The organism is Enterococcus avium ATCC 14025 (genome assembly GCF_000406965.1).
Classification (GTDB): Bacteria; Bacillota; Bacilli; order Lactobacillales; family Enterococcaceae; genus Enterococcus_A; species Enterococcus_A avium.
The window spans coordinates 396014-511356 of record NZ_KE136362.1 but is presented as its reverse complement, the minus strand read 5'-3'; the positions used below and the strand labels follow the sequence as shown (position 1 = coordinate 511356).

The window sequence follows — 115343 nt, the reverse complement described above, 5'->3', positions numbered from 1 at the left end:
TTCTTAAGGAATTTTTTCATGGCTTCATGGACATCTTCACCTTCTCCAACAAAGAAACCACCTTTATCAGCATTTTTCAACCAATTATTACTGATCCATTGCTCGGCTTGATCGCCTGCTTTATGAGATATCCCATTTTCATCTTTATACTCAGCAAATAAGATGTTGCTAAAGCGATTTCCAGCCATTGAAGGAAAACTACCTGACTCTTTCAACTCATTTTGTTTGTTAATATCAAACTTCGTTTTGTAGGTCATCATTAATTTTTCGGTAATAGTCTTTTTGAAAGTAATCTTAAATCCAGATTCCATTATTTCCGAAGTTCCTGGTATTGCTCTTGTTAAGATTTCGACCTCATAATCATTTCCGTCAACCAACAGCGTGCCAGAAACCGTTTTAATCACTAGTTCATCTTTTATTAAAGTTAAAGCACTGACATTACCACCATTGGCCATTTCATATAAATCAGTAACAACAAGGTTATCAATTGTTATGCCAGCTTTATTTATCTCAGCACTCCATGCAAGAATCATTTTGTCTACATCTTTATTGTTACCATCGGCAGCTTTATCCACTCCAATTCCCGTCTCTGGACTAACCGTACCGCCAGCACTATTATCATTTTTATTTCCGTCATCATCAACAGTCATATAGTTGTTGATTCTCGTGTCTGACATGATAGGATTAGCCATTTTGGTTTTATAGGTGATTAAATAGCTTCCCGCTTCTTTAAACTTAATTTCAAAACCAACTGTATTTCCTGAACTATGTTTGGTTGTACTTTTAAGTTCCCATTTGTCCTTATTTATAGAAGAACCGTCTTGTTTATTTTTCACCTCAATACTGTCTTCTACAAGATAATGGAGTGCGCCTTCAGCATTTTTTCCCTCATACGTCCTATCTGTTATAAGACCATCGGCTTTTGTGAAAGAAGCAGATACTTCCCATGATGCCTCGCCTGTTTGAGGATCATAGCTGATAAATCGTTTGTAATTATCTACTTCCTTAAAACTTACGGTAGCTGATGCATCCTTTTCCAAGAACTCATTTCCAGTAATCTTAGCAGTATTGGTATACGTTTCAAGATTTGTTTTCTTTTGATCGACATATGCATTGATTGAGATTTTAACTGGAGTTGTGATCGGATCATTAAAGGTAAAGGTCTGAGCAACTGAATTATACGTATATAAGTTGGCCGTTTCTTCCCATTTACCATCTTTGAAGATATACCCCTTAGAAGCGATATACCCTAGCCCTTCCGGCATCGGATCAGTTACTACAACATTCGTCAAACTCTTACCGTCTTTATTGAAATCTATCTCCCAGGTCACTGTTGCATTGCTGTCGATTCTACCAGCTTTTGAGATATCCATTTGAAAAATCGGTACAACGATCGTAATCTCTTTGTTTTGATCATCATAAATTTCTGTTTTGATTTCTATTTCTTTATCTATGCTTTTCACATCAAGAGAAGTGCTTAAATTAATTTCGCCTTTGCGATTAGAGCGATTCCCTGCATTTTCATTAAAGACAATCTTCAAATTACCAGAAGTGTCTAAATGGAAGGTTCCTAATTCTTGACCATCATTTTTAAGTATTTCAGAAACAGGGTTATGCACCGCAAAACTTTCTGGAAGTTTATACTCGTAGTAATCACCGCTAACAATGTCCACCGAATCTAGTAAAGACCAATCAATATGAATCTTAATATTGTCATTATATTTTGCTGGATTCTCAGCGGTAAATGGGTTGCCATCTCTATCCGTTATAGAAATACTATCGAATAGTTTTACATTTCTCTCATTTAGATTATTATTATGTGTTCGAGTTTGTTTAACTGCTGAAGAATTCGTTTCGTTGATTTCAGTTTTAATAACAGGATCAGCAGTAGGGTCTACTTTTTTATCATAGTAGATGGTTGAAACAATATTATCTCCGAAATTGATCGGTTCTATTTCTAAATCTTCAGATGTAGTTTCAGCATTCAACTCTAAAATCCCTTCATAAAATTTTGCGCTGGTAAATTCCGGTGCTCGTCCGTCTTCCGTTTCTTCGTAATTTTTAGCAAGCTGAAATAGCAGTTGTTGATTTCTTACTTGGTAATTTCCCATTCCATCGGCTAAACTGCCTGATTGATCTGGAAAATTTAGATTTGCTGGCAAGTTGACTGTTACGATTGTATTCTCTTCAATTAGTGTAGCCTTCGCTAATGACCAATCTAATTTGAGCTTTACTGCAGCTTTGTGCTTCACTCGATTGGTTTCTGTAATCTCTTGATCAGTCGTATCGGTAATCAGTGCTTGATTAATCACCACCTCAGCTGATTCAATAGTCTCTGCGAAAATCGACAGTGGAAAGCTACTGATCAGCATCCCAACTATTGCAGATAGTGACCATATTTTTTTTAATCGATTCATCTGTTTTCATCCCCTTTAAAACGTAATATATTCTTCTCGATTGGTTTCTGTCATTTTGGTACCGTACATGATTGTTCCGGACATATTTGCCAACATCCGGACAAGTTCTCGTTCGCCAGTTTTATCATCTGGCAACTCTGTAAATGGTAATGCACTAATCTTTTGTTCAATGGCTTCCAAAGCAGCCGTTTTCTTCCTATTTGATGACTCTTCAGTCACTTGTTTCTTTGTTTTGGGAAGAGTTTTTCTGTCTTTAGATTTCATTGTTGTTTGCTTTTTTGGATCATTTTCTTCCGACTGATCCGGTGGACGGGCCTCATTAACAGTTTCATCGCCTTCTTGTAGTTGATCATTCGAAATAATCAAGGTATTTCCAGACTCAGACAGGTCGAATCCAAGTATTGCTTGTTCTTCTTTTACTTGAGCAATCAATTTCTCGCTGCTATATAAAATCGGCGCATTCGATTGATAGAACATTAATGAAGGAAGTGTAAGTGCGATCAATAAATTTCTATTCATAGGCTCCTCCTTTAACCGTTAATAATAGATGTCCAAACTCGGACCAATCTTCTGGTGTCGGTGGACGTTTCCAAATCATTTGATGGCAAGGAAGTGTCTCAATCAAAAAATCAGATAAATAAATTTGCGTCTTGGTACTCAATTTTTCTTCATAACAAATATTCATGCTCTGCAAGGAGCTCAGCATCGTTTGAATGTATTCGTTGTAGCTGCTGCCATGAGAAAAATCGATACAAATAAAGACAGGGTCCTCTAGCTCGTCGACAGAGATTTGTGTGATCATGAAAAATAAATAGTCATAATACAGCTTGTTCCGTTCCTGATCCGAATGAAAAATCCCTCTATGAGCGACTTTCTCAATAAAATCTTGGATCAGCTCATCCAGTTTAGGATTAATTTCTTGAAAGTAGCGACGTTGGATTTTTGTCACAAAAGTCGATTCGCGAAAATGATAGATCAGCCATCTTCGATTGATCCTCAACAACCCAGCGACCAATTCCTTGTCTTCTTTTAATTGATTAATCTCAAATCGTGAGTGACTGGCTAAGTACTGCAAAAATTCATCGACTAAATTCTCCGCCATTCGCATCTCTTTGCCCTCGAGGATCGTCGTTTCCAGTGGCAAATCAATCTCCATCAGCTGACAAAATAGTAATAAGGCAGCAATTTCTCGTCGTTTTTCTGTATTTGTCAATGAAAAATGACTATCCAACCATCTATTCAGATATTCTGTCGCATCATTCTCTACATATTCCAAATATTCTCGATCCATCAGATGGGCTTTGCTCATGCGTACCAAAGCAATACTTATGAAAAATTGCAGCTTATGCTCTTTTGTTTTAGGTAATGAAAGATTTAAATAATGTTCCAAATAGCGAAAGAGTTCCTTTGCTTGATGTTGCGTCGTATCATCAAAAGGGCTGGCTAATCCATTAAAAATTTCGTAATACAGACCAAACAAAAAATTTCGGAGCGTGTCCTCTTCTCCGATCAGTTGATTCTTCTTTAGCTGAAATCCTTCTTCCACGAGTTGATCCTTCAATCGTTTATATAAGCGATAGGTACTCGAGCGACTCACATGGAGCTCTTCGATCTGCTTATCAAGACTGGTTTCATTGGTCACATAGCCGTGGAATATTTTATAAGTAAGACTTCGCTCAACTAAATACAGGCGCATTTTCTTAACGATCGCATGTGTCAGCTGCTGAACCCCAATCTCCCCTGTTTCAAGCAACTCAATCGTGGCATCATAGTGATTTTCTTTCAGCTCATCCTGAAGCTCCTGTAGATATTTTTCTAATTTATAGCGAGAAATCTCTAAAATATCTCCGAGTTGATCAACTGAACAATAGGCATTTTTATTTAATTCCAAATACTGAAGTAGGTACCATTTATAACGGTCATCATCCATCAACAAATCGTTCGCTTGCATTTCTCGCTCCCTTCTCAACTGGATTAATAATTGATTAATTTCATTTAATTATATTACCCAGCTAAGCACATTTTAATTAGCTAAATGATTTATTTGTCCTTATATTTTTCATTTCAAGAAAAAAAAAGAGATTTACAATATGCAAATCACTTTAAACATATATTTTTATATTAACATATAATTAATTAATATTAATAAATCAATAGACTTTTTTTGATTTCTCGTAAATTTTGTTAATTTTGTATCCTTATTTAGTTCCTCCATTCATATCCTTATTATCAGATGGAAAAATACTCAATTATTACGTATTTTATTCTTTATATCCAGAAATTTTATAATATAAACATTTTCTTTTTTTATCTAAAACGATGTGAAGAGAAATTTGGATAAGCATAATCCTCACTTTTAATAACAATACTCATCATAGAAAATTGAACTCTTTGACTCAGTTTAGAAAAAAGAGCTGATCCAAAAGTCTTTTAAACTTTCAGATCAGCTCCTATTCAGAAATAAACGGCATCTAATGATTAGATGAATGTTCGATCTTTTCAATTAATGCTAATACTACACTTAGGCAAACTCCTTGAACAAACGATAAGAATATATCCAATTGGCTAACCTACTTTTTTCTTGCTAGAGCCGGATGATAGCAACAACCCGACTAACGTTAAAACTAACAACACTTTAAACATTCATATTCACTCTCCTCTTTGCCTATTCACAAATATACGCAACAATTGATGGTTATTTTCAAATTGAACGTATTGTTTCGAAACGACAATTTATTGGATGAGCAAAGCAGAAATTCATAAAAATCGGAAAGTATTGTTTCTACTTTTCTAGCAGTACCTCTTTTAGATCATTCGTTTGGCAATAGCCATATACTTTTTCAACAGGGTGCCGCAAACAATAGATAAAGCCACAAAGATCAAACCAACGATAAAGCCAACCAACACCTGCGGAAATCCGGTCAACTGAACAAACAGTACATTGAATGGAATATGCAGGATACCAAAAAGATTCATCATGGCAACTGCCGGTAAACCAATCCCGATGATGCCGAAAGCTCCGGTTAGCACAGATAGGATTGGTAAAATGAACATTCCTGAAAAGATTACTGTGATCCCTCCGCCGATTCGTTCGACCATTGTTCTTTGTTTTTGATTCTCACCATTTACACCATAGACATTGCTTTTATTCATTTTTTGTTCCATTTTAAAACACTCCTTTTTTTCTTTTTTATTTGCTTTATTTGTTGAAGTAATATTCATTATATAAATACCGAACGACGGTATGTATAACTTTTAAATAAAACTGCCTAGAAGGCAGAAATTAATTTTTTTGATTGTACATCTTGCGAAATTTCTCAAGCCGCTTGACTGCATCCTTATCAAAAATCTCAATGCCCATTTTACCCATCATTTCTTGAAAGAGGGCAAAGCGGTTGGTTACACTACTTGGATCTTCATCATGAACCAATGGAATCAACCAGATATTTATCAATAACAGAATCATCTCCGCCAGTTCTTTAGGATAATCGGTCTTGATCGAGCCATCCGCGATTCCTTCTTCAATGATCGGCTGAACAAAGTGCGGCACCGATTCGGTATAGATTCCCTCGATTTGCATCGCCAGCATCTGGGGATTTTTTAGAAAGTCAGGTGCCATTTGAAACATGTCATCCTGGCGGGGACTTTCTAACGCTGTCGTAAACAGCGCCTGCAGCTTTTGCAATCCGGTCATACTTGAATCTTTCTCAAGCAGCCGCAGGTGATCTAACTCGTTGTCATTATTTTGATAAAGCTTATTCATCACGCCATCGAGGATATCTTCCTTTGATTTGAAATGGTGGTAAATCGCTCCTTTTGATAAACCGCCGAGATGATTGACGATATCTTGGATTGACGTATGTTCATAGCCTTTTTCTAAAAATAGTTGCATCGAAACATCCAAAATTTTATTTACTGTTTCTTCTGGGTATTTATTCCGAGCCATCTTGGTATCTCCTTTTCATACATTCGGTTGGTATGTATATAATATAATCCCTTCCTAGCCGAATGTCAACACTTTAAAAAAATTTCTTTTGTTTTATTTACTTCGCAGGAATCCGGTTCGTAATTTTCCCTTTAAATGCTGATAGGTCAGGAATTGCTGACGCGCACGTTTGATGGCCTTGTAGCGTTTCGGCTGCTTCTTATAGAATTCTTGATGGTAATTTTCCGCCGGCCAAAATGTGCGGGCTGCTTCTATTTCAACAATGATCGGTTTCTTATAAGCACCTGACTCGATCACTGTCAGTTTCTTTTTCTCAGCAATTTCACGTTGTTCTTCATTCAAGGTAAAAATAATCGGACGATATTGAACGCCTCGATCTTGAAATTGCCCAAACGCATCGGTGGGATCAATGATTTGCCAATAAAGTTCCATCAGCTCTTGATAGCTGACGATTCGCGTGTCGAAAATAATCTCGACCGCTTCGACATGACCAGTGTAGCCACGGCTGACTTGGTCATAGCTGGGATGCTCTGTCGTTCCTCCAGTATATCCGGATAATACTGAGACGATGCCCGGATGTGTCTCGAAAGGCTCCACCATACACCAGAAACAGCCCCCCGCAAAAATCGCTCGTTCTTGAAAGGCGGGATCGTCAATTTCATGCTTTTCCACTTTTATTCCAATGGAATCCTCCCCTGTGAGCTCCTGATAAAAATCCGTCACGTCTGGAGTCAGATTATTCCGAAGAGCTAACGGGCGCAAATCGGCTTCCAGCTTCGCAACTTGCTCTTTGAAGCTTGTATCAGCTTCTAAACCATCTTTGGCTGTCGTTAACAAATACCGTTCCCATTCGCGCGTATTGGGATTTAAGATCAGATTATAGATTTTTTCTAGAACTTCTTCTTGGGTTAATCGCATGACGTCCACCTCTATCTGGTTGCTTTAGTGCCTGAAATTTACCACAAAAAAGCAGAATAATCGAATAGTTGGATTGGATAACCCACCTTCTGGCACTCGTTTCTTCTGAACCAAAGTAAAACTACAGGCTCATGGAATCGGATTGCAGTCTGTCCGTTCTATCGTAGAAAGCTACAATGGAACCTTGAATATCAACTATGATGAGAAGCAATTCTCTAATCAGCAACATTTAAAAAAGCGAAGTGACCTAGCCTAGTAGGGATCACTTCGCTTTAATACTGCTTATAGTAAATCTTTTCTCAATATTGCATCATCAATCGGTGACAAGTATTTCGGTGCAATGTCTAATACCGTAAAGGCGCCGAATTGTTTTTCACTTGCCAAGCGAGCGCATGCTCTGGCATATGCGACCAGTACGCTGGCAGTAAATTCAGGATTGCTTTCTAATTGCAGATTGTACTCAATCACTTGTTTCGTTTCTTTATGAGTTGTACCTGTACGCAGCACCGTACCGCCGTGAGGCATCGCATGATGATCACGTTTCAATTCTTCGGCTGAAATAAAATGAACGATCGTATCATATTCATCGAAATAATTGGGCATCGTAACGATCTCTTTCTTGATCGCCTCAGCGTCTGCTCCTGCCTCTAAAACAACAAAGCATTCTCGTAAATGTTTGTCACGAGTCGTCAATTCCATTTTCTCGCCAGCTTTTAGCTTCTCGATCACTTCGCTTTTAGGAATCGTGTATTGGATCGCATCCGCAACCCCTACAATTCTTCTCAAGGCATCCGAATGTCCTTGACTCACACCTTTGCCCCAAAAAGTATAGGTCTCTCCTTCTGGCAAAATACTTTGCGCGTATAGACGATTCAAGCTAAACAAGCCGGGGTCCCAACCGGTGGAAATAATCGAAACAGTTTGATGTTCCTTCGCTTCCTTATCGACATTCGTAAAGTGCTCAGGAATCTTCGCGTGAGTATCAAAACTATCGATCGTATTAAAGTTTTTCGTGATCGCCGGTGTTTGGACAGGTAAATCCGTTGCTGATCCACCACACAAAATACACACATCAATGGTTCCCTTCTGTGCGTCTAACTCATCTAGTCCAAAGGCTGGTGCGCCATCCGTCTGAACGGTTTCGGGATTTCTTCTTGTAAAAACACCAACTAATTCCATGTCCGCATTTTGCTTTAATGCCCGTTCCACTCCGCGCCCTAAATTTCCATATCCAACAATTGCTACTTTGATCATTCGTTGTCCCCCTCAATGTATTTATTAGAATTATACTATAAATCAAGCAGCAACATTAGAAAAAATCTCATAACAAACAGGAGGAGCTGATCCAAAGGTCTAAAAGACTTTTAGATCAGCTCCTTTTCACGAATATACATCGATTCATAAACGACATCTGCGAAAATAAACCGAAAACCAACAAAAATTTGAAAAGGAAATTTTTGGACTTTTCTTTTTTCTTGACGCTGAACACTGATGATTCGGTCGTTAAGCTTAGGATGTTTCTCCTACAGTAAATGATTGTCCTTTAACACATCGCCAATATAGGTATGCTCCACTTTCTTCACAAAATGCTCCAACACTTTTTTCTCAACAAATGGCAGATCCATTTCCGAAAGCTTCTTACGATCACTTAAATAATAGACTGAATTGGCTAACGTCCGAAGATCATAGGCCGAGGCGAATACTTCTGGCACGCCCCGTTCGATGTCTAAGAATGTGTAAACAGCTTCCATCGCTGTTCGAACTGAATACTCTGTCGTAAAGACAGTATCACGTTCGGTTTCAGCAAAGTTGCCGATGAAGGCAAGGTTCTCTGAGCCATTTGGAATGACTAATGGACGATCACCAGGTTCTCGCAACATAAAATACGAGGTGATAAACGGCATATAAACTGGTGTTACCACGCATGATTCTTCAGAGAATTTCTTGATGTCTTCTTCTGGAACCCCTAAATGATACATCAGTTCTTGAACGATCTCTTGCCCGCTGCATTGTTCGATAGGTTTTTTGATGTAATTTCCAGGCGTATTAGATAATAAACCATAGACCCAAGTCACCGTTTGTTGATCACTTTGCTCTTTGAAATGTGGTTGACGGTGTGTCGCAAAGCTCATCAGCCAATTCGAATCCTTGATGGTAATGATTCCGCCTGTTACCACTTTCCCAGTTCGCAATTTACGTTGAGTTAAGCGTGAAATATACGGTTCAATATCAAAGTTTTCCCAAGTCACTGTGGCAGAAACAAACCAGCTTTCATCTGGCAGGTTGTCACAAAAAACTTCAGGGTGACCAAATTCATTCGATTGTTTTGCCAAGTTTTTCCAAAGATTCCAGCTGCCGCCTAATTCATGAGTAATCGGTGCTGGGGTATGATGATTGCCTTCTGTAGAGCTCTCCGTGATTGATCCGTTCGTAACGAAAACCAAATCATTTTCTGTTAAGTCGATCTCTTCAGCTTTATCTGAACGTGTCAACAGAATCTTTTTCGCTACTTTTTTATCAGGAGTAGCTTCGACTTCAATATTATTAATTTTCGTTTCATATTGGAAATCTACTCCATGGTCATTTAAGAAGGCCAATAATGGTTTCACTAACGATTCATATTGATTGTAGCGAGTAAATTTCAATGCTGTAAAATCTGGCAAGCCCTTAATATGGTGAATGAAACGCATCACGTAGCGGCGCATTTCAATCGCTGAATGCCATTTTTCAAAAGCAAACATTGAACACCAGTACAACCAGAAGTTCGATGCAAAAAATTCTTCTCCAAAAACGTCTTCGATTTTCTTACCAATCAGTTGATCTTCTGAAGTCATGAAAAGCTCAACCAATTCTTTTTGTGCTTTTTTCGACAATGTAAAATCACCATCATCCTCCGCACGTTCTCCACGATTGTAGATGATCCGGCAATTTGATGAATTCGGATCATCATGATCCAACCAATAGAACTCATCTAAAACCGAAGCATCCTCTACTTCCAATGAAGGCACTGAGCGGAATAAATCCCACAAGCATTCAAAGTGATTTTCCATTTCTCGTCCGCCACGAGTTACAAAGCCGTCATGAGGAATAAATTTTCCATCTAATGAACCGCCAGATAAGGAAAGTTCTTCAAAAATATGGATGTGTTCGCCTTTCATTTGACCATCCCGAATTAAAAAAACAGCTGCAGCTAAGCCTGCCAGACCTGCTCCGACGATATAGGCACTCTTGTCGTCCACGCCTGCCGGTTTTCTTGGTCTAGCAAATGCTTCATAATTCCCATTCGTATATCTCATGATGTTTCCCCCTTCAACTTGATAAACTCAGCTTACCAATAGCCAAAAATAATTGAAAACGAGACGCTTCCTTGTATTCATAAAGTTAGACTATTTGGCTGATTTGTCTAAAAAAAAGAAACGTCAGACTCCTTCTCCGACATTTCACGCTTCACTTAATCTCGTTTAATTAATTTGGACACGCCAAATAAGCCACGTGACTCATATTTGTCCGTCGCTCATAAAAGCAATTGAAAGCTTTCTTTTATTGGGGCTCGCCAAATAAACATTCTTGTCTAAACAAGATCGCTATTTCCTTTTGTTCCTTTTCCGGTTCTTACTCCGCCCCAGCGCATTATTTATTTTGTTCTTCATCTTTTTACTATTTCCGTTGGCCTGAATCTGTTCTTCATTTTTGCTGACACGTTTATAGGACATATCTGGTTGCTGCAGCAGTTCATTGGCTTTTTTCTTCGCCTCGACATTCGGTGATGGGCTGTTGGTATTTTTCGGCGGATTGGCAGGACTGGATTGTTTTTCCTTTGTGGCCGTACTGTTACTTGCGGGCTTATTCGACTCTTTTTCAGACCCTGCAGATGCTGGAGCTGCAGATGACCGCGTTTTTGCAGCAGCTACCATTTTTTTCGGAGCTTTTTCTGATTGTTGAGCGTCTTGTTGAGCAGCGATGGTTTCCGGTTCCTTCGCTGTTGGTTTGGTTTTTTGACGGGAATTATGAGATGTCGCAATGATTTTTCCCGGTGTTTGATAACTCACATAGGTTTCGTATTTCCGCACATCAGCTGTGTCAAAAATACTCAAGGTCGTCAATATATTCAACACTTGAATCGTTTGCGATTCACTAAAAGTGGAGTCGGTATCACGAATCGTCAACTTGTGTTTTTTCCCAATAGTATCTTCAAAAACGGCTTCTACACGATAAACAAGACCCTCAATCCGATTATCGAGTGTCCCAGTTTGTTCTAAATAGCCTTTATTTACACGCGCCTCTTCCGTTTGCGCAAGGTAGGTTGTATGATTGCCAAATAGGCGATTTACTATTGTTTGCCATTCGTTTTCGGTGAAATAGTCTTCAAAATAGGGCAAATATTGGCGCATGACAGCAGTTGGTTCAACTGTAAAATAAACCTCTTGAATCAAGTCTTGGATCAGCTCCGCAAAGCTTCCCATGCAGAAAAAGCTCCGCACAAGAATCGCGACTCCGTACTCAATCAAGGAATCCACATCCTGTGTTTGAGCATAGTAGGCGCGTACTCGTTTCTCCAAATTCTCAGCTTTCATTAGAAATAACTGTCTCTCAGCTAGTTTTGCCACATTCATTGTCTACCCCTCCATATTTATAGCGCTTTCATTAATCAACAATCATATAATATAACAACGAAAAGCGTGTTGTAAATAGGAAAGCGAAATACCTTTAATTTTAATTTTGACTAAAAAATTTGAATTCATAGCAACATTTTCAGTAACAAAGTTCTAAAAATTAAAACATTTAAATTATCTAAATAACAAAAAAGAGAACTCGCCCTCACGAATCCTCCTTTTCAAAATTATACCCCTTGTTCTGTCATGATAACGGGACCTTCTTTAGTAATCGCGATGGAATGCTCATATTGTGCGCAAAAACTACCATCTAACGTACGGGCAGTCCAGCCATTGCCATCAATGCCCGCTTCCCAGGTTCCGGTAGTAATCATCGGCTCGATTGTAATGGTCATTCCTTCCTTAAGGCGTGTACCCTTGCCAGCTGTACCAAAATGCGGAAAGAAAGGCTCTTCATGAATCGTTGGGCCAATGCCATGAGCTAGAAAATCTTGTACCACACCATAACCTTTCCCTTCTGCATAAGTTTGAATGGCATGACCGATATCTCCCACTCGATTTCCCACTTGTGCCTGAGCGATTCCAATCATCAACGCTTCTTTCGTCACATCCATTAACGCTTGATGCTCTGGTGCAATCTCACCGACTGCGTAGGTCCAGCAGCTATCTGAGATGGCACCATGATAATCCACACAAAAATCCACCTTCAGGACATCGCCCGATTTCAGCCGATAACTCGATGGAAACCCATGACAAATTTCATCATTCACACTGGTACATGTAGCAAATTCATAGCCTTCAAAACCAATTTGGGCAGCTGTCGCTCCGGCCGCCTCGATTTTTTCTTGAACAAATTGATCAATTTCTTTTGTGGTGATCCCTGGTTTGATGATCTCCCGTAATTGCTCATGAATCCCTGCTAAAATCGCGCCCGATTCTTTCATCTGGTCGATTTCTCGTTTTGATTTTAATGTGACCATTTATTTCATTGCCCCTTATTCATTATTAATGGTTACTTTTTTAACAACTAAAACATACAGCATGTTATACCACGAAAGGCTTTTAAAAGAAAGCTTAGAGACTTTATGACTTGTTAAGCATTGGTCGCGCTTAACTTGAGCTTAAAATTTTTCAGCGGTCCGCTTTGCCAAATCTCGTCATTTTTTAAATACATCTGTCCGTATTGAATGATCCAGCCATGTAGATTTTGTGCTTTTAGTGTGTCCATTACGTCGGGCCAAATAATCTTTCTCTTCAATTGTTTATAGCCAGTAGAGATAAAACCGAATTTTTCAAACATCCGCTGTGCGTATTTATCCGCGATAAACGTCGACTGATCAAAGACATACACCAATAAAGCATCGGCTGTTTCATCACCGATTCCCTTGATTGCCAACAATTCCTTGCGTAGCACAGAAAAATCTTTCTCTGCAACCATTGATAAGTCAAATTGATACCCTTCTAACCAAGTCAATAACCCGATGATCGTATTTGATTTCCCTTTATAAAAGCCACTTGGCCGAATCAAATCCTGTAGCTGGATCTTTTCTAAAGCCAAAACTTTTTCTGGCAAAAATTGAGTCGTGTGATATAAATTTTCCAGTGCATAGTCTACATTTTTCCAATTAGTGTTCTGAACCAAGACTGCACCTAATAGGATTTCCCATTTATTATCCGTGTCCCACCAGCGTTTATGCGTCATGACTTGACTAAATGCTTCATACAATTCTTCAATATTCGTGATCATTGTTCTTCCTCACCAACAATTATTTGATTTGCTGTCCATTATATTAGAAAGCATCCAAATATGCTTGTAAAGTATCCGCCAGTTTACCAACATGCAGACCATCAACAAAGGAATGATGTACTTGAACAGAGAATGGCAACAACGTGCGACCGTCACGCTGGAAATATTTTCCCCAATCGAATAACGGCGTAGCATTATCCTTTTTACCAGCATTGGTGTGTGAAATATGGGTATAGCTCACCCACGGCATCGGCGAAAATTGATAGACATCATTGCCTAAAGGACCGGTGAAATACGCCTGCTGTTCTTCTGCCGTTTTAGCAGCAAAGACGATGTACTCTTCAAGGTTTTCTGTTAATGGCACATTCACGACTTTGAACAATTCGGTGTCTTGATTAAGGTAAGTAAAAGCGGTGTCGATTCGATCATAAAGAACCACATCTCCATCCAAGAAACGATAGCGAAATTCTTCAATTTGATTGGCACAAACTGAAACACTATAGACCAGCGCAAAAGTGAAGGAATATTTTTTCTCACGAATCTTGTTTAGAAAGTTGGTGATATCCAGCTCAAAGGTCACGCAAAAAGCCGGTTCCACACTATTTCTAAATACCTGACAATGCATCGCTCGTTTCCAATTCTTTTCATCTATCCGTACAAACTGATTTCCCATCTTGACACCGTCCTCATATGTTTTCTAGTATCTATAAAATACAATGAAACGAAGGACAAAACAAATCCGGCTAGCAGCTTAGCTAACCGGATTTATTCAAAAATTATTTTTTACGTTTGAAGTAGATTACGCCACCTGCAACTAACACTATGATAATACCAGCGATTATCAAAATAGTTGATCTTTGTTCGCCTGTTTTAGGCAGGTACGTATGGTTGCGTCGGACATAGCTAGTAGAAGTAGATACTGTATTGCCAGCTTTTCCGCTCGCCTTCACATTTTCTTTTCTGACTGTAACCAACTGCTTCTTCGCTGTTAATTGGAAGGTTACTGGTTTTGAATCCAATTTATAGCCTGCAGGTGCTTTGGTTTCAACCAACTGGTAATCACCGGGATCTAAGCCTTTTACCGCTAAACGGCCGTTACCATCCGTGATCATTTTTTCATCAGTCTCAATTGTTTTTCCTGCTTGTGTTTGTAAAATGAATTCTGCGCCAGCTAAAGGCTGGTTGGTGGCACCATCAACTTTTTCTAAAATGACACCACTAATCGCTTTGTTGGTCTTTGTTAGCTCGATTGTGTCGCTTTGATCTTTAATCGTAAATTTCACCGGCGTCGCATCTTTTTCATAGCCTGTTGGGGCTTCGGTTTCCACCAATTGATAGGTTCCCGGAGCCATCGTCCCAAGTTTAAACTTAAGCTTGCCAGATATGTCTGTCACTAACTCAACATCTGTTTTTATTGCTTTTCCTTTGCTGTCCTGCAATTCAAAGACCGCATCAGGTAAAGCTTTTCCTGTTTTCGCATCTGTTTTAGTCAATGTGACTGTACCTGGCTCCGCTGGTGATTTTGTATTGGTTTTTTCAACTTCAGCAGCTTTAGCTTGAGCTTTTGTAATAGTGAACTCAATTGCTGTATCATCTTTTTCATAGCCAGTCGGTGCTTGTGTTTCGACAAATTGATAATCACCAGGCGCTAAATCTTTTACTTCTAAAATTCCATCCTCATCGGTAGCCAAGTCGGCTTTTAGAATCTCTCCGTCACTATCCTGTAATCGGAAAATCGCACCTTTCAATGTTTCCTCCGATTGATCATCGATTTTGGTCAATCGTACTGCTCCTGGTGCTAACGTATTAGTTTTCTTAAGATTGACGACTTGCCCTTGGCGTTCAGTGATTGAGAACTTAACGGGAGTGTCATCTTTTTGATAGCCTGCAGGTGCTGCCGTTTCCACAAATTGATAGTCACCTTTCGGCAGACCAGTCACCTTAAACTGTCCATTTGCGTCTGTTTCATGATCCTCACTGACTAATTCACCATCAGCCTTTTCAAGTTTGAATTTCGCTCCAGCTAAAGGCTCATCTGTTTGACTATCTGTTTTAGTAAGTTCGATACTGTTTGGAATGGTTTCTTTATTGACAACTTTTATCGTGTCCATATCTTCGACTAAAGTGATTGCTTTGCCGGTTTCGTAATCAGGATTGATTTCATACCCATTTGGTGCCTTGCTTTCCTTCAATAGGTAGTTGCCTAACGGTAATCCCGTAAAGGTTACCTCACCAGTATCGTCGGTATCGGCTTTAAGGCCTGTTTCTGTTCCGTCTTCTTTAAGGATTTCAAAGGTTGCACCTGCCAAAGGCTCGTCCTTCTCATTTACCTTCAAGACGGATAGATCGGCGGTCTTCACTACCCCAGTTCCGCTACCGCTAGTAAAGCTTAAATTCACGGATGCATTCGCTTGTCGGTAGGAAGTGCTCAACGCACCATAGCTGGTAGAGCTTACCTGCGAAAGGTTCCTGACTCCCCCTGGGAATTCACTGACCGTATTGTATTTCACTTGAATATTACTCTCGGCTTTGTAATCAGAAAAAGTAATTTTGAATGTATTCCCTGTAATCGACAAGCTATAATGATCTGTACTGATTTTCTCATTAGTAGCTGTATCGGTAACCACAAAGGACGTTGGATCATAGGCCGCGTTAGTTGTACCTGGTGTCAAGGTATCTGTAATCACAGGATCTTGAACGGGTAGATCTGCTGAAATATTTCTCGTGGTAACGGTCCAATTCGCTACGTTTTCTTTTGATGGATCTTTTGCTACAGATTTTAGCAGCGCATATTCATAATTGTATGCATACAGACTGGCTTTATATTCGGCTGGCGCCTTCGCGTCATAGGTGACTTTCGCCACATTATCCAAACGACTATAAACATACCAATCTCGCTTGATCCGTGTCCGGTACTTCACATATACACGCTTAGCACCCAAATTGCCAAACTCCAAATTAATTTGATTATTCTCAGTATCAATCTTCGTTGGATAAACATCTGAACCTTCTTGAACCAAGTTATAATCATTCGTTAAATAGCGTGACATATTATCAATCATTGACTGGCTTGTGACCTCTTCAAAACGCAGAGATCCTGGAACCAGCTCTGTGCCAGCAGGCAAGCTGTCTTCCATTTTCGTTAAATTGAATTTTGCCCCAGTGGAATTTAGAAAGACCAGCCAATTTTGATACAAATAGTTCCCCGTCGTACTAGCATTTTGAGCTAATTTTGCTCCGCCTGTGTAATAAGGATCGACAAAGGTTCCTTTGGCCTCATACTCGATAACTCCTGGAGTATCACCATAATTTAGCGTTGCCTTGTTTTTGATTTCTGTTCTCTGATCGGATGTTTCAATCTTAGTTTTGATTGTAATGACCAGTGTATCCTTTAATTCATTGTAATCACCAAGGAAGTCGATTCGCACACCACCGTTAAAATCATCTGGTGCGCCATTGACATTCGGCTGTGCCCCGACTGGCGAACCATTCTCATCAAATCGAGTTATTTTGTAGTCAACATTTTCCACTAATGGAACAGATTCGGTGTCAGAAATCTTTTTATTGATCGTAAGTCCAGTATAATCCTTGACCGCGCCAATAAAGTAATCATGAACGACAGGCCTTTTCATCGTATATTTCTCAGCGTTGACGGTGATATTCCACTCCATCGTCCGATTGAAAATATCGATCGTTCCCGCTTCTTTTGATAACAGATTCGGAATAAGACTCACTTGTGCTTCCTTCGTGACCGTTCCATTAGTCACCTTATTTTTAATAATCCGTTCAGTCGGATCAGTAATTTTGGTGGAGTATTTGATTACATATGCCTGAGTCGTATTACTCTTAGGCGTAAAGGCTAACGAGCCTGAGTTATCAGTCGAAACTGTAAAATCACCGGCGCCGTCACCTTGGGAAACCACCTCATAGTTGTTGCCGCTAGTATAATTAAAGCCAACCTTTTCAATACTGATTGAACCAGCAACGAACTCCACACCTTGATCAGTTAAATCTGTAAGCAGCTGTGAAGCACTTGTTAGATGCTGCTCGTTAAAATTATACTTAATCTCCCAATCGATGGCGCCAGTTTCTTGATTGATTTTCCCTTTCGCTTCCAAAGGTTGCAAAGTCACAAACGTTTTAGACGTAGAGGAAGAATTTAATTGGCTGCCATTCTCGTAAGTATATGAATACGCATAGAAATAGTTGTACTCATTACCTGTAACAGATTCATCCACGTAATTCTTTCCATCAATCCCAGAAACAACTGATTCAGCAATTATCGCCTTTTTCCCAATGGAATTTTTCAATTGAATTTCTGCTGTCGCGCGAGTCGTCCCGGCATTCTTATAGACGATTTCATAATCAACGTCCTTGGTCAATAAGGTTTTACTGCCGACCAAGGTACCATTAAAGTCAACATCACTAGCGTATACTTTGACGGAATCAAAACTAATTTTACTGTTATTGTTGTACGCTTCGATTCGATACATCCGGTCAGTGTTGTCTGTTCGATCCAAGTTGAATACTGACGTTAAATCAGCTTTCTTAGGATTCAACGTATCCATTGTCAATGCCATACTATTTTTTCCTGGATCAACACTTGAAGTCATTTCTATTGAAAAGCTTGTTGGTGTCGGCGCGGTATCAAAAACGATTTTTTGATTTTCCTCATCAATACCTGTTACTTTCTCAAGTGAGGTTACCAATGTTAAATCATAAACCTCTGAAGATACGTTATCTTCTAAGAAAGTAATTGTTAATTCTTTAGTAGCTGCGTTTATCGACCATTCGGCTGAAGTCATTGGACTAAAGCTGCCGGATAGATCTTTAGCAATCGCTACCTGTGCAGGAAGCTGTGTTGTGAAGGTATCTCCTGTTTGATAATTCTTGTTTGTAAAAGAGAATTGTAACGCCAGCTTTATCCCAGTCATGTTCGGTAGGGTATCATTCGGCTGAACTTCATCTCCATTAATTTTGTACATTTTTACTGAACTGAAAATATTATCAGTAATTGCTGCACGAGCTTGTTTCTTCGGCTGCTCTTTACTTTCTGATTCTGCTGTTGCTTTACTCGCTTCAACTGAATCCGTCGAACTGCTTTTTTCAGCAGTTTTATCTTCATTATTTGATGAAGACGATGGTGCTGACGTTGCAGCGGATGGCTTTGTTGAAGAAGCTACCGTCTCCTTTTGCTCTGTTGAATTCGTCGTTGATTCAGTGGTGCCTTGCGCATAAGCAAAAGCAGGACTTAGGGTTTGTAAAACTAACAGTACAATCAACCCAAATACAACTAATTTGTTTCTCATAACCACTAACACCTTTCATGATTTTTTAATAGCTGTAAGCGTTAATAGTGACTACTATAATTTACTTACGATTTATTTCATTATAGAAATAAGTCAAAAATAATCGCTATCAGTTAATAAATTATAAAACACCCTAAATATAAATACAATACTCGAAGAGATTTTTAATTTGTAAATTTAAATTATTTAATCTATCTTAAAATTAAACTATTTCTATTTTAGTTATTTACAAAATAAAAAATACTGGTATCAGACCAACCTCTCTCTTACATTAAAAATACTCGGTCAAAAAGACTCTTTGGGTCTAACTTCCCTGCCCTTCAATTTTCACTTTTTTTACCAGTATGAACATGACAATTTCTTTCTTGTTCGTTCGTATGTTTGTCACTTTTTTTCAACATTAATGACTATTCAAAAAGTATTCATGTTTACAGTTGCTTCAAAGGCTATTTTCATCAGATTTAATAAACCAATCTTCGTAATATCAATGATTCCTAACTTAATCCATCAAAACCCTCGAATGAAATCACACCCGCTAGAATTCGCGATTCTCAGATACACGTCAATTGCAGAAGCTCTGCCATCAAAAATTTTTAATTACATGAAATACTGCTTTTTCTCGTGTTAAATATGCTTTTATTCTTCTTAAATAAAGCAAAAACGACGTCAACTAAAAACAAAGTTTCCCTTGTTTTTAGTTGACGTCGTTGATTCACTTATATTGAGTTCACAATCAAACCAATCGCGGCTAAAATCGCACCGCCCACAATTTGAATAACTAATACCTTTGTCGGGGTATATTTTTTATGCTTCAATAAATAATAGGTCAACAAAGTCACACCCAACGGCAAGATGCCTTTGACCAATGCATCTAGCACATCGGTTTGAATCGACAGATTTTCTTTCCCGCTCAAATGTATACTTAATGGGGTGGCGATTTTAACAAAATTGGCTGCCAGCGAACCGATCACGATCGCCCCCAATGTTTGCGAGAAGGTCATGATATAGGAAAGGCGTCCGCCTGCCATCATCTTCTGGATGCCTTCTTTTCCTTGCTCATAGCCTTGAATCCATAAGAAGTAGGCAATGACAGTCATAATGATCCAATGGAGGGCAAAGAATAGGACAGGTCCCATAAAAATATTTCCCTTCGCACCAAATGGCAGCGTAAAGGAGAGCAGAATTGGTATCAAGGTTCCTTGCCATAAGGTATCGCCAATCCCCGCTAAGGGACCCATTAATCCTGTTTTCAATCCATTGATCGTTTGATCATTAATGTCTGCTCCCAATGCTCGTTCTTCTTCCATCGCAATCGTCATGGCTAAAATCGGACCGCCAAAAGATGGCTCGGTATTAAAAAACTGCATGTGACGCTCTAGTGCTGATTTCATTTCGTCTTCATCTTTGCCATACAGCTTTTTCAAAATCGGACTAAAGGCATGAACAACTCCAGTTGCCTGTAACCGCTCATAGTTGTAATTTGCATGCGAGAAAAATGTCCAACGCCAAAAGGCTTTAACTACATCTTTTTTTGTTAATAGCTTTTCTTTAGCTTCGAATGCTGTCTGCTCCATTATGTCAGCCCTCCATTTTTATCTTTCAAATACAACTCCGTAAAGACATAGCCGATGATTCCTGCAAAAACAGCGATCGGTACAGAAGGCAGTCCGGAGTAGATTGCTAGCATAAAGCCGAAAGTGAAAAATAATAAAGTTCCTTTACCATTCATCGCACGCAGGTTCATGGCAATCCCCAGAGCTGGCAGTATACCGCCAATCGCCGAAAGAACATCTAGCGGACGTCCGCTTAAAGCATCCACGATCCCCTCAACTGCATCTGCTCCTAAATAAGCGGCTAAGGCAACCGGCACGACAGTAATCAAAAGTAAAAATAATTGCGGTGGTACGATATGCAGCCAATTAATGCGGTCAATTTTTCCTTCTTCTGCAGCCTTATCTGCCATATGCACAAAAGTAATATCAACGGTCATATGAGCGACCCAAATCAAGGTCCCCAGCAGTCCGATCGGTACAGCCAAGGTCACAGCAACAGCCGGTTCAACCTTAGCCGCCATCGCTAAAGCGGTTCCAAGAGTCCCCGCAAGCGCTGGGTCCATCGCCACCGTTCCGCCAGCTGAAATAAAAGCTAAATACGGCAGATTGATAGCCGCTCCGATGATACACCCCTGAACCGGATCACCTAAAATCAATCCGACTACAGTTCCATTGACCAGCGGACGCATCCAGCCATGCGTTCCCACTAATGAAAGCCACGGCGTGCCATTGATTCCAAGATAATAAACGACCCCGATTAAAATTGCTTGGATTAGACTAATTTTCATTTCTCCACTTCCTTCACCATTTTTTTATAGCAATCCTTCAATTGCTTGTGAACCCTGATCTGGAATCACATGGATTTTCATTTTGACATTTTGGGCGACGATCTTTCTAAAGGTCTCCTTTTCTTCCTCCGAAGCCGAAATATTTTTATGGAAGGTTTTACGATCTTTCCGTGCTCCCATCCCACCGATAATAATTTCATCGAAGGTCACGCCCTTTTCAATCAGCTGCCAATACGTTTGAGGCTCCTTCGCCAACACAATGATCTTGTGTCCGTCAGGAATATTCGCCAAAAGTTTCGCTCCATCTGCCACTCCCAAAATCGATAATTTAATCCCATTCGGCACCGCCATCGACATGATCGATTTGGTAAACTCATCTCCTGCTGTCGCGTCATCCACAATGACAATATGATTTCCTCCAGTAAACTGCAGCCAGGCCGTCATTACTTGTCCGTGAATCAAGCGATCATCGATTCGTGCTAATACGATTTCACCCATTTGTACTCCACTCCATTTCTATTATTTATCTGTACGTATTTTTTCCAGCTTTGCCATTTCTTCCAAAAACTCTTTGATTCCGTCTTTTCCCGCGGTCATTGCGGCTTGATACATTGTTTCTAAATCCGCTCCAATCATTCGCTGATTAAAGGCTTCGACAATCATGGGAAGATTCACCCCTGAAATTAATCGATAGTGATGCTCCTTCAATTTGTTGAAGGACATAGCTGCTTGGTTATAGGGACTTGCAGAGAATAAATCGACGAAAACCAATACCCCATCACCTGTGTCCAGTTCGCAAATAGCCGTTTGAATCTTCTCTCCGAATTCGCCAATGTCATCCCCATGCTTTAATCCAAGCGTTTGATAATCTTCCTGCTCCCCCATGATAAGGCTCAAGCTGTCCATCAGACCTGTCGCCATCTCGCCATGCGTTACAATTACTATTCCTGTCATATTCTCACCTCATTCATTTAGCCCGTCGCACTTACCAATTGAAATGCATAACTGTTTTATTCCAGCCTGGATTTTCGACAAATTGCTCCATCACTCTTCTAAAATCTTCTCCTGTTGAAATCTCAACAATTTTCTCCGGCAATATTTTACTCAACGCACGTCGATAGTCTGGATTTTTCATGCCTTCAACAACTGCTTCAAAGTCCGCCGTTGACGATCGACTGCTGCCATGAGCGGTAATCCCTTTTTCCAAAATGTCTCGTGTATCAATTGGGACCAGCTCTTCAGTCACACCCATAAAAATGATATCCGCCAACGAATCTGCAATATCAATTGCTTGGTTCAAAGCACTTTGACTAAATTTTCCGCCTGTGCATTCGATCAGTACATCAAACTTTTCTTTAGAATGCTTAAAATCATAAGACAGTACATTCTCTCTTCGAGCAAAATCGAAATGCGCCAACTTATCATCCGCTGCACCAAAGACAACAAAGCGTTCAGCAGTCACGCCGTACAGATATTTCAGCATAACAGCGGTGAAGTATCCCACAGGTCCATCACCAAAAAGGGCTACACGAGTATCTGACTTTTTCAGCTTCTCCTGCACGTGACTGAGAGCATGATGAGAAACAGACGAAAGCTCCGCTAAAACCGCGATTTCATTGGGAATTTCATCAGGGATAAGCACCAGACATTCTTCTGGATGAACCAAGCAGCTTTGGGCCATACCATCATAGCCGCTTCCTAAAAAGGCATTTCCCTTTGAGTAATTCACAGGAATATCGGGTTTCTGATCAATCTCAGGATGCAAGATTTGTCCCGGTATATTGGGAACAACGACTACTCGATCCCCTTTTGAAAATTTTTCTGAACGGCTTTCCTTGACCACTGCGATCCCTTCATGCAGCAAAGCCATCGGCAACTTTTTAGCTAAAGCCTCAGGTCTTCGCAACCCTGCAAAATATCTTAAATCCGCATGGCAAATACTCGCATAGGTCGGCTCAACAGCCACCCAATTTTCAGGAAGACTTCTCGTCTTGTTCACCTCCTCAATCACACCAGGTTCCACCAAACTAAAAACTTTTGATTCAAGCATTTGTTTCATTCTTCCTCTCCTATCACTCGTTTATGAGCGCTCGTATAAACTCTTTATCGCTCGTTTACGAGTATAGCATCAGAATACAGCTCTGTAAACGCTTTATTTTAAAAATATCAGAGCGCTATTAGTAAAACAGCTACAAATGAATCATTTGATTGGATATAAAAAAACAAAAAAATTGATTTTAAATTGTGAGGTCTTAAATCTATTTAGTTGCAGTCTCACTCGAATACGCTCGTTGATGCGCGCTTTTCATCTGTATGTATTGACACCTTCTATTATTTTCCCTAGACTGAGAAGTGAGAAAGTCTTTCAACGGTGGGGATTTTCACTGGGAAAGCGAGAGGATGAAGAAACATGCTAACAGGAGAGCGGAGAATAAAGCTGCTAGAAGCTATTGAAAATAAACAATTTATTTCTGTTGCCCAATTGTCAGAGATTTTTCAGGTTCATGAAACAACGATTCGGCGAGATTTAGATGAATTGGAGTCACAGGGACTTGTTGTTAGGATCCATGGCGGAGTGGTTCCTGCAAGTATCAAACAGGATGAGCCAGATTTTGAAGATCGGGCAACTGAAAATATGCTGGAAAAAACAAAAATCGGAAAATATGCGACAAATTATATAAAAAGCGGCGAAGCAATTATTTTAGATTCTGGTACCACCACCCTGCAAATCGCAAAAACCCTCAATGAAATGCCGCAGTTGCAAGACATTACGATTATCACCAATGATGTCAATATCGCTTCTGTTTTACGGTCCAATCGAGGAATCACCACCATCGTCACTGGAGGGACACTTTTCCACGACAGCTATATGCTCAACGGACAAATTGCTAATGAATCCCTGCAGCAATTAAGTGTCGATAAGGCCTTTATTGCTACGCCTGCACTTAATGTTGAAAAGGGCTTAACCCATTTCAATGAATTATTGATCGCCACCAAAAAAAATATGATTGACGCTGCTGCAAAAAAAATTGTCGTTACCGATCACACAAAAATCGGCCGACGAGCGCTGTATACGTTTCTTCCGATTGATCAAATCGACTTACTCATTACAGATAACCAGACAGATAAGAAACTAATTGATGAAATGTATAAAAACGGAATCATCCGTATCGAAAGTATTTAGCTTCCTTACAAAAATTGGCGTCTATAACAAAAAAAGCAAAGAATTGAGGAGTATATTTCCTCATTCTTTGCTTTTTCTACTCATCAAGCTGTTAGTATCCAATTCTAACTATCCCACACCCGATCCTGCATAATCCCTGCTGCTTTCAGAAACATGCAAGTAACGATTGGACCCACAAAGGTAAATCCTCTTTTCTTCATATCTTTGGCGATCACCGTTGCTTCAGGCAATGTATTCGGAACTTCCTCTGCCGTCTCGTACTCATGGAGGACTGGCACCCCACCTACGAAATCCCATAAATAGTCAGCAAAACTATCATAGTCGTTTAACAGCAGCACGATAGCTCGCGCATTTTGGACGACTGCTTTAATTTTTCGCCGATTCTGGATCATTTCCGGATCTTTGGCAATCTGTTCAATATCTTCAGGAAAAAAAGCCGCCACTTTGCGAAAATCCATTCCACAAAAATTTCTTTCGAAGACTTCCCGTTTACTTGCTGCTGCCTGCCAGCTTAATCCTGCTTGAAAAACGCCCACAGTTAACAATAAAAACAGCATCCGATCATCATGTGTCGGCTCGCCCCACCGATCACTGTACCATTGAGATTTACTCACTACCTCACCTCCATTTTTAGTTCACTTTAATTCAGCACACTTAACATTCCTGATAAACAGTAAAAAGCAACAAAAATGCTGACCCTTCAGCCAGCATTTTCACTACATTTCTTTGTGGCAAACAGCCTCAATATTGTATCCATCGGGATCAAAGACAAAGGCACCGTAATAATTCTCGTGATAATGAGGTCGTACACCCGGCGCTCCATTATCTGCTCCGCCGGCCCTCATCGCTGCTTCATAAAAGCGATCGACCGTTGTACGATCAGATGCGCTAAACGCCAAATGGATCTTGCTTGGTTCGCTTTTGACGATCCATATATCTCCTCCCTCTGCCCCAAAACAAACACCATGGTCCATCTCGAATTTTACCTGATAGCCTAATGGTTCCAAAGCTTCCTTATAAAACACCTTACTCTTTTCCAAATCGCTGACACCAATACTTAAATGATCAATCATGTACTGCACCTTCCTTTTACCATTGTTAGCTTTAAGTATAACTGAAAAGAAAGCGCCTACCAAGTCGAATTATTGAGGAATAAGGACACGGATGCTTACAATAGTTCACCGTAACGACGGATATAAATCCGTTTAACTACAGTCACTAAAGCCAAGTAAAGAACCATTGTGACAAACAACCATAACCAATAGTTTCCTGGCAATGGCAGCATCCCTAAGTTTCTGCCAAAATTAGTGAACGGCACGATTGTTCCTACAGCGATTCCTAAAGTGGTAATAGCAATCATACTGAATGAGGCCCGACTTTGCAAAAACGGCACTTTCGGAGTCCGCAACGCATGCAGCACCATCGTTTGCGTCCAAAGTGATTCCACAAACCAGCCGGCATGGAAAATCGCAATAAAGGTCGCCTGTTGTGCTGGACTCAAGGTGTGGTAGCTGCCGCCTAGCATTGCTGGGCAAATGACAAAGTACATTAATAGATAAGTCGTGATATCAAAAACTGAACTAGTTGGTCCAATCCAAAGCATAAACTTGCCAATATTGGCCGAGATCCAACTTTTTGGTTCATCCAAATACTCTTTGTCCATATGATCCCACGGAATCGAAATACAAGAAATATCGTAGATCATATTCAAAAATAGCAGTTGCAATGGCAGCATTGGCAAGAAGGGCAGGAACGTACTAGCAATTAAGACAGAGAACATGTTACCGAAGTTCGAGCTGGCAGTTGCTTTGATATATTTCATAATATTGCCAAAGGTTTCTCTGCCTGAAACGATTCCCCGTTCCAAGACCATCAAATCCTTTTCCAGTAAGATCACGTCTGCAGATTCCTTCGCAATATCAACAGCGGTATCCACGGAAATTCCAACATCGGCGGCCTTCATCGCAGGAGCGTCATTGATGCCGTCTCCTAAGAAGCCGACGGTATGTCCATTTTTCTTTAATGCGTGGGTGATACGTTGCTTTTGCTGAGGATTCAGTTTGACAAAGACATTGTATTTTTCTACGATGTCAGCTAATTGTACTTCGTTTAGATTGGCGATTTGTTCACCTGTAACTAATTCTTCTGATTCCAAACCAACTTGTTTGCAGACAGATTTCGTAACCAGCGCATTGTCGCCTGTCAGCACCTTGACTCCCACGCCATGTTTCTTCAGTGTTTCTAAAGCTTGCTTCGTGGTTTCCTTTGGCGGATCTAAAAAGGCCAGGTAACCAATTAGGACCATCTCCGACTCATCCGATACCGAGAATTCGCCGACGACACTTGGATTGGTTTTTTGTGCCACCCCTAATACCCGCAAGCCATCGCTGTTTAGTTCTTTTACTTTTTCTAAAACCTCTTGTTTTGCTTTTTCTGTTAATGGTATGACCTTCCCCTTAAAATCAACGAAGCTCGAGATTCGCAGCATTTCCTCGATTGCGCCTTTTGTGATCATTTGAGTCTTGCCATCATTGTCCGCTACAACCACACTCATACGGCGACGGTCAAAATCAAATGGAATCTCATCGACCTTTTGATAATTGATTTTAGTCGTATCCAATTCATTCTTCGCAGCATCAATAATCGCGACATCCATCAAATTTTTCAATCCAGTTTGATAATAGCTGTTTAAATAAGCGTGACGTAAAACCCGTGAATTTTCCTTCCCATCACAATCTAAATGATATTCCAAGATGATTTTATCCTGAGTCAACGTTCCAGTCTTATCCGTACAAAGCACATCAACAGCGCCGAAATTTTGAATCGAATTGATATTTTTAATAACCGTTCCCTTTTTCGCCATTCTTGAGGCACCCTTGACCAGATTGGTGGTTACGATCATCGGCAGCATTTCAGGTGTCAATCCTACAGCCACAGATAAACCGAACAGAAAAGCCTCCATCCAATCCCCCTTAGTCAGCCCATTAATCACGATGACCGTTGGTGCCATGATCGCCATAAATTTGATAAAAATGAACGAAGTTTTCTTGATTCCCAATTCAAAATTTGTCAAGTCAGGCTTGGTACTCAAGGATTTTGCCACATCGCCAAACAACGTTCGATTCCCCGTTGCGATTACAACTCCTTCCGCACTCCCGCTAATGACATTGCTTCCCATAAAGACCATATTTTCGTAACTTGTCTCAGAATCTTGGGCTTCAATTTGACTCTCCGCTCTTTTTTCAACTGGATAGCTTTCCCCAGTCAAAGCCGATTGAGAAACAAATAAATCTTTTGTGACTGTTAACCGGACATCCGCTGGAATCATATCACCGGCAGATAATTTAACGACATCTCCACAGACAATTTCCTCGATGGGAAGCTCAAGGAATTGATTTTTCCGACGAACAGTCGCTGTGACTTTTACTAAAGATTTCAACTTTTCAGCAGCATGATTCGAACGAACTGATTGGATCAAGGTCATTGTTCCGCTAATAATAACCATCGTAAAAATAATAGCACTGCCAAAATAATCGCGGTCTGCCGGAGCCGCCATTAATACATCTGTCGTAATCGAGGTTAATCCAAGACCAATTAATACCAAGGTAAAGGGTGTGATATACGCTTTTAGCACCTCCAAAATGAAAGGCGTCTTTTTGCCATAAGAGATCTTGTTATCCCCGTATCGCTCTCTAGCAATGCTGGCTTGTTTTTCTGATAACCCCTTTTTTGATGTATGAAAGGTCTCAAAAACATTCGCCACTGTTTTTCTAGCAAATAAATCATAATTAACCTTTTGGTTATTTTTCGTTACTTTTTCCACTGTTCTTTCCTTCTCTCCAAAAAAAATTCGCCATAATCCTATCCCAATCATTAGGTATAAAAGAATATTTCCGAATGTTTTCATTTTTTTGCGCCTCCTATTGTGGGCTCACGGAGAGATGAAGGGGCTAAAAACAAATAGACAAGAATAATTTGCCAATGCCCCGTTCCTCTATCATCCATAAACCCATTCTTCGCGAACTACTGTCGTCCATTTGTTTTCATCTCCTTTGTGGTTATTCGACTCAATGGTTGTCGAATTTCTTTCTTAAAAATTTTCAAAATCAATTGGTCTTCTTGATATTCATACGGCAGCTCTTGGTAAGCCAGCTTTTCATAAAAGCCCCAGGCCTGCTTTCTGCCTGTTAAGAAAATAGTCGAAAAGCCTAATCTTTCCGCAATCTCTTCTGCATAGATCATCAAATTCTTCCCAAGACTCTTTCCTTGAGTCTGCGGTTCGATCGCAACCTGCTTGATCTGAACAAATGCGTTTGATACAGGATGCAGCAGCAACGTTCCCACTACTTCATCTCCTTGCCGCACGACCAAATGAATATCCTGCTTTTCTTCAATCGGTGCCTCGAACAAATACGCCTTTCCCGCACTTTCCTTCAACACCCGATTTCGAAGCATCAAGGCTTCCCGGTAAAATAAACTGTTCCATCTCGTTAGCATATACACTGTTTTACCATGATAATTCCTCCTTTGTTTTTGATTGAAAATAAAATAGACGGTTGGTGAGAACTAGCTCCATGAAAGAAAGCCATGCCGTCGAGAACAAGTAGCTCGGCGATGTGAAACTGCAGAAAGTTGAACTCGCAGCTAGTTCATTTTAATGAATCCATTTTTCTAAAAAAGCAGAAAAATGAGTTGAGTTTTACCACGCATATCATCGTGCTAAACTCATTCAGCCAAATTATTAAAAACTTCTTTTAGAGCTGTCATCACTAAGTCAAACTGCGAAAAGCACGACTGACAGCTAGCTCCTATCTAGGAATTCATTTTTCGAAAAGCACGAAAAATGATCTTATTCTCGTACGCATATCATCGTGCTAAACTCATTCAGCCAAATTATTAAAAACTTCTTTTAGAGCTGTCATCACTAAGTCAAACTGCGAAAAGCACGACTGACAAAAAAGGCCTTTCGCTCTAAAAAACTCAGCGAAAGGCCTTAACAAATCCATCTTAAAAAGACAAATATTCTTATCGATCTAATCGTTGAGTTTTGGCACTATACAACGTAAAGACAAACATCTTAGCTACCTTAAGAAAAGCCTTGTATTCGACAATTCCTGTTCTACCCATTGGCGTCTCTCGACATTTTTGGGCAGTAGCCTGTGTTTGTATAGGAGCCTCACCTAACAAATCATATTTTATTTTTCTTTTCAAAATTTAACAAAATGAATGAACATTGTCAACTATAATCAGTTAAAAAGTTGTTAAATATAATAATACTCTATAAAAACACGTATTATATTTAATAATCCCTGGCAATTAACCTTTTCGTATGCTTTTACTGAATACTCAATTCCAAATATTTTACAATATTTCATTTTTTGAAAAAGCGAACTTTAATCAATTATAAAAGATTTTTGTATAGCTAAAAGAATAGCAACCCTGAAAAATAAATTTTATCTTTCGTGTTTACATTGAATTGACGAATGATCAAGGCAGTGGTAAATTCGAGAAAAAAAGTGAACATCTCCTTCATGATAGAATAAAATTAGCTTATAAATAAGCAACGGATTGCCGATTATCAATCTGTTCTTTTCCCACAATTGTTGGCGATTCAAAACAACAAAAGATTTGCTTAAAAAAGCAGGACCCAATCATATGATTGAGTCCTGCTTTTTTTTAAATATTTCTTTGCAAGTCTTCATAGAAGGCAGCTTTAGTAGCGGATATATAAGGTGCTACCCATAGATAGGCGATGCCCGCTGTTAAAGCAGTCAGCAGGTACCAGCCGATAAACGTTAGATCCAGCCAAAACAAACGGCCCTTGTGGCCAATCATTAAGTGGCGACTGGCAGTAATTGTGTCTAACACTTTCGGTTTCTCCCCTGTTTGTTGAAGCTGATCATAATAGATAAAATAGCTTTGCGAATACGCATAGGCTTTTACGATCCCAGGAATAATGAATAGGAATGTCCATAATGTCGTGAAAATATTCGTAAATAGTGCTAATAGAACTACACCACCGAGGAATGCACCTTGAAATCCACGAAACGCGTCCTTCATCGGTTCGATCTGCGTCCGCTCACCTCTCAGCAAATCAAGATACGTCCAAGAGATTCCGCTCATAAACAATGCGCTGATAATTGATGAAACTAAACTTGTTCCACCGCCGCTGGCATTATTTTGCTGATACTCTGAAACAGAAGTAATCACGCCGTCACTTGATCCATGAATGAAAAACCAGATTAATCCCGATAATACCACAAAGAACATCACAGCTACAGTTAATAATGTCGGAATCAGATTTAGAATAACTGCTTGTCCCCATTTACCTCTCAAAGCATCCTTCGCTTCTGCCTTTAATTCAGCAGTCGTTTTCATAATTGAATAACCCCTCTCTTTATTCAATAGTTTAATATACTGTAAATATTTTAGAAAGTCATTCAAACAAACTTGTCCAAAATTAGTTTACTTGATGCAGCATTTTCCAAAATTCAGCCAATATCCGGGATTGATATCGACTTTTACGAACCAGAGCAGTAATGTCATTGGTCAGCTGCCAATCTGTAATCTTGACCTCGGTCAGTTTTCCTAGCAAAATCTCCTCCTTCACTAGACGGTACGGCAATACCGATAAACCAAAGCCTGCTTTAACAGCTGAAACCAAAGCCTGCGAATCGACACTTTCCCAAATCGGAAAAGGCTTGAAGCCCTGTAAAACAACAAAGGATTCAAAGGCTTCACGAACAGCGCTACCTCTTTCACGCAATAAAAGCGGACGTTGCAAAAGTTCTGGCAAACTAAGCTGCTCTTCAGCGAAATCTGGTGCCGCCACTACACACAACCGATAATCTGCGATCTTTTTTGCTTGAAAGGAAGCTTGCTGGACCTTGCCTTCAATAAAGGCAAGATCAACCTCGCCAGTTTCTAAACGAGCAATCGATTCTGAAGCAGGAAAAACCTGAACGTTAAAATGAGCCTCTGGGTGATTCACGCTAAATCGTTGTAATAGCTGAGGCAGCTCTGTCTGAGCATACGTAATACAGGAAGCGATTTTTAACGGTGGTTGCTTCTCCAGGTCAGGCAAGCGGGCTTCGACAGACTCGAACTCCTCAATGATCGGTTGAATCTCTCGCAAAAGCAATTCTCCCGCAGGAGTGAGCTTCACACTGCGATGCAGCCGTTCAAAAAGCTGCGTGCCCGCTTCTTCTTCTAAATCTTTGATCGCATGAGAAACAGCTGATTGCGTCAAAAATAAGTTCGTTGCTGCTTTGGTAAAATTATTCGTTTTCGCGATCTCACGAAATATCACACATTGTTTATAGTTCATAAGGTTTCCTCCTCTCATGAATAGCATTCATACCTACACCTCAATACTATCATTTCACACATACCAAACCAAGCCTTATACTAGAGAGAAAGCAAGAAAGGGTGGCAGCATGACAAAACTTAAACATTACTTATGGCTGGCTTCGATCAGTCTATTTATCAGCACCTTTACTTTTGGTGGCGGTTATGTGGTCGTTCCCATGATTCGCAAGTATTATGTTGAAAAAAAACGACTATTCTCCAATGATGAATTAATGGAGATGGCGGCTGTCGCGCAATCCTCACCAGGAGCCATCGCCATCAATCTAAGTGTTTTGGCAGGAAAAAAAGTGGCAGGACTACCTGGAGTTTTCATTAACGCGATTTGTTCGATCATCCCGCCTTTAGTGATCTTGGGATTAATCTCTAACTGGTACGCCGCATTCGCCGCAAACGTAACTGTGATGGCCGTTCTAAAAGGCATGCAGGCTTGTGTCACCGCTTTGATCATCGATATTGTTATTGATATGTATCAGCTGATTCGGCAAGAAAGCTCTAGACTACTACGCCTATTGGTTCCAATTTCTTTTGTAGCTAATGCCATTTTTAATTTAAACGTGATCTATATTCTATTTTTCAGCGTTGGACTTTGTTTACTCGATACCTATTTTCAACAAACAAGGGAGGCTTCCTAATGCAATTATTTTTGACTTTTCTCAAAATCGGGCTATTCAGTATCGGTGGCGGCTATGCCATTATTCCTGTGATTCAAGAACAGGTAGTTCATCAGCAGGGCTGGCTGAGTGAGAAAGTTTTTAGTGATATTATCACCATCTCGCAGATGACCCCTGGACCGCTAGCAGTCAATACATCGACCTTTGTAGGCATGCAGATTAACGGAATTTCCGGTGCGATTGTCGCTACCATTGGCTGTATTTTAGGCGGCTGTGTAATCTCCATTAGCCTATATCAGTTTTTCCAAAAGCATAATGACTCTCTCTATGTGGCAGCGGCTCTGAAAAGCCTAAAAGCTTCTTCTGTCGGCTTGATCATGTCGGCAGGCTTTACCATTCTTTTATTGGCCTTCTTCGAAACATCCGACTTTTCCAGCAATCTGCTCTTACAATTTGATTGGAGAGCTGCGATTTTATTCACTGCTTCATTGATCATTCTGCGAAAATTCAAACCCAATCCCATTGTCTTGATGTGTGTAGCAGGACTTGCAGGGTTCTTTCTCTATCAGTAGGTGGGTATTGATTAGAACCTCTCTAGCTTTTTATCTAGCTACAAGAAAATAAGTTACATTTATCTATTTAAGATTTAAACTACTGATTTAAACTACTTTAATAGAATAGCTAATGGCTGTTTGCTTTGGTATATCTGATTTCGTGGATTTTTTGGTATTTCTTTCTTCATCTGACTGTGACAATGTGACGTATATCATCATCGAACAATGAAGTATTTTCGGCTTAGAATAACTTGCCGTCTCCTAATAAAGCAATTTCAAATTTTCCTTCCATCACTTCCTCTTCATTCCTCGCTGCAAACTAATCAGAATTATATCTTACACAGAGGTTAAGAAAGCTTTGACTCACCTTTATTTGTCGGTGTTTAAACAAAAATCATAAAATTTTCTTATCACAGGAACTTCTAAGTTGTGTTTTTTTACTGCTAAATAAACGTTTCTGTCTTCTAGGTGGTTTTTAATTTCGATTTTTTTAACTGGATAAGAAGTGATTGAAGGAATATCAGGCATTAAAGCAATTCCATAACCTTCACCAACAAATCCTAAAATACTATGATCTTCTTCCAGTTCGCACTGAACAGTCAGCGCTATATCTAACTCTTTCAATTGACGATCTAAATACGGACGCAGTCCACTTTGTTTCCCATAATATACATAGGGATAAGTTAATGTCTCTTCGATTTCAACACTCTTATTTTTTGCCAGAGGATGATGTAATGGAACAACTAATACTAGCTTTTCACGGGTCAAACGTTGAAAAATTAGATCGCTGTCTTCACTAATCTTCGAACAAATACCTATGTCGATCGTATCATCTAATAACATTTTTATGATTTTATTAGAATTTCCTTGATGAAAAAGAAACTTAATCCTTTTGTTTTCTTTTTTTTGCTGAAATGTTTGAATTAGTTTGGGTACAAGAGTTGAACCCATCGTATAGATAAATCCAAACTCGATTTCTCCAAAAAATGGATCTATAATCTCTTGTAGTCGTTGCTGCCCTTCATCTATTTTTTGAAGTGCTGGTTGGACATATTCGTAAAAGATCCTACCTTGTCGGGTCAAGCGAATATTTCGTCCCTTTTTTTCAAATAGAGCAACGCCTAACTCTTGTTCTAAAGTGGTCATTGCATGACTCACGTTTGGCTGTGAAGTATTAGCCAATTCAGCTGCTTTGGTCATATGCTCGCTTTGCGCGAGTAAAATAAAAAATTCTAATTGCCTTAAATTCATTTTTCCACCTCATTCAATAAATAGATTTTATCAATTTTATCAAAATAAAGCATTAGTTTTAATGATACAAATGACCTAGTATTAAGGTATAATCAAGTGAATAAAATCACATGAGGAGAATTTTTATGAAACCTACAAAATATCGTCTATTAATTGGGAGTCTCTATTTTAACTACATCTTTCAAGGAATGGCTGCCATTATCCTTTCACAAAATATGACTGAATTAAAAAATCAATGGCAAGCAAGTACCACGCAAGTCACTCTAGTAATGAGTGCAATTGGTTTTGGAAGAATCCTTAGTCTCTATTTCTCTGGGTATTTTTCCGATACTTTTGGTCGTCGAAAAACTGTCATTATCGCCATTTTATCTTACGCTCTTTTCTTTTTTGGCGTTTTATACAGCCCAAATTATCAAACAGCATTTTTCTTCGCAATGTTTGGCGGAGTCAGTAATGCTTTTTTAGATACTAGTACATACCCTACATTGGTAGAAGCTTATCCAGATGAAAAAACCAACAGCTCACTAAGCGTCTTAAATAAAGCATTTATTTCTTTAGGGCAATTTATTTTGCCTTTTATTACTCGTTTTCTTCTAAAAGAAGAGCTATTTTTCGGCTGGCCTTTTATTCTTTGCGCCGTTTGCTTGTTGGCTAATTTGGGCTATCTAGCTTTTGCTAAATTCCCTCCCCTAAGTTCATTACCCACAGAAATCGTTGACGAACCAATATCTTCCTCAAGCAAAATTATCAATCGAGGAATTTTTAAAATTGATGGAATTGCTTTATTAGTTTTCTCTTTCGTCTCAGTTTCTATTTTTAATATTTTTATTCTTTGGATTCCACAATACGCTGAAGCCATGCATGTCGCTTCCCACGAAAACAGTCTGATTTTTGTTAGCCTCTACAGCGTTGGATCATTTGTCTCTGTTTTTTTCACATCCGGAATTGTGAAAAAAGGTGTAAACATCCCGAAATTAATTAGTTTTTGTGTTGCAATTTCTGGCTTATCACTAGTTTGGATGCTACTTTCGCCTAGTTTTATTTCAACTGTTATAGCTGCGTTAGCAATCGGAATTTTTGCCGCTGGTGGAATTTGGCAGTTAGGACTCGCTCTAATGTTGGAACTTTTCCCTAGTAGAAAAGGTCGCTATACTAGTTATTACTCCTTAGCAACCTCGACGTCTGTTATGATAACCCCATACATTACCGGTATTATAAGCAACAAGGGGATGGAATACGTTTTTTGGTTTGATGTATTTTTAATTTTATTAGGTTTTATCGCCTCACTGGTTATTCAGCAACGCTACAAATTTCTTAATTTGGAAAAACCTATTAAAAACTAAATGATAAATTTTATTTATGATTAATATAGATATAAAGCATTAGATTTTATAAATTTCTTCTCGTAGAATGAAGGCGAGATATTGTGAATGTTCTCATTATCTACGAGAGGATGAATATTATGGAAAAATATCAAGCATTGTTTGAACCCTTGACGATTAAACGTTTGACCTTAAAAAATCGAGTGATTATGCCGCCAATGGGAACAAATTTTGCAAATCAGGATGGAACCTTTAATGAACAGCATTATTCATATTACGAACAGCGAGCAAAAGGTGGTACTGGATTAATTACACTGGAAAACATTTGTATTGATTATCCGCTAGGAACAAACGGAACAACACAATTAAGAATGGACAAGGATCAATTCATACCTGGTCTTTGGCAATTTAACGAACGGATGCATGCCTATGGAGCTGCTACATCTGTACAGATTAATCATGCTGGCGCTTCTGCTTATCAACCACGTTTGCAAGGAGTACAAGCGGTTTCTTCTTCGGATATTCCTAGCAAAACTGGAAATCCTGTTCCACGGCCACTTAAAAAATCTGAGATCGAACAAATCGTACAAAATTATGCTGCAGGAGCTTTGCGTGCACAAAAAGCCGGATTTGATTGTGTTGAGATTCATGCAGGCCATTCTTATCTAATTAGTCAATTTTTATCCCCAATTTATAACAAACGAACAGACGAATTCGGTGGAACACTTGAAAATCGTACTCGTTTTGCTCGAATGGTCATTCAAGCGGTTAGACAAGCAGTGGGTCCATTCTTTCCGATTTCTTTACGTGTGAGCGCAGACGAACTGTTACCAAATGGAAATACCTTAGACGATACTATAAAAATGCTTAGTTACATTGCTGAAGATGTAGATATACTGAATGTCTCAGCAGCATTAAATGATAACTTACAATATCAAATCGACAAAATGAATCTTAAGGATGGTTGGCGAAGTTATATGGCTAAGGCGGTTAAGAATAAATTTCCAGAGAAAGTGATTGTTACTTCTGGTAATATTCGTAGTCCACAGCGTGCCGAAGAAATTCTGCTAAATGGAGATGCCGATCTACTTGCCATAGGACGCGGATTGATTGCGGAGCCGAATTGGGTCAATAAAGTGGCCAATGGTCAGGAATATCTATTGCGAAAATGTATCTCCTGTAATATTGGCTGTGCAGATCATCGCATTTCGAAATCACGTCCAATTCGTTGTACTGTTAATCCAGATCTTTACTATGAGGAAACCTACAAGAAATCACCAGTCACTAAACCAATGAAAATGGTTGTCATTGGAGGAGGAACTGCTGGGCTTGAAGCTGCAGCCAGTGCTGCGGAAATTGGTGTAGATGTCACACTCTACGAAGAGAAAGGTTATCTAGGCGGATTAGCCCATGAAATTTCCCGCTTTCCTGACAAACAACGAATCAATGATTTCGTCACCTATCTAACGAGAAGAGTAGAACAATTATCCAATTTGACTGTTCATTTAAATCATCGATTTACGTTAGAAGATCTAAATGAAAAGCCAGACTTGATTGTTAATACTACCGGTGCAAAACCATTGCTTCCACCAATTGTGGGACTGCACGAAGAATTAGCTAAATCCAATCGACAAGTCTTCTCTATTTTTGACCTTTTGGGAGATATGAAAAAATTCAATGATTTTGACGGAAAAGAAGTCGTTGTTATTGGAGGAGGTGCAGTTGGTTTAGATGTGGTTGAGTATTACGCAGAAAATGGTGCAAAAAAAGTTCATATTGTTGAAATGGTTGATCAACTTGGAAAAGATTTAGATATTATCACTAAACTTGGAATGATGGAAATCATTCATGACTATAATGTTGATGTTCACACTTCTACGAAATTGATGGAAGTACAAAAGAATTGTTTCATCGTTGAAAAAGCTGAAGGAGAACGCCTTAAATTACCTTTTGATTTAGGTTTCATTTGTTTAGGTATGCGTGCTGACGCTCCTTTATTATCCGACCTAACTGATTATACACAAAAGAATAATATTACCTTACTTAACATTGGTGACAGTAAGGTAGCTCGAAGAATCATGGAAGGCACTAAGGAAGCTCGCGATGTTGTGAAAACCATTAAAAATCTGGAAACTCAACGAAAAACGATGCATGCCACATACGTTTGAACTTAATTTCATAATGAAAAAATAAATATTAAGTGAGGAATTGAACAATGACAGAACGATTAACTGGACACACTTTACTAATCAGCCTAATAGCTACTCCTATACGCCACAGTATGTCACCAACAATGCACAACGAAGCATTTGCTAAATTAGGGCTGGACTATGCATATCTTGCCTTCGAAGTAGACAACTCTACTTTAAAACCTGCTGTAGATGGAATACGTGCATTGGGTATCCGCGGTTCCAATGTTTCTATGCCCAATAAACAGGCAATTATTCCCTATTTAGATGAAATTTCACCAGAAGCTAAATTAATCGGAGCCGTAAATACAGTCACAAATAAAGATGGCAAAGGACACTTAGTCGGTTATAACACAGATGGGATTGGTGCAATAAAAGCACTGGAAGATGAGGGTGTAACAGTCAAAGATCAATCCATTACATTGACTGGTGCAGGCGGGGCGGCAACAGCGATTGCTATCCAAGCTGCTTTTGATGGTGCAAAAGAACTGTATATTTTCAACATTAATGATGATGTGTTCGAAAATGCTAAGGAAACCGCAAAAAAAATCAATGATAATACTAACTGTCGGGCAACTGTAACCGATTTAGCAGATCAAGCAGCATTTAAATCAGCCATCCAAAAAAGTAGTATCTATATAGATGCCACAAGCGTTGGTATGAAGCCTTTACAAGAACAAAGTTTGATTAATGATCCAGAAATGATTAGATCTGATTTAGTGGTTTTTGACGTCGTTTATGCTCCAAGAGAAACGAAACTTTTACGCTTTGCTAAAGAACATGGTGCAAAAAAAGTTATAAACGGTTTGGGTATGATGCTCTATCAAGGAGCTGCAGCTTTTCAATTGTTCACTGATGAAGAAATGCCAGTCACATATATTAAAGAATTATTATTTGATGAATAGGCGGAGGAGTATGGATGAAAAATAAATATTTACCAACAGCGATTGGTCTTTACATCAATTATATTATTCATGGGATGGGTGTTATCATCATATCCCAGAATCAAAAAGCTTTAATGGGACAGTGGGATACGGATCTAATGGGGATAGCGAAAGTCATCTCCATGCTAGGAATTGGCCGCTTGATTGCTATTTTAATCTCCGGCCGTTTATCAGATAAATTTGGAAGAAAGCCCTTCATTTATTTAGGTATCGTTACTTACTCTTTGTATTTCTTTGGTATTTTGTACAGTAAAAGCGTAACGACTGCTATGATTTTTGCAGTAATTGCCGGTGTTTCAAACTCTTTCTTAGACTCAGGCACGTATCCAGCCCTTATGGAATCTTTCCCTAAAAAGGCGGGAACAGCGAATGTATTAATCAAAGCATTCGTACAAATTGGACAATTTACCCTACCGATTATGCTAAAAATTATCAATACCAATCAGTTATGGTTTGGCTGGTCCTTTATCATTCCGATTATCGTTTTTGTTTTAAATGGTCTATTTTTATTGAAACGACCATTTCCAGATCAAGACGCTAAGGAAAATCAACAGGCAGAAATACAAGCCGTTACATTTAAAAGTCAGCCTAAAATAGCAATTGAGGGTGTCTGTTTCATTATTTATGGTTTTATTTCTCAAGCAACTTTTTATTTAATCTCACAGTTTATCGGTATTTATGGTGAGGAAGTTGCACAAATGACCACTGATAACGCAAATTTACTGATTTCTTATTACTCAACTGGCTCCCTTATCTGTGTAGCTGTGACTGCTGTTCTAGCGACAAAAGTGCGGCCTGTTTATTTAGTAACGCTTTATACTCTCGTCTCATTTGTAACGATTCTTATCATGTGGTTATTCCCTACACCGTTAGTGATGATGATTGGTGCTGCATTGGTAGGCTTCTTCGCTGCCGGCGGAGTCATGCAGCTTGGTCTCACTGTAATGGGCGAACTGTTTCCAGCGGGTAAAGGAACAATCACAGGGATTTTTTATACCTTTGGCAGTATTGCTTCATTCCTGATCCCGATTATTGCGGCAGCCATCGCAAAGAACAATGTTCGTAGTATTATGTTGTTTGATACCATTATTGCAGGAATTGGCTTTTTATTAGCTGTAATTATCTTTATACGTTATCGAAAAACAGTAGATTTATCCGCATAGCACGTCAAACAAATTAGTTGAATGAACTTAAATAATTAATGGAGGAACAATATGAACACAGTAACAATTGACCAAGTGACCATTGGTGAAGGTCAGCCTAAAATAATTGTACCTTTGCTAGATCGAACAGAAACAGACCTACTCTCCTCAGCTGAACATATTCAACAACTTGACTGTGATATTGTTGAATGGCGTATAGATTTTTTTCAAGAAGTTGAAAAACCAGAAATTGTAGCTGAGCTTTCTCATAAAATAAAAAAAGCACTCAATAAACCACTGCTAATCACCTTCCGAACTTATAAAGAAGGCGGCGAGCTGCCATTAAGTGAAGAAAAGTATTTTGAAATTTATGAGACGTTAATCAAGCAAGGCTGTCTTGATTTAATTGATCTAGAACTCTTTATGCCTGACAAATTAGTCGCACAAACAATAACCGCTGCCCACGAAAAGGATATTAAAGTTATCTTATGTAATCATGACTTCGATAAGACTCCTAGTAAACAAGAGATTCTTTCTCGTCTGCAGCAAATGCAGCTTAAAGGTGCAGATATCTGCAAAATTGCTGTTATGCCTAGAAATAGCGAGGATGTTCTGACACTCCTCGAAGCTACCCGCGAGATGTATGAAAATTATGCAGATCGTCCATTAATTACTATGTCTATGGGAACACTAGGAATGATTAGCCGTATTTCTGGACAAGTCTTTGGTTCAGCTGCGACGTTCGGTTCTGCCGGAACAGCTTCCGCTCCAGGACAAATATCCGTGTCTGAATTACGGAAACTATTGAATACGCTACAGGTATAAAACTGTTATTTTAACTAACTGGAAAAGACCGTGTCCAATTAATTGGACACGGTCTTGAGTGCTTGCTTATAGTTTTTCCCACTCGCCTGATAGTCGATAATTCTCAGCATACTTTTCTGCCTGATCAACAATTTCTTGATCATAATGACAATAGGCTAATAGTTTAATCGCGTTACTGCCAGTCGTTACGCCTTCTTGCAACGTGTAATCAAATAGAATATCATCCTCTGTAACAACCTCTCGGAAATGATAGTTTTCATAGCGTTCACCTAGGATTCGGCTCAGCTCTACATCATGTGTTGCCAAGCAAATGAAACAATCCAGGTCAGCAAATTTTTTCAGAATAATCGAAGCAGCAGAGATCCGTTCGATCATGTTGGTTCCTTTAAACATTTCATCCATAAAAATCATGGCATACTCTTTAGATTCAGCGATTTTTAACAAGCGCTTTAGCGACTTGATCTCTGCCATATAGAAGCTGTCGCCGGTAACAATATCATCCTTTAGATTCATCGAGCTATAGACAGCACATGGTTTAAAACTGAAGCTTTTAGCCAAGCAAGTATTAAACAGCTGTCCAAAAATGGCATTGATCGCTAATGTTCGAGCAAAGGTCGATTTTCCACTGGCATTTGAACCAGTGATCAACACCTTATTTCCCATACTGCGCGTATTCGGGATCGGCTCTTTTAACAGCGGATGTACGATCTCTTCAAACGTTACCTTATCATTATCATTAAAATTCGGCAGACAATAATATGGCAAACTTTCTCGATAAGAAGCAATCGAAATACACAGCTCGATGTATCCGATGGTTTCATACAGTTTCAATGCTTCACTGCGGTACTTTTGAAACAGCTTGACCATGATAAAATAAGCATAGCCATACAAAGAAAAATAAGAAGTAATGATCATCATTAGGCTGTTGGAAGAGCCAGAGATTTGCACAATATAATCTGCCAGTCCTGTAATGTTTTTAAACACTTTAAGATTTTTACGCAACTGATCGGTTTCTTCTTTGAAGGCCGGAAGATCTAGTTTCACCATCACCTTCGCCGCCCGAACCATGCGTGTAAACATCCCCAAAGCTTCAAACGCCTGATAAATTTTTCGCAACACGATCGAAAATAAAATCAAACCTACACAAAAGCTCATACAGACAGCTAAAATCCCATAATCAATATCTACTGCCAGCCAGATCAAGCTGCCTATTCCGACTACCGTCACCAAAATAATTGGCAGCATCGCTATTTTAGGAAACTTACTGGGCTCCAGTAATAATTCAACCAACTGATTATTGGTTTTCCGCCCAATTCGATAAAAGGCAAATTGCAGTTTTTCCCGAGCTTCAGCCTGCTCACTCATACACTGAACAGCCGCTTCAAAATGAGTCAAATCGGGATTTTTCTGCCTTCTAAAAAAATCGTAGCTGTATTCATCCCCAATACTAGACTGCGTATTTTTTACCTGTTTAAAAATCTCATCCATATTTAAATCATTGAAGGTAATATCATCAATCGTTGGCCCATCTGTTTTCTTCTGCTGATAATACTTCTTCATACTGGCATAATCCCGTTCATCCAGTTTCCATTCCGGTTTTTTCCCATACTCTGCCTTGATCCGCGCCTTGATTTTTAGATTCTTGCGGTACAAAAAATAGGTATAGATCAGAAAGAATATTCCTACAATCCCAAACAAAATCCCATAAATCCCGATCACTTCCAATAATTGAACCCCCGCCTTCTTTTTTATTCATTCTATCATTAGAAATAGCTTGGCAAAATGACTGATAATAAAAAAGCACCCCACCTATCTAAACAGGTGAGATGCTTTCCTTATCCATTACACATCTTTCGAATGGCGTTCGCCTACCTGAAATTCCTCTGCATGTTCAAACATATAGCGAACAGTTAGTGGCGTGTCACCGGTCAATTTTTCAAAATCATCGGTGTGTTCAGCCATCTTATTTTCCCGAATCGCTTGAGCAAAAGTAACCATTCCTTCAGAAGAAAAAGGAGCCTCCGAATCTTCTTTGAATTTTCCTTCTGTGGTCCGCGGAACGCCCATCGCATCGAATACCGCATAATTTTCTTCATCGGAGATTTCTTTGTAGCTAACCTTATTACCAGTGACCTCATTTCCAATTGCAATAAAATCGCTGATCGTCATTAACTCTTTTCCATTGATATTTAGAATTTGATGATGCAGCGTTTGATTATTTAAAGCGTAAGCAACAGCTTTGGCACAATCTTTTCTTGAAATATACGCCATTTTCCCATCACCTTGGCTATTGGTTAGCACGCCGTCGCCTTTTACATAGGTGAAATAATTCGTAATCATTGCTTCCGCATATTGAGAGTTGCGTAAGAAAATATAATCAAGTCCGCTTTCTTCAATGTATTTTTCTGTAAACGCGTGGTCGATTTTCTCAATACTTGGATTTTCTGGATCTGCCGCATTGACCAAGGAAGTATACACGATCTTCTTAACACCAGCTGCTTTGGCAGCATCCACGACATTTTTATGGGCAGCTTGCCGTTTTTCTCCTACAAAAGGCATTGAGATCAACGCTAATACTTCTCCCCCTGCAAATTTTTCGGCTAATCCTTCGACATGATTGAAATTGGTTTCCCGTGTTTCTACACCGTGAGCTGAAAATTTTTCTAACGAAGCGGGATCATAACCGCAAAAGACTAAACGGTCCTTTTCTGCGATTGTCAAAAGATACTCGGCTGCCTGTCCGCCTAAATTGCCATCTACACCTGTCAAAATCAATTTATTCATTGAATAAAGCCTCCTTATTTTTGATAAGTTAAGCTTATGTGATTTAGTGATCAAATGCCAATACATCTATTTAATGCCCTATAAGTAAAAGTTATTATGCTTTCAAAAGCTCAAGCAATCGCTGAACAGCCGCATTTTGTTCGTTGACTAAATAGGCTAAAACAATCTCAAATTGATGGTGAGAATCCTCGATGCGTAAAGACTTCAGATCCATGTCATCCTCGATCAATGGGTAATTTTCAGGGAAAAAGCCCACCATCTTATTGTTCTGGATCAGAAAGATTTCCGTCTCGATATCGTTGGTCACTTTTGCGATGTTAGGAGCATACCCATCCTGCAACGCATGCTCCAGCATTAAATAGTAGGATTTTCCGATCGTTTCTGGCGAAAGCATCACAATGGATTGCTCGTACAACTCCTCAAGCGTCAATGATTCTTTTGTAAAAAACGGATGCTTCTTACCAACCACTGCACAATAATCTCCATAATACAGAGGAAGTGTTTGAATTTGCTTTTCTTCAAAAAATTCCGAATCAAAACTAATTGCTAGATCATACCGATGATTCAACAAATTTTCAGCGACACCCTTTAATGGCACTTTTTCCACATCTAACAGAATGTTTTCTTCTTCAAGCTTTTTATCCTGCACAATCTGAGAAAACAATTGAATATCCATGATGGAAGTGTATTCGATCCGAACTCTGTTTCTTTGTTCATTGTAATCCGCCATCCGTTGCGTTAATCGATCATATTGCTGGATTAGCTGTAACGCCTCTTGATACAAAATCTTTCCAGCTTCAGTCGGCTTTACAGGAATCGTCGAGCGATCAATCAACTGACAGGCAAAGTGAGACTCCAATAAACGAATCTGTTGTGTGATACTTGCTTGAGAAACAAAATTCTTTTTTCCAGCTTTGGTAAAGCTGCCAGTTTGGACTAAATCAATAAAGTATTTCAACTTTTCTAAATACATACGCTTTCCTCCGCTTCTTCTTTTTCATTTTAACAAATATGAAAGAGAAACCTCAAAAAATTCAGATTCTAATTAAGCATTTCAGGCTTGTGATCAGGAAAAACAATGATAGAATAGAGAATTGGATGAAACGAAACTGAAGCTATCAAAATCAACACCTTACAGAAACGAGGAGAATACATTAATGACCAATGCACTTGAAATAAAAGATTTAAGAAAAATCTATGCCACTGGTGTAGAGGCCTTAAAAGGAATTGATCTAGTCGTTGAAGAAGGCGATTTTTACGCGCTGCTGGGGCCAAATGGTGCCGGAAAATCAACGACGATCGGAATTATCACCTCTTTAGTCAATAAAACTGCTGGAAGCGTAAAAGTTTTCGACTATGATTTGGACACAGAGCTGGTAATGGCAAAGCAGCAAATCGGGCTTGTGCCGCAGGAATTCAACTTCAACCCTTTTGAGACCGTTCAACAAATCGTCGTCAATCAAGCGGGCTATTACGGCGTACCTCGTAAAGAAGCCATGATTCGCAGTGAAAAATACTTGAAGCAATCCGACCTATGGGAAAAACGCAATGTCCGTGCCCGAATGCTTTCTGGCGGGATGAAACGTCGTTTGATGATTGCCCGCGCCCTGATGCATGAACCGCGCTTGCTAATCTTGGATGAACCAACTGCGGGTGTAGATATCGAGCTGCGCCGCGAGATGTGGTCATTTTTAAGAGAACTGAATGAAAGCGGCACAACGATCATCTTAACAACCCATTATCTGGAAGAAGCGGAAATGCTTTGCCGCAACATCGGCATTATTCAATCAGGGGAATTGATTGAAAATACCAGTATGAAATCCTTATTAGCCAAGCTGCAATTTGAAACCTTTATTTTTGATCTGGCTCCTTACAACAAAAAGCCGGAAATCACTGGCTTCAACTATACTTTTGAGGACGATCAAACCCTCGAAGTAGAAGTCGTACGGGATCAAGGAATCAATGAGCTCTTCGAACAACTGACGAATCAAGGAATCAAAGTCCTTTCCATGCGGAATAAATCCAACCGTTTAGAAGAACTATTCCTAAAAATTACGGAGGAAAATCATGTCTAATCTATACTTCACTGCTTTAAAAAGTCTGGCAGTCAAAGAAACCAACCGCTACCTGCGGATCTGGGTACAGACCTTAGTACCGCCTGTCATCACAACGTCCTTATACTTTGTCATTTTCGGCAATTTGATCGGTGGACGAATCGGTGATATGGCTGGCTTTTCATACATGGAATTCATCGTTCCAGGTCTAATTATGATGTCTGCTATTACTAGCTCCTATGCCAATGTTTCTTCTTCCTTCTTTTCACAAAAATTTCAAAAGAATATCGAGGAAATCCTAGTGGCACCTGTTCCGACTCACATCATCATCTGGGGCTTTGTGATCGGCGGAGTTGGTCGCAGTGTCATGGTAGGCACACTAGTTACGATCATTTCCTTGTTCTTCGTACCGCTGCACGTCTATTCCTGGGTGATCGTTGTCATCACCTTGTTGATGACCGCTATTTTATTCTCATTGGCTGGACTGTTGAACGGGATTTTTGCTCAATCCTTCGATGATGTATCGATCGTTCCGACCTTTGTTTTACAGCCGTTGACTTATCTTGGTGGGGTCTTCTATGCCATTTCGATGCTGCCGCCATTCTGGCAAGCTGTCTCAAAAATCAATCCGATCGTTTACATGATCTCTGGTTTTCGTTATGGCTTCCTTGGTGTGATGGATGTGTCGATCGTTGTTTCAATGTCCATTTTAGTATTATTTATCGTTGTGCTTTATAGCGTCTGCTGGTATTTGATTGATCGTGGACGTGGGTTGAGAAGTTAAAAAAGAGTTGGATTTGAGCAAAGTGACTCAAATCCAACTCTTTTATTATTTTAGTGCCTGCTTCATCATCTTCAACAAAGCCTGAACATCCTCCGGCTTCGTATCTCCTGTTTTAGAATCAATAATCGAACTATACACATGCGGGATAATTTTTTTCACTCCAGCATCAACTGCTATTTGCACAATCTCTGCAAAATTTGCTAAATCGATGCCGCCAGTCGGCTCCAAATAAAAATCATACTTCGCACAAGCTTCTGCAACGGCTTGATACTCCTTTTTATGAGCCAAGCCCTTCATCGGAAAATACTTTACCGAACTACCGCCCATATCCTGCAGCAATTTGATCGCTGTTTCTATCGGCACAATCGCTTCAGGCGCTTTTGAACTCAATGGTCCCGTCGCAATATTCACGTAGCCGACTTTTCCGGTTGGTGAAACTAAACCGTTCACGACCGTATCCACCTGACCTAAAAGGGCTCGTGAAGCCCCCACACCAGTGAATACTTGATTGACATGCTGCGGCTGCAAGACAGCGGAAATTCTTGATACCATCTGGCTCTGATTGGGATCGCCAGCACCTAAACCGACGGACAAAGCATTATTGGTCGCTGCTTGATACAGTTTCATATCCTCGATCGCCAATTCATCACTGGCATAGTTTTTCGATAATACGCCTAATACAACATGACCTTCTGCCGCCTCGTAACATTCTTTCGCATTTGCAACAGAATTAGCTAATACATTTAAGCAAATTCGATCTGCTAAATAATTGGGACTTAATGACATCTTCTATCTCCTTTTTATTCCATGATTTCGAGTAAACGCTGAACGATTTTCTCCATCTCCTGCTCGTTGACAGAGCGGATATCAAACTCAATAATGCCATTATTCGCTTGATATTCCCGGGTATAAATCGCTGGATTTTCTTCCTTCAGTTCGGTAATAATCTGTCTAGCTGATTTTTTCTCCAATGCTTTGACACTTGCCCGATAAATGTCTCGTCCTGCACCATCTTGTACGATCTTTGCTTCTAAAGCTGGAATTTGATTCACCGCTGAGATAAACGGAGCCAATCGTTGCTTCATCGCTTTTCCCGATTCACTTCCGTGAGCTAAGTAATCCTCAACTGCTTGGGTAAAACCTAAAACATTGTCTTTCCCGATCTTCATGGATCGACCGATTCCTTTGCTTTGTAACCTCACCCATTCCACATATTGCTGCTTACCGATGATCAAGCCGGCACTAGGGCCTTCGATCGCTTTCGCTCCTGAATAGATCACAAGATCCGCTCCTGCTTGGATATAACTGAAGAGATCTTCTTCAGCCGCTGCATCTATGATCAATGGAAGTCCATGTCTTTGAGCTACTTCAACTGCTTCTTCAACACTCAACATACTTTTTTGAACGGTGTGATGGCTTTTTATATACAAAATCGCCGCTGTTTCTGCCGTCACCATCATTTCCAGATGGTTTGCAGAGCACATATTGGCATAGCCAGCTTCTACAACTTTTCCGCCGCCTTGCTGGATCATGACTTCCACGGGGGTGCCATAATCCACATTGTGGCCTTTTGGAATAATAATCTCTCTTTTCGTGATCTTCGCTGTATAAGGATGATACACGTGATAAAGACTTCCTTCTCCAATTATGGCAGCCACAGATTGGGCGATCCCTGCCGAAGCAGAGGAGACAATTTGCGCATCTTCCGTTTTCAACAGGTCAGCAAGGTACTTCCCCGTTTGAACCATCAAGTCGCTCATCTCAAAGAAATGTTCACCACCAAATCGTTGTGCTTCCAACACCTTTTCCGATACCTTCGATACTCCTAAAATCGTCATTCGCCCAGAAGCATTGATCACTTCTTTTAAACCAAATTTTTCATAGCTAATCATGTTTACACCTTCAATTGTCTTATAATAATCCGAAGAATGAAGCGACGATACTGATCACCACGATCGTACCGATAATAATGCCGTATCTCGGTCCCTTTTTGACCATAAAGAAGTAGATAGCAAATACCGCAGTCAACGGCAACAAGCCTTTCACGATCTGATCAAAAATATCCTGCAAAATAATGGTTGCGCCGCCTGGAACTTTGAATTTCATTGGGCTTGTGATATTTACGTAACTAGCACTTAACGCTCCCATCATCATCATTCCCAAGACGTTCGCCGCATAAATTACCTGCTTGATCTTGCCATCCTTCAATAAGCTTAAAATCGAGTTACGACCTAATGTGTACGATTTATTGATCAACAACCAGCTGATATACATAGTAACTGCGGTATAAATCACAATCGGTCCGATTCCACCAATCGCATTCCCGCTTGATGCCATCGGAATAAAAATCGAGATAATCAACGGCATCACCGCTGCCCAAATAATTGAATCGCCAATCCCTGCCAAAGGTCCCATCAAACCGGTTTTAATTGATGTAATCGCGGTATCGGTGATTGCCGCACCATTGGATTTTTCTTCCTCCATTGCAATCACGATCCCTTGAATAGAAGAACCGATCGTGCCTTCTGTATTGAAAAAGTTTAGGTGGCGTTTCAATGCTTCTCGTTGCGCGTCTTCATCATCGGCATACAATTTCTTGACCGCCGGAATCATTGAGGCACAAAAAACTAAACTTTGCAGCCGTTCGTAAGAGTTGGATAACTCACAACCCAATTGATAAATCCAAAAGGAGCGAGACAATTCCTTTTTGGTAATTTTCTTTTGCTCTAATTGCTGTTCATTTTTTTCTGTCATTTGTTCCATTATGCAGCCGCCTCCTCTTCTAATGCTTTATTCCGAACCAAGAATGCTACGCAAATACCGATAATTGCTACAGCCATGACTTCCGCGCCGAAGTAAACAACCGCGACAAAGCCAATCAAGAAATAAGGGATTAAATGTTTCTTGCCAATCACCATGATGGTCAAGGCAAATCCAAGCGCTGGCAAGATACCACCCATCACTTCGAAACCGTGCATCAACCATTTTGGAATGACATCCAAGATTTGATTGACGATCGATTGACCGAAGAAATTCGCCGCAAATACAAGAGGAAAACGAATAACAAAACCAGCAAGTGCAGGATATAAAAACGCTGCGCGATAAATCCCTGAATAATTTAAATCCTCTGCATATTTGTCCGCCATGTGAACCCATGTTGCATTGATCGTCCGACGAAGCTGATCCATAAATACGCCTAACACACCGAATGGCACTGCCAAAGCAATCGCTGCCTCCGCGTTCATTCCTACTCCTAAAGCAATCGGGATCGCAATCGCCGAAGCTAAAGCCGGATCACTGGGAACATTGCCGCCTGGTGTCGAAGTTACACCCAAATAAACCAACTGAATCCCCGCACCAATCACCATTGCTTCAGATAATTTACCTGTCGCAATTCCTGCAATCAACGCCGCCGAAAGCGGCTGAGATAGCATCCCGGAAAATGTATAGCCAAAACGCAATCTCGCAAACCAATAGTACAAACCCATTACAATCGAAATACCTAGAACACCCATCGTTTATACGCCCCTTTTATAATGATTTATATTTTTCAATTAATTTTTGGATCGGCACCGGATTTTCTTCCGGAATCGCTTGGAAATACACATTGATTTCTTTAGCTAACAGCCCTTCTAAAATCGCTACATCCTCTTCGGATAAATTAATATTCTTCACGACATTTTTACGATTAGGTCCACCTCCTAATCCACCCACCTGAACACCTTCTGTGACAATTCCCGCTTCGACCATTTCTTTTAATGTAACTAAATCGGGAACCAGGAATAATATCTTACTACTTTTCGCCGTTGCTTCTTCCCAATAGCTTTTTACCGAATCGGTGCCTTTGATAATCACTTCTACGCCTGGAGGTGCTGCCATTAAATAAATGCTTTGTAAAAACTCATCCTGCTCCAGCTCATCACTGACAACGACGATTTCATTAGCTGCTGATTGCTGCAACCACTTAGTCACCACCTGTCCATGAATCAAGCGGCTATCTACTCTAGCTAACACAATTTTTGACATTTTACTCATCCTTTACTGTTTAATTGGTAATTCCAACAGTTGACAACTATCAACGACCGCCTTGTGAATCTCTTGGGCTATCCCCCGTGTAAAGCCGCCCGTTTCTTGTTTCATTACAGCTTCTAGCAACATCGATGCACACAAGCCTGAAATAGCGACAACTTTATAATCCTTCGACAAACGCAACGCTACATTACTCGGAGTCCCGCCTTTAATATCTGTTAGAATCAATAGATTCTCTTGCCATTCTAATTGCTCAATTTGTGTTTTGACTCGTTCTAAATATTCCGGTAAAGAATCTTCTGCGTTTAACGCCACTTCATGAACATTGCTGATTTCACCAACGATCATCTGAACACTTTTCAACAATTCCAATCCCCAACCATTATGAGTCAAAATTAAAATTGGTTGTTTTACCATACCCTCATTCCTCACTTCCGCTTACATTGTATTCACTTCCCTATAAAGCAATTGCTGTGCCAAAAAAATAACCCTTCAGGAAAAGGGCTATTTCATGTGTTTTACACACTAACTTCAAACAACAATTCATAAATATATTTGACTTCAAGAGGCGGAATGATGACATTGTATGACACTTCGATCGGTCGAAACGCCATTTTGATGACAGATGCCAGTTCTGGCAGCTCCCGATATGACAGTTCATAAGAGGTGTGGTCATATTCCGGATGTTGGATCTGCCGTTCGATCATACAAGCACAATGAATGATGAAACGCAGCAGTCTTTTTTCCTCACTTTTCTTTTTCGTCTGCATACAGATGTCCGAATAAATCTTAGACAATTCGATTGTGATGCTTTTAGGATTTAAAATACTTAATAAATCCGTAATGGCTTCGATCGACAGTCCTTGAATATACTTAGCCGAAACCTTCTTTAATACCGCTTGATTCTCATCTTTGGTTAGATCATAGCCTAACATTTGAAAGACTAACTTGATTCCTTGATCCGACAATAAATTATCCAGCGAAACAAAGGGAATATCTGGAATTTCCGTCTTCACAGTTCCAATGATTCCAACCAGCTTCTCATCTTCATGAACAAAAGAAAGTAAGCGGCTGAGATTCTCCAGCTCTTTTTTCTCAAGTGTAATAATTCGCACATTGGTCAACAATTCCTGCGGAAAGGTATTAAGCAGTAGCTTTTCAATTTTTAATGCTGTACCTAGCCCCGTTAGACAAGAAATTACTAGAACTTTGGAATCCTCAAAATTTCCTTTTCGGCAAATCAGCGCCTTATGATTCTTCTCTTTTAGAACTGGCAATAGGTACTCAAAATTAGTCGATTCATAAATCGCCTCACGAGCGACCTCCAAAAGTGTTAATAGATTGATATTGCTAATCAAAAGTACCTCAATTTGAAATTCTTTACTGACAACATTCCCAAAATAAACTAACGAACCAATATCGACCATTAGGATTAATTTGCTATAACCATTCTCCTGGACGACATGGCGCACCTTATCCAACGTTTCCTCTACCGACTGATTGATCGGCATGTTGACTGAATTCATCAAACTGGTTGAAAAGAGCACATTCGTGTACTCCACCATACTAGAAGCCGTTGCACTTCCATGAGCAACTACCACGATCCCGCATTTTTCATCCAGCTCATAGCGGCGATCCGTGGATTTGGTTTTACGGATGAATAAATCATAAAAAATAATCTCCGTATTGGGCAGTTTTAAAGAAAAATAATCCTCAATATAATGAACAATTTTTTCCGCCAACTGATAATTCTCGATTTTTCCAGAAAAAATATTTTTCGTCAGATCAAAAAAGTCTTCATGTATCTGAGCTGAGTAAAAGACGCTAGAATAGATATGGGCCGCTAAAACATCTTTCAAGTTTTCAGGCAGAAGAACAGCCATTTCTTGTTCGATATATTGAATGATTTGATTGATTTGGCTAAAGAACTGCTCATCAATATCCTGCTCCTCTGAAAATGCTTGATTAAACAGATCCATATCATAAAGCTGATCCAGCTTGTTTTGCATAATCGCAACTGCATCTCTTGAAGAAATATTGACATTCTTAAGATCGGTATATTCCTTTAATAAGAAATTATAAAATCGATCATTCTGCTTATCCTTCACCTGCAGCAACTGATCCACATGATGATAAAAATAATCATGTTTAATGTTGATCCCGCGACTAGGAACGTACTCGTTCAATACGACAATGTTCTTCGTGTCTACAATATTTTCATCTAGCAGACCTAATGGAAGATCAATTTTTAATTCATGGGTTTCATAATCGATGGAATCGAGATACGCCTGAGCACAAATAAATTGGATCTCTGATTTCAGTTCACCAACATTTGCCTTATATTGAGAGAAGACCAAATATTTCAATGTATTATAAGAAATAAAAATATCTTTTTGAATCCCCTGACTTTCCTCCATGAAAAAGGTCAGAATCAATTGGATCTTCTCTTTGATGGAACGTTCAGATAAGCTGGGAATATGCAGATTGACTGGAATTCGACGTAAAAAAGTTTTCAAAAAGGTCTTTTCCAGCTCTTCGGTCGTAGCAAAAATAAATTTGATGGACACATGCCGTTGCTTCTCCGCTTCCCCCATTCGGGTAAAGTACCCTTTATCCAACAAAGTAAAGAGCTTTTCTTGCCCTTCGTTGGTCAAACGATGGACTTCATCTAAAAAGAAAAAGCCTCCATCTGCTAATTCAACCAATCCTTGATGGTCGTTGTCTGCTCCTGTAAAGCTACCTTTTTTATAGCCAAATAAATGAGAAGTTAATAGCTCAGGATTATTGAAATATTCCGCACAGTTAAAATAAATGAACGGTACTTTTGTTTCAGTCTTCGACTCGAAAAACTCATGTAAATGTTCTGCTAATAAGGTCTTTCCAACACCAGATTCCCCTGTCAGCATAATGTTCAAGCCTTTTGGCGGGTATAAAACAGCTGCCTTCAGTTTTTTGATGCTATCTGCTAGACTTCCATCGTAGCCAATGACTTTTGAAAAAGGATTACTTCGAAACTCCTGCTTTAGCTGCTCCTTTTTCTCCATTTCTTGATGAATCTCTCCTTCAAGTTCGGTCAATGAAGCGTATTCATCTTTTCGAGGAGAAAAAGAAAAGGCCTTTTCCAAAATTGAGCGAGCAAAAAATAGCACTGGACGTGATTTCACTTTAATCACCTGATGAGTGCTGGTCAACTTTGATAAGTCCTCACTAACCGCCGTTCGAGCATAATTGCTAGCTGTACAAATATCCTTCACTGTACAGCCATTTAAATTATGGACAGTTATAGGGTGCTGTTGATGAAATTCATACAAGTATTCAAAAATATTATCAATCCTCATAGTTTTCTCCTTCAAAAAGTCGTTAGCTTGTTTTTATCATCTAACGCGCTAGAAAGCAATACGTTTTTTATTGAAGCCTTAAGTCATCCATAAAAACTTTTCATAGATTAACGCTTGCCTAGAATTTCAACCCCTTCATCCCAAACCCAAATCGCCTGATGATCATTGATGATCGCTAATTTTTTCTGTGCCTGATTTTCTTGCACCATCTGCTCGGAAGAGTCCTTAAATTCCCGACTCTGATAATGAGGAACCACGTAGAAATCAACCAAACCCAAGCCAGTGTAATCAGTCAAGTCAGCAGCCTTTTTCGGATCATCCATGATAGAAGAATAGCCGATATCTGGACAAGCAACGATCGCACCTGCCGACTCTCCAATATACAGCTTGCCTTTGTTTACCTCCTCAATAATTAGCTGATCCGCTCCTGTTCGGCGTAATTCCTGAAGCAGGAAAAAGGTATTCCCGCCGGCTACAAAGATGATGTCATTTTTTGCTAACGTTGTTCGAATCTGTTCAAATCTTGCCTGTGAAATTTCTAGTTCTTCTACTTTCATTCCGCTAAATCGTAAAGCCCACTTGCCGATTCGAATAAAAAAGCCTAGCTTCTCAACTTTGCTGGCTGTTGGAATGTACGTTACAGTCTTATCCTTCACTTCTTCAACAGATTTCAATAATCCTGAAACGTTTTGAAACAACGAAACCAAAAACAACTTTCTCATCAATAATCCCTCTTTCTCGTCATATATATTCATTATAGGCTAGGAAGGAAGCGATCAGCGAAAAAACTGGCTTCAGACACAAAAGCGTCCAAAACCAGTTTTACAATTAATAATAAACTTCGTCTAAGAAAAGTCCCTGCGCTGGCGCTGTTTCACCAGCATCCGCGCGAACTTTATTTTCTAGTACCTCATCGATCACATCTACCGAGAGCTTCCCAGCTCCGATCGCCAAAATGGTGCCCATCAAAATCCGGACCATTTTGTGCAAGAAGCCATTGCCGACAAAGGTAAAATGCAGCATACTGCCTTCTCGTTCAATCGAGATTTTCTCAATTGTTCGTGTCGTAGATTTCTTGGTCTTCTTCAATGCCGAAAAGCCAATGAAATCATGGGTTCCTAGTAATTTCTCACAAGCGGCATTCATTTTATCCATATCCAATGTTTGCGGAACGTAAAAACTATGATAGCGTTCAAAAGCCGTTGGAATCGGATCATTCCAGACGTAATAGCTGTATTGCTTGCCCTTCACGTTATAACGCGCATGGAAGCGTTCCGGCATTTCTTCAACCTTTTTCACTACGATATCTCCTGGCAAATAACGATTGAAAAAGACCAGCATGTCATTGCGAGCCATTTCTGAATTTGTTTTGAAATTTGCAACTTGTCCTCTCGCATGGGTTCCCGCATCGGTTCGTCCTGAACCAATGATCTCGATCTTTTCACCCGTCATTTGCGCAATCACACTTTCGATCTTTCCTTGAATCGTTTTTTCTGAATCTCCCAAACGCTGCCAGCCTAGGTAACGCTTGCCGTCGTATTCGATGGTTAATTTAATATTTCGCATAGGATCTTGTCCTCCTCTAAAGTTTCACACTGACTCACTGTACCACAGAAATCTGGGATGCTCTAGTGAAGGAGCACAAAAAGAAAGACAGAGCACCATAAAACGATGCTCCAGCTTTTAAAAGCTAAACATATTCCATGCTTCGAACATATTCTTTCTTGATCCGCCCTAATGCCTCCAGCAACAATTCCCTAGGCATGCCGATACTCAAACGAACGAACCCTTCACCATCTTGAACAAAATAACTGCCAACGACCATCGTTAAATTCGCTCGCCGGAAGAATTCTTGCATGTCCGTCTCATCATTAAACCAATCGCGAACATCGATCCAAGCCAAGAAGGATGATTCGGCTGGCATCACTTTAGCTTCTGGAATTTCTGCAAAGAAATCGTAAACGATTTGCATATTTTCTGCCACATAATCAATCATCTCATCCAGCCACGCTTCACTTTCGTTGTAGGCGGCCACAATAGCCGGTACAGCAAAAACATGGGGCGAAGTGATGAAATTTTTTTGCAATTGATTCAACAGTGTTTCTCTAATTTGTTGATTTGGGATTACCACATAGGAGGTTTTCAATCCACCTAGATTGAAGCCTTTATTCGGTGACAGACACAAAACACTATGCTGCGCGATCTCGGGATGGGCATTCCAAATCGATGTAAAGGTTTGTCCTTTATAGACGATATCGCGATGGATCTCATCACAGACCAAAAGAACATCGTAACGAAGACATAATTCTGCTAAACGAAACAGTTCATCCTTCGTCCAAATCCGGCCAGAAGGGTTTTGCGGACTGCAAAAAATAAATAGCTTAATCTTATTTTCCTGCATCTGCCGTTCCACATCTTCAAAATCAAGATAATATCGGTTGTCGTGATTAATCAGTGAGCTGCAAAAAAGCTTCCGCTCATTATGTTCTACAGCTTCCGCAAAGGGGTCGTAGGCGGGTGTATTGATCAGAACCCCGTCACCTTTTTCCGTATACGCCTGCACGATATAATGCAAGGTCGAAACCGTTCCGAAGGTCAGCTTAATCCATTCTTTTTCGATGTGTGTATCATAGCGCCGCTGATTCCAATCAATCACTGCCTGGTAAAATTCATCTGGCACATAAGAATAACTATAGTCGCCAATACTCGCCCGTTTCATGAGCGCCGCTTGGATCGCGGGTGCGACTTCAAAATCAATATCCGCCAAGTCCATCGGGATCGCGTCTTCAGCTAAGCCGAATTTTTCCTTTAATACTTGATTGCTCCATTTGCGGGCATTGCCTTGTTTGCGATCAATCACCTTATCCAAATCATACATAGCATTCACCTACGCTCACTAATTCCTTCGTCGTGTGATTCAAGGCGACTCCGACACCGTTTTGGATCACGACATCATCCTCGATCCGCACACCGCCGACACCTGGCAGGTAAATCCCCGGCTCAACGCTCATCACCATGTTTTCCTTTAGTACCATTTGACTCTTCGGATTCAAGATTGGCACATCGCCGCCCATGCCGATGCCGTGCCCTAATCCATGACTGAAATAGTCGCCATAACCAGCTTCAGTAATGATCTTACGAGCCACCGCGTCGACTTCCTGACCAGTAACGCCTTCACGAATAAAGTCCGAAGCTGCTTGTTGCGCTTCTTTTACTACTTGATAAATCGTTTGTAATTCATTATCAGCCTTGCCTAGCATCACCGTCCGCGTCATATCTGACTGGTAATCATTCAAGACGATTCCGAAATCAATCGTAATAAAATCTCCCTGTTCAAATGCTCGTTCAGTTGGGCGTCCATGAGGCAATGCGCTGCGGGGACCACTGGCAACGATCGGCTCGAAGGCCATCGCTGAAGCTCCCTTTTTCAATGAAAGATAATGAATCAACGCTCCTAGTTCATTTTCCGGCATGCCGATTTTGATTTCCGGTACTAATTCAGCAAAAATCTCATCGGTTAAGGCACAGGCATTTCTAATCAGTTGAATTTCTTCCGCTGATTTGATCGCCCGGATTTCTTGAAGCTGATGTGACCAGATCTCGACGGCAAATTCTTCCGAAAACGCACGATATTCTTGGATCGACAATCCATTCGGCTCGATTGCTAATTGCTTAATTCCCTGTTGTTGCAGCCACTCAAAAATCTTTGGCAGATAACTGCCCTGCGGGACTTCGAAATTTTCAAAGCCATTTGTTAAGTCTTTTATTTCCTGCCGGTAACGACCATCAAAAAACTGTACCTGTGAAGAAGGCGTGACAACTAGATAGATGCCACTGCCTCCTAACGAGCCAAAATATTTTTTGTTCTCACGGTTTTTGAAGATGATTGCGTCCTTCCCCGACTCTTGTAAAAGCTGTTGGATTTTCTCAATTCTCATCTGTAATACTCCAATCTAGAAGTCTAAGTCCAAACCATCCAAAATATCGGTATCGCCTTGGTCGAAGATATTTTTCTGTTCTTTTTTCTTCGCTTCGTCCTTCAACTCATTCCGCTCCATGACCTTAAAGAATGGGACATAGAACGCGACGGCTAGAACCAATTGCAATGCGTTAGCTAGAATAGTTCGCCAATCACCATTCGTTAAAAAGCCCTCTAGGAAAACACCCACATACGGCGGGTCAAAGACTGGCTTGTTCAACCAGCCCCAATGCATAAAGAACATTGGCAACGTTCCAATGATCGCGCCGCCAAAGACATGCGGGATAAACATCAATGGGTTCAAAATAATCGGTGCACCAAACAGGATGGGTTCATTAATACCAAACAATGCCGGAAACAGTGAGACCTTTCCGATTTGGCGATAGCGTTTGGATTTCGAAACCAGACAGGCCACAACACAGCCAATCGAGATTCCGCAGCCAGTAAAACCAAAGAACGCACTCGACGCTCCCGCAGTATAGAAATGCGGAATCGGCTGACCCGCTTGGAAAGCAGTAATGTTCTCGGCAATAAATGCCACCATAATCGGACGAGTAATCGGACTGAAAACCGATGAATGAATCCCGAAAAAGAAAATCAAACAGATACAGAAGTTTAACGCCAACACTGACCATGGATTGTCCATCGAGCCAACCAACGGCGACAAGAAGCGAGTTAAGATCGTTGGTGGAAGTTCTCCAGCTGTTTGCATCAATACGAAGCGCCCAAGAATAAAGGTTCCGCCGACCAACAAGGTGACTGGAATCAGTTCAAAGGATTTGGAAACAAAATCTGGCACCCCTTCTGGCATTCGGATCGTCATGTTGTGCTTCTTACAGAAGTTGTATAACTCCACCGTGATCAATGCCACAAACATAGCCGTAAATAACCCTTTGGCACCAAAATTCGTAATATCTAACAGACCATTCTCATCAAACACAGCCGTCATAAACAAAAATCCAAAAAGTGATAAGGTCACCGCATCAGGAATGTATAATTTGTAATGATTTCCCAAATTATAGGAAATCGCCGCACAAGCATACAACCCGATCAATCCTGTCGATAGGGTAACTGGCAGATTGAAAAGCTCAGCATTAGATAAAATAAATTGACTGAAGCTATTGGACTCTCCCAGCATATTCGGCAATGCTGGAAGAATAGCGAAGAAACTTCCTAAAATGGTGAAGGGGGTCATAGCAACCATCCCGGCTTTGATCGCACTCAAATGGCGTTGGTTATCTACCTTGTGAGCTAACGGGACGAAGAATCGGTTCATAAATGCTTCAAATTTTGCGAACATGGTATTCCTCCTCATTTATCTGGTTAAACGGCTTGTTTTGCTAACTGATGTTTCTTATGAGTGACCAACGCAAGCTTCATGACAGTTGCGCCGTCCATTTGTCCATAAACATCTTTATCAATCACCGCATAAGGAATATCTCTTGGTTCTAAGATTGACTTGATAAAATCGATTTTATGAGTGATTTGCGGTCCGACTAAAACAATGTCCCAGCCATCAATTTGACTTTCGATGGAATCTGCGGGAATCGCAGTGAAATCAAAGTCCGCATCGTTCAACTTGGCACTCTGTTGCACTACCTTCCGCATATTTTGCATCAGCATATTTGTCGAGAAACCTCCGGCACAGCATAGTAAAATTTTCATGTTCTTTTTCCCCTTTATCTTTATTTTTTTATTATTGCAATACTGAAATAAGTGTTTCGATCAAGTCACGAGCCAATTGACTGGTCATGTAATGATCCTGAGCATGAACCATCAATAATCCAACATTCGAGGACTCCACTTCTTCATTCAACTCACGAGAAATTAGCTCCGTTTGGATATTATGAGCCTCTAAATCAAGGTTGCGAGATTCTTCGATCAGTCCCTTGGCCAAATCAAAATCCTTGGTTTTGACACATTTCAACGCTTCAAAGGCTTTGGCTTTGCTTTCGCCAGCGATCGAGATCAATTGGACGATTTCTTGTTCTTCTTTTGTCATGTCGTTCTATCCCCTTTAAATAAAGTCCACCATGCGGTGATACGTTTCTTCTGTAAAGTTTTTGATTAGGCTTTCATACAAATCGATCATTTGCTGCACATCTCTTATATTCACGATCGAATAAGCACAATGCCCATAGCGAACAGGCAAAATCGTTACAACAGTCGGTTTGCCTTCATTCACCTTATGGGCTTCTCCGCCATCGGTTCCGCCAGAATTGAACATGTCTAATTGCAGCGAAATATTTTGGCTCTGCGCTGTTTCCTTAACATAGTGGATCATTTCCAAATTCGCTGCTAAGGTTCGGTCAAAATGGGTTAAGATCGGTCCTTGACCGATTTGCCTCTGATTCGTGTGATCACGAACGAACTCGGTACTAAAAGTGGCGACATCAATCACGAAAACAATATCCGGGTCCACAGCTTGAACAGCCGTCTTCGCACCGCGAATGCCGACTTCTTCACTGCTAGTATTGGCAAAATGAACGGTTAACGGCAACTCTGCATTTGCGAAGCGCTTCATTAATTCTCCCATCACAAAGCAAGCCAATCGATCATCAAAGGCTTTTCCAGCGTAAATATCCTTCACAGCAAATTCTTCAAACTCCGTTGCGTAGCAGGCCATGTTCCCTACTTCGATTCCTAACTCAGCAACCTCTTGAGCTGTCGTTGCGCCGATATCACAATAAAGATTTTCCGTTTTTCCATCGCGATACTCGCCGTTAATGACTCCGCTGATTTTTTTCCGTCAAAGGTCGTAATGCGGATTTTTTGCAGATGCTGGGCGATTGGTTTGACACCGCCAACCACCATTAAATGAATCAACCCCAAATTACTGATGCTGCGCACCATAAAGCCAACTTCATCCATGTGCCCACAGATCATAATACTCTTCGAACTTTTGCCCTTTTTCGTAAAGATCAAGCTGCCAAGTCCGTCTGTCTGTTTTTCGTAAGGCAGTTCCTCCAGCTCGGCTAAAATGGCTTGCCGTACTTCTTTTTCATTGCTGGCAATGCCGTCTGCATTGGATAGATTTTTCAAAAACTCAATGTTCACTTTGCTTCCTTCTTCCTAAAACACGTTTTAATGTATAGTAAAATTCATGGTAATCTTTACTTTCAACCAGCGCGTTGATTGCGGCTGGATGGTTCATTAGCTTGCTTAATTCTTTTGAGATGATTTGGTGAATATCTAGCTGCTCGGCCTTTAACGACACCATAAAAATGATTTTGGCTTCGCGCTCTGTTTCGCTGGCTCCTTCTGGTAATAAGCAAACCGCCACGCGATTCTCCTTGCCTGACATCACCAGCGGATGGGGAATCGCGATCCCATTTTGATAGATGGTTGACAGGTAATGTTCTCTTTCCATCAGGGAACGCTTATAACCTGAAAAGCCAACCTGTTCTTCTACCTGATCAGCTAAGTCGTCCAAAATTTCGGAATAGACACGATCCTTTTCAATACAGAAAAGGCCTTCAGAAAATAAGTCAAAAAACGCACGTTCAATCGAAAAGGTTTCATCGCTTTTTAACAAACTAAGATTTTCACTGACCTCTAAATAATCAAGCTCGCTTTGAATCTCGCTCATTAAGATCACTGGACAATCCACTTCGATCGTTAACTCAATAATCGAAAAGATCAAATCCGGGAAATAGGTTTGAATGTCTTCGATCTCAAACATCGAAAAGGTTTGAATCTTAGCTCGAGGAAAAATTCTGCGCAGCTTCATTTCAACCAGATAAGCCATGCCGCCGCCAGAAGAACAAACCACGGCAATTCGATAAATATTTTCAATCAGATGCTGCTGCCACTTATGATAAGGAACCGTCATATGCGTCGCCAGATAGCCGATCTCATCTGAAGCGATTGTTAACTGGAATCTTTCCTCCAGCCATTTTGAGAACATCACTGCATAATTAAACATCACCGGATAATCCTTGCTGATATCCTCCAAATATGGATTGCTGAAATTTACGTCCTTTCTTGAACGTTCGATCAATGCCGCAACATGGAGATAGACCAGATCAAGAAATTCCTGATCAGTGGAAAACCAAGTCTTCTGTTGCGCATCCATTTGCTGAAAGAAGTGGATAATCTCTTCCTTCAACAATTGTTTGTTGCTTAGAATTTCCAACTTTTTAGTCTTCGCTAGTAGACTAGCTTCAAAAAATTCGTGAACCTCCTTTTGAATCGGAACAGAGAAAGATGTCTTCTGCAGCACCTCCGTTAAATAGGAGACTGGTGCTTCAGCTTGCGTTTTTTGCCACTTGATCAGAAGAAGCAAAAGTAATTTCTCTTCTAATCGCCGAAACTCACCATAATCGATTTCCCATTCATGGCTGTTGATTAACTGATAGAGCTGATCTTTTATTTTCTTTTGTTTTTCAAGATCGTAGGCTTTCTCCAATTTCTCCAGCAATTTATTGTTTCCTCTTTGATAGCAATCCAATAACAATAAGAGTCGATTTTTCACCTCACTGATGATGCGAATTCCATAATGTGCCTTGCGCTCCAGCACTAATGAACTGCCCTTTAGATATAATTCAAGCTTGGAAAGATCCTTTTTTATCTGACTTCCACTGACTAGCAGCTCATCACTTAATTGTTTGACTGTTTGATAATTTTCATCAATCAACAGCAAACTTAATAAAGACTCAATTCGATCCTTTTGCATTTCAATGGTTATCTCAGAAAATCCGGCTAAATATTTAGAAAAAAGCGTATCATCTGAAATAATCAATCGACAACCCAGCTTAGCGGATTTTTCAATCGTAAAGCCCTGTTGTAAATCCGATAACTCTTGCAGATCATTGCGGATTGTTCGGGAGGAAACACCAATCATTTTTGCTAACTGATCAATTTTCAAGTAACCATGCTCTTTCAATGCAGTTAGTATTTGTACCTCTCTCATCCTCACCTCTCCTTTTTTGCAAGCGCAATCATTTACACATTTAGTATAGGAAATCCCTTTCAAATAGAAAAGTTGAACTTTTTCCACTTCACTGTGCAAAACGTATCTGTTTATTGATATACGCGCTTTAAGGATTGTAACAATCGCGAACTCTTCAAACAATAAAAATGAAAATTTTGATATATTGATTATTATTATCTTCTGTAAAAAAAATGAATTGTTTAGCTTGATACAAATTTCTGAATACAAAAAAACAGATCTCCCTCAGAAAAGACCTGTTCTCAAAAAAACTATTTCCCAATAACCATCCGTCTGGTATAAACCGCTTGACCTGAATGCATCACCGCGTCATCGATTGCCGAAACGATCCGTACTTGCCGAGTTACCGGCGGGTCCCAATTCGTATCGATCACATCATTTAGGCTGCTCTCATCTAGCTGCTTCAAATACTCTTTAGTGAATTCGATACTAGCTGCTAGATAATCTAGTACCAATTGTCGATCATTCACAATGACTTTCGCCGCTTCTTCAGGTGTATGTCGATAATCTGGCGTATCATCGGGTAAATCCAAGGCAAATTTTTCTGACCAGCCAGCACTTGTCCATAAGAAATCTGTTCCATTTAAATCAGAGATCTGCATATCCAACTCTCGAGCTGTATGCCACATTAGCCAAACGACTGATTTGATCAACGGAGCGGGCATCTGATTGGCTTCTTCTATGGTCATCTGATCAAAGGTATCCTCAAAACGTTCCTGAGCACGCTCTAACATTTCCATCGCGAATTCCGTGTTCTTCATCTTGAAACCTCCTAAATAGCACTTTCTTTTCACTTTACTACGAGGGTGGGTTATGAGCAACTATTAAACATTCAGCAAAACAATTGGGCTTTATGCAATAATAAAAGACCAATCCTCTTCACAGAATAATTGGTCTTGATCTATTCTTTTTGCAGCTTTAAGCTATTTTTTGACTTGCCGTTTTTCATTATTTCTAGCTTTAGGTGGTTGCGATCCAGCTTGGTCACCTGATATTCTACGGTATTTCCATCATCAGTCAAAATAATGCGTTTTTTATTAGAATTCACCGTTACCCACGCATGCTTTAATACGAATAAGCCTTTACGCTTGATGGCCCATTTAGTGAAGCCCTTATTTTTTGCTTTAAATGAATAGTCGACTGACTGATTCGTCCAATTCCCCTGCAGCCAGGCAGAATTATTCAGCGTTGCTCGCTGAATGATGATAAACAAAAGAAGGACGGTCAAAACCGCCAGAGCACTGGCAATTTGCTTTTTCCATCGGATTAGATAATTCACAAGATTTATTTTGATTTCTTCAATAATTGAAACACTCATCTTATGAACACTCCTTCAACCATCTTTTCAAATTCTACGTCTAGATAGTGAAAATCGTAACATATTATTTTGGAGGTGACAAACTCTTTTTGTACTCGTTTACTTTGTCGGATGAATTAGAAAAGATCACTCAGCTTTATCCGTTGAGTGATCTTGCTTATTTTTACTCTGCTACATTTTCGTCAATAATTTTTATCGCCGCACAGACATAGTCAGAACAAGGGCGTTTTCCCAGCAGCTTTATGCAATAGAGTGAACCACACGCGCCTTCAAAATCTTGGGTCATTTCAACCATCCGTCTGCCAGCCTCATCGTCTTTGCATTTAGCCGGATCATTCAATTCCGGTGAACCCTTCAAATAATTAGCTACTATATAGGTCCCGGCTAATGCACCGCACAACCCCTGATAATTACCGCCGCCGAAACCTGCCGCAAGCTCATTTGCTTGTTCTTCAGTAATCCCAAGCTCCGTACAATAAGCACCCACGACCGCTTGGCAACAGTTACGACCTGCTTGAAAATAAGTCATTGCTTGTTCTTGATGATCCATCACCTGTCCATCCTTTCACTCAATCACTCTAAAACTGCTTTTCTAATGTAATACAAGGTACGCCATCCTCATCGTAGGGCTTTCCTACGCTACAATATCCCAAACCTTCATAAAATCCGGCCGCTGTTATTTCCGCGTGAATAAGCAGTCGTTCAATCTGCTTTTCCTTTGCCAAGGCTTCCAGCGAATTGACAACACGACTGCCTAATTGCTTGCCTCGATAGTCCTTCAAGGTTGCTACACGACCGATCCGGGCAACACGTTCATCCTCTTGTAAAAAACGAGCCGTCGCCACTGGAAGGGCCTCATCAAAAAGCACACTGTAAATCGTATCTGATTGATCCTTTTGATCAAACTCATCAGATAATGCCAAGGATCTTTCTAAAACAAAGACCTGCAGACGGATATAGCTGCTGGTCGCTCGTAAATGAACGCCATTGCCTACTTCGATGCTCAAATTGTCCATAAGCCCTCCCGTTTTCCTTCATTATACTATTTTTTTTGTTCTTCTTTGAGCGGTAGTCCCGCTTCTTTTAAAAAGGGCGAAGGCTCCGTTGCTTTATTATTGACCGTTTTAGGATAGGTCACATAGAGATTTTCCTTTGCGCGTGTGATGGCAACATACATCAAACGGCGCTGCTCTTCCATTGTGGTAGGCGGAGCAGCTTCTTCCTTAGCCTTCTTCAGATCACACTCTGCCTTTTTGACCGTATGATGGTTGGGCAGCGCATCTTGATACACCCCTTTGATGAAAATATTTTTCTTACCTAATCCTTTACTAGCGTGGATCGATAGCAGATAAACAGCGTTCAATTTATCCTGATCGTAATCATTGAGACGTTTTTTCATGCCTTGATTTTGCTCACTAGCCTGCTGATAAGCCGCCAAGAGTCCCGGCCAATCACCAGCTGCCGTCAATTCTTTGTTCAGCCAGTCTGCTTCTTCTTCACTCAACTCCTTTTTGAATTTCGGTGTCGAAAGTAATGCAGCCGATAACGGCGCAAGCTCTAACTGCTTGCCTTGATAAAACAAATAGATTTGCTTAAAGAATTGCTTCGCTTGATTTTGAGCTGCTTGTGACAGCTTACGTTCACTGATTAAAAAAGCGACGAGATCATTAATCTTGAATTTATTTTGATTGAATAATTCCTCGCTGAACTTAGCGCTGGCGCCAAATTTGATGAAATGATAAAAAGCGTATTGTTGGATAATTTTTCTTAGTGCTTCATTTTTTTGCTGAATCGTCGTAGCTGCTGCCAGCATGTCCAATTGTTGAAAAAGGGTCTTGAACAAGGGCAAACCGAAGATTCCCAGCAAATCATCATTGGTTGGCGTCACAAAAGGAATTTTTTGTTTTTTCAGTTGCTTCAATAATGAACGCAATTGCACACGAGTTGGGTACAAAACCATCGTCTCCCGATAATCTGGACTGCCATCTCTCAGCGGCGTATTTTTCGCCAGTTCTTGAATTTTTCTTCCAATCCACGCGGCCTCTTCCTCATCATCAGAAAAACCAATGGCATAGCAATCATGTGCCCTTGTCGTTTTACTTGCGATCATCGTTTTTTCTAAACGATCATGGGCATTGTGTTGTATCAGCCGATTTCCCGCTTCTACAATCGGTGCCTCCGAACGATAATTGGTCATTAATTTCAAGGACGTTTGCTGATATTCTTGTTCAAACGCTTTGATATAGCTCGGTTCCGCACCCCGAAAATAATAAATACTTTGATCGTCGTCTCCAACGATAATCAGTTTCCCTGAATTTTTCTCTTCAGCGATTTTATCAGGAGGACAAATCAACGCCACGATTTGTTTCTGCAATGGATTGATATCTTGAAATTCATCAATAAAAATATAGCGATACTTTTCCTGCAAAAAGGCTCGCGCTGCCCTATCGTTTTCCAAAATCAGTTTGAGATTGTACAGCATATCGTCAAAATTAATAAATTGTTCCTTCTTTTTCAGCAACTCCAGCTCGGCTAAAAATTGTTGAAAAACCACACTCAGCTTTTGATTTAGCAGAAGTTCCTCCTGATCAAAATGCTGCGCGACAAAATCCACCATCTCCTGATCGGAATACCCCATATTACGCCAATAACTAATTCGGGAAACAATCGGACGTTCTTCGAATTTATCGAAATTATACAAGCGATATTTTTTAATCAATTGATTGACAGTTTGATAATAGTGCTCTTCGTCGATCGTACCTGCGATTCCCCACTGCTTCGCTGCGGGAAATTGACGGATTAACTCATTGTACTCGGCATTGAACCAGCCATGAAAGGTTTGAACGCTGATACGGGCATAGCCGCTCAAATAGTGATTGACCCGCGCTTCCATTTCCAGCTTCGCCTTGCGAGAAAAGGTACACATCATGATTGTCTTGGGATCGACGGATTTTTCCAGCACTAAATAAGCTGCTTTGGCACAAATCGTCTGGGTCTTGCCGCTGCCAGCACCGGCAATAATCCGTAGATGCGTCTGCATCGGAAAACGAATCGCTGCCAGCTGATCCTCACTGAAGGGATGACCGCCATTTTGAGCGACCAATTGCTGCAGGGTGTCTTGATCCTTTCCTGCATTTATTTCAGCCTCGATTAAATCGGATTTTATGTAATTTGAAAGCTTTGTAAGCATCTATCAATGGTCCTTTCTATGTAAAAAAAAATCATACCTGTTCATTATACCGAAATTCCAAAACTTTAATAGTGATTCACGGATCATTAAAAAAGAATTCGCGAACTCGATCAGCTTTTACTTATTGCCGTGCCTATTTTGCTTAATGAAGTTTAGTAGTAACTGTATGCGTAGAAAAGCTCGTTCGTGAAGCTGAATATGTATCTACCTACTCTAAAGCGATTTATTCATGTGAAATTTTTATGTTCCTTATAGGTTAGAATCGAGTAGAGGGGAAAGCCAACTGACCTTCCGCCCCTCTCACACCACCGTACGTACGGACCCGTATACGGCGGTTCAATAAGTTGAGTGTACGAACTGGTACTTCAAGGAGATGTCCTCATATCCTTGGTGGGCCAGTTCTTTGTCTGTTAATGATCGATGAAGAATATGACTTTTGGAGATTGACCAAATACCTTTTCTTGTATTTGACCATTCATACGCTTTCGCTTTATCGATCCCTAAACGAATCAGATTTTTCCTTTTGGTTCTTGGATTCTTCCATTGTTTCCAAATATATTGTCTGATTCTTCGCTTCAACCAACCGTTTAACTCCCTCATGAATTCTTTCATCTCACCAATTCCATAGTAGTTGATCCAACCAGTCATTAGTTGCTTGATTTCTTTTAAAATAAGTTGGATACTTCTTCCACGGTTTCTTTTAGTGAGTTGTTTGAGCTTGCTTTTCACACGCTGTTTTGCTTTTGCGTGAGGGCGAATTTTAATACCTTTCTTTGTTGGCAGAATGCAGAATCCAAGAAACTTTCGTTTCAATGGGCTTCCTACCGCACTCTTTTCTCGATTTACCGTCAACTTTAGTTGTTCTTCGAGAAATTGAATGGATTTCTTCATCACACGCTGTCCTGCTCGTTTGCTTCTAACATAGATATTGCAGTCATCGGCGTATCGAACAAATTTATGTCCTAGATTTTCTAGCACTTGATCAAATTCGTTCAGGTAGATGTTACTTAACAGGGGAGAGAGATTGCCTCCTTGGGGCGTTCCTTCTTCCGTTGTTGTGATGAGTCCATTTTCCATTACACCACTCATTAAGTATTGACGGATCAGTTTTAGGACTTGTTTGTCCTTTACTTTCCGCTCAATGAAATACATCAGCTTATCGTGATTTACGGTGTCAAAGTAGGCTTTCATATCAATGTCCACCACATATCGGTAACCTTGTTCATAATAAGATTTTGCTTTCTTCACTGCGTCATGTGCGCTGCGATTTGGGCGAAACCCATAACTATTATCTGAGAATTCTGGTTCAAATAGCGGTTGTAACACTTGATTGATTGCCTGTTGAAGCATACGATCAATAACCGTGGGAATTCCTAGTTTTCTTACACCGCCGTTTGGTTTCGGTATTTCTACTCGCAAAACAGGCTGAGGTTTATAGTTCCCTTGGCGTAAATTGGATAGTAATTCCTCGCGGTGCTCTTTCAAGTAAGGAAGCAGTTGATCGACGGTCATCCCATCTGCACCAGCCGCCCCTTTATTTCTGACTACTTGAAGATACGCTTGATTGAGATTATTCCGCTCTAGAATTCTCCCAAACAGATTTTCTACACCATCTTGTTTCCTCTGTTCACCGCAAGAAGTGCTGCGCACTTCATCATACCCTTCGTGTTCCACACTAGCTCTTTGATGATAGCCAAGTTTTCTTGTTTTCTGCGGTCGTCGCATCTTCTCACACCTCCTAAATTATTCAAGATTCTTATTGTTCAGTCCTTCGTAACGGTCAGTGTCGTTACTACTATGACCTCGGCTGACTTCTCATGATTCACCATCATGTCGCCATGATCGTTGTGCTGGTTTGTTTTCATTCAACGCCCACAACACCCTCATGAGATCTCCCCCGGTAAGAGTGAAAACTTTCCTCCTATGTAACTGCTAGATTTACTGTATAGGTTTCGGGCAGTATTGGACTTTGTCTTGTGATGAAGACTTATCCGACCTAATTCAGCCTTGTATCTAGTTTCTGTTCGTCAGTTCAGGAGTTTGCGTCCGACTTCCTTCAGCCACAACCTCACGATTGCCACCTTGTCTTTCGCTAACAGTTCCTACTGCCAAGCCTGTAGTGGACTTTCACCACCAAGTTTTCACCCATGCAGGGCGCACACCAAAAAAAGAGCCTCCGATTTCTCGGAAGCTCTTTGTCTTATCCTTATGGATGAATATATTGTAAACCGGCTGCGCTTAATGTCGCAGTATTTGGCCCAGTTGGTGATGGGAAGCCCATACCGCCTTGAGTAATAGTGATAGTATTGTTTGACGCATTGTATGATTGAACATAGGCAACATGTCCGTATGCTGGATCAGCATTCCATGTTCCAACTGATTGACCTTGTGCGAAGACAACGATCGAACCAGCGGCAGGTGTTCCGTCTACTTGGAATCCGTCAGCAGCAGCTGAGGCACCCCATTGACAACCGTTACCCCAATAAGTTCCAGCCCAAGGTGCAACGTTTTTAACATACCAAGTACATTGACCTACTGCATAAGCATTGCCTGAACCAGTGTGATCTACTTTGCTACCGCCTGTGCTTACAGTAGGAGCAGGTGTTGGTTCTGGTGTTGATGTTTTAGCTGTACTTGATTGCTCAGTTTTTTCAACTGTTGCAGAAGATGACGTTGCGCTTTCTTCACTGGCACTTGATGAAGCTTCAGTTGAAGATGCTGTTGAACTTTCTTCTGTTGCTTTTGCTTGTTCTGCAGCAGCTTTTGCTTGAGATTCTTCGAAGGCTTTTTGGGCTTTCGCCGCTTCTTTCGCTTGGCGTGCTTCTTCAGCTTTTTGAGCTTTGGCCGCTTCTTCTTGTTCCTTCAAGATGCGTGCTTGTTCTGCTTTGGCCGCTTCTTGTTCTTTTTTCAATTTAGACTTATCTTGTTCAGCTGTTGCTTGTTCTGCAGCGTAATTTGCTTTCACAACATTCAATTCAGCTTGTTTGTTTGCAATTTCATTTTTTTGTGCTTCTAATTCTTTTTGGTTTGTTTGAATTTCAGCGACTTTTGTTTCATTGTCTTTAACTTTTGCTTCAACCGCTTTTTCATCGGCTTTTTGTTGTTCCATCAATGAATGGTTCGCCTTCACCATGGTTGACATCGCTTGAACACGACCAATCACATCTGATAATGAATCTGCCTCTAAAACAGCAGAAACATAGCTAGAAGCTTGTCCCTTTACTTGGGTATCACGTGCTTGATTTTTAATGACTTCGTTACGTTTTGCGATACGCACTTTTAAAATGGCGATTTTTTCTTGTAATTTCATTGTATCTTTATTTAATTGATCTTGTTTTGCTTCTAAGTCTTTTACTTTTCCGCTAACTGTTGCAATTTCGTTTGTTAATTCGTCAATTTGTGTTTGAACACCAGATTGTTTTCCTTGTAATTCACTGATCTTTTGATCTTTTTCTTGGATCTGTTGATCGTAATTATCTGCTAGTGCAATATTCGGTACTGCTGATACTGCGATTGTGCATACCAACAATGCTGATAATAAACTCTTTTTCACTAATTATTCCTCCGGCTATTATGTAGATTTAAAATGTTAGATCGCATAACGTCAGAAGTAATTCTACCATAGGGATATATCATGCATATAAAAGAAATGTTACAAATACATTTCAATAATATTTTTTAATTTATTGAATGAATATAAAAACATTGTTATACCGCCTGTTAAACGAGATATCAAGCTAAATCGTCATTCTTCCGTTTTATGCTAATCGTATATATATACTCGAAAAAGTGAAAATAAACTCAAACTAAAAGAATCAATGATTATTTCTAACAGTCTCTCTCATTTATCAAATAAACACCGTTAATCTACTCTGAAAACGTACTAGATTTAAAAACACTAGGCTTAATTCTTTGGTTCTATGGGCTTTTCGACTAAACTATAGTTAATAGAAAAAAGGGGGAAATGTTATGCGTTGGCGTGGGGATCGGCAAAGCTCCAATGTGGAGGACCGTTCAGGCGGCGGACGACCAGTCGGGAAAATAGCAACTGGCGGCGGGATTGGTGTCTTTTTGATTGCTGTGATCGTCTTCTTTTTATCGGGCGGAGATTTAAGCACCGTTACTGATACATTAGGCGGCGGGGTTACACCAGCAACTTATGAAACAGAAAATGTTTCTTCAAAGGAATATACGGAGCAAAAAGAGTTCGCTGCTGTCGTCTTTGCTCATTTAGAAGACTATTGGAATGGGGAGTTTGAAGAGCTGAATGAAGCCTATCAAAATCCAAAGCTCGTCTTGTTTACTGATAGTGTCAATTCGGCCTGCGGACAAGCCAGCTCGCAAGTAGGTCCATTTTATTGTCCGGCAGATCAGAACGTTTACTTAGATCTGAGCTTTGCGGATGAGCTATCTAATAAATACGGAGCAACAGGCGATTATGCTATGGCGTATGTCATTGCCCATGAGGTGGGTCACCATGTTCAAAACGAGCTGGGCATCTCCGCTCAATTAGATAAAATTCGCAAACGCGTTTCTGAGACTGAGTACAATAAATACAGTGTTCGCTTAGAGCTGCAAGCCGATTATTTAGCTGGATGCTTTTCGAAATATCTAGCCGGAGAAACCTATGAAGGTCAACCGATTTTAGAAGAAGGCGACATTGATGAAGCCATCACCGCAGCCAATGCGATCGGCGACGATACCCTGCAAAAAGAATATCAGGGCTACGTTGTTCCCGACAGCTTTACGCACGGAACTAGTGAGCAGCGCATCAACTGGTTCAAACGCGGATATAAATATGGTGATTTAGATCATGGCGATACCTTTAATGAAAAAAATCTCGATTTATCGACTGCAGCCTAAAAAACCGTAAACTTGAGCTATGGCCCAAGTCTACGGTTTTTTCCTTTTTTATTTGAGAAAAATGAATCAAAAGACTTCTATATAAAGAATCTTTATCAGCTGAGCCGTAATGTTTAAGTCATTAAAAACTTTCAACATCTAAGATTTTTCAGCTACTTTTCTTCGTTTTTTCTATTTCAGAACTCGTAACTGTTTTAATTTTTACTCCAAGATCATTTTCAAAATGATCAAAAAATTCTTTATTCAAGCGATAACCTTTTCCCCAGAGTGTTTGAATCGCTTCATGACCGAACTCATGCTCTAATTTTTCATTTACTTTAGAAACAACTTTAGATAAGCTTGCCAAAACAGAGGCATTCGGTTCCTTTCTCCAGATTTGACGACTAAGCTCTTCTCTAGAAACAACGCGATCGCCCGCTTGGATCAAATAGTAGACAATCTCCTTTTGCTTTAATTTTAAGGTCAAATCAGATAATTTCTGTCTAACACTAAGCTGCTGAGCCTGTTCTTTCTTTTGATTTTCCAAACGAGATAATTCAACAATTTGTAAAATATCCCTCAAATTTTCCAAATTCGAACTTGCAGGAATCAAGGCATCATACTTGGACTTCATTCTTTCATCGCAATCATTATTAATCACACGACGGAAAAACTTAAATCGACCTTTAGACAATGCTTTGATCAACTCATCAATTTCCTTTTCAACCAATGTTTCACTGAAAATTATCCCTTCAAATTGTGTTAAAAATTGTTTGTTAAAAGTATCTAGTCTTATCATTTCCAACAGCTTACTTGAGCAGTAGACTTCATTTCCTAATTGTTTCAATTGATTCTCAAAATTTTCTTCATACAAAGGAACCTTAGTTAACACTAATAGTTGCATTATTTTCTCCTTCTCTTTCTTGCATTTGAATTATTTTTTCTTTTCGAAAAAGGATTTAAAAATTAAATTAATTGTTTTATTACTAAAAAATAAGAATATATTAATGGATTTATTATAGTGTATAGTTACTTACGAATCAAATATTATTCTAATAGAAATAAAATTCATTATTTACCACTTATAACTCTAATCTTGTATTTAAAAGAAACAATACAAACGAAAAGAATTTGTTTTTATTACAGAAAACTCAACCAATTAAAAAGAAATAACAGAAAAAGCTTCATTTATTCGTTGGAAATTTGTTGTTTGAAAAAATCGATTCATTTCTTAAGTATTTTTATCTAAAAGAAAGATTTCTTGAATCATGTCTGTTTTAACTAAAAACAAGTAGAAAAAAAGGCATTCTTTTTAGAACGCCTTTTCCTACAATCATTATTCATTTATTACCTATCAGAAGAGCCTTCGCCGTACACCTAGCACACGAACGATATTTTCAACCGTTCGTTCCAAATTTATTTCGCCTAAAGCCAGAGCCTCTTCCAGTGGGCCAGCTTTAGCTAAAATACCAAAAATCGCCGTGATCCCTTCCTTATACAGCACATCGACTTGCTCGCCGATAAAACCAGCACAAGCAAAAACTGGTTTATTGTATTTCTTCGCGATTTTTGCCACGCCATAGGGAGTCTTGCCAAATTTTGTTTGAAAATCCATTCCGCCCTCACCGGTAAACACGTAATCAGCATGTGCAATCTTTTCCTCTAGGTCAGTCAATTCAATGACTAAATCAATGCCAGAATGCATCTTCGCTCCTGTAAAAACTAAAAGTCCTGCGCCTAATCCACCAGCGGCTCCAGCACCAGGTTGTTCTTTTATCTTTATCTCTAAATCTCTTTCAATTACCGTCGCATAGTGAGCCAGCGCCTGATCCAACTCTTCCACCATCAATGGTGTGGCGCCCTTTTGCGGACCGAAAACAACCGAAGCCCCCTTTGGACCTATCAGTGGATTGATCACGTCGCTGGCAATAATGATCTCCGTATCCTTAAGCCTAGGATCAAGCTTAGTTGTATCGATCTTAGCTAATGCCTTCAATGCTGCGCCGCCCAGCGGTAATTCATGGTTGTCTTCATCTAAGAAACGAGCGCCCAACGCCTGTGCCATTCCTGCACCGCCATCATTTGTCGCGCTGCCGCCGATACCGATAATAATTTTCTCAACGCCTTGATCCAACGCTGCTTTGATCATTTCTCCGGTACCATAAGTTGATGTAAGCAAAGGATTTCTTTTTTCTTTTGCCAATTGTTCGATACCGTTAGCTTTAGCCATTTCTATTACAGCTGTTTTTTTATCACCCAATAGGCCATAATAGGTCAAAACTTTTTCCGGCGGCAGCGGACCAGAAACGGTCACTTCGATTCTTGCGCCCTTGCTACTGTCAACTAACGCATCAACCGTCCCTTCTCCTCCATCTGCCATTGGAACCTGAATGACTTCGGCCTCGGGAAACACATTGCGAATTCCTCGTTCCATCGCGTCACAGGCCTTTTTTGCAGTCATACTTTCTTTAAAAGAGTCTGGAGCCAAGACAAATGTTTTCTTCATGATAGTTCCTCCTCATAGTGATTCCTGAGCATCCTTTTAAAAAAGGTTGTACTTATCAATATTCAAGTTCTCTACTTTCCTACATTAATAGCCTCTATTGAAATTGGTTTGACTAATGCTTCAACAGTTTGCTTATCAGACATAGCAGACGATCTTATCTTCCTTCGTAATTTGAATACTATCATGCCCTAAGTGTTCTTGAATACCAAGAGATCAAATATTTTTCGCTAAGCACAGCTACATGTCAAAAATTCCCAATCATATTTTGACATGATCTCTGCTTCCGCGATTCATCACTTTTTTCATCTTTTGAATATTTTCCCACTGCTCTGTTTGCTTAGATCATGCTCTCACTAACACCAGCCATTTCGTCCTTCAATTTTCTTGCATAGAATTTGAAACAACAAACCATTAAAAACTCAAAACATACCGTATACGATTGAAATTGAACCATTCGCGGTATAAGTCTTAACAAATCATCTTCAACTCACTATTATTATTCTTAAAAAGGGGAGAAAAAAATGCGGACGTCGATTTTTTTAGAAACAAAAAAAGGGCCAGTTGTTATCCAAGCGACTGAATTGCTATATATCACTATAGATCCTGCGAAAAACCATACGTTATGCTTTGTTACTAAAGAAGAGAAGCATTATGCTTCAGGCGACTTAAACGACTTCGAAGATACAAGTCAAAGCTGGCTATTTCGTTGTCATCGCTCCTTTATCGTTAACCTGTATATGATCCGAGAGATTAACAAATACGATCGAAACATTTACTTTTTAGAAGATCATTCTAACAATAGTTGTCCCTTTTCCAGAAGAAAATATGCTCCATTAAAAGACTCTCTTAAAGATTTTTTATTAGCCGAACAAGAAGTATAATTGATCATGTAGGAGTAATTTAGCCTATTCACGTTTTTTCGTTGTAGTCATTAAGCAAATACTTTACAATCGAAAAGTAACACAAAGTTACTCAAAAGAGGTGAGACAATGACACATACCTTCACGTTTTTCTTATTAAATAAGATCCAAGCAAAGAAGTATATGACAGAAGATGAATATGAAAATGTCGCCTATTCTCTGGAAATTTTTTTGATTAATATCTTCAAAACTGTCCAGGTTTATGTAATCGCTTATCTTTTAGGGGTTCTATTTGAAACATTTATCATGAACCTGCCCTACGTTCTTTTGAGGTGGCATGCTGGGGGTTGGCACGCGAAGTCAACCATTAATTGCTCTATTTTTGGTATCACAACATTTGTTGGCATTCCATTTATACTTCAAAAAATGGATTTTAGCTTATCTTTCTTTTGGATGACGATTCTTTCCCTCGTGATCCTATGCTACGTCTTATTGTACGCTCCAGCGGATACTGAAAAAAATCCCTTGGTTAGCGTAAGTGAACGTAAAAGGAAACGTATATTTTCTTTCTTAAGTGCTTTGTTAGCTATCTTCATAGCTGTATTTTTTGTAAATAACGAAATAGGAACATTAATGATCACCGGGTTATTTGTGGAAATCATCATGATTCATCCACTGTTTTATAAATTAAATAAAAGGAGCTATAAAAATTATGAAAACTATCAAGTACAACCGTAATCAACTGAAAAAGAACATTTCAAAAACTCTTGTCACTGCTTCTACTACTCTATTAGGCGGACCTTGTATCATGTGGGGATATGAACCAAAAAATCCAAAACTAAAAAACTTAAAAATGAAAAAATAGAATGGGAATCCTTACGTTATTCCTATTAACTTCTATAGAAAATTTTTCTCAGTTATTTATCTATTCTAAGTTAATAAACAAAAAGATTCCTATCAGAGTAATGATTATTCTTCCCGTAATTTCGATTCTAGTTTATCTAATCTTTAGTTACGGGATTTTTGTAGCAATTATGATTTATTTTTTGTTTATTGGAAAAAAGTTAAACAAAGACTGTAATATTAATTTAATCTGGTTTTTCGGTATATACACAATATTCTCTTATGTTGTTTTTGCTTATTTCATGAACTCGTCAATTAGTTTTATTATTGGAGAAAAACTTTTTGATCAATACATGTACCTAGTAAACATTGCCGTCTCGCCCATTTTTTCAATAGTATGCAATCTCGTTTTATTGCGATTGATTAAACCTAGCATCTCCCTTTTAGAGAAGTTTCAGGATAGTTGGAATCAAGTTTTTCTATTATTTATAAATGTTTTACTAACTCTATGTTGTATCATTCAGTTCGGGAATTATTGGATAGAAAAGTATATTTTAAAAGACGAAAACCCCATTCGAAAATATCTGATCGCTATATTCATCTTAGTCATCGTCCTATTGGTAATCTATTTGAACATCAAAACTCGTCAGCTGGACAAACAGCGCATCCAACAGCTCAAAGATAATCAGTTGGCTGACTTGACCTCTTATGTTCAGCAAATCGAAGCAATGTTCGATGAGCTTAGAAGTTTTCGTCACGATTATCATAATGTGCTGATTAGCTTGAATCAGAGTATCAAAACAAAAGATTTGTCTGTGATTGAAGATACGTACACGCGGATATTGGAAACGGAAGGTATCGTTTTAGAGGATGAGCATTATGCCCTAGGAAAATTGAATAATCTGAAGACTCTACCGATAAAAGGGATATTTTCCACCCACATTATTCAAGCGTGGCAGAAAAATATCCCTGTCCATTTAGAAATTGAGGATATTATTCAAGATGAGCCAATTGAGGTTTTAGATTATGTGCGCATCACTTCCATTTTATTAGATAATGCGATTGAAGCTGCTGAGGACGCTGAAAATCCTTTTGTAACGATTGTCTTTTTGAAAAATAAAAAGGAAAAAGAGATACAACTTACTATTGAAAATTCCTGTTCTGATGAACCAATTGATATCGTAAGAATCTTCGATAAAGATTTTTCAACTAAAGGGAAAAATCGTGGTCTAGGTTTAGCCACGATCCAAACAATTCTTCAAAACTATACAAATCTTTCATTGCAGACAGAATATCAGGATGGTGTATTTCGACAAATTTTGATGATCAAGGAGGAAATCCCACGATGAACATTTTTTTATTAGAGGACGATATCATGCATCAGCAACGTTTAGAGCTAGTCATTCGCGAAATCCTTTTAGAAAAACGTTGGCCAGCGAAATCAATCGTTACCACTGCAAGACCAGAAACTCTACTAAAAAAAGTTCAAGAAACCGTTGATCAAAACATCTACTTTCTCGATATAGAAATCAATGGAGAAAAGAAAAAGGGGTTAGAAATCGCTAGTCAGATTCGGACTATGGACCCTTATGGAGTGATCGTCTTTATTACCACTCATTCAGAATTTGCGCCAATTACTTATGCTTATAAGGTTTCTGCTTTTGATTTTATTGCTAAAGACAGTCCCATTGATACTATCAAACAGCATTTAGTTGACTGTTTTGAGAACCTTTTAAATAACCGAGCTAGTGAAAAAAAAGAAGAAACGTTCTTTTTTAGCAATCAGCACAGCAATTTCCAAGTCCCCTTCTCTGACATTCTTTATTTTGAAACAACTGAGATTTCTCATAAACTGCGGCTTATTTGCAAATCTCGTTTAGTCAATTTTTATGCGACACTTGGTGAAATCGAAAGTTTGGATGAACGTTTCTTTAAGGTCCACCGCTCTTTCGTCGTCAACTTAGAAAATATTGCACAGATTGATCGATCAGAAGGTGTAGTTTATTTTGATCAATATCATTCCTGTTTAATCTCTCGCAGAAAAATTAGACCCGCCCTGGAGAAAATGAATGCTATAAATCAGATTTTTCAAAAAAAATAACCTAAAAAAGACAATCAGTAGTGTTCACCATTGATTGTCTTTTTTTTGCCGATTTTTGGTCGATAGACAGACGCATCATTCATATTGACCGTAAAGCTGTTCCCTTCACCACCACAGCAGAAAACTAAAAATAATAACCTGCATGTATTAATAAATCAGTAAAAAAATTTCATATTAATCAAGTACGCCCTTTAATCAAAACACAACATATTGTATGTTTTTAGCTAATAACACAATTCTAATACAATATCTAGTCTTTTATTTTAATTTTTTTAGAGCTATGATGAACTCTCAAAGAAAAAGATTGGTGGTAATATTTATGAAATTAGCAGTTTTTTGTGGCGTATGCTATGGAAAAGAAGCAAAATATAAAGAACTTGCAGAACGTATTGGCGAGTATATCGCTGATAAAGGATTGGACTTAGTTTCTGGCGGCTCAATCAGCGGTTTAATGGGAGCAGTAAGCAATGGTGTTATCAATAAGCACGGAAATGTGACCGGAATTTGCTCTCGTGGATTCTTTGATGATGATCTTTCTCGTAAAGAGATCAATGAATTTATTTTTACTGAAACAATGGATGAGAAAAAACAACTTCTGATCAATAAATCAGATGCCTATTTGATCTTACCTGGAGGACTAGAAACACTGGAAGAATTATTTCATTTACTGAGCTCAATCGCCATTGGACTTGTTCCGCCAAAACCTATCGCTATCCTTGATATTGACGGCTACTATCAGTCCTTGATCGAATTTCTGATTAAGGCTTCAAATGAAGATTTCATTGACTATCAAGCAATCAAACACATATTGATCTCAGACGATTACCAATCATTGATCAATAAAGTCTGTATCGAATTATCTGAGATGGGAGTTGTTGCCTAATGAAAATTTATTTAGCAGGGCCATTTTTCTCTAAGGAACAAATTTCTCTAATTCACTCAGTGGAAAAAGCCTTGAAGAACAACCCAACTGTTACCGAATTTCATTCTCCACGTTTAGACCAAACATGCGAGTACGAAGCCTTCACACCGGAATGGGCAAGCGAGACCTATTTTAAGGATATGCATCATATTGAAACAGCCGATGCTATCGTCGCTATTTTAGATTATGAACACGAAATTACCGACCCAGGAACCGCTTATGAAATCGGAATCGCAACGATGCTGAAAATCCCTGTTATCGGTCTGCTGACTGCCGGCGATACGGTCAATATCATGTTGACTGAATCTCTCCATGCTTTCACCAAACACGTAGCCGAGATCGAGAAGTACGATTTCAATACATTACCCTCTTCACCTTACTTAGGAAATTACATTTAATCAGCTCTATCGTCACACATCTGTAACTTTATGAAGAGTTCATCTATCACTTCGTTGACTGATTATCTAATACTAGAGTAAGAGGACATTCTAGTATCATTAATAAGCTTAGCAAGAAGAGAATAGGATACGGGCATTCCAACTGAAAAAAACGGAAACTTCTGAAAAAGCTAAATCTAGTTGTTTCAAAGCCATTTTTACTGGGCTTTACCGTCACCGATACATCTTAGAAGACTATCTCAATCAAGCAATAAAAAAGCCCAAGTATAAATTTCTCTTAATCCGCAGGCAAATGATTTGCTTTCGTTTTTTCACTCCGTATACTAATAGCTAAACTAAAAAAAGCAGGTGATCTTATGTATGTTGTCAAAGTCCTCCATGGTTATATTGATAAAGAAGGTCAGCGCACCCGTGAAAAAGACCCTGAGAAACTTTGGGTATTCCAAAGCAAACAAGAATCCGACCATTTTGCTACTAAAATTGGCGGACGCAGCAAACACATTTCGAAAATTCGGAAAGATTGAACCTACACGTCCATAAACGGGCGTGTATTTTTTTCTATAAGCGTATTAATTTCAAATCAATCGTTTCCATAGTAAGGTAGATATATAAATTATTGAAGGAGGACGTATGTATGCCTTGGAATATGAATGATTACCCAGCCTCAATGAAAAACCTAGACCCATTGATTCGAAAAAAAGCCATTGATATCGCGAATGCTCTGCTAGATGATGGTTATCCAGATGATCGTGCAATTCCGATTGCCACCAGTCAAGCAGAAAAATGGTATGACAATGCTTCTGCCGCAGAGAAGAAAGATTTTCAAAAAGCCAAAGCACCACAAAAAAATGATTCTCACGACCATGATAAAAATGCAAAAAAATTGATGAATGCCGACGTTTTAGTCAAATATCAAGAAGATCATTGGATCGTCATTTCCGAAAAAGCCAGTCAAGCCAGCGACACCTTCGACAAAAAGGAGCAGGCCGTAGAACGAGCGAAGGAAATTGCGAAAAACAAAAACTCTTCGGTGAAAGTCTATAAACAAGACGGCACGCTGCAGGATACGTTTGATTATTCTGAATAACAGTAAAGAAGCAGAAGCAATTACTAAGGGGTGTCTTAGCAATTGCTTCTGCTTCAAATTTTTTGTGGATAATGAACGATAGTTAAATTCTTAGCCTACATATTGTTAACCATTTTCTAAACATCTGTTATCGCTTAGATGATGGCAGTCTTTCCAGCAAAGATACAAGGAAAGTATGAAAGATAGATTCACCTTTTTTAAATAGTTATTTTAATACTCTGATACTCTTTAATTTTATTGAAGTTAGCATACTTAGGAAATGAAAAAATACCTCGTGATCCTATACGCATTTTTATTCGATTTTCTTTTAGTAAACAAAAATTTGCTCATTTTGTCACAAAAACTGGACAATTTTTACAAAAAATTCGTTTAAATAACTATTCCTATATCCTCTTTTTTCCTCTAGTTTTATACTTTTGCTTGTAGAGACGTAATTACGCATTTACAAAAAATTCGCATTAAGAGGGGGAATTATTTATGAAAAAGTTAGAGCCGTTCGTTTTTCTAGATGACAAGCAATGGTCACCACAATGGGAAGAATATCTACACGACACATTGCTGTTTATCCCATCAAAGATTCAAGAGATCCTGTGCATCACTCCGATACCTGACACTACTGAGATCTTGATTGTTACAGATAATGGTACATTTATTAACAATAAAAGTATTCTCACGACATTACATTCCTTTGCTTCTGCACATTGCTACCCCGATTATGCCATCATTTCCGATAGTCTTAAACGGCTCAAATATTTCGGGCAGTACAAAATCCCGTGGTTCTGTCCAAATTTCGCACTCTTTCCTCTTGAAAGTGCAGATCAAACCATCTGGCTCAATCCACTAAAGATTCTCACTATCTTTAAACATGACGGTCAATACTTTGTCGAAATGATAAACGGACTGATCCTGCTGCTTCCTATCAGTAAACGACGAGTCACGAAACATGCCGAAATCGCCTCCTTACTTCTAGCTACTATCTCACGTGGAAGCTTCCATACTACTCGCCCTGGCACAACACCTCTTGATTTCCTAGACCTGCCGAATACACCATTCGCTCGTTACTTAAGCAAACGACCTCTCCTGCAAGAATTCATCACCCCCATAGGCAAGCTAAAAAAGCAGTACGAAATTAGTTATGCACTATATCATTTTCCCGACCTGATCGCGGAGTCTGACGAGGATTATGAGGATAATTGGTTATAGCAACCAATGTAAGCGTTTTATATAAAATTTTCATTATACTACATTACGATACCACTTGTAAAATCGCAAATTGACCATTATACCTTCAATTTGACCGCTTTTTCATCAAAAACAGCACTTTTTACCCAAAAACAGGTCAAATTGACCCCCTTTTGGTCAATTTGCGATTCGCACTTTTTTTAGAAATCATTTATCTTTTAGTCACCGGCCGGAAACAAAAAAATTTAGGAGGAAACAACCATGATTCAAACGATCGGCAATAAACTACAAGTAGAAATCGATACAGGCGGAGAAAAAACTAAGAAGATCACCTTTACAAATGTGATGGATGAGCCTAGCGAAGAGAAGGTCCTTGAACTGGGTGAAATTATGAAATCACTATCAGTTGAAGGCAGCCAGCTAGACGGCGTGATTCTAACCAGTCAATCACGCTACACCAAATAAATCATAGAAAGGAAGGAAAAAAATGCTAAAACTCGTCGCAACCTTTAAAAACAGCTTAGGGAAGAACCACACCTGGAGCTTCAATGATCCCGATACTCAAAAGACCGATACAGAGATCAAAGGATTACTGCAACGCATAACCGACGTCAAGCTTTGCCATAAAGATGGCGCAGACCTCTTCAACACTGTCGAAAGTGCGAAGTACGTCGAAACGATTGAAACGATTATTTTTTAACCAAATACTTTGAGGAGCAGCGGCGCTATCGCCGCCCTCCTCTACGAATGAAAGGATGAGAATCAATGAATGTCTTACAAACACTGTCGTTTCGGCAGTTATTCAACTTAAAAGCCAAAACACTTGAACAGAGAATCACCAATTTCTACCATGAAACACAAAACAGCAGTGTCACGATTAAATATATTTTAGCCTTAAAAGTTCGCTGCCAACTAGGAGCGGCGGAGTTTGATCACTTTCTAAAGGATCTTGTCCGCGAGGTATTTATGCACACCAAAGCTACCCGCACCATGAAACGTCTCTTTTATTATTTTGAAGACTACTTTATGGCACCGGAATGGAAGACTTTGAAACTGAGAGTTTTTCCAGTAAAAAAATTCGGTGAGAAGATCGTCTCTGTTGCTCGCTCCCTTATGTCAATCGTCCGACCAGAAGAAACCGGCGAACCTTGATAAAACCATTATTACTGAAAATTACCTACGCAGATTAAACTTTAAAAGAAAGGAACAGAACAATGACTAAGGATTTAATTGCCACCTTTGGAAAAAGTGATGGCGGCACCCACAATTGGAAATACAGAGATCTTGATCCTAATTTGACGGCGCCGCAGATCAAAGAAGCTTGCGAATTATTGACGAACTTAGATATTTGTACACAAAACGGCGTAAAACTATTTGATTCTGTGGTCACCGCTAAGGTCTTGACCCATAAAGAAACTCTGATATTTGATCCAGAACATGAGACGAGAGGTGTTCGTTACGATGGAGAGCCTGTTGAGGAAACGACCTGTGATGAGGTCCATTGTTGTGAAGTCGCGGAAAAAAAGGAAGAAGAATTCACTTTGCCGACTCCGAAACTATCCGCACTACCAACAACGCCGTATGGTCGCTATTTTAGACAATTAACGACCATTGAGGACGCAGAAAAGGTAGCGATCAAAGTAGAAAAAGAATCACTTCCACAATCAAACAATAACCACCTTAACGATCAGCAGCCAGTAGCTATGCCCTTAATGGAAGCCAAGCCATCCAGCCAAGAAACAAAAGAACAAAACAGACTGCTTCATTGGCTTCATCGGATCAGGAGGAAAAACAAAGAAGGACCGCCTGATTCACCGCGGGAATAAGCCTTTTTCCAATTAAATCCGTTCATTGACAATCACATACTGCGTAGGGATCAACAGCTATTAGCCCCTGCGAATTTCTTTTCGCAGGGGCTATCAATTAATTTAGAAAGCGAGGAATCTATATGATACAAATTCCCTTAATCAATTATCTATTCGGCGGAAGTCTGCCGATCATGGGCGTTTTTCTGACCATGGTGGGCCTGGACCTCACCACCGGATACGTCAAAGCGTTGAAAAGTCATACCTGGGTGTCTTCGATTAACCTATATGGCTTGTTTACAAAATTCATTACCTTTTCCACAATCATTTGCGCCGCTGCCTTAGACAAAATCGCGCCAACTGTAGGAATTACTCTGCCAATTAATGTAGCATTAATCTGGACAGCGCTGTTAATTATTTACGAGATCGGTTCGATTTTAGAAAATGCCCATGAATTCGGACTGAAGATCACTTGGCTGCAGAAATGGCTGAGGGTGTTCGAACGGGATGTTGGGAAAACGCCTGATAAGGACGATCAGGAAAACAATGTTCGATAGGAAGAAGGTGAACACATTGCCAACTGCAGAAACGGCCTTGCAATACGGACTAAACCTGCAAGGAAAAATTTGCTATTCTATGTCACATAGATTGGGCCCACGTTCCATGGATTGCTCCAGTTTTGTTTTTCGAGCGTTGATTGCGGCAGACTTTCTGCCAAACGGCGCCTATATTGGAAACACCGAAACGCTCTTCAACTTAAAAGGCACCTTATTAGAAGAAATCAGCCGCTCCCAAGTTCGCCGTGGATATCTCTGGATTGCTGGACATCAAGGTGCATCGCTGGGGTCAGCGGGGCATACCGGATTTTTCTTAGGTGATATTAACGGTAACGCATTGCACTGTACCTACTCAAAAGGCTGTCAGAATATCGCCGTGACCAAAGCGTTCGGCTGGATGGGTGATTATTCCGGCTTACCTGTACGCTATTTTCGACTAAAAAATACGAGTGTTAGCGGACCTCACGAAAATATCGGGCAGCAACGAATGTTGTCCATCGATGGTTCATGGGGACCTGCCACTACGAGACGTCTGCAAGAAGTATTGAATTGTAACATCAAAGACGGCGTCATCAGCGGACAAATCAGAAATCGTGCGAATCAATCTATTCCCTCGGTTCAATTTGGACACGGTGGATCGAACATGATCCGTGCACTGCAATCAACATTAAAAGTTGCAATAGATGGCAACTTTGGACCCGCTACCTGCCTTGCCCTGCAACAAAAAATGGGCACGATTCAGGACGGAATCATCAGTTCCGAATCTGATTGTGTTAAAGCCATGCAACGAAGATTGAATGATGGGGTAATCTAGTGTAATCTTCAAAGTTAGGATGTGTACGGAAATTGGTGTACACATCCTTATGTTTCAATTAAATTTGTAATCGGCTAAACTTTTAATGCTTTTCAAGTGCGTTCACTTCATCCAATCGGTTAGAACTCCTGTAAAATAAATGAGCGTATGTTCCAGCTTGACTACTAAATAAAAGCATTTATACCTTGTTAAAAACTAATTTCGAAAGCTTTTATAGAGATATTTCAAGATAGATTTTACATGGATTCAAATAGACCAACGACATAAACAGCTCTAACTAAAAATCTTTTTTGAACTGATCATACGGTAATGGAACAAAAATAAAAGATAGAAAATGCTCAATAGAATTACCGCGATAATATTTTTCTCGATTGAAGAAATACTAGAAATTGAGGCACATACGTTGAATAGCGCATGAAACAAAATGACTGCGTAAATCGATTGATTTGAATAATAAATGAATGAAAATACGAATCCCACACTCACACAGAAATTCGTTATCTAGCGATTAAAGCCTACTTATTGGTGCTTATTACGAATACCAATTTTTACAATTTTTCTCGTGCTCCCTTTTTAGAGATTCTTACTTATTTGGATACAATAAAAATGTGGACACTAAAAGAAATAAAATTGGCTAAACTTGTCCTTCTTTCCTGTTCCGAAAAAGAGAAGGATAAGGAACGCAGCCTTTACGCGAGACTGCTTGATGAACTAGCAAAATATGAAATTTTTGAAGCGAAACGATATTATGAAGAAATCAGCGATCTTTTTTTCAATCGTATTCAATGGTTGTTGATGATCAATGATATAGACGAGGCTAAAGATTGTCTGCAGCTTTATGAACGTGTTATTACTAAGGCGGACAATCTATATTTTTCCTTACAGCTGCGCTTTATGACATATATCGTAAATCTTTACTTTGATTTTCCCATCTATTCACAAAAAATAAATGCGTTACTCGATCAACTAAGCAGTATGCCCACTTCTGAAACACACTTTTACAAAATTATTTCTCAACTTCATATGGAAAAAGCGAAGAATTATTATCAAAGATATCAAGAATAGACTTTAGTCTAAAAGAATCGTTTCCTTAAAGCATTGAAACGAATAGCTTACGGGTTTAGAAGCTTTCGCCACCTTCGTAAATGAGATCCGCCGGATAAGGAAAAGAAAGGTCACGAGCGCGAGAAACATTGCTAATTCCAAAGGCTTTCTTTGCTGCTGAAGAGGATGCCAAAATCAAGCCACTCCCCCGCTCTTCTGGATTGTCTGAAGGATAGCTCATAAATAAATACCCCGATACTACCGAAATCAAGTCAATAAACCTCGTTAATAAATTTTTAAGACTTATCATAATTGCAAATTTATAAACCCATTAGTATTAAAACTGAAATTCAAATACATTACTAAAATCATTATTCAAGACATAATATACTTTATTTTTTTCTGTAGAATATACAAACGAAACCCTAGTTGTCCACAAGTCTTTTTGAGAAACAGATTTTAATACTTTAAATGCATCATTTACTGAAAAATCTTTATCGTATCCTGCCAATAACTCTTTAGCCACTTCATATCTTGTATCCCCAGAAACAATGTACGGCTTTGTTATATCTGGTTTTAGAATAGAATAATTTGTAATAAGTGAAAAGCTTTCTTGTCCATATCTATACCCAATTCCGGGTTCAATAATTAAAACTCGTCCTTTTTTATCAGAAAGCATAGCTTGCATAGTAGCATCTGGTGCATAAATAATTTTTTTCTTTTTAACAATGTCTAAGGCTTTATCAAAAGAAATCTCTGCTTTAATGAATTTTTCTGTTAATTCAGATATTGTAATACAATCCTCATCTTCTATATACTGTGCATTTTCATTACCATGAACATAAAGAAGTGTTCCTACATTACCATTTTTATTCACCCCATGAAATGAATGATACAGACCGTCAGGCATTTTAATACCAATATAAAATCTATTTTCTTCGGTAATTACAGTATGTTCCCATTCAGAAAGGTCAATATCAAAATTAAAACCAACAATTTTATCTATACCATTGTAAACAAATCTTGTACACATATAATCACTCCTTAAATACTATTTAAAATAGTTATTTGACTAATATAATTAGTATTTTAAATTGTGTTTGTGGGATAGTCAATAAATAATCATAATTTTCTAATGGTGTTATTGATTACACTAATTCAATTAGCTAAAATTGTGTTTATATGATATTTTGAATGAGGTGCATAACTATGAAAATCACTAAAGAAGCAGTAATAAAAGCAACATCAGACTTAGCAGATGAAAAAGGATTAAATAATGTTTCGTTAAAATCTGTTGCTCAAAAATTAAACATTCGTACGCCATCTTTATATAATCACATAGAAAGTTTAGATAAACTTCTTTTAGAAGTTGCTCATAAGGGTATGCGTGACATGAATGAAAGAATGATGAAAGTTGCCGTTGGAAAAATAGGGGAAGAAGCAATTAAGTTAGTTTCTATCGAATACCTAAACTATATGATTGAACACCCTGGAGTTTATGAAACAATTCAATGGGCTGTGTGGAACGGAACAGAAGAAACAACAAGCCTTTTTAACAACTATCTTTCATTATTAACTACTCTTATTCAATCATGCAGTCTTAACAAAGACAAAACACTTGAAATATTAAATATGCTTACTGGAATAATTCACGGTTACACAACTTTACAATTAGGAAACGCTTTCTCTGCCTCAGACAAAGTTAGATTTGAATTAGCTGAAGCGATAGATACTTTATTAGTCGGGATTTTTCAGAAGTATAAATAATATATTTAGGCTTGCAAATCAACACAGAAATGCAAGCCTTTTTCTTTTATCCTACAATCTTCCAGTTACTAACCTTATGTAGCTCAAACTCATACTGTTTATCATATTCATTTAGGCCTCTTTGCGACTATGAGGACAAATAGAAAAGAATCGACGTGATACGTTTTATGGTGGCTTACCGTTCTAGTTTGAGAAGCGAATAGTTATATAATCGGAGGAAATCAAACACGGATCAGCAAGAAAAGTGATACTCGTTTTTTCAGCTGGAGCCGGCGGTCAGGGCAATTGTTGAGTATCCCTCTTTTTGATACTCGTTTTTGCGATCGATGCCGAAGATCCTGGAGCAAGTTTGAGTATCGCATAGTAAAGAAGCAGCATACATTCAATTGTACGCTGCTTCTTTATTTGGTCCTATGATACTAAGGTACTTTTGAAGCAACTGAGACATTGATTCGAGCTGGTGTAACCCACCCTGTGATTTTAAATGCATAAACGAAAATCCCCCTCTGCTAAGGAACGGTTGGTCGGTTTTAAAGATGCATTGAAAAAAAATAGTTTAAACTTTGATGATGAAAAAATTATTTTTGCTACCGATGTTTCTTCTGAAAGCTTTGGTTCTAAATTAGAAGCATTTCTGACCAATCAACCTGCTACGGATGGACTTTTTGCGATTAATGATTTCATTGCTTTGGAGTCTCTGATTGTTCTAAGAAAAAAGCATAAAAAAATCCCGGATGATTTGAAGATAATTGGATTTGACGATATACCACAAGATAGGTATTCAAGTCCAACCCTTTCCTCTATTAAACAAGATACAGAGAAAATAGCCCTTAAGGCCGTAGAAAGCCTACTGAATCTGATTGATAATAAAGCAGACCGTGGTCAGTCTTTTGTAATACCTGTAACTTTAGTAACAAGAGAGTCAACCGAATAATAGTTCTCCCGTGATTTCAAAACCAAATGAAATCACGGATTTTTTTGAAATTATTTGCCTATACTATTGGGATTTTCAAGAATCGATATAAAAATATCATCACTTATGATACGGCTCCCCCGCATTAATCCTAAACGCCCGATAAATCTGCTCCACCAAAATCAGCCGCATCAGCTGATGTGGATAAGTCATCTTACCAAATGAAATCTGCGCATTGCTGCGTTTTAGGACTTGATCACTTAGTCCTAGTGAGCCGCCGATGACAAAAACGAATTGGCTTTTGCCGCTGGTTTGCAATTTGTCTAGCGTGGCAGCGAAGTCTTCGCTGCTAGGATTTTTGCCATTGATGGCTAGGGCGAAGACGTATTCTTGTTCTTTGATCTTCGCAAGGATGCATTCTCCTTCTTTTTCTTTGACTTGGATCATTTCGGCATCGCTGAGTTTTTCTGGTGCCTTCTCATCTGGAACTTCGACTAGCGTGATCTTGCAATACTTCGATAAGCGCTTCGTATATTCTGAAATTCCTTGAACGAGATATTTTTCTTTTAATTTTCCCACAGAAATAATTTTGATGTTCATCATATTTCACCTTTTTCATTATAGTTTCTTTTGCTGATTAAACTTTTCCACCGATCAAAACAGCTAAAAAAAGAAGTCTTTGTCTTTTTCCACGTAGTTATGCACACTAATCACAGGTTTATCCACAGTTTTTCGGATATTGATTCCCTTTTTGTAAGGAATCCTCTATACAAACATACGTTTTCCACCGAGTTATCCACTTTATCCACATTTATGTGGATAAAAAAACTAAATCAATTAACAAACTTTTTCCTTAGTTTTCCACTAATCTTGTGGAAAACAAGTTTTTTCATCATTTATCTATATTTTCCTACGAAACTTTTTCATAAAAAAGTCAAATCGCTGTAGTAGACTTACCTTACAATAAAATACTATACTTAATATAACGTATAACACAGTAGAGGTGGAGTAAATATGATGAGAAAAGATATTACACCAAAAAAATCTCCAGGTTTTTTTAGGCGCTTTGGGACCAGCTTATTAGGCGGTGTTCTTGGTGCTGTTTTAACAATTGGGATTTTTTATGTAGCGAATGGTTCGCTGCTTGCACCGAATAACCAAAATGCTAGCGGTTCACCAAGTGCTGGTAATACAAAAGTCAGCAACATGAAGGTGGATGTAAATTCAGATATTACTGATGCGGCTAGTAAAGTACAGGATGCGGTTGTCTCTGTTATCAACTTGCAAAAACAACAGTCACAAAGTGGTTTAGGCGGCTTCTCTGACTTTTTCGGCGGAAATGACAATCAACAGTCACAGGAAGATAGCGGACAGCTTGAAGAAACATCAGAGGGTTCTGGGGTCATTTACAAGCTGGAGGGCAAAACAGCCTACATCGTAACCAACAATCACGTGGTGGAAAAACAGGATGGTTTAGAAGTCTTGTTGAAAGACGGTTCAAGAGTTAAAGCAACCTTGGTGGGAACCGATTCTTATACTGACTTGGCTGTCTTAAAAGTCGAATCAGACAAAGTGGCAGATATCAAACCAGCAACCTTTGGTGATTCTGACAATCTAAAAGTTGGTGAACCAGCCATCGCCTTAGGTTCTCCTTTAGGCTCTCAATATGCAAATTCCGTGACATCGGGAATTATTTCTTCCTTGAATCGTCAAGTCGTCAACCAAAATGATGAAGGTCAAACGGTGAATATCAACGCGATCCAAACAGATGCGGCGATCAATCCTGGGAACTCCGGTGGTCCATTAGTCAATATGGCTGGACAAGTAATCGGAATTAATTCAAGTAAAATTGTTCAAACGGAATCAAATGTTAGTGTGGAAGGAATCGGCTTCGCCATCCCAAGTAACGATGTCGTGAATGTTATCAACCAATTAGAAAAAGACGGCAAAGTGGTTCGCCCAGCTTTAGGTATCACAATGGTCAACCTGTCTGATCTATCAACGGAACAAGTCAGCGAAATTGTCAAAGTTCCTAGCTCTGTTACCCAAGGGGTCGTAATTAACAATGTTCAATCTTCTACACCAGCGGATCAAGCGGGCCTGAAGAAATACGACGTGATTACCAAAATCGATGACACAGACGTTTCAACTGGCGTCGAATTGCAATCTGAATTGTACAAACACAAAGTTGGCGATACCGTGAAAATCACTTATTATCGCAAGGATAAAAAAGAAACGGTTTCTGTTAAATTAAGTATTGATGCCAATTCTTTGAAATCGAACTCACAGCAACAAGGGAATAACTAAATAAAAAATCCGTTGAGAAATATTTCTCAACGGATTTCAGACTGTAGACAAAGTCCATTTTATGGATGATGTCTACAGTCTTTTCTTTTATAATAGATTTATGAAAACGAATGCAAGGAGTGATAGTTATGATGTCTAAAAACAATACGAATGGTAGAAATCAATTTGCGATGCTTACGATTGATGATCTAGTTCCTCAAGATCATCTCGTTCGAAAGATTGATGCCGCGCTTGATTTTGAATTTATTTATCCAATCGTCGAAGCCACTTACTCCGATTTAGGTCGCCCAAGTATCGATCCAGTGATTCTGATCAAATTGGTGTTTATTCAGTATTTATTCGGTATCCGTTCCATGCGACAAACCATTAAGGAAGTCGATACCAATGTCGCTTACCGCTGGTTTTTAGGCTATTCCTTCGAGGAGAAAATCCCCCATTTCTCAACTTTTGGAAAGAATTATGTCCGCCGATTTAGAGAAACGACGGTGTTTGAGGATATTTTTGCCTATATTTTAGAACAAGCAGTTAAAGCAGGTTTTGTAACAGAGGATAATTTGTATCTTGATTCTACCCACATCAAAGCTAACGCCAATAAACATAAGTTTACGAAAGAAATGACCCATGATGAAGCGAAAGCCTATCAGGATGAATTAGAAGATGAGATCAATCGTCAACGAATAGAGGCCGGAAAACGCCCTTTTACTTTGGACTTAGAAAAGGAAGTGAAGCTGAAAGAAAGAAAAATAAGTAAGGCTGATCCGGAAAGCGGCTACTACGTCAAAGGCGAACGAGAAAAACAATTTGCTTATTCTGCCCATACTTCATGCGACGACAACGGATTTATTCTTAGCACAATCATCACTCCTGGAAATATTCATGACAGTCAAGTCGCCTTTCAGCTCGTCAAACAATCGAAGAGACTTTTTCCTGAAATCAACTGTGTTGTCGCTGATGCTGGGTATAAGACACCTAAGTTTGTTCACTTTTTGACTCATTTGAACCTTCGACCTTGTTTGCCTTATTCAAGGCCCAAAGGGAAAAAGGGGGTATTATCAAAAAACGAGTTTCTCTATGACGAGTATTATGATTGTTACATTTGTCCGCAAGATCAAATGCTCGCTTTTTCAACGGTTAATCGAGAAGGGTACCGAGAATACAAATCCAATCCAAAAGAATGTGTGAACTGTCCTCTGCTAAACCAATGTACCAAAAGTAAAAATCATCAACGAGTCATCACGAGACATGTTTGGGGAGATCTGATGGATGAAGTGGAACATCTTCGCCTAACGGATCTGAATAAATCAATTTACAAAAAACGGAAACAAACGATTGAACGAATATTTGCGGATGCAAAAGAAAAGCATGGGATGCGTTGGACCAAGTATCGAGGCTTGGAAAAAGTCGCGACGCATACGATGCTAGTGTTTGCTGCAATGAATTTAAAGAAATTAGCCACCTGGCTATGGAAAGGCAAGGAGCCTTTATTTTTTTGTTCAAAATTTCGAAAGAAATCAGATAAAAAGACGTCTCAAACTCAAATTACGAGTTCGAGACGTCTTTTGTCTACAGTCTGAAATCCGTTGAGAAATATTTCTCAACGGATTTTTTATTTCCCTACTTCAAACTTCTCACCAGTTTTAGCATCTTCAGCCAATACTAAAATGCCCTTCTTCTCAGGCGCATTTGGTAAATGCAGTTCTCTGGCTGAACAGATCATGCCAAAGCTTTCTACGCCGCGTAAGCTGCCGGGCCAAATCATTTGTCCATCGGGCATCATCGCGCCAGGCTTTGCGACAACGACTTTTTGTCCAGCTTCGATATTAGGGGCACCGCAAACGATTTGCAACGTTTCTCCACCGTCAATTTCTGTCTCGGTAATATGCAAATGATCTGAATCCGGGTGATCGATACACGATTTTACATATCCCACGACAAATTTTGGTGAAAGATCTGCCACCAAACGTTCTTCAAAACCGGATTGCTTTAATTGTTCATTCAAGACTTCAATATCTTTTTCTGATAGCTCAACTTGTCCATTGCCATGAATGGTTAAGTAGTCTGAAACATTGAAAAAGTTCCAAGCGACAGTTTTCCCATCGGTTGTCTGAACACGGGCAACCGTGCCCTTTCGTTCGACAGAATTTTCCTTGTTTTCATCATTTTTGACGATGACCATTAAGGTATCGCCGACATTTTGTTTATTATACGCAAAAATCACGTTTTTACCTCCAGTCGTATTCCTCTCGTATCTTAACAAATCTGACAGGACTTTTGCATGAGATTTTTTTCATTTCTAGCTCAGCAAACAAACTTCATCAGCAAGAAGCAAACTTTAAAAAGCAATTTAAACGAGTTTGCCAATCCATTCCGATCCTCTTTTTTTCAAAATAAAAAGCTGGTCAAGCCAGCTTTTATTCGGCACTTGGATGAACGATCAACACATCACATAAGGCTTCTTTGATCACATAGCTGGCAACACTGCCGGTCATGAAGCGTTCTACCGCATTCAAACCCGATTGTCCAACCATCACTAAATCAATGTCGTATTTCTCTGGCAGGGTTCTCGCCATCGCTTCTTTGGCTGATCCATAGGCGATAATCCCTTCGATCTTGTTGTAGCCATATTCTTTGCCAAAGGCTTTGCATTCATTGATCAGATTTTTCGCATCGGCGGTTAATTGATCCATGATATTTTCATTTAAAGGCGAATAACTCATGAACGTATAGACTTGATGATCGATCACATTGGCCACATAAACAGTTCCGTGATTACGTTTTGCCACAGCCAGCGCTTTTTTGAAGGCTTCCATGGCTTGATCGCTGCCGTCAATTCCGACTAAGATGTTTTGATATGATTGTGTAAACATAACAATCTCCTACCCTTCTACTCGTTGCAAAAAGCCAGCGATTTCGTCTTTTGTTTTGCGATTTTTATTAACTAATCGACCTAATTCTTCTCCGTCATTGATTACGACAAAACTAGGAATCCCAAAGATATTCCACTCGGCTGCCACATCAATATATTCGTCCCGATCGACTTGGATAAATTGAAACTGCGGAAATGCTGCTTCGATCTCTGGCATCTGCGGTTTGATGAAGTTGCAATCGCCGCACCAATCAGCAGTAAAGAAAAACACATTCTTGCCTTTTTCCGCATAACCAGCTAACTCTTCAATACTTTTAGGGATAATCATAGCGTCACGACCTTTTCATTTACTACCTCTGATTATACACTTTTCATTCTTTTTGAGAAAGAAGCGAACTCGCGAACCTATTTTCTGCCAGTAGAGACCTCAAGGACCCGAAAAATAAGCTGGAAACGCCAAGCAACCTCAGGATCATCAATCTCAACGCCGGCCAAATCACGAATCTTATTCAAGCGATAGATTAATGTATTTCGATGAACGTGCAGTTTCTTAGCGGTTTTATTAATATCATTTCTGAGCTGCAAATAGACACTCAAGGTTTTGGCAAGCTCCGTTTCATGCACCTCATCATAAGCAAATAAGGTGTGTATCTCTTCTGGCATCAGATTTTCCTTTTTAAACGCCTTCAATGGATGCAGCAAGAAGGCTTCTGTCAGACACTCAGAAAAGGCGATACATTGGCTGCTGGTATTTAACGATTGTGCCGTATCGCGGGCGATCTCAGCTTGTTGAATAAAGACTGCTCGCTGATCTAAGGAATCAAAAACCGTACTAGCTCCGCAATAACATTCACTCTGACGAATCAGCTGCAAAAACGCCGGACTCAGCTTTGAATCCCTTAATTGATGAAACAGCAAATACAGCTTCTGCTCCTTTTCATAATAAAGCAGGTTCTGACATTCTTTGACGATCTGACTCTTCAGACGGGAAAACAGCATCGAATCATGATTCTTTTGAGACAAAACTACAATACAATAGCTTGCTTTTAATTGTACGATTTTAAGATAATCTTCTAAAGACGCGGCGTCGACGTAGTTTTCAATATCAAAGAATTTTTGTGCTAACAGCTCCTTGACTGGATTGATGGCGTGAGTCAGACGGTAATTATTCGACTGCATTAAGATGGCACAAAACTGGCGCAATAGATTATTCAGCTTCAGCGAAAACTCCAAAAGTTCCTCACGCATGAATAAGATGCTGACGAAGCCTTCTAAGTTATTATCGATATAGATCGGCCCACAGGTTTGCGGATAGTCGACACACACGCCCCAATCAATATAGATCGCCTCGTTTGAGCCGGTGATCGCCTCCATCAACCCATCATCAATGTAAAACTTCATGATCGTATGATCCGTTGGTTCTCCGCTATAGATGATCTGCTGCCAATAAGGATCATGAATATTCTCACCGCCCGCATAGGCAATCAAACGATAACCTGGATCTGCTACAATCAAAGGCAACTTGAAGATCTGGTAGGTAAGCTGTGCCAGCTCCTCAATCCGACACCCTTGTGAAACAGTTTCAATTGCTTTTTTGGTAAATTCTAGTAGTTTATTCTCACTGTATTCCATCATCCAGTCACCTCTTTACCCGCTATTTATATATTAATAGTAGCACCTATTGGTATTTTTGACGACAGCATCCGAAAAAATCAGATATTTTGCCAATGGAAAGAAAACGTTATCATGTTACGCTTTTTACAAGAACAACAATAAGAATTGGAGGAAAAGAAAATGACAGAATTTGAATTGAACAAGTTTAAGATCGAGCACATTTTTACCTACTCGATCGATGTGGATGCCAAGATGTTTATTCAAAAATTGCCCACTGGATCAACACGGGTGACTGGCGTTATCACTGGCGGGAAGGTCTGGGGACCAAAAATCACTGGTGAAATATTGCCTGTTGGGGCGGATTGGTCGACCGTTCATCCAAATGGAATCGTGGATGTCGACTGCCGGGCAATGATCCATACTGAGGACGGCGCAGATATCAACATGTTTTACCAAGGACGAATCGACTTAGGTTCGGCAGAGGCAGCCGCGGATTATGCCAACGGAAAATTCCCAGCCGTCATGGGCACCCAGCCGATGCCGGTACTAGATACCGATGATGAACGCTACGATTGGTGCAACCGGATCGCCTGCTTTGGAATCGGCAGAGTGGACTTTACCAATGATCCAATCGTGATTCAGTACGATGTTTATCGTTATTATGCAACGCCGTTTACTAAAGACAAGGAGGAATAGTCATGGATTACCAGACGCTTTTCACTCCATTTAAAATCGGAAATATGGAAGTCAAAAATCGCCTTGTGATGTCGCCAATGGGTACCAACTCGGCGTTTGCCAGCGGTCGAAAAGATGAACAAGAAATCGATTATTTCGTTGAACGGGCCAAAGGTGGTGTCGGTATGATCATTCTCGGCTGCCAGCCACTAAACGAAGAAATCGCTCAAGGCTCGATGGAAGGAACCTTGGATTCATTTACCGTCTTACCAGCCCTCACCTCTTTATGCGATTCGGTTCATCGCTATGGAACGAAAGTCATTTGCCAAATCACCTGCGGAACCGGGCGGAATGCCTTTCCTGATACATTAGGACGACCGCCGATGTCGGCCTCGCCGATCCCTTCAGCTTTTGATCCAAATGTCCCTTGTCGTGAAATGACGAAAGAAGATATCAAAGCCGTCATGGATGGCTTTACCTTTGCAGCGGGGTTAGCGAAGGATGCAGGATTTGATGGGATTGAAATTCACGCCCACGCCGGTTATTTAGTCGATCAATTTATGTCGCCGGTTTGGAACAAACGCACGGATGAATACAGTGGCTCACCAGAAAACTTTGCGCGCTTCCCACGAGAAATTATTCAAGCGATCCGAAAAGCGGTTGGCAACGAATTACCGATTCTTTTCAGAATTTCGTTAGACCATCGCTTTGAAGGTGGGCGCACGTTAGAGGATTCGATTCCTTTGATCAAATTATTAGAAGAAGAAGGCGTCGATGCCTTTGATATTGATGCCGGCTGTTATGAGACCTTGGATTATATTTTCCCACCTTCTTATTTAGGAGAATCGTGTATGTCCTATGTCACCGATGCAGCGCGTCAAGCCGTCTCTGTCCCATTATTAAATGCCGGAACCCACAATCCTGAGTCTGCTGTGGAACTTATTCAATCTGGTACTGCTGATTTTGCGATGATCGGTCGCGGGTTGATTGCTGATCCTGACTTACCTAATAAATTATTAGCTGATCAACGAGAAGATGTCCGTCCATGTCTGCGTTGTAACGAAAACTGTATCGGGCGAATTTGGAATAATCATACCAAACTCGGGTGCTCCGTCAATGTCCAAGCCATGGAGGAACGGCGCTTTAAATTAGAAGCGGCGGAAACAGCGAAGAAAATCGTGGTTATCGGCGGCGGCGCAGCCGGAATGGAAGCCGCTCGAGTGGCGAAATTAAGAGGTCATGAGGTAGCACTCTATGAAGCAGGACCTCGCTTAGGCGGCATGATGCGCGATGTCTCTACCGCAAAATTCAAGATCAATATCCAATTACTCAGTCAGTGGTATGAAAAACAAATGGAAAAACTAGGTATTGACGTGCATCTGAATACCTTTATCCGTCCAGATGATCCTATCTTAACCGAATGTGATGAAATTTTTATTGGCTGTGGCGCAGAGGCACTTGTTCCGCCAATCCCAGGAATCGACGCACCAAATGTTGCTACTATGGTGGAATGTCATCAGGATGAATCCCTGATTGATGGGGAAAATATCGTTATCTGCGGTGGCGGTTCAACCGGTTGTGATGGTGCATTAGAAATCACCTCAGAGATGGGCAAAAAGGTTACGATCATTGAAATGAAGGAGAATTGTGCAGAAGATGCAATGTTTATCAATCGAATTTCATTGATGAATGCGTTAGCTGCCAATAACGTCACCATGATCACTCAAGCGAAAGTTACTGCGATCACCGAAACAGGTGTGGCGATCGAAAAAGCCGATGGTACAACCGAAGTGATCCCGGCAGATACCGTGATCAATGCCTTCGGGATGAAGCCTGTCCTAACGACCGTTAATCAAGTGAAGGAAAAATACCATACCAAAACTCGCGTGCTGGGTGATAGTAATAAAATCGGCAAGATCGGCGATGCCATTCGTGATGGTTTCTACGCCGGTAGCACGATTTAGTAGTATACGCCGCTAAAAAATCAGTGATTTTATTGATCACTGATTTTTTGTGTTCTTTTATTTGAAATAATGACGTATAATTTTCAAATTCGTTTGTAACAATGGTAAAATAAGGCGTACACACAAAACTATATTTGACTAGAAAATAGATGAACGACAAACAAGGAGGTCTATGCTATGGAGAAAACAAAAAGATTCGCGCAAGGCTTGGCTATCGGTTCAACGATCGGTTTAGCTGCAGGCATCGCAGCAAATCACTATTATCGAAAAAAACAAAAAATGTCCCCAGACAAGGTCCTGGATCAAATCAAAGCGGCTTTTCTGAAAGAAGGACCAATCGAAGGCTCTTGGATTTCCTTCGACACTGAGCCCATGCAAAAATTCGCTATCACGATGGATATTCTTTCTGGCGGAATCACTCGGACAGAAGATGATCACTTGGTCGCTTATGAATTTAAAGCTGATGCTAAAACCGGTGCGGTATTAAGTATCGATCGTATCATTAATGACTAAAGCGTAGGTCGAAAAAATCGGCCTACGCTTTTACTGTCTGTATAAATAGTTTATTCCTTTTTTAGCTCATTGTTTTTGCCAAAGTCTCAACAAACCATTGTTCAAACTGCTTTGGATCAACCTTAGTCGCCACTTCCGCATTTGCTGGTAAATGCAAATAGTTCTCTAGGTCAACTAGTGATGCACCATAGCTCAATGATGGAGTTGTTTCAATCTCAACTCTAGTAGAAACAAGCTCAAACATCTCCGGCTTTAGAATCAAAGCGATTGCCAGCGCATCATACATATTCAGTCCTGATACCAAACTGCCGCTGCGATAGTTCGTAAATAATTGATGGATCATCTTACCGATTTCTCCGAAGTTGCGAATCTTATCTGTAGTTTCTGGCATAATTTTGGCTTGATTGCCTACTTCTAATGGCGCTACTTGGATCGGTACGCCGCTGTTGAAAACGATCTTTGCCGCTTCCGGATCGGCGGCAAAATTAAATTCAGACAACACACCATAATTTCCTCGCCCTAAGCTGCCGCCCATCACAACGATGCGATCGAGCTTCGGCAAATCTTGGGGATAAAGATGAATGAACAACGCGATATCGGTTAAGGGGCCGATCCCAACTAGAATCGTCTGCTCTTCTTGGCTCACGATCTCATGCATCGCTGCAACAGCGGTTTGGGATTCATCCGCAAAAATAGTAGCTTCAGGAAAATCATAGCCATCCATCCCCGACTCTCCATGAATCTCACTGGCATCGATTGCTTCTCTTAGCAACGAATGTGAACTTCCCAAAACAACTTCAGGGGACTTTTTCAATAGAGTTAATAATTTTTCCGTATTTGATTTTGTATGTTCTAAATTGACATTGCCAAAGGTTGGGCAAATCAGTTTTACCTCCAGCTCTTCACTAAAAAGGGCTAAGACAATCGCTACGGCGTCATCGATTCCCGGATCGGTGCTTAAAATGATTGGTTTTCTCTTCATAGGGTACTCCTTTAAACGTTCTCAAAAAAGCATACAACAAGATCGGTATTTAAGCCAATCGCAGACAGCTAGCTCAGTTTGAAGGAAAGTCATTTTCCCAAAAACGGGAAAAATGACCTTATCTTCGTACGCATATCATCACGCTAAACAGTCTGTTTTTTGTATTAACGAAAACTATTAATTACAAGTTACTCTTTGCAAACTGCAAAAAGCGTGACTGACAAAAAGGCCTCGCAATTAAGAACTTGCGAGGTCCATTTCAATAATCAATTATTTAACCAAACGATAAATCGCATCTGCGTAAATCACAGCAGAGTTCAAAATGTCTTCAACAGACATATATTCGTTGGCTTGGTGCATTGTATCTTCAAAACCTGGGAATTGTGCGCCGTAAGCCACACCGCGTTCTAGTAAGCGACCGAATGTGCCGCCGCCGATGACTTTTTCTTCCCCTTTGATGCCTGTATGTTCTTCGAAAGTATCTAGCAAAGTAGCAACCAAAGGATCATCCGCTGGTACATAGTGAGGCAGCATATGGTGTGCGCCTTCTGTTACTTTCACATCTGAACCGAATAATTCTTCTAATTTTGCTTTGATCTCATCGTTAGTTGTACCTTTAGGGTAACGGAAGTTCAACGTGATCCGGTTGTCGTTTTCTTGACCATCTTTGAAGCTGAAGATTCCAGCGTTCATTGTCAATTCACCCATTTTTTCATTGTTGAAGTCAACGCCTAATTTTTTACCATAGACATCTTCATGGATGTATTTTGCACTGTTTTCGATGAAGGCCTTAGCACCTTTGTCGAAATCATAGTTATTTAAGAAGACTGCTAAGAAAGTACCAGCGTTGGTTCCTAATTGAGGGCTGGCACCATGAGCTGCTTTCCCGTCTAAATGTAAGGTAACGCTTGAACCAGCAACATCTGCTTTACCGCTAACCGGGTTGTTCTCTACATAGTCTGCAAATTCTTTGGCTAATTTTTCCGCAGCGTCTGCATCGGCAACTTTTACTTCTGCCACAGCATTGCCAGGAACCATGTTTTCACGCAAACCTGCTTCGAAGCTTACTAAAACATAAGAAGTGCCGTTTGTTCCGTCAAAATGAGGGATCATGGTTACGTTCCCTTTTTCACCATTGATGATTGGGAAATACGCATCTGGTGAGAAGCCGAAATCAGGCTTTTCTTCATGTTCGAAATAGTAGTCCATATCTCCCCAGCCGCTTTCTTCGTCAGTACCGAAGACAAAACGGATTTTTTTAGAGATTGGTAAGCCTAATTCTTTGATGATTTTTACTGCATAATAAGCCGCAACTGATGGGCCTTTGTCATCGCTTGAGCCGCGAGCGTACAATTTGCCGTCGCGAATTTCTGGTTCGTAAGGATCTGAATCCCAACCGTCGCCAGCTGGTACCACATCTAAGTGACCGAAGATTCCTAAGGTTTCATCGCCGTCACCGTAATCAAAATGGCCGGCATAATTGTCGACGTTTTTTGTTGCGAAGCCATCGCGTTCTGCGATTTCAAGCATTTTTTCTAATGCTTCCACCGGTCCAGGTCCGAATGGTGCTTCTTTAGTTGCTTTGTCGTCTTCACGTTCACTCTTGATACGCAATAAAGTGAATAGATCCGCTAATAGATCGTCTTTACGTGCTTCGACTTCTTTCTTAAAATCGATTGTCATTGAAAGATTCCTCCTTATTCGATGCGAATGCCAAATATCCAACTAGATATCTCATCAACTGCTAGGCGAGCTCGTGGATAACGAGATTGCATACTATAAACAATACGAAATGTCGAGCCTACTCTAATGAAGAGGTAAAATTTGAGTCAAATTTTCTTATTGTCGTTGGCATACGATTCCACTAACGTATTAGAAATACGAAGTAGAACTCGCAACTGACATTCTTTAATTTAAACCACTTTAATGATAGCACTCTATTCAATAGAATAAAAATGAAAACTCTTTAATATTTGTTAGGAAAATTTCTCCTTTTTCCCTTATAATGATACCCATAGTGAATTTTATCTTGAACGGTTTATTCGCTACGATTTATAGGATGAAAGCAGGTGACTAGATGGTCCAATTAAATAACGACATCTTACATAAAGTGATTACGAAAAGGCCCGAGAATTCTCATAAGGGAACCTTTGGACGAGTGGTATTGATTGGCGGCAATCACCAATATGGCGGTGCGATCATCATGAGCGCCGAAGCATGTATCAAAAGTGGCGCAGGACTCACTACTGTCGTCACTGCTGAAAAAAATCATACTGCACTTCATACTCGTTTACCAGAAGCAATGGTATTGGATTTCAATGAGACGAAGACGCTTTATCAAGTATTAGAAAAGGCCGATGTCATTTTGATTGGTCCTGGTTTAGGACTAGCAAAGGAAATGGCAATGCTGTTAAAAGAGGTTTTGACCAATCAACAGGCCGAGCAGTGGTTAGTGATTGACGGCTCAGCGATCACGCTATTTAAGGACTACAAATTATCCCTAAAATTTCCTGAACAAACCATTTTTACCCCGCATTTAGCGGAATGGACACACCTAAGTGGTTTAAGCTTTATCCAGCAGACCGATGAAAATAACCGTGCAAAGCAAGCGCTCTTAGGCGCCAAGATCGTCCTAAAAAGTCATCGCACAACGATCTATGATGACGCAGTTGCCTATTATCAAAATCCGCTAGGCAATCCAGGTATGGCCACTGGCGGCATGGGTGACACTCTGGCTGGCATGATCACTGGTTTTCTCGCTCAGTTTGAAAAAAATACCGATACAGTCGGTGCTGCTGTTTATCTTCATAGCTTGATCGGCGATGATCTGGCTGAAGAGAACTATGTAGTTTTACCTACAACCATCAGTGAGGCGCTTCCTCGTTATATGAAAAAATACGCCCTCGAAAGGAATTAATCATGGAAAAATATCCCGGCTATTCTCGCAAGCCTTTTTATTATGAAACCGATAAGATGGGCATCATCCACCACTCCAATTACATTCGCTGGTTTGAAGAAGCTCGCGTTGACGCTCTGAACTTTATGAATTGTCCCTTTGAAAAAATCGAAGCAGACGGTATTATGATCCCCGTCTTAGGAGTCAGCTGTGAATACAAGGAGATGGTTCGCTTTGGCGATGAAGTCCTGATTCAGCCTGTCGTTAAAAAATATACGGGCACCCGTTTGGATTTCGAATACCGTGTCTATAATGGTGAAAAATTAGTCACGACGGGAACGAGCCAACACTGCTTTATGTCCTATGAAACCAATCGTTTGGTGCAATTGCGAAAAACACATCCTGCGTTACACGAATTATTTTTAGACTATTACGAAACAACGAAAGAGGAATGCTAAAAAATAGCTGCCGACAATTGCCGGCAGCTATTTTTTCTCTGAGTATTTATACTGAAACGCTGTCTCCAGCAGTTTCTTCTGTGCTAGCCACTTCGTCATCGACCAATTTCTTATCGTAGGCACGAGCAAATGGTAAATAGATGACAAATGCTGCTACTGCACCGATAATCGCAACTAAAGCTGCTTTCCAGTCACCGCCAGTACTGATAAAGGCACCGACTCCGACTGGTGAAGGCCATGGCATATTAGCAATTACTGGACGAATCAATTCAAATTGGATCGCGAAGTAAGCAATTGATGCCGAAACCATTGGCGCCAAGAAGAATGGAATCGCCATGAATGGATTGTAGATCAATGGAATACCAAAGATCAACGGTTCATTGATATTGAAGAGACATGGAACGATTGAAGCCTTTCCTAATACCTTCAACTGTTCTGATTTAGCCATATAAACTAAGAAGAGACACAAGCCCAACGTCGCACCCGAACCTCCAATGGTTACGAAGGCATTTTGGAATTCACCAGCTAACGGAATATGCGCGCCATCAGCATTCAATGCCAAGTTTCCTAAAGTAATCGGAGCGATCAATGAAGAAATGATATTGGCACCATGAATCCCCACGATCCACAACGCATGGATCAAGAAGTAGATGACCATAACACCGATCCAGCTGCTGGTTAATTTGGTTACGAAACCAAACGGAATCGCGATCAATTGGAAAATATCTGTATTAAAGAAAACTAAAATGCCAATAATGATTAAAATAACAAAAGCAACCACAAAGGCTGGAATCAATGCGGTAAAGGCTCTTGATACGCCTTCTGGAACTTGTTCTGGCATTTTGATGACCCAATTTCTCTTCACACATAAACGATAAAGCCGAACAGCAATCACTGCCATGATAATTCCAGTAAAGATCCCGACTGTTCCTAAACGAGAGACCCCATCACCGCCGATTGCCCAGCCGTTGATAATTCCTTCGTCAAGATTCGTCAAACGAACGATGCTGCCTTTTTCCATCATTAATTGCGGAATTGATAAGAAGAAAGCGAAGATTGATAGTAACGCCCCTGTGATCGGCGCCATGTTCAATTCTTCTTCTTCAGCAATAATTTTTGTATATTCATAGCCTAATCCAACACAGAAATATAATGCCAAAATACCCATCGTTGTACTATTTGCTAACATATAAAGACTTTCAAATTTAAAGAAGGTTGAATTGAAGATCCCTTCTAGAAACGGAAAGGTCATTGGTAAAATATTGAACACTAAAAACATGGAACCGACAATTGTAAATGGAATTGCGCCCATACCAGCACCCATGATCGCTCGCACAACTTTTAGTGAGGCAATTTTCCCCATAGGGCCCATCAGGTTTTTCTCTAAAAAAGCAAAGACTTTGTTATTTGATCCGTCCATTTTTTAATCACCCTTTATTTATTATTTAGTTTACTGAACTCTGTAATATATGAGGCGTGTCTATCTTTCTGACTATAAATGCTCTGAATGCGTTTTAAAATAATTCCTGACAACAACATACCGACTAATAAAATGCAGCTGACAAATCCTTTGCTGGTTGCACTATTTGTGAAAAATGGAAAAACTTGTTCGAACCCAAAATTGGTCAAAACAGATACCAATAGAACAAGATTGATTATTCCTTGGGTCATTTGATACAAGCGATGCCATTTTAACTGATTGCGAACATCATCTGATGGATAGCCGTAAAGTCGCAAATGTTCTGCGATGGCAGGGACTGAAAGCACTATTAATCCCAGCGGCAGCAATGACCAAGCACTTCTGCTCATAGCCAAAGAAAGCAACCAATATAAATTAGTAAAGAAAAAACCAGCTAATAAGTATCTAAGTAGAAGGAAACGATTGTAGCGAAAATTCTTCAATGCCGTTTCTTTTTTTAATTGACTAACAGTTTCTTTATCCATCGTCTGTTCTCCTCTTTATTTCAAACTAATGACTATCATTTCTTACGATACTTTGCGATATAACGACAGCATCTCGATCGCAACTTCCCGTAAGGTCATAGTGGTCATCAGGTGATCCTGAGCGTGTACCATGATAATTTCCATTTCAATTTTTTCTCCGCTGGCATATTGCTGCAGGAGTTCGGTTTGCGCTTTATGCGCTTTGACTAGTGAATCATTTGCTTCGTTCAAATGTACCTCTGCTTCTTCATAGTTTCCTTCACGCATACTTTTGAAGCCTTCATGTACAAGTGTTCGGGCATCCCCACTACTCAAAATAATTTCAAATGCTGCTTCTTGTAATTTTTCTGAGTCCATTATTTTCTCCTTCTACTCTCTTTTTTTAAATTGATCAATAAACGCTTTTATAAAGTTATCAAAAGTATCACTGAAGGCTAAGGCTTTCCTGAAGGTATCATCCTCCATAATCTCAACCAGCATTTGACTAACCTTGTCTATCTCAAACTTTCCAAATTTATCCGGTGATAATAAGAAAACTAACTGAATATTTTGATATTCCTTGTCCCAAGTAATCCCTTCAGGTGCTACCGCAACGGCCACATGCCCCTCTTTGGTCAAGGCTTCGATGGGATGCGGAACCGCCATAAATTCAGAAAATACGACGGAGCTGTAGGATTCACGCAGTTTTAATTGTTTTAAAAAGTTTTCTTGCAAGTCGGTTCCTTCAACAGCTTCAATTTTGCTGATTAATTCTCTTAAAACAGCATCTTTGGTTGAATGTTCTCCGACAAAATAGAATAAATCAGGTTTGAAACTTCGCTCAATTAATTCAACTTGTTCTTCAACCAATTCTTTTCGATCGCTTTCCTTTCGACCTGCAACGAAATGGCTACCCTTATTACTAGATATTTCATGATTGATTTTTTGAATGTCATCTTTTCCTAAGAAAACACTGACATTGACGATTGGTGCATTTAAGACAATATTTCCTAAATTAATCGAAGAAATGACTAAATCAATGTGACTTAAATCCTGTTCAGCGATTTCATAATAACTAATGACCTTTTCAATCAAAATTCTCGAACCAAATTCGCGTTCCAGCCGATTTTTGATCATTTGCGAGCTGCCTAACCCGGTGGCACAGATGACCAATACATGAGTCTTCTGTTCATTGAAGTAGCGTTCCACCGCCGCTGTGATGTGGATCGCAAGATAGGCCCACTCCCCTTCAGTCACTTGATATGATTTAAACACCGGCATTTTCGAAAAATAGTTGACCGTCAATTCAAACAAATCCGGGTATTGCGTCTTAATTTCCTCTAGCAGCGGATTTTCGATACTAGAGTTATTTTGCAGTCTAGTTAACAGCGGGATAAAATGGAGCATTAATCCATCAATCAAAATCGTATCGTGTTCTAAATCAAATGGTGTATCCTGATCAATGGCCTTCAATGTTTCAAGCAATTGTGCTCGGATTTGCTCTTCAGTTGCATCCGCTTTTTTAAAAATTGTTTTCGCCGTAATCTTGTTTTTTAAATGAAGAGCAATAAAATCCGCTTCTTCCGAAGAAAACGTAATCCCTACCGCATGCTCGATTCTGGCTAATATTTTCAAAGCGGTTTGATATTCAATCGAATCTTCATCAAAAGATATCGGCGCCTGAATATCCATAAAAAAGCCATTTTGGATTCGTTTGATCGCCAAACCAATATGAAGGACTAAATTATAAACGATGAAATCTGAAAGCTTTAACTGTGATTCTCGACATTCATCTAAAACAATAATGACAATTTCTTCAACACTGATCCCTTCCAATAAGTTCGCGTACATGGAAAAGGCAAATAAATTGTCATGCAACCGCTCCATAAAGAAATAGTTCATAATGAAGTGACGGATATTTTGCTCATTTCCGACAATGAAAATCCCTTTATTACTTTTGCTTTGAAGCTCGATTTGGTAAGGCGTGATTAGTTTTTTTATTTCTACTAAATCATTTGATATCGTTGAGCGAGATACAAACAGTTCATCGGCTATGGCATCAACATAGACAGCACTTTGTTCAAAAAACAAACGGTTCAAAATATAGTATTGTCGATCATTTGATTCTTGAATCGTTGTGATATCTTTAGAAGCCATTTGACTTTTGACCTCTTCAAGATAAAATTCGTCGAATCGCCTAGCATCCTCAATTTTCAACTGGTACCCGTTTCCTTGTTTTGCCTCAATTGTAGCAAGTGATTCTTGCTTTAATGCATCCTCAAGCAGATGAAGATATTTTCTAGCTGTTCGATTGGAAACATCAATTCCTGAAGCGATTTCTTGACTCGTCAAATACGTATGCTTATGGTCAAATAATAATTTTAGGATTTGTGTCTCGCGCTTGCTCAACATGGTTATCAGCCCTTACTAAATATTTTCAAGAATCACGTTAGACAATTTATCAATCCCCATTGGAATTGGTACATACGCTTGTGGCGGAATATTGACGATCGGTTTATTGTATTTCTTTGCACTTTTTTCTAAGCTGTCAAAATACATTTTGGTTTGCGGACTAACTAGATACAAATCGTATTCATCCTTAGCGATGGTATTTGCTCCTTGGGATTGCGAAGTCGCGTCGACTTGAATCTCATTTCCTTTTCCTTGCAGACTCTCGGTTGTTTTTTTTGCAATAACGGATGAAGACATTCCTCCGGCACAGATAATCAAAGCTTTTTTCATCGTTTTTTCCTCCCTATTTTTAATAGATTTCTTATCCCCATACATTCATCTACTCTTATTTTAACGTAGGCATGAATGACAGCGGATTCGTTTTTTTATCCTAAATCCTCGCCATTTGAAGCAATGACTTGTTTGAACCAATCAAATGAATCCTTCTTGCTGCGTTCTAACGTACCATTTCCTTCGTTATCTCGATCAACATAGATAAACCCATAACGTTTTTTCATTTCGCCAGTATTGGCAGAGACTAAATCAATACATCCCCACGGGGTATAACCCATTAACTCCACGCCATCTTCCACTACAGCCTTCTTCATTTCTTTGATATGATCACGGAAATAATCGATCCGATACGTATCATGGACACTGCCGTCGGCTTCTTTTTCGTCGATTGCGCCAAAGCCGTTTTCGACAATGAAGAGCGGCACACGATAATGATCCGTAAACCAATTCAGTGAATAACGCAGACCTTCTGGATCAATTTGCCAGCCCCAGGCGGTGACGTTGAGGTATTCATTTCTGACAAAATCTTCCTGTTCGTGATAGTCAAAGTACACATTGTCTTCTTTATGCGTGATCGCAAAGGACATGTAATAACTAAAGCCAATATAATCGACTGTTCCTTTTTTCAATTCGGCTAAATCTTCTGAGGTGATATCTAAATCATACCCTTTTCTAGCGAAGTATGTCAGCATATACCCCGGATAAGCTCCATGAACATGAACATCCGTAAAATAGTACCGTTTTTCCATCGCCTTTTGGGCCATCAATACATCCGCCGGCTTACACGTTGCCGGATAGATGGGACACATAGCGATCATACATCCAATTTCAAAATCTGGATTGATTGCTTTGCCGATTTGAACCGCCTTTGCACTGGCAACGAGTTCATAGTGAGCCGCTTGATACATGATTTGCTCGCGATCATCGCCTTCCTTATAGGAAATTCCTGAATTCGTAAACGGGAAAAATTGATCATTGTAATTGGCTTGGTTGTTAATTTCGTTAAAGGTCATCCAATACTTGACTTTGTCCTTATAGCGCTTGAAGCAAACTTCAGCAAACCTAACAAAGAAATCAATCACCTTACGATTGGCAAATCCACCATATTCAGTAACTAGATGATACGGCAGTTCAAAATGCGAAAGTGTCACCACAGGCTCAATCCCATACTTCAAACATTCATCAAAGAGATCATCATAAAATTTTAACCCAGCTTCATTTGGAACATCCTCATCCCCCTTTGGAAAGATCCTTGTCCAAGCAATCGAGGTTCGGAAACATTTAAAACCCATTTCAGCAAAAAGTGCGATATCTTCTTTATACCGATGATAAAAATCAATGCCCTCATGGTTTGGGTAATACTCTCCTTCAAGGACACCCTCCGTGATTCTACGTGGAATACCAGGACCACCGACAGTCATCACATCCGCTACGCTGATGCCCTTGCCGCCTTCTTGCCAAGCTCCCTCAAGCTGATGCGCTGCTACTGCACCTCCCCACAAAAAATCTTTTGAAAATCCTGTCATAAATCAACCATCCTTTCTCTTTCTAACCCCATCATAAAAGATAGCGTTTCCATTTAGAACACAGACAATTACCATATCGTTGTGGTAATTTCTTGGCAACGGCTTTTCTTCTATACATAGAATAGAAAAAACACCTAAAGCAGAAAATCTGCCTTAGATGTTTTTTGTCGGAATAGTTTACAGTCCTGAGTCAAATCAGCCGTTTCTATTTATATTTTCTCTTCAAGTAAATGTAGAAAGGAATACCTAATGCTGTAATGGCAATCCCAACCATCGCTAATTGGAATTGGTTGATCAACGTCATTACTAAGATAAATACCCCACCAATAATCGCAACAATCGGAATGATTGGGTAAAGCGGTACTTTGTAAGGACGAACCAAATCTGGTTCAGTTTTTCTCAATTTGATTACCGCGATAAAAACTAATGTGTAGAAGATCCAGATAACGAAGACTAACATGTCTGTTAGCATATCGAATCCGCCCACCATCATCATAGCAATAGCGATGACTAATTCTAGAATCCCAGCGATATAAGGTACGTGATTTTTGTTTAATTTCACTAATTTATCTGAGAAAGGTAATTGCTTTTCAAGACCCATCGTATAAGGAAGACGCATCCCTGTCATCGTATAACCATTGATTGTTCCATATACTGAGATTAAGATCCCGATCGTTACTAACTTACCGCCCATGCCGCCGAAGATTTTTCCAGCAACGTCCATCGCCGCATTTTCGTTCCCAGCTAACGCAGACATATCAATCGTACGCAAGAAAGCAAATTGTACCAATAAGTAAACAGCCATGATTCCTAAGATCCCGCCTGCAATTGCTCGAGGAAGATCACGTGCTGGTTTTTTCAATTCTCCTGCGATGTTTCCAACGTGAATCCAGCCATCATAAGCAAACATTGTCGCTAACAATCCAGCACCTAAAGCTGGAGCAAAACCGCCAACTGCTGGACCGGCTTGAACTGGGAATAAGCTGACAGACACATCGCCTTGACGTATCAAACCGAAAATGACAATCAATGCTAAAGGCACTAACTTACAAACTAACGTGATTGATTGGAACATTCCGCCAGCTTTTGAGCCTAAGAAGTTGATCAACATGATTGAAGCTGCTGCCACGATTGCGATCGGAATGATCGTTGAATCGCTCATACCAAATAGATTTTTGAACTGAGTGGCAAAAATAATTGCTAAAGCCGCTACATTAGCTGGGAAGTAGATGACTACCTGTGCCCATCCAAGTAAGAAACTCCAAAATTCTCCATACGCACGTTCGATGTAGCGAAGCATACCGCCTGTTTCCGGAATAGCTGCTGCTAATTCTGCACCCGTTAGTCCCGCACAGACACTGATCAGACCGCCTAGGAACCACGACAACATGTGCAGACTCGTTGATCCAGTTACTGCAGCAACACTGGCTGCTTTAAAGAATACCCCCGCCCCAATTACAGTACCCATTACTGTCGAAAGAGCTGGGAAGAACGTCATTGTTCGCTTTAGTTCACCAGATGGTTGTGAACCCACGAGTTCTTGTTGGTCGACTGCCATAATTTTTCCTCCTAATTTTTGAAGTGGCTTTTGCTCACTTCTTAACTTGATCTTTAAAACAAACAGCTGAAGTTATTCCATAAAAGAAAGAGAACAAAAAATTGCGATATAACAACTATTTAATAACTTCTCTTATTTGTCCGGACATTATTTTAACATGGAGAAAGAAAAAGGGAAACGTTATTTTAAACATTTCCTTTTTTCTTAGTTCCTCCTCATGTTCTGTTAAGAAACCTCTGCCGTTTTACGAGTTCACTTTATCAAAAGACACTTTTGTTTCGATGCCTTCTGCCTTAAATTTTTCTGATAATCTTTCTAACATTTCATCAGTCATTTTATCTAAATCAAAGCTTGGACTGAAGTCCCATTCTTTACGAGCATCACTGTCATCGATCGAATTTGGCCATGAATTAGCGATTCCTTGACGAACTGGATCAACGTCATACTTCAATTCAAAGTCTGGAATCCGACGGCGAATTGATGCGGCAATTTGTTCTGGTTCAAAGGACATTGCAGTGATATTGAATGAGTTGCGGTGTTCTAAACGATCAGCATCCGCGTTCATTAATTTCACGATTCCTTCAATCGCATCATCCATATACATCATGTCCATATAAGTTCCTTTATCGATAAATGATGTGTAAGATTTGTTTTTTAATGCTTCGTAATAGATATCTACTGCGTAATCTGTTGTACCACCGCCAGGCTCTACTTTATATGAGATTAATCCTGGGAAGCGGACTGAACGGCTGTCTACATCGTATTTATCATGGTAGTAGTTTTCTAATAATTCGCCTGCTACTTTGGTCACTCCATACATGGTAGTAGGATGCATCACTGTATCTTGCGGTGTATTGTCTGGTTCGCAATCTGGTCCATAAGCTGCAATTGAAGATGGCGCAAAGAATTTCGTTTTTGGTCCGATTTCACGAGCTACTTCTAGGGCATTCATCAATCCAGTCATATTCAAGTTCCAAGCAAAAGCTGGACGTTTTTCAGCTGTAGCAGAAAGTAACGCCGCTAAGTGAATAATAGTATCTACTTCATAGCGTTTCGCAATATCCAAAAAGCTTTCGTAATCGGTTACATCTAGTTCTTCAAACTGTCCATTTTCAACAACAGGACTGCCTTCAACTGTACGAATATCTGTTGAGATAACATTTTTTACACCTAAATCATTGCGGAGTCTTTCTGTTAATTCTGAACCAATTTGTCCTAATGCGCCTGTGATTAATACTTTTTTCATGGATGTGACTTCCTCTCTATTTATGGTAAATTTGATTTTTTTATTGAACGGTTTCTTTGATAATGCCTAGTTCTTTCCCAACTTTTTCGTAAACCTTGATCGCGTCATCTAGCATTTCTTTTGTATGACCTGCGTTTGGCATGTTCCGTACACGACCTGTTCCTAATGGTACTGTTGGATATACGATTGGTTTTACATATACGCCGTTTTCCAATAATTTCTTAGAAAATTCTTGTGCTAATTTTTCATCGCCAACAATAACTGGGGTGATCGGTGTTTCTGATTTACCAATGTCATAGCCGATGCGTTTTAATTCTGCTTTGAAGTAATTGGCATTATCCCAAAGTGTATCCACATATTCCGGATGCTCTTCAATCAAGTCGATTGCTTTAATACAAGCACCCGCAGCCCCAGGTGTTAATGAGGTTGAGAATAAGAATGGGCGTGCTTGTGATTTCAACCAAGTAATCAATTGCTTCGTTCCAGCGACATAACCACCGACAACACCGATTCCTTTAGATAAAGTTCCCATTTGGAAATCAATATGATCTTGCATTTCAAAATGTTTCACTGTTCCATGTCCATGACCCATCACGCCTGTTCCGTGAGCATCATCGACATAAGTAATGACATTGTATTTTTCACAAATTTCAACGATTTCAGGAATCTTAGCCACATCGCCATCCATTGAGAAAACACCATCAGTAATATACATCACCTTGTTGTATTCGCCGCTTTCAGTTGCTGCTTTAGCTTTCGCCTCTAAATCTTCCATATCTTGGTGGTTCACACGGATGATTTTCGCACCAGATAAGCGACAGCCGTCAATGATTGATGCATGATTCAATTCATCTGATAAAATAGCGTCGCCTTTTTTCATGACTGCTGAAATAGCTCCCATGTTACAGTTGAAGCCTGATTGGAATGCAATTGCCGCTTCAGTTCCTTTGAACTCAGCAATTTTTTCTTCTAATTTTTGGTGAATGTCTAAAGTTCCGTTGATCGTACGAACCGCGCCAGCGCCGGCACCATAGTGCTTAGTTGCCTCTACATCTGCTTCGATCAATTCAGGACGAGTAGCAAATCCTAGATAGTTGTTAGATGCCAAGTTGATCATCTTTTTATCGTTGACTGTAATGATCGGACCATTGCTTCCTTCCAAAACATCGATCGTGTTGAACAATCCTTTTTCTTTTAGATCTTCCAAATTCGTTTCAAGAAATTGGTCAAGAACTTTTGAACTCATAACGATTCTCCTCCATACTGATTATTGCGCATAAAAGTTGTTATTTTTTCTGACATTGAAAAGAAACAGCTCGTTTATTTGTTTGCGCTTTCGTAACTTACACACTCAGTTTATAAGCGATTGATACCGTTTACAACTTTAACACTCGACAATTTCTTGAATTATAATGAAAGTTAGAACTCTTCTAATTAATTTTATTTAATGATTGGAAATTTAGGTTTTTGAGTAAGAATCGAAAGAAATTTACCATACTGAAATTACCAATACATAACGTTTCTTTATTCACAATAAAACAAAATTTAGCAAAAAATATTTTCCGCATTCTAAAAAAAGGCTAATATAAGAATGATACTTTTATTGTCAGACATGTTCTTTTTGTCACAATGAAAATTTGATTTTTTAATTAAAAACAGAATCAGAATGTTTGCAACACCAAAAACTGGTTCTAATCATTTACAAATAAAACGGAGATTCATTTTCATATAAAACTGAGATTTTGTATTTTAAGACCAACTTAGCGCCAAAAAGGAAGAAAATAAAAAAGAAAAGTTCCTCCTTTCATAGAAAAAAATTACTTGAATCAAAAGACTGCCTCTTTATTTAGATTAGGTCGCTGAAATCTCCGTTTGTTAAACAGCAAAGTTATTTTGACAATTATAAGTTCCGGTATTTAAGCAGTATGGGTTTAAGCCTTTCATATTGAATAAGTCTTTATGATCACGATGCTGCCAGCAATCGAACTACTTGAGAAAGTTAAATGCTTGATATCTGTTGAATATAATCAAAAATCGGCTGTTTATTTCCCGCAGACTACAGGAAATAAACAGCCGAATCACTCATAATTCTATTCATTTTTTAGATATCGCATTTATTGATTCTAAGCTCTTCTTCTTTTAATTGCGCCAACACAAGCAATCGTCAGAAGCAACAACCCGAACACTGTAAGAATTGTTGTATTATTCTTTTGCTCACCAGTACGTGGCAGAACCTTGCTAGTAGCCGTAGTGCTTCCGCCTGCATTTGGAAGTATTTTTGTGGAACGGTAGGTCGTTATACTAGCATTTGAGTTGTTTGTATTTTCTCCGCCATTTCCTGTTGTATCACTTTCAACGTTTGCTGCAGGTTTATTCTCTTTAAGGTAGACATACGTGATGGTTTGCTCTGTTTCTTGATAGTTTCCTTTAGCATTTTTTGGCGTTTCCTTCACTGTCCAACCATCGATAGCTTGGGCTTGCGTTTCATATTTGTCTCCGATGATGCCAATTTTTTGCTCGGCAGGTGCTAATTCATTGCCCTGTTCATCGACATAAAGAATCCGGATCGTAGCTTTATTACTGTAAATATAAGTAACAATTTGCAGCTCTGATGTATATATTCCAGTCGAATTACCTAGTGTCTCTTTAAACTTGTAGCCTTTGAACTCTTTTTTCGCACTTTCATACCCATCACCAACATCGCCGCTCATCAAAACAGGGTTTGCTAATACTTTACCAGAATCGCTAATGTGATTAACAATTACCTTCCCAGTCAACTTGCGATAGATCACCGTAATTTCTTGATCCTCTGCTGTGTAAACGCCTGAGGTAAATCCTTTAATTTCCTTAAATTCATAGTTTTCAAAGGTTTTATTCAGCTGCTCCAACGGAATCGATGTCCCGATTGGTTGTGAATCAGTAAAATCTTCTGCTAGTTTTTCGCCCTTTTCATCTTGATACTTAATTGTAAGGTTACCTAATTTCTCAGGTTCTTTATCTTTCGTGTAGATATACGTAACTCTAGTAATACCATCGACATATTTTCCAGTGACATTTCCCTGAACTTCTTTAAATGTATAGCCATCAATGCTCTTTTGTGTTGTTTCATAGTCTTCATCGATTTCACCGATCGTAACTTCACTATTTAAAAGCGGATGACCAGTCTCGTCTTGATAATCGACAATGAGTACCCCTTTTTCAGTACCTGAACCCTTCTTCGCATAAATCAAAGTAACTTCTTGATCATGAGCTGTAAACTTCCCGCTTACATTTCCTTCGATGCCTTTTAAAACATAGTCATCAAAAGGCTTCACCTCTGCC

At 39.6% G+C, this 115343-nt stretch carries 108 protein-coding genes, 2 pseudogenes and 1 riboswitch (2 of these 111 running past the window's edge); of the genes and pseudogenes, 37 read left to right on the top strand and 73 right to left on the bottom strand.

Annotated features, from left to right (window positions below):
• The 6 genes from OMU_RS09535 to msrA all read right to left on the bottom strand — a co-directional run.
• Positions 1–2417, bottom strand: partial view of a Spy0128 family protein gene (locus OMU_RS09535; RefSeq protein WP_016179711.1) — the 5' end (the start) only. Its footprint begins 3454 nt before the window's first position; 2417 of the gene's 5871 nt are visible here — the first part of the coding sequence; it begins with the start codon at positions 2415–2417; its stop codon lies beyond the left edge, outside the window.
• A 15-nt stretch (positions 2418–2432) separates the two neighbouring features.
• Positions 2433–2936 carry a hypothetical protein gene (locus OMU_RS09530; RefSeq protein WP_016179710.1) on the bottom strand — a complete coding sequence of 168 codons (504 nt, stop codon included), beginning with the start codon at positions 2934–2936 and terminating at the stop codon, positions 2433–2435.
• Positions 2929–4368 carry a helix-turn-helix domain-containing protein gene (locus OMU_RS09525; RefSeq protein WP_016179709.1) on the bottom strand — a complete coding sequence of 480 codons (1440 nt, stop codon included), beginning with the start codon at positions 4366–4368 and terminating at the stop codon, positions 2929–2931. The genes OMU_RS09530 and OMU_RS09525 overlap by 8 nt, the downstream gene beginning before the upstream one ends.
• An 854-nt stretch (positions 4369–5222) precedes the next feature.
• The gene (locus tag OMU_RS09520) at positions 5223–5582 is read right to left on the bottom strand and encodes a hypothetical protein (RefSeq protein WP_016179707.1); all 360 of its coding nucleotides are present in this window, start codon (positions 5580–5582) and stop codon (positions 5223–5225) included.
• 118 nt (positions 5583–5700) lie between these two features.
• Positions 5701–6363: a TetR/AcrR family transcriptional regulator gene (locus tag OMU_RS09515; protein WP_016179706.1), complete on the bottom strand. Its 663-nt coding sequence runs from the start codon at positions 6361–6363 to the stop codon at positions 5701–5703.
• Positions 6364–6456: 93 nt separating this feature from the next.
• On the bottom strand, positions 6457–7281 hold the full coding sequence (gene msrA / locus OMU_RS09510; protein ID WP_016179705.1) for a peptide-methionine (S)-S-oxide reductase MsrA: 825 nt from the start codon (positions 7279–7281) through the stop codon (positions 6457–6459).
• Between the two features lie 124 nt (positions 7282–7405).
• Here msrA and OMU_RS24070 point away from each other — a divergent pair.
• A pseudogene (locus tag OMU_RS24070) lies at positions 7406–7537 on the top strand (GHKL domain-containing protein); the annotation flags it as partial.
• 26 nt (positions 7538–7563) lie between these two features.
• Here the strand turns inward: OMU_RS24070 and OMU_RS09505 are convergent.
• The 12 genes from OMU_RS09505 to OMU_RS09450 all read right to left on the bottom strand — a co-directional run bounded on the left by OMU_RS09505 (position 7564) and on the right by OMU_RS09450 (position 23350).
• A complete protein-coding gene (locus OMU_RS09505; protein WP_016179704.1) occupies positions 7564–8535 on the bottom strand; it encodes a diaminopimelate dehydrogenase in 972 nt (323 codons plus the stop codon).
• 269 nt (positions 8536–8804) lie between these two features.
• Positions 8805–10577: an oleate hydratase gene (locus tag OMU_RS09500; protein WP_016179703.1), complete on the bottom strand. Its 1773-nt coding sequence runs from the start codon at positions 10575–10577 to the stop codon at positions 8805–8807.
• 288 nt (positions 10578–10865) lie between these two features.
• Positions 10866–11894 (bottom strand): hypothetical protein, encoded by a 1029-nt coding sequence (locus OMU_RS09495; protein WP_016179702.1) that lies wholly within the window; start codon positions 11892–11894, stop codon positions 10866–10868.
• A 227-nt stretch (positions 11895–12121) separates the two neighbouring features.
• Positions 12122–12874, bottom strand: a complete 753-nt coding sequence (map, locus tag OMU_RS09490) for a type I methionyl aminopeptidase (protein WP_016179701.1) — start codon at positions 12872–12874, stop codon at positions 12122–12124.
• Between the two features lie 113 nt (positions 12875–12987).
• Positions 12988–13641, bottom strand: a complete 654-nt coding sequence (locus OMU_RS09485; RefSeq protein ID WP_016179700.1) for an endonuclease III domain-containing protein — start codon at positions 13639–13641, stop codon at positions 12988–12990.
• Positions 13642–13684: 43 nt separating this feature from the next.
• Positions 13685–14314, bottom strand: coding sequence for a CatA-like O-acetyltransferase (locus OMU_RS09480; protein ID WP_016179699.1), 630 nt, complete (start codon positions 14312–14314; stop codon positions 13685–13687).
• A 103-nt stretch (positions 14315–14417) separates the two neighbouring features.
• Entirely contained in the window at positions 14418–18950 is a 4533-nt protein-coding gene (locus OMU_RS09475; protein WP_016179698.1) for an MSCRAMM family protein, read from the bottom strand.
• A gap of 716 nt (positions 18951–19666) precedes the next feature.
• A complete protein-coding gene (locus OMU_RS09470; RefSeq protein ID WP_016179697.1) occupies positions 19667–20524 on the bottom strand; it encodes a PTS system mannose/fructose/sorbose family transporter subunit IID in 858 nt (285 codons plus the stop codon).
• Positions 20524–21291 carry a PTS mannose/fructose/sorbose/N-acetylgalactosamine transporter subunit IIC gene (locus OMU_RS09465; protein ID WP_016179696.1) on the bottom strand — a complete coding sequence of 256 codons (768 nt, stop codon included), beginning with the start codon at positions 21289–21291 and terminating at the stop codon, positions 20524–20526. The genes OMU_RS09470 and OMU_RS09465 overlap by 1 nt, the downstream gene beginning before the upstream one ends.
• 24 nt (positions 21292–21315) lie before the next feature.
• On the bottom strand, positions 21316–21789 hold the full coding sequence (locus OMU_RS09460; RefSeq protein WP_016179695.1) for a PTS sugar transporter subunit IIB: 474 nt from the start codon (positions 21787–21789) through the stop codon (positions 21316–21318).
• Between the two features lie 21 nt (positions 21790–21810).
• On the bottom strand, positions 21811–22245 hold the full coding sequence (locus OMU_RS09455; RefSeq protein WP_016179694.1) for a PTS sugar transporter subunit IIA: 435 nt from the start codon (positions 22243–22245) through the stop codon (positions 21811–21813).
• A 31-nt stretch (positions 22246–22276) separates the two neighbouring features.
• The gene (locus OMU_RS09450; RefSeq protein ID WP_016179693.1) at positions 22277–23350 is read right to left on the bottom strand and encodes an alcohol dehydrogenase catalytic domain-containing protein; all 1074 of its coding nucleotides are present in this window, start codon (positions 23348–23350) and stop codon (positions 22277–22279) included.
• Positions 23351–23701: 351 nt separating this feature from the next.
• On the opposite strand from OMU_RS09450, the gene OMU_RS09445 reads away from it, so the two are divergent.
• Positions 23702–24475: a DeoR/GlpR family DNA-binding transcription regulator gene (locus OMU_RS09445; RefSeq protein WP_016179692.1), complete on the top strand. Its 774-nt coding sequence runs from the start codon at positions 23702–23704 to the stop codon at positions 24473–24475.
• Positions 24476–24579: 104 nt separating this feature from the next.
• Here OMU_RS09445 and OMU_RS09440 read toward each other — a convergent pair whose 3' ends face one another.
• The 6 genes from OMU_RS09440 to OMU_RS09415 all read right to left on the bottom strand — a co-directional run bounded on the left by OMU_RS09440 (position 24580) and on the right by OMU_RS09415 (position 31802).
• Complete coding sequence (locus OMU_RS09440; RefSeq protein ID WP_016179691.1) at positions 24580–25089, bottom strand: DNA-3-methyladenine glycosylase I; 510 nt, start codon at positions 25087–25089, stop codon at positions 24580–24582.
• Between the two features lie 102 nt (positions 25090–25191).
• On the bottom strand, positions 25192–25548 hold the full coding sequence (locus tag OMU_RS09435; protein ID WP_016179690.1) for a VOC family protein: 357 nt from the start codon (positions 25546–25548) through the stop codon (positions 25192–25194).
• Positions 25549–25643: 95 nt separating this feature from the next.
• Positions 25644–28298 carry a magnesium-translocating P-type ATPase gene (gene mgtA / locus OMU_RS09430; RefSeq protein ID WP_034875640.1) on the bottom strand — a complete coding sequence of 885 codons (2655 nt, stop codon included), beginning with the start codon at positions 28296–28298 and terminating at the stop codon, positions 25644–25646.
• A gap of 200 nt (positions 28299–28498) precedes the next feature.
• Positions 28499–28930, bottom strand: a complete 432-nt coding sequence (locus OMU_RS09425; RefSeq protein ID WP_016179688.1) for a GNAT family N-acetyltransferase — start codon at positions 28928–28930, stop codon at positions 28499–28501.
• Between the two features lie 570 nt (positions 28931–29500).
• A riboswitch (M-box (ykoK) riboswitch) is annotated at positions 29501–29670 on the bottom strand.
• Positions 29671–30151: 481 nt separating this feature from the next.
• On the bottom strand, positions 30152–30853 hold the full coding sequence (locus tag OMU_RS09420; RefSeq protein WP_016179686.1) for a DUF975 family protein: 702 nt from the start codon (positions 30851–30853) through the stop codon (positions 30152–30154).
• Between the two features lie 82 nt (positions 30854–30935).
• Entirely contained in the window at positions 30936–31802 is an 867-nt protein-coding gene (locus OMU_RS09415; RefSeq protein WP_016179685.1) for a LysR family transcriptional regulator, read from the bottom strand.
• A 109-nt stretch (positions 31803–31911) separates the two neighbouring features.
• On the opposite strand from OMU_RS09415, the gene OMU_RS09410 reads away from it, so the two are divergent.
• Together OMU_RS09410 and OMU_RS09405 are read left to right on the top strand one after the other, a co-directional pair.
• Positions 31912–32475, top strand: coding sequence for a chromate transporter (locus OMU_RS09410; RefSeq protein ID WP_034875574.1), 564 nt, complete (start codon positions 31912–31914; stop codon positions 32473–32475).
• A complete protein-coding gene (locus OMU_RS09405) occupies positions 32475–33026 on the top strand; it encodes a chromate transporter (RefSeq protein ID WP_016179683.1) in 552 nt (183 codons plus the stop codon). Before OMU_RS09410 ends, OMU_RS09405 begins: the two co-directional genes overlap by 1 nt.
• A gap of 351 nt (positions 33027–33377) precedes the next feature.
• On the opposite strand, the gene OMU_RS09400 is transcribed toward OMU_RS09405, so the two are convergent.
• Positions 33378–34259 (bottom strand): LysR family transcriptional regulator, encoded by an 882-nt coding sequence (locus OMU_RS09400; RefSeq protein ID WP_016179682.1) that lies wholly within the window; start codon positions 34257–34259, stop codon positions 33378–33380.
• Between the two features lie 125 nt (positions 34260–34384).
• Between OMU_RS09400 and OMU_RS09395 the strand changes: the two genes are divergently transcribed.
• From OMU_RS09395 to aroD, 5 genes are all read left to right on the top strand, one after another.
• Positions 34385–35602, top strand: a complete 1218-nt coding sequence (locus OMU_RS09395) for an MFS transporter (protein ID WP_016179681.1) — start codon at positions 34385–34387, stop codon at positions 35600–35602.
• A 119-nt stretch (positions 35603–35721) separates the two neighbouring features.
• Entirely contained in the window at positions 35722–37749 is a 2028-nt protein-coding gene (locus OMU_RS09390) for an oxidoreductase (RefSeq protein WP_016179680.1), read from the top strand.
• 47 nt (positions 37750–37796) lie between these two features.
• Positions 37797–38675, top strand: a complete 879-nt coding sequence (locus tag OMU_RS09385; protein ID WP_016179679.1) for a shikimate dehydrogenase — start codon at positions 37797–37799, stop codon at positions 38673–38675.
• Between the two features lie 14 nt (positions 38676–38689).
• The gene (locus OMU_RS09380; protein ID WP_016179678.1) at positions 38690–39877 is read left to right on the top strand and encodes an MFS transporter; all 1188 of its coding nucleotides are present in this window, start codon (positions 38690–38692) and stop codon (positions 39875–39877) included.
• Positions 39878–39928: 51 nt separating this feature from the next.
• On the top strand, positions 39929–40681 hold the full coding sequence (gene aroD / locus OMU_RS09375) for a type I 3-dehydroquinate dehydratase (RefSeq protein ID WP_016179677.1): 753 nt from the start codon (positions 39929–39931) through the stop codon (positions 40679–40681).
• Between the two features lie 66 nt (positions 40682–40747).
• Here the strand turns inward: aroD and OMU_RS09370 are convergent, their stop codons facing one another.
• From OMU_RS09370 to OMU_RS09360, 3 genes are all read right to left on the bottom strand, one after another.
• Positions 40748–42400, bottom strand: a complete 1653-nt coding sequence (locus OMU_RS09370) for a MutS-related protein (RefSeq protein ID WP_233421594.1) — start codon at positions 42398–42400, stop codon at positions 40748–40750.
• 123 nt (positions 42401–42523) lie between these two features.
• Positions 42524–43465 carry an NAD(P)H-binding protein gene (locus OMU_RS09365; protein WP_016179675.1) on the bottom strand — a complete coding sequence of 314 codons (942 nt, stop codon included), beginning with the start codon at positions 43463–43465 and terminating at the stop codon, positions 42524–42526.
• Positions 43466–43559: 94 nt separating this feature from the next.
• Positions 43560–44438: a LysR family transcriptional regulator gene (locus OMU_RS09360; RefSeq protein ID WP_016179674.1), complete on the bottom strand. Its 879-nt coding sequence runs from the start codon at positions 44436–44438 to the stop codon at positions 43560–43562.
• A gap of 184 nt (positions 44439–44622) precedes the next feature.
• Here OMU_RS09360 and OMU_RS09355 point away from each other — a divergent pair, with 184 nt between their 5' ends.
• Together OMU_RS09355 and OMU_RS09350 are read left to right on the top strand one after the other, a co-directional pair.
• Positions 44623–45540, top strand: a complete 918-nt coding sequence (locus tag OMU_RS09355) for an ABC transporter ATP-binding protein (protein WP_016179673.1) — start codon at positions 44623–44625, stop codon at positions 45538–45540.
• Positions 45533–46303, top strand: a complete 771-nt coding sequence (locus tag OMU_RS09350) for an ABC transporter permease (RefSeq protein ID WP_016179672.1) — start codon at positions 45533–45535, stop codon at positions 46301–46303. The genes OMU_RS09355 and OMU_RS09350 overlap by 8 nt, the downstream gene beginning before the upstream one ends.
• Positions 46304–46348: 45 nt before the next feature.
• Here OMU_RS09350 and dagF read toward each other — a convergent pair whose 3' ends face one another.
• The 23 genes and pseudogenes from dagF to OMU_RS09230 all read right to left on the bottom strand — a co-directional run bounded on the left by dagF (position 46349) and on the right by OMU_RS09230 (position 70661).
• On the bottom strand, positions 46349–47089 hold the full coding sequence (gene dagF, locus OMU_RS09345) for a 2-dehydro-3-deoxy-phosphogluconate aldolase (RefSeq protein WP_016179671.1): 741 nt from the start codon (positions 47087–47089) through the stop codon (positions 46349–46351).
• Between the two features lie 14 nt (positions 47090–47103).
• Positions 47104–48195 carry a DgaE family pyridoxal phosphate-dependent ammonia lyase gene (locus tag OMU_RS09340; RefSeq protein ID WP_016179670.1) on the bottom strand — a complete coding sequence of 364 codons (1092 nt, stop codon included), beginning with the start codon at positions 48193–48195 and terminating at the stop codon, positions 47104–47106.
• Positions 48196–48214: 19 nt separating this feature from the next.
• Positions 48215–49066: a PTS system mannose/fructose/sorbose family transporter subunit IID gene (locus OMU_RS09335; RefSeq protein ID WP_016179669.1), complete on the bottom strand. Its 852-nt coding sequence runs from the start codon at positions 49064–49066 to the stop codon at positions 48215–48217.
• Entirely contained in the window at positions 49066–49818 is a 753-nt protein-coding gene (locus tag OMU_RS09330; protein WP_016179668.1) for a PTS mannose/fructose/sorbose/N-acetylgalactosamine transporter subunit IIC, read from the bottom strand. Before OMU_RS09330 ends, OMU_RS09335 begins: the two co-directional genes overlap by 1 nt.
• Before the next feature lie 16 nt (positions 49819–49834).
• A complete protein-coding gene (locus tag OMU_RS09325; protein ID WP_016179667.1) occupies positions 49835–50329 on the bottom strand; it encodes a PTS sugar transporter subunit IIB in 495 nt (164 codons plus the stop codon).
• A gap of 12 nt (positions 50330–50341) precedes the next feature.
• A complete protein-coding gene (locus OMU_RS09320; protein ID WP_016179666.1) occupies positions 50342–50749 on the bottom strand; it encodes a PTS sugar transporter subunit IIA in 408 nt (135 codons plus the stop codon).
• A gap of 101 nt (positions 50750–50850) precedes the next feature.
• Positions 50851–53670 (bottom strand): sigma 54-interacting transcriptional regulator, encoded by a 2820-nt coding sequence (locus OMU_RS09315; protein ID WP_016179665.1) that lies wholly within the window; start codon positions 53668–53670, stop codon positions 50851–50853.
• A gap of 107 nt (positions 53671–53777) precedes the next feature.
• Complete coding sequence (locus OMU_RS09310) at positions 53778–54392, bottom strand: Type 1 glutamine amidotransferase-like domain-containing protein (protein ID WP_016179664.1); 615 nt, start codon at positions 54390–54392, stop codon at positions 53778–53780.
• A gap of 106 nt (positions 54393–54498) precedes the next feature.
• Complete coding sequence (gene truA / locus OMU_RS09305; RefSeq protein WP_016179663.1) at positions 54499–55236, bottom strand: tRNA pseudouridine(38-40) synthase TruA; 738 nt, start codon at positions 55234–55236, stop codon at positions 54499–54501.
• Between the two features lie 124 nt (positions 55237–55360).
• The gene (locus tag OMU_RS09300) at positions 55361–56548 is read right to left on the bottom strand and encodes a MalY/PatB family protein (RefSeq protein WP_016179662.1); all 1188 of its coding nucleotides are present in this window, start codon (positions 56546–56548) and stop codon (positions 55361–55363) included.
• A complete protein-coding gene (locus OMU_RS09295) occupies positions 56541–57608 on the bottom strand; it encodes a M24 family metallopeptidase (RefSeq protein WP_016179661.1) in 1068 nt (355 codons plus the stop codon). The genes OMU_RS09300 and OMU_RS09295 overlap by 8 nt, the downstream gene beginning before the upstream one ends.
• Positions 57609–57623: 15 nt before the next feature.
• A complete protein-coding gene (locus OMU_RS09290) occupies positions 57624–58949 on the bottom strand; it encodes a PTS sugar transporter subunit IIC (RefSeq protein WP_016179660.1) in 1326 nt (441 codons plus the stop codon).
• Positions 58950–58972: 23 nt separating this feature from the next.
• Entirely contained in the window at positions 58973–59314 is a 342-nt protein-coding gene (locus OMU_RS09285; protein ID WP_016179659.1) for a PTS sugar transporter subunit IIB, read from the bottom strand.
• 31 nt (positions 59315–59345) lie between these two features.
• Entirely contained in the window at positions 59346–59651 is a 306-nt protein-coding gene (locus tag OMU_RS09280) for a PTS sugar transporter subunit IIA (protein WP_016179658.1), read from the bottom strand.
• A gap of 15 nt (positions 59652–59666) precedes the next feature.
• Positions 59667–60706: pseudogene (gene ypdE / locus OMU_RS24015) on the bottom strand (aminopeptidase).
• Entirely contained in the window at positions 60696–62561 is a 1866-nt protein-coding gene (locus OMU_RS09265; protein ID WP_016179655.1) for a BglG family transcription antiterminator, read from the bottom strand. Before OMU_RS09265 ends, ypdE begins: the two are co-directional and overlap by 11 nt.
• A 290-nt stretch (positions 62562–62851) precedes the next feature.
• Positions 62852–63361, bottom strand: a complete 510-nt coding sequence (locus tag OMU_RS09260; RefSeq protein ID WP_016179654.1) for a DinB family protein — start codon at positions 63359–63361, stop codon at positions 62852–62854.
• A gap of 140 nt (positions 63362–63501) precedes the next feature.
• Positions 63502–63918: a hypothetical protein gene (locus tag OMU_RS09255; protein WP_016179653.1), complete on the bottom strand. Its 417-nt coding sequence runs from the start codon at positions 63916–63918 to the stop codon at positions 63502–63504.
• Between the two features lie 163 nt (positions 63919–64081).
• On the bottom strand, positions 64082–64468 hold the full coding sequence (locus OMU_RS09250) for a C-GCAxxG-C-C family protein (RefSeq protein ID WP_016179652.1): 387 nt from the start codon (positions 64466–64468) through the stop codon (positions 64082–64084).
• 28 nt (positions 64469–64496) lie between these two features.
• Positions 64497–64934: a GNAT family N-acetyltransferase gene (locus OMU_RS09245; protein ID WP_016179651.1), complete on the bottom strand. Its 438-nt coding sequence runs from the start codon at positions 64932–64934 to the stop codon at positions 64497–64499.
• A gap of 26 nt (positions 64935–64960) precedes the next feature.
• Complete coding sequence (locus tag OMU_RS09240; protein WP_016179650.1) at positions 64961–67108, bottom strand: ATP-dependent helicase; 2148 nt, start codon at positions 67106–67108, stop codon at positions 64961–64963.
• Positions 67109–67444: 336 nt separating this feature from the next.
• Positions 67445–68833: a group II intron reverse transcriptase/maturase gene (ltrA, locus tag OMU_RS09235; RefSeq protein WP_016179649.1), complete on the bottom strand. Its 1389-nt coding sequence runs from the start codon at positions 68831–68833 to the stop codon at positions 67445–67447.
• Between the two features lie 481 nt (positions 68834–69314).
• Positions 69315–70661: a CHAP domain-containing protein gene (locus OMU_RS09230; protein WP_016179648.1), complete on the bottom strand. Its 1347-nt coding sequence runs from the start codon at positions 70659–70661 to the stop codon at positions 69315–69317.
• Positions 70662–71077: 416 nt separating this feature from the next.
• On the opposite strand from OMU_RS09230, the gene ypfJ reads away from it, so the two are divergent.
• Positions 71078–71971, top strand: coding sequence for a KPN_02809 family neutral zinc metallopeptidase (gene ypfJ, locus OMU_RS09225; RefSeq protein WP_016179647.1), 894 nt, complete (start codon positions 71078–71080; stop codon positions 71969–71971).
• Between the two features lie 148 nt (positions 71972–72119).
• Here ypfJ and OMU_RS09220 read toward each other — a convergent pair whose 3' ends face one another.
• Both OMU_RS09220 and OMU_RS09215 read right to left on the bottom strand, forming a co-directional pair.
• Positions 72120–72854 carry a helix-turn-helix domain-containing protein gene (locus tag OMU_RS09220; RefSeq protein ID WP_016179646.1) on the bottom strand — a complete coding sequence of 245 codons (735 nt, stop codon included), beginning with the start codon at positions 72852–72854 and terminating at the stop codon, positions 72120–72122.
• 450 nt (positions 72855–73304) lie between these two features.
• Positions 73305–74456, bottom strand: coding sequence for a glycerate kinase (locus OMU_RS09215; protein ID WP_016179645.1), 1152 nt, complete (start codon positions 74454–74456; stop codon positions 73305–73307).
• Between the two features lie 521 nt (positions 74457–74977).
• On the opposite strand from OMU_RS09215, the gene OMU_RS09210 reads away from it, so the two are divergent.
• The 15 genes from OMU_RS09210 (at position 74978) to OMU_RS09140 (ending at position 85025) form a co-directional block, all read left to right on the top strand.
• Positions 74978–75337, top strand: coding sequence for a LytTR family DNA-binding domain-containing protein (locus tag OMU_RS09210; RefSeq protein WP_016179644.1), 360 nt, complete (start codon positions 74978–74980; stop codon positions 75335–75337).
• 108 nt (positions 75338–75445) lie between these two features.
• Positions 75446–76054 carry an accessory gene regulator AgrB gene (locus OMU_RS09205; protein ID WP_016179643.1) on the top strand — a complete coding sequence of 203 codons (609 nt, stop codon included), beginning with the start codon at positions 75446–75448 and terminating at the stop codon, positions 76052–76054.
• Positions 76055–76788: 734 nt separating this feature from the next.
• Entirely contained in the window at positions 76789–77508 is a 720-nt protein-coding gene (locus tag OMU_RS23720) for an ATP-binding protein (RefSeq protein WP_248620885.1), read from the top strand.
• A complete protein-coding gene (locus tag OMU_RS09190) occupies positions 77505–78260 on the top strand; it encodes a response regulator transcription factor (protein WP_016179640.1) in 756 nt (251 codons plus the stop codon). The genes OMU_RS23720 and OMU_RS09190 overlap by 4 nt, the downstream gene beginning before the upstream one ends.
• 319 nt (positions 78261–78579) lie before the next feature.
• Positions 78580–79143, top strand: coding sequence for an LOG family protein (locus OMU_RS09185; protein ID WP_016179639.1), 564 nt, complete (start codon positions 78580–78582; stop codon positions 79141–79143).
• Entirely contained in the window at positions 79143–79580 is a 438-nt protein-coding gene (locus OMU_RS09180; RefSeq protein WP_016179638.1) for a nucleoside 2-deoxyribosyltransferase, read from the top strand. Before OMU_RS09185 ends, OMU_RS09180 begins: the two co-directional genes overlap by 1 nt.
• A 356-nt stretch (positions 79581–79936) precedes the next feature.
• Complete coding sequence (locus tag OMU_RS23375) at positions 79937–80104, top strand: hypothetical protein (RefSeq protein WP_016179637.1); 168 nt, start codon at positions 79937–79939, stop codon at positions 80102–80104.
• 110 nt (positions 80105–80214) lie between these two features.
• Positions 80215–80667 (top strand): DUF2188 domain-containing protein, encoded by a 453-nt coding sequence (locus tag OMU_RS09175; RefSeq protein ID WP_016179636.1) that lies wholly within the window; start codon positions 80215–80217, stop codon positions 80665–80667.
• Between the two features lie 477 nt (positions 80668–81144).
• Positions 81145–81870, top strand: coding sequence for a hypothetical protein (locus OMU_RS09170; protein WP_016179635.1), 726 nt, complete (start codon positions 81145–81147; stop codon positions 81868–81870).
• 240 nt (positions 81871–82110) lie between these two features.
• On the top strand, positions 82111–82314 hold the full coding sequence (locus OMU_RS09165; protein WP_016179634.1) for a DUF1659 domain-containing protein: 204 nt from the start codon (positions 82111–82113) through the stop codon (positions 82312–82314).
• A gap of 22 nt (positions 82315–82336) precedes the next feature.
• Positions 82337–82549 (top strand): DUF2922 domain-containing protein, encoded by a 213-nt coding sequence (locus OMU_RS09160; protein ID WP_016179633.1) that lies wholly within the window; start codon positions 82337–82339, stop codon positions 82547–82549.
• Between the two features lie 65 nt (positions 82550–82614).
• Positions 82615–83001, top strand: coding sequence for a hypothetical protein (locus OMU_RS09155; RefSeq protein WP_016179632.1), 387 nt, complete (start codon positions 82615–82617; stop codon positions 82999–83001).
• 62 nt (positions 83002–83063) lie between these two features.
• Positions 83064–83675, top strand: a complete 612-nt coding sequence (locus OMU_RS09150) for a DUF2922 family protein (protein WP_016179631.1) — start codon at positions 83064–83066, stop codon at positions 83673–83675.
• A 122-nt stretch (positions 83676–83797) separates the two neighbouring features.
• On the top strand, positions 83798–84211 hold the full coding sequence (locus OMU_RS09145; protein WP_016179630.1) for a phage holin family protein: 414 nt from the start codon (positions 83798–83800) through the stop codon (positions 84209–84211).
• Between the two features lie 7 nt (positions 84212–84218).
• The gene (locus OMU_RS09140; protein WP_248620886.1) at positions 84219–85025 is read left to right on the top strand and encodes a C40 family peptidase; all 807 of its coding nucleotides are present in this window, start codon (positions 84219–84221) and stop codon (positions 85023–85025) included.
• A gap of 273 nt (positions 85026–85298) precedes the next feature.
• Here OMU_RS09140 and OMU_RS24010 read toward each other — a convergent pair whose 3' ends face one another.
• A complete protein-coding gene (locus OMU_RS24010) occupies positions 85299–85505 on the bottom strand; it encodes a type II CAAX prenyl endopeptidase Rce1 family protein (RefSeq protein WP_324603373.1) in 207 nt (68 codons plus the stop codon).
• A 126-nt stretch (positions 85506–85631) separates the two neighbouring features.
• On the opposite strand from OMU_RS24010, the gene OMU_RS09135 reads away from it, so the two are divergent.
• Entirely contained in the window at positions 85632–86090 is a 459-nt protein-coding gene (locus tag OMU_RS09135; RefSeq protein ID WP_016179628.1) for a hypothetical protein, read from the top strand.
• A gap of 55 nt (positions 86091–86145) precedes the next feature.
• On the opposite strand, the gene OMU_RS09130 is transcribed toward OMU_RS09135, so the two are convergent.
• A complete protein-coding gene (locus tag OMU_RS09130) occupies positions 86146–86340 on the bottom strand; it encodes a hypothetical protein (protein ID WP_016179627.1) in 195 nt (64 codons plus the stop codon).
• 66 nt (positions 86341–86406) lie between these two features.
• Complete coding sequence (locus tag OMU_RS09125) at positions 86407–87102, bottom strand: C45 family peptidase (RefSeq protein ID WP_016179626.1); 696 nt, start codon at positions 87100–87102, stop codon at positions 86407–86409.
• A gap of 176 nt (positions 87103–87278) precedes the next feature.
• On the opposite strand from OMU_RS09125, the gene OMU_RS09120 reads away from it, so the two are divergent.
• Both OMU_RS09120 and OMU_RS09115 read left to right on the top strand, forming a co-directional pair.
• Positions 87279–87836 carry a TetR/AcrR family transcriptional regulator gene (locus OMU_RS09120; protein ID WP_016179625.1) on the top strand — a complete coding sequence of 186 codons (558 nt, stop codon included), beginning with the start codon at positions 87279–87281 and terminating at the stop codon, positions 87834–87836.
• Between the two features lie 484 nt (positions 87837–88320).
• Positions 88321–88770, top strand: a complete 450-nt coding sequence (locus OMU_RS09115; protein ID WP_071879972.1) for a LacI family DNA-binding transcriptional regulator — start codon at positions 88321–88323, stop codon at positions 88768–88770.
• Positions 88771–88869: 99 nt separating this feature from the next.
• Here the strand turns inward: OMU_RS09115 and rlmH are convergent, their stop codons facing one another.
• Positions 88870–89349: a 23S rRNA (pseudouridine(1915)-N(3))-methyltransferase RlmH gene (rlmH, locus tag OMU_RS09110; protein WP_034875566.1), complete on the bottom strand. Its 480-nt coding sequence runs from the start codon at positions 89347–89349 to the stop codon at positions 88870–88872.
• Between the two features lie 414 nt (positions 89350–89763).
• Here rlmH and OMU_RS09105 point away from each other — a divergent pair, with 414 nt between their 5' ends.
• Positions 89764–91056, top strand: a complete 1293-nt coding sequence (locus OMU_RS09105) for a S1C family serine protease (protein ID WP_016179622.1) — start codon at positions 89764–89766, stop codon at positions 91054–91056.
• Between the two features lie 128 nt (positions 91057–91184).
• Positions 91185–92630 (top strand): IS1182 family transposase, encoded by a 1446-nt coding sequence (locus tag OMU_RS09100; RefSeq protein WP_016179621.1) that lies wholly within the window; start codon positions 91185–91187, stop codon positions 92628–92630.
• Positions 92631–92662: 32 nt separating this feature from the next.
• Here OMU_RS09100 and ytpR read toward each other — a convergent pair whose 3' ends face one another.
• The 4 genes from ytpR to OMU_RS09080 form a co-directional block, all read right to left on the bottom strand.
• Positions 92663–93274 (bottom strand): YtpR family tRNA-binding protein, encoded by a 612-nt coding sequence (gene ytpR / locus OMU_RS09095; RefSeq protein WP_016179620.1) that lies wholly within the window; start codon positions 93272–93274, stop codon positions 92663–92665.
• Between the two features lie 193 nt (positions 93275–93467).
• The gene (locus OMU_RS09090) at positions 93468–93923 is read right to left on the bottom strand and encodes a universal stress protein (protein ID WP_016179619.1); all 456 of its coding nucleotides are present in this window, start codon (positions 93921–93923) and stop codon (positions 93468–93470) included.
• 9 nt (positions 93924–93932) lie between these two features.
• A complete protein-coding gene (locus OMU_RS09085) occupies positions 93933–94250 on the bottom strand; it encodes a thioredoxin family protein (protein ID WP_016179618.1) in 318 nt (105 codons plus the stop codon).
• Between the two features lie 77 nt (positions 94251–94327).
• Complete coding sequence (locus OMU_RS09080) at positions 94328–95557, bottom strand: PucR family transcriptional regulator (RefSeq protein WP_230371742.1); 1230 nt, start codon at positions 95555–95557, stop codon at positions 94328–94330.
• A 159-nt stretch (positions 95558–95716) separates the two neighbouring features.
• On the opposite strand from OMU_RS09080, the gene OMU_RS09075 reads away from it, so the two are divergent.
• The 3 genes from OMU_RS09075 (at position 95717) to OMU_RS09065 (ending at position 98688) form a co-directional block, all read left to right on the top strand.
• Positions 95717–96232 carry a DUF3237 domain-containing protein gene (locus OMU_RS09075; RefSeq protein ID WP_016179616.1) on the top strand — a complete coding sequence of 172 codons (516 nt, stop codon included), beginning with the start codon at positions 95717–95719 and terminating at the stop codon, positions 96230–96232.
• Positions 96233–96234: 2 nt separating this feature from the next.
• Complete coding sequence (locus tag OMU_RS09070) at positions 96235–98175, top strand: oxidoreductase (RefSeq protein ID WP_016179615.1); 1941 nt, start codon at positions 96235–96237, stop codon at positions 98173–98175.
• Positions 98176–98352: 177 nt separating this feature from the next.
• Positions 98353–98688, top strand: coding sequence for a PepSY domain-containing protein (locus OMU_RS09065; RefSeq protein ID WP_016179614.1), 336 nt, complete (start codon positions 98353–98355; stop codon positions 98686–98688).
• 61 nt (positions 98689–98749) lie between these two features.
• Here the strand turns inward: OMU_RS09065 and OMU_RS09060 are convergent, their stop codons facing one another.
• Entirely contained in the window at positions 98750–99670 is a 921-nt protein-coding gene (locus tag OMU_RS09060) for a nucleoside hydrolase (protein ID WP_016179613.1), read from the bottom strand.
• A gap of 270 nt (positions 99671–99940) precedes the next feature.
• Positions 99941–101353, bottom strand: coding sequence for a dipeptidase PepV (gene pepV / locus OMU_RS09055; protein WP_016179612.1), 1413 nt, complete (start codon positions 101351–101353; stop codon positions 99941–99943).
• 394 nt (positions 101354–101747) lie between these two features.
• On the opposite strand from pepV, the gene OMU_RS09050 reads away from it, so the two are divergent.
• A complete protein-coding gene (locus tag OMU_RS09050) occupies positions 101748–102587 on the top strand; it encodes an NAD(P)H-hydrate dehydratase (protein ID WP_016179611.1) in 840 nt (279 codons plus the stop codon).
• 2 nt (positions 102588–102589) lie between these two features.
• Complete coding sequence (locus tag OMU_RS09045) at positions 102590–103024, top strand: acyl-CoA thioesterase (RefSeq protein WP_016179610.1); 435 nt, start codon at positions 102590–102592, stop codon at positions 103022–103024.
• 46 nt (positions 103025–103070) lie between these two features.
• On the opposite strand, the gene celB is transcribed toward OMU_RS09045, so the two are convergent.
• The 10 genes from celB to OMU_RS08995 form a co-directional block, all read right to left on the bottom strand.
• Positions 103071–104444, bottom strand: a complete 1374-nt coding sequence (celB, locus tag OMU_RS09040) for a PTS cellobiose transporter subunit IIC (RefSeq protein ID WP_016179609.1) — start codon at positions 104442–104444, stop codon at positions 103071–103073.
• Positions 104445–104458: 14 nt separating this feature from the next.
• Positions 104459–104968, bottom strand: coding sequence for a hypothetical protein (locus tag OMU_RS09035; protein ID WP_016179608.1), 510 nt, complete (start codon positions 104966–104968; stop codon positions 104459–104461).
• 42 nt (positions 104969–105010) lie between these two features.
• Positions 105011–105325, bottom strand: coding sequence for a PTS cellobiose transporter subunit IIA (locus OMU_RS09030; RefSeq protein WP_016179607.1), 315 nt, complete (start codon positions 105323–105325; stop codon positions 105011–105013).
• Between the two features lie 12 nt (positions 105326–105337).
• Entirely contained in the window at positions 105338–107359 is a 2022-nt protein-coding gene (locus tag OMU_RS09025) for a BglG family transcription antiterminator (RefSeq protein WP_016179606.1), read from the bottom strand.
• A 15-nt stretch (positions 107360–107374) separates the two neighbouring features.
• Complete coding sequence (locus OMU_RS09020) at positions 107375–107689, bottom strand: PTS cellobiose transporter subunit IIB (RefSeq protein ID WP_016179605.1); 315 nt, start codon at positions 107687–107689, stop codon at positions 107375–107377.
• 95 nt (positions 107690–107784) lie between these two features.
• Positions 107785–109218, bottom strand: a complete 1434-nt coding sequence (locus tag OMU_RS09015) for a 6-phospho-beta-glucosidase (protein WP_016179604.1) — start codon at positions 109216–109218, stop codon at positions 107785–107787.
• 205 nt (positions 109219–109423) lie between these two features.
• Positions 109424–110776, bottom strand: coding sequence for an APC family permease (locus OMU_RS09010; RefSeq protein WP_016179603.1), 1353 nt, complete (start codon positions 110774–110776; stop codon positions 109424–109426).
• Positions 110777–111020: 244 nt separating this feature from the next.
• Positions 111021–112022 carry an NAD-dependent epimerase/dehydratase family protein gene (locus OMU_RS09005; protein ID WP_016179602.1) on the bottom strand — a complete coding sequence of 334 codons (1002 nt, stop codon included), beginning with the start codon at positions 112020–112022 and terminating at the stop codon, positions 111021–111023.
• 40 nt (positions 112023–112062) lie between these two features.
• Positions 112063–113268: a glycine C-acetyltransferase gene (locus tag OMU_RS09000; protein ID WP_016179601.1), complete on the bottom strand. Its 1206-nt coding sequence runs from the start codon at positions 113266–113268 to the stop codon at positions 112063–112065.
• Positions 113269–114145: 877 nt separating this feature from the next.
• Positions 114146–115343: the 3' end of a MucBP domain-containing protein gene (locus OMU_RS08995; protein ID WP_016179600.1), read on the bottom strand. It continues 2288 nt past the right edge of the window; 1198 of the gene's 3486 nt are visible here — the last part of the coding sequence; the start codon falls outside the window, past its right edge; its stop codon occupies positions 114146–114148.

Coding starts and splice junctions, on each gene's coding strand:
- OMU_RS09530 (WP_016179710.1), bottom strand. CDS start 2,936: ATGAATAGAAATTTATTGATCGCACTTACACTTCCTTCATTAATGTTC.
- OMU_RS09525 (WP_016179709.1), bottom strand. CDS start 4,368: ATGCAAGCGAACGATTTGTTGATGGATGATGACCGTTATAAATGGTAC.
- OMU_RS09520 (WP_016179707.1), bottom strand. CDS start 5,582: ATGGAACAAAAAATGAATAAAAGCAATGTCTATGGTGTAAATGGTGAG.
- OMU_RS09515 (WP_016179706.1), bottom strand. CDS start 6,363: ATGGCTCGGAATAAATACCCAGAAGAAACAGTAAATAAAATTTTGGAT.
- msrA (WP_016179705.1), bottom strand. CDS start 7,281: ATGCGATTAACCCAAGAAGAAGTTCTAGAAAAAATCTATAATCTGATC.
- OMU_RS09505 (WP_016179704.1), bottom strand. CDS start 8,535: ATGATCAAAGTAGCAATTGTTGGATATGGAAATTTAGGGCGCGGAGTG.
- OMU_RS09500 (WP_016179703.1), bottom strand. CDS start 10,577: ATGAGATATACGAATGGGAATTATGAAGCATTTGCTAGACCAAGAAAA.
- OMU_RS09495 (WP_016179702.1), bottom strand. CDS start 11,894: ATGAATGTGGCAAAACTAGCTGAGAGACAGTTATTTCTAATGAAAGCT.
- map (WP_016179701.1), bottom strand. CDS start 12,874: ATGGTCACATTAAAATCAAAACGAGAAATCGACCAGATGAAAGAATCG.
- OMU_RS09485 (WP_016179700.1), bottom strand. CDS start 13,641: ATGATCACGAATATTGAAGAATTGTATGAAGCATTTAGTCAAGTCATG.
- OMU_RS09480 (WP_016179699.1), bottom strand. CDS start 14,314: ATGGGAAATCAGTTTGTACGGATAGATGAAAAGAATTGGAAACGAGCG.
- OMU_RS09475 (WP_016179698.1), bottom strand. CDS start 18,950: ATGAGAAACAAATTAGTTGTATTTGGGTTGATTGTACTGTTAGTTTTA.
- OMU_RS09470 (WP_016179697.1), bottom strand. CDS start 20,524: ATGGAGCAGACAGCATTCGAAGCTAAAGAAAAGCTATTAACAAAAAAA.
- OMU_RS09465 (WP_016179696.1), bottom strand. CDS start 21,291: ATGAAAATTAGTCTAATCCAAGCAATTTTAATCGGGGTCGTTTATTAT.
- OMU_RS09460 (WP_016179695.1), bottom strand. CDS start 21,789: ATGGGTGAAATCGTATTAGCACGAATCGATGATCGCTTGATTCACGGA.
- OMU_RS09455 (WP_016179694.1), bottom strand. CDS start 22,245: ATGACAGGAATAGTAATTGTAACGCATGGCGAGATGGCGACAGGTCTG.
- OMU_RS09450 (WP_016179693.1), bottom strand. CDS start 23,350: ATGAAACAAATGCTTGAATCAAAAGTTTTTAGTTTGGTGGAACCTGGT.
- OMU_RS09445 (WP_016179692.1), top strand. CDS start 23,702: ATGCTAACAGGAGAGCGGAGAATAAAGCTGCTAGAAGCTATTGAAAAT.
- OMU_RS09435 (WP_016179690.1), bottom strand. CDS start 25,548: ATGATTGATCATTTAAGTATTGGTGTCAGCGATTTGGAAAAGAGTAAG.
- OMU_RS09425 (WP_016179688.1), bottom strand. CDS start 28,930: ATGCTTCGAAATCGGGTGTTGAAGGAAAGTGCGGGAAAGGCGTATTTG.
- OMU_RS09420 (WP_016179686.1), bottom strand. CDS start 30,853: ATGAAAACGACTGCTGAATTAAAGGCAGAAGCGAAGGATGCTTTGAGA.
- OMU_RS09415 (WP_016179685.1), bottom strand. CDS start 31,802: ATGAACTATAAACAATGTGTGATATTTCGTGAGATCGCGAAAACGAAT.
- OMU_RS09410 (WP_034875574.1), top strand. CDS start 31,912: ATGACAAAACTTAAACATTACTTATGGCTGGCTTCGATCAGTCTATTT.
- OMU_RS09405 (WP_016179683.1), top strand. CDS start 32,475: ATGCAATTATTTTTGACTTTTCTCAAAATCGGGCTATTCAGTATCGGT.
- OMU_RS09400 (WP_016179682.1), bottom strand. CDS start 34,259: ATGAATTTAAGGCAATTAGAATTTTTTATTTTACTCGCGCAAAGCGAG.
- OMU_RS09395 (WP_016179681.1), top strand. CDS start 34,385: ATGAAACCTACAAAATATCGTCTATTAATTGGGAGTCTCTATTTTAAC.
- OMU_RS09390 (WP_016179680.1), top strand. CDS start 35,722: ATGGAAAAATATCAAGCATTGTTTGAACCCTTGACGATTAAACGTTTG.
- OMU_RS09385 (WP_016179679.1), top strand. CDS start 37,797: ATGACAGAACGATTAACTGGACACACTTTACTAATCAGCCTAATAGCT.
- OMU_RS09380 (WP_016179678.1), top strand. CDS start 38,690: ATGAAAAATAAATATTTACCAACAGCGATTGGTCTTTACATCAATTAT.
- aroD (WP_016179677.1), top strand. CDS start 39,929: ATGAACACAGTAACAATTGACCAAGTGACCATTGGTGAAGGTCAGCCT.
- OMU_RS09365 (WP_016179675.1), bottom strand. CDS start 43,465: ATGAATAAATTGATTTTGACAGGTGTAGATGGCAATTTAGGCGGACAG.
- OMU_RS09360 (WP_016179674.1), bottom strand. CDS start 44,438: ATGTATTTAGAAAAGTTGAAATACTTTATTGATTTAGTCCAAACTGGC.
- OMU_RS09355 (WP_016179673.1), top strand. CDS start 44,623: ATGACCAATGCACTTGAAATAAAAGATTTAAGAAAAATCTATGCCACT.
- OMU_RS09350 (WP_016179672.1), top strand. CDS start 45,533: ATGTCTAATCTATACTTCACTGCTTTAAAAAGTCTGGCAGTCAAAGAA.
- dagF (WP_016179671.1), bottom strand. CDS start 47,089: ATGTCATTAAGTCCCAATTATTTAGCAGATCGAATTTGCTTAAATGTA.
- OMU_RS09340 (WP_016179670.1), bottom strand. CDS start 48,195: ATGATTAGCTATGAAAAATTTGGTTTAAAAGAAGTGATCAATGCTTCT.
- OMU_RS09335 (WP_016179669.1), bottom strand. CDS start 49,066: ATGGAACAAATGACAGAAAAAAATGAACAGCAATTAGAGCAAAAGAAA.
- OMU_RS09330 (WP_016179668.1), bottom strand. CDS start 49,818: ATGGGTGTTCTAGGTATTTCGATTGTAATGGGTTTGTACTATTGGTTT.
- OMU_RS09325 (WP_016179667.1), bottom strand. CDS start 50,329: ATGTCAAAAATTGTGTTAGCTAGAGTAGATAGCCGCTTGATTCATGGA.
- OMU_RS09320 (WP_016179666.1), bottom strand. CDS start 50,749: ATGGTAAAACAACCAATTTTAATTTTGACTCATAATGGTTGGGGATTG.
- OMU_RS09315 (WP_016179665.1), bottom strand. CDS start 53,670: ATGAGGATTGATAATATTTTTGAATACTTGTATGAATTTCATCAACAG.
- OMU_RS09310 (WP_016179664.1), bottom strand. CDS start 54,392: ATGAGAAAGTTGTTTTTGGTTTCGTTGTTTCAAAACGTTTCAGGATTA.
- truA (WP_016179663.1), bottom strand. CDS start 55,236: ATGCGAAATATTAAATTAACCATCGAATACGACGGCAAGCGTTACCTA.
- OMU_RS09300 (WP_016179662.1), bottom strand. CDS start 56,548: ATGTATGATTTGGATAAGGTGATTGATCGCAAACAAGGCAATGCCCGC.
- OMU_RS09295 (WP_016179661.1), bottom strand. CDS start 57,608: ATGAGAATTGAGAAAATCCAACAGCTTTTACAAGAGTCGGGGAAGGAC.
- OMU_RS09290 (WP_016179660.1), bottom strand. CDS start 58,949: ATGTTCGCAAAATTTGAAGCATTTATGAACCGATTCTTCGTCCCGTTA.
- OMU_RS09285 (WP_016179659.1), bottom strand. CDS start 59,314: ATGAAAATTTTACTATGCTGTGCCGGAGGTTTCTCGACAAATATGCTG.
- OMU_RS09280 (WP_016179658.1), bottom strand. CDS start 59,651: ATGACAAAAGAAGAACAAGAAATCGTCCAATTGATCTCGATCGCTGGC.
- OMU_RS09265 (WP_016179655.1), bottom strand. CDS start 62,561: ATGAGAGAGGTACAAATACTAACTGCATTGAAAGAGCATGGTTACTTG.
- OMU_RS09260 (WP_016179654.1), bottom strand. CDS start 63,361: ATGAAGAACACGGAATTCGCGATGGAAATGTTAGAGCGTGCTCAGGAA.
- OMU_RS09255 (WP_016179653.1), bottom strand. CDS start 63,918: ATGAGTGTTTCAATTATTGAAGAAATCAAAATAAATCTTGTGAATTAT.
- OMU_RS09250 (WP_016179652.1), bottom strand. CDS start 64,468: ATGGATCATCAAGAACAAGCAATGACTTATTTTCAAGCAGGTCGTAAC.
- OMU_RS09245 (WP_016179651.1), bottom strand. CDS start 64,934: ATGGACAATTTGAGCATCGAAGTAGGCAATGGCGTTCATTTACGAGCG.
- OMU_RS09240 (WP_016179650.1), bottom strand. CDS start 67,108: ATGCTTACAAAGCTTTCAAATTACATAAAATCCGATTTAATCGAGGCT.
- ltrA (WP_016179649.1), bottom strand. CDS start 68,833: ATGCGACGACCGCAGAAAACAAGAAAACTTGGCTATCATCAAAGAGCT.
- ypfJ (WP_016179647.1), top strand. CDS start 71,078: ATGCGTTGGCGTGGGGATCGGCAAAGCTCCAATGTGGAGGACCGTTCA.
- OMU_RS09220 (WP_016179646.1), bottom strand. CDS start 72,854: ATGCAACTATTAGTGTTAACTAAGGTTCCTTTGTATGAAGAAAATTTT.
- OMU_RS09215 (WP_016179645.1), bottom strand. CDS start 74,456: ATGAAGAAAACATTTGTCTTGGCTCCAGACTCTTTTAAAGAAAGTATG.
- OMU_RS09210 (WP_016179644.1), top strand. CDS start 74,978: ATGCGGACGTCGATTTTTTTAGAAACAAAAAAAGGGCCAGTTGTTATC.
- OMU_RS09205 (WP_016179643.1), top strand. CDS start 75,446: ATGACACATACCTTCACGTTTTTCTTATTAAATAAGATCCAAGCAAAG.
- OMU_RS09190 (WP_016179640.1), top strand. CDS start 77,505: ATGAACATTTTTTTATTAGAGGACGATATCATGCATCAGCAACGTTTA.
- OMU_RS09185 (WP_016179639.1), top strand. CDS start 78,580: ATGAAATTAGCAGTTTTTTGTGGCGTATGCTATGGAAAAGAAGCAAAA.
- OMU_RS09180 (WP_016179638.1), top strand. CDS start 79,143: ATGAAAATTTATTTAGCAGGGCCATTTTTCTCTAAGGAACAAATTTCT.
- OMU_RS23375 (WP_016179637.1), top strand. CDS start 79,937: ATGTATGTTGTCAAAGTCCTCCATGGTTATATTGATAAAGAAGGTCAG.
- OMU_RS09175 (WP_016179636.1), top strand. CDS start 80,215: ATGCCTTGGAATATGAATGATTACCCAGCCTCAATGAAAAACCTAGAC.
- OMU_RS09170 (WP_016179635.1), top strand. CDS start 81,145: ATGAAAAAGTTAGAGCCGTTCGTTTTTCTAGATGACAAGCAATGGTCA.
- OMU_RS09165 (WP_016179634.1), top strand. CDS start 82,111: ATGATTCAAACGATCGGCAATAAACTACAAGTAGAAATCGATACAGGC.
- OMU_RS09160 (WP_016179633.1), top strand. CDS start 82,337: ATGCTAAAACTCGTCGCAACCTTTAAAAACAGCTTAGGGAAGAACCAC.
- OMU_RS09155 (WP_016179632.1), top strand. CDS start 82,615: ATGAATGTCTTACAAACACTGTCGTTTCGGCAGTTATTCAACTTAAAA.
- OMU_RS09150 (WP_016179631.1), top strand. CDS start 83,064: ATGACTAAGGATTTAATTGCCACCTTTGGAAAAAGTGATGGCGGCACC.
- OMU_RS09145 (WP_016179630.1), top strand. CDS start 83,798: ATGATACAAATTCCCTTAATCAATTATCTATTCGGCGGAAGTCTGCCG.
- OMU_RS09135 (WP_016179628.1), top strand. CDS start 85,632: ATGTGGACACTAAAAGAAATAAAATTGGCTAAACTTGTCCTTCTTTCC.
- OMU_RS09125 (WP_016179626.1), bottom strand. CDS start 87,102: ATGTGTACAAGATTTGTTTACAATGGTATAGATAAAATTGTTGGTTTT.
- OMU_RS09120 (WP_016179625.1), top strand. CDS start 87,279: ATGAAAATCACTAAAGAAGCAGTAATAAAAGCAACATCAGACTTAGCA.
- OMU_RS09115 (WP_071879972.1), top strand. CDS start 88,321: ATGCATAAACGAAAATCCCCCTCTGCTAAGGAACGGTTGGTCGGTTTT.
- rlmH (WP_034875566.1), bottom strand. CDS start 89,349: ATGAACATCAAAATTATTTCTGTGGGAAAATTAAAAGAAAAATATCTC.
- OMU_RS09105 (WP_016179622.1), top strand. CDS start 89,764: ATGATGAGAAAAGATATTACACCAAAAAAATCTCCAGGTTTTTTTAGG.
- OMU_RS09100 (WP_016179621.1), top strand. CDS start 91,185: ATGATGTCTAAAAACAATACGAATGGTAGAAATCAATTTGCGATGCTT.
- OMU_RS09090 (WP_016179619.1), bottom strand. CDS start 93,923: ATGTTTACACAATCATATCAAAACATCTTAGTCGGAATTGACGGCAGC.
- OMU_RS09085 (WP_016179618.1), bottom strand. CDS start 94,250: ATGATTATCCCTAAAAGTATTGAAGAGTTAGCTGGTTATGCGGAAAAA.
- OMU_RS09080 (WP_230371742.1), bottom strand. CDS start 95,557: ATGATGGAATACAGTGAGAATAAACTACTAGAATTTACCAAAAAAGCA.
- OMU_RS09075 (WP_016179616.1), top strand. CDS start 95,717: ATGACAGAATTTGAATTGAACAAGTTTAAGATCGAGCACATTTTTACC.
- OMU_RS09070 (WP_016179615.1), top strand. CDS start 96,235: ATGGATTACCAGACGCTTTTCACTCCATTTAAAATCGGAAATATGGAA.
- OMU_RS09065 (WP_016179614.1), top strand. CDS start 98,353: ATGGAGAAAACAAAAAGATTCGCGCAAGGCTTGGCTATCGGTTCAACG.
- OMU_RS09060 (WP_016179613.1), bottom strand. CDS start 99,670: ATGAAGAGAAAACCAATCATTTTAAGCACCGATCCGGGAATCGATGAC.
- pepV (WP_016179612.1), bottom strand. CDS start 101,353: ATGACAATCGATTTTAAGAAAGAAGTCGAAGCACGTAAAGACGATCTA.
- OMU_RS09050 (WP_016179611.1), top strand. CDS start 101,748: ATGGTCCAATTAAATAACGACATCTTACATAAAGTGATTACGAAAAGG.
- OMU_RS09045 (WP_016179610.1), top strand. CDS start 102,590: ATGGAAAAATATCCCGGCTATTCTCGCAAGCCTTTTTATTATGAAACC.
- celB (WP_016179609.1), bottom strand. CDS start 104,444: ATGGACGGATCAAATAACAAAGTCTTTGCTTTTTTAGAGAAAAACCTG.
- OMU_RS09035 (WP_016179608.1), bottom strand. CDS start 104,968: ATGGATAAAGAAACTGTTAGTCAATTAAAAAAAGAAACGGCATTGAAG.
- OMU_RS09030 (WP_016179607.1), bottom strand. CDS start 105,325: ATGGACTCAGAAAAATTACAAGAAGCAGCATTTGAAATTATTTTGAGT.
- OMU_RS09025 (WP_016179606.1), bottom strand. CDS start 107,359: ATGTTGAGCAAGCGCGAGACACAAATCCTAAAATTATTATTTGACCAT.
- OMU_RS09020 (WP_016179605.1), bottom strand. CDS start 107,689: ATGAAAAAAGCTTTGATTATCTGTGCCGGAGGAATGTCTTCATCCGTT.
- OMU_RS09015 (WP_016179604.1), bottom strand. CDS start 109,218: ATGACAGGATTTTCAAAAGATTTTTTGTGGGGAGGTGCAGTAGCAGCG.
- OMU_RS09010 (WP_016179603.1), bottom strand. CDS start 110,776: ATGGCAGTCGACCAACAAGAACTCGTGGGTTCACAACCATCTGGTGAA.
- OMU_RS09005 (WP_016179602.1), bottom strand. CDS start 112,022: ATGAAAAAAGTATTAATCACAGGCGCATTAGGACAAATTGGTTCAGAA.
- OMU_RS09000 (WP_016179601.1), bottom strand. CDS start 113,268: ATGAGTTCAAAAGTTCTTGACCAATTTCTTGAAACGAATTTGGAAGAT.